Origin of the sequence: Ramlibacter pinisoli (assembly GCF_009758015.1) — a bacterium.
In the GTDB taxonomy this organism is placed as follows: Bacteria; Pseudomonadota; Gammaproteobacteria; order Burkholderiales; family Burkholderiaceae_C; genus Ramlibacter; species Ramlibacter pinisoli.
The window spans coordinates 56,507-168,944 of record NZ_WSEL01000003.1 but is presented as its reverse complement, the minus strand read 5'-3'; the positions used below and the strand labels follow the sequence as shown (position 1 = coordinate 168,944).

106 protein-coding genes (1 of these 106 only partly in view) are annotated in these 112,438 nt (G+C 70.3%); 70 read left to right on the top strand and 36 right to left on the bottom strand.

Annotated features, from left to right (window positions below):
• The 5 genes from GON04_RS01965 to GON04_RS01945 all read right to left on the bottom strand — a co-directional run.
• Window positions 1-540: the 5' portion of a glutaredoxin family protein gene (locus GON04_RS01965; RefSeq protein ID WP_157396332.1), read on the bottom strand. 102 nt of this gene lie to the left of the window's left edge; 540 of the gene's 642 nt are visible here — the first part of the coding sequence; its start codon is at window positions 538-540; the stop codon falls past the left edge of the window.
• 36 nt (window positions 541-576) lie between these two features.
• Window positions 577-2,637 (bottom strand): M3 family metallopeptidase, encoded by a 2,061-nt coding sequence (locus GON04_RS01960; protein ID WP_157396331.1) that lies wholly within the window; start codon window positions 2,635-2,637, stop codon window positions 577-579.
• Window positions 2,638-2,707: 70 nt separating this feature from the next.
• Window positions 2,708-3,559 (bottom strand): bifunctional methylenetetrahydrofolate dehydrogenase/methenyltetrahydrofolate cyclohydrolase FolD, encoded by an 852-nt coding sequence (gene folD / locus GON04_RS01955; RefSeq protein WP_157396330.1) that lies wholly within the window; start codon window positions 3,557-3,559, stop codon window positions 2,708-2,710.
• A gap of 71 nt (window positions 3,560-3,630) precedes the next feature.
• Window positions 3,631-4,260 carry a response regulator transcription factor gene (locus GON04_RS01950; protein ID WP_157396329.1) on the bottom strand — a complete coding sequence of 210 codons (630 nt, stop codon included), beginning with the start codon at window positions 4,258-4,260 and terminating at the stop codon, window positions 3,631-3,633.
• Window positions 4,257-6,791 carry a PAS domain-containing sensor histidine kinase gene (locus tag GON04_RS01945; RefSeq protein WP_157396328.1) on the bottom strand — a complete coding sequence of 845 codons (2,535 nt, stop codon included), beginning with the start codon at window positions 6,789-6,791 and terminating at the stop codon, window positions 4,257-4,259. The genes GON04_RS01950 and GON04_RS01945 overlap by 4 nt, the downstream gene beginning before the upstream one ends.
• A gap of 153 nt (window positions 6,792-6,944) precedes the next feature.
• Between GON04_RS01945 and aceE the strand changes: the two genes are divergently transcribed.
• From aceE to lpdA (GON04_RS01925), 4 genes are read left to right on the top strand one after another with little or no spacing between them, the layout of a single operon-like run.
• Window positions 6,945-9,659: a pyruvate dehydrogenase (acetyl-transferring), homodimeric type gene (gene aceE, locus GON04_RS01940; protein ID WP_157396327.1), complete on the top strand. Its 2,715-nt coding sequence runs from the start codon at window positions 6,945-6,947 to the stop codon at window positions 9,657-9,659.
• A gap of 44 nt (window positions 9,660-9,703) precedes the next feature.
• A complete protein-coding gene (gene aceF / locus GON04_RS01935; RefSeq protein WP_157396326.1) occupies window positions 9,704-11,365 on the top strand; it encodes a dihydrolipoyllysine-residue acetyltransferase in 1,662 nt (553 codons plus the stop codon).
• Between the two features lie 22 nt (window positions 11,366-11,387).
• Entirely contained in the window at window positions 11,388-11,978 is a 591-nt protein-coding gene (locus GON04_RS01930; RefSeq protein ID WP_157396325.1) for an Ntn hydrolase family protein, read from the top strand.
• Window positions 11,975-13,741: a dihydrolipoyl dehydrogenase gene (lpdA, locus tag GON04_RS01925; RefSeq protein WP_157396324.1), complete on the top strand. Its 1,767-nt coding sequence runs from the start codon at window positions 11,975-11,977 to the stop codon at window positions 13,739-13,741. Before GON04_RS01930 ends, lpdA (GON04_RS01925) begins: the two co-directional genes overlap by 4 nt.
• 46 nt (window positions 13,742-13,787) lie before the next feature.
• Here lpdA (GON04_RS01925) and GON04_RS01920 read toward each other — a convergent pair whose 3' ends face one another.
• On the bottom strand, window positions 13,788-14,375 hold the full coding sequence (locus GON04_RS01920) for a C40 family peptidase (protein ID WP_157396323.1): 588 nt from the start codon (window positions 14,373-14,375) through the stop codon (window positions 13,788-13,790).
• A gap of 193 nt (window positions 14,376-14,568) precedes the next feature.
• Here GON04_RS01920 and GON04_RS01915 point away from each other — a divergent pair, with 193 nt between their 5' ends.
• Window positions 14,569-15,618: a PQQ-dependent sugar dehydrogenase gene (locus GON04_RS01915; RefSeq protein WP_458334853.1), complete on the top strand. Its 1,050-nt coding sequence runs from the start codon at window positions 14,569-14,571 to the stop codon at window positions 15,616-15,618.
• Window positions 15,619-15,624: 6 nt separating this feature from the next.
• On the opposite strand, the gene GON04_RS26530 is transcribed toward GON04_RS01915, so the two are convergent.
• Window positions 15,625-16,275, bottom strand: coding sequence for a response regulator transcription factor (locus tag GON04_RS26530; protein WP_181653835.1), 651 nt, complete (start codon window positions 16,273-16,275; stop codon window positions 15,625-15,627).
• 211 nt (window positions 16,276-16,486) lie between these two features.
• Between GON04_RS26530 and GON04_RS01905 the strand changes: the two genes are divergently transcribed.
• The 9 genes from GON04_RS01905 to GON04_RS01865 all read left to right on the top strand — a co-directional run bounded on the left by GON04_RS01905 (window position 16,487) and on the right by GON04_RS01865 (window position 27,675).
• Window positions 16,487-17,155, top strand: a complete 669-nt coding sequence (locus GON04_RS01905) for a diguanylate cyclase domain-containing protein (RefSeq protein ID WP_157396320.1) — start codon at window positions 16,487-16,489, stop codon at window positions 17,153-17,155.
• Window positions 17,156-17,195: 40 nt separating this feature from the next.
• Complete coding sequence (locus GON04_RS01900; RefSeq protein WP_157396319.1) at window positions 17,196-17,801, top strand: isochorismatase family protein; 606 nt, start codon at window positions 17,196-17,198, stop codon at window positions 17,799-17,801.
• Between the two features lie 67 nt (window positions 17,802-17,868).
• Window positions 17,869-19,761, top strand: coding sequence for a propionate--CoA ligase (locus tag GON04_RS01895; protein WP_157396318.1), 1,893 nt, complete (start codon window positions 17,869-17,871; stop codon window positions 19,759-19,761).
• 178 nt (window positions 19,762-19,939) lie between these two features.
• A complete protein-coding gene (locus GON04_RS01890; protein WP_157396317.1) occupies window positions 19,940-22,810 on the top strand; it encodes a 2-oxoglutarate dehydrogenase E1 component in 2,871 nt (956 codons plus the stop codon).
• A gap of 91 nt (window positions 22,811-22,901) precedes the next feature.
• Entirely contained in the window at window positions 22,902-24,158 is a 1,257-nt protein-coding gene (gene odhB / locus GON04_RS01885) for a 2-oxoglutarate dehydrogenase complex dihydrolipoyllysine-residue succinyltransferase (RefSeq protein WP_157396316.1), read from the top strand.
• Window positions 24,159-24,174: 16 nt separating this feature from the next.
• On the top strand, window positions 24,175-24,489 hold the full coding sequence (locus tag GON04_RS01880; RefSeq protein WP_157396315.1) for a DMT family transporter: 315 nt from the start codon (window positions 24,175-24,177) through the stop codon (window positions 24,487-24,489).
• A 15-nt stretch (window positions 24,490-24,504) separates the two neighbouring features.
• Entirely contained in the window at window positions 24,505-25,932 is a 1,428-nt protein-coding gene (gene lpdA, locus GON04_RS01875; protein WP_157396314.1) for a dihydrolipoyl dehydrogenase, read from the top strand.
• A gap of 40 nt (window positions 25,933-25,972) precedes the next feature.
• A complete protein-coding gene (gene zapE / locus GON04_RS01870; RefSeq protein WP_157396313.1) occupies window positions 25,973-27,070 on the top strand; it encodes a cell division protein ZapE in 1,098 nt (365 codons plus the stop codon).
• Window positions 27,067-27,675, top strand: coding sequence for a hypothetical protein (locus GON04_RS01865; protein ID WP_157396312.1), 609 nt, complete (start codon window positions 27,067-27,069; stop codon window positions 27,673-27,675). Before zapE ends, GON04_RS01865 begins: the two co-directional genes overlap by 4 nt.
• Window positions 27,676-27,688: 13 nt before the next feature.
• On the opposite strand, the gene GON04_RS01860 is transcribed toward GON04_RS01865, so the two are convergent.
• Window positions 27,689-28,450: a PP2C family protein-serine/threonine phosphatase gene (locus tag GON04_RS01860; RefSeq protein WP_157396311.1), complete on the bottom strand. Its 762-nt coding sequence runs from the start codon at window positions 28,448-28,450 to the stop codon at window positions 27,689-27,691.
• A gap of 103 nt (window positions 28,451-28,553) precedes the next feature.
• Between GON04_RS01860 and GON04_RS26665 the strand changes: the two genes are divergently transcribed.
• Window positions 28,554-28,757: a DUF465 domain-containing protein gene (locus GON04_RS26665; RefSeq protein WP_181653834.1), complete on the top strand. Its 204-nt coding sequence runs from the start codon at window positions 28,554-28,556 to the stop codon at window positions 28,755-28,757.
• Window positions 28,754-30,766, top strand: a complete 2,013-nt coding sequence (locus GON04_RS01850; protein WP_370530034.1) for a DNA repair helicase YoaA — start codon at window positions 28,754-28,756, stop codon at window positions 30,764-30,766. Before GON04_RS26665 ends, GON04_RS01850 begins: the two co-directional genes overlap by 4 nt.
• Window positions 30,767-30,776: 10 nt before the next feature.
• Here GON04_RS01850 and GON04_RS01845 read toward each other — a convergent pair whose 3' ends face one another.
• Window positions 30,777-31,571 carry an outer membrane protein assembly factor BamD gene (locus GON04_RS01845; RefSeq protein ID WP_157396309.1) on the bottom strand — a complete coding sequence of 265 codons (795 nt, stop codon included), beginning with the start codon at window positions 31,569-31,571 and terminating at the stop codon, window positions 30,777-30,779.
• 15 nt (window positions 31,572-31,586) lie between these two features.
• Here GON04_RS01845 and GON04_RS01840 point away from each other — a divergent pair, with 15 nt between their 5' ends.
• The 22 genes from GON04_RS01840 to GON04_RS01735 all read left to right on the top strand — a co-directional run bounded on the left by GON04_RS01840 (window position 31,587) and on the right by GON04_RS01735 (window position 53,207).
• Window positions 31,587-32,657, top strand: coding sequence for an RluA family pseudouridine synthase (locus tag GON04_RS01840; protein ID WP_157396308.1), 1,071 nt, complete (start codon window positions 31,587-31,589; stop codon window positions 32,655-32,657).
• Between the two features lie 73 nt (window positions 32,658-32,730).
• Window positions 32,731-33,501, top strand: coding sequence for an SMC-Scp complex subunit ScpB (gene scpB, locus GON04_RS01835; RefSeq protein WP_157396307.1), 771 nt, complete (start codon window positions 32,731-32,733; stop codon window positions 33,499-33,501).
• Window positions 33,498-34,991 carry a pseudouridine synthase gene (locus tag GON04_RS01830; protein ID WP_157396306.1) on the top strand — a complete coding sequence of 498 codons (1,494 nt, stop codon included), beginning with the start codon at window positions 33,498-33,500 and terminating at the stop codon, window positions 34,989-34,991. Before scpB ends, GON04_RS01830 begins: the two co-directional genes overlap by 4 nt.
• Window positions 34,992-35,121: 130 nt before the next feature.
• Window positions 35,122-35,547: a nucleoside-diphosphate kinase gene (gene ndk, locus GON04_RS01825; RefSeq protein WP_157396305.1), complete on the top strand. Its 426-nt coding sequence runs from the start codon at window positions 35,122-35,124 to the stop codon at window positions 35,545-35,547.
• Window positions 35,548-35,566: 19 nt separating this feature from the next.
• A complete protein-coding gene (rlmN, locus tag GON04_RS01820; protein WP_157396304.1) occupies window positions 35,567-36,703 on the top strand; it encodes a dual-specificity RNA methyltransferase RlmN in 1,137 nt (378 codons plus the stop codon).
• Window positions 36,704-36,708: 5 nt separating this feature from the next.
• Window positions 36,709-37,530 (top strand): type IV pilus biogenesis/stability protein PilW, encoded by an 822-nt coding sequence (gene pilW, locus GON04_RS01815; RefSeq protein ID WP_157396303.1) that lies wholly within the window; start codon window positions 36,709-36,711, stop codon window positions 37,528-37,530.
• Complete coding sequence (locus tag GON04_RS01810; protein WP_157396302.1) at window positions 37,523-38,440, top strand: helix-turn-helix domain-containing protein; 918 nt, start codon at window positions 37,523-37,525, stop codon at window positions 38,438-38,440. Before pilW ends, GON04_RS01810 begins: the two co-directional genes overlap by 8 nt.
• An 8-nt stretch (window positions 38,441-38,448) precedes the next feature.
• On the top strand, window positions 38,449-39,711 hold the full coding sequence (gene ispG / locus GON04_RS01805; RefSeq protein WP_232532934.1) for a flavodoxin-dependent (E)-4-hydroxy-3-methylbut-2-enyl-diphosphate synthase: 1,263 nt from the start codon (window positions 38,449-38,451) through the stop codon (window positions 39,709-39,711).
• Window positions 39,712-39,763: 52 nt separating this feature from the next.
• The gene (gene hisS, locus GON04_RS01800) at window positions 39,764-41,083 is read left to right on the top strand and encodes a histidine--tRNA ligase (protein ID WP_157396300.1); all 1,320 of its coding nucleotides are present in this window, start codon (window positions 39,764-39,766) and stop codon (window positions 41,081-41,083) included.
• A gap of 58 nt (window positions 41,084-41,141) precedes the next feature.
• A complete protein-coding gene (locus tag GON04_RS01795; protein WP_157396299.1) occupies window positions 41,142-41,831 on the top strand; it encodes a YfgM family protein in 690 nt (229 codons plus the stop codon).
• Window positions 41,828-42,988: an outer membrane protein assembly factor BamB gene (bamB, locus tag GON04_RS01790; RefSeq protein WP_232532933.1), complete on the top strand. Its 1,161-nt coding sequence runs from the start codon at window positions 41,828-41,830 to the stop codon at window positions 42,986-42,988. The genes GON04_RS01795 and bamB overlap by 4 nt, the downstream gene beginning before the upstream one ends.
• A gap of 20 nt (window positions 42,989-43,008) precedes the next feature.
• Window positions 43,009-44,343: a ribosome biogenesis GTPase Der gene (gene der, locus GON04_RS01785; RefSeq protein ID WP_157396298.1), complete on the top strand. Its 1,335-nt coding sequence runs from the start codon at window positions 43,009-43,011 to the stop codon at window positions 44,341-44,343.
• Between the two features lie 137 nt (window positions 44,344-44,480).
• Entirely contained in the window at window positions 44,481-44,726 is a 246-nt protein-coding gene (hfq, locus tag GON04_RS01780; RefSeq protein WP_181653833.1) for an RNA chaperone Hfq, read from the top strand.
• A gap of 66 nt (window positions 44,727-44,792) precedes the next feature.
• On the top strand, window positions 44,793-45,971 hold the full coding sequence (hflX, locus tag GON04_RS01775; protein WP_157396297.1) for a GTPase HflX: 1,179 nt from the start codon (window positions 44,793-44,795) through the stop codon (window positions 45,969-45,971).
• Between the two features lie 41 nt (window positions 45,972-46,012).
• Window positions 46,013-47,329: an FtsH protease activity modulator HflK gene (hflK, locus tag GON04_RS01770; RefSeq protein WP_232532932.1), complete on the top strand. Its 1,317-nt coding sequence runs from the start codon at window positions 46,013-46,015 to the stop codon at window positions 47,327-47,329.
• Between the two features lie 18 nt (window positions 47,330-47,347).
• Window positions 47,348-48,259 (top strand): protease modulator HflC, encoded by a 912-nt coding sequence (hflC, locus tag GON04_RS01765; protein WP_157396296.1) that lies wholly within the window; start codon window positions 47,348-47,350, stop codon window positions 48,257-48,259.
• 6 nt (window positions 48,260-48,265) lie between these two features.
• Window positions 48,266-48,454 carry a DUF2065 domain-containing protein gene (locus GON04_RS01760; RefSeq protein WP_157396295.1) on the top strand — a complete coding sequence of 63 codons (189 nt, stop codon included), beginning with the start codon at window positions 48,266-48,268 and terminating at the stop codon, window positions 48,452-48,454.
• A gap of 107 nt (window positions 48,455-48,561) precedes the next feature.
• Complete coding sequence (locus tag GON04_RS01755; RefSeq protein WP_157396294.1) at window positions 48,562-49,710, top strand: ATP phosphoribosyltransferase regulatory subunit; 1,149 nt, start codon at window positions 48,562-48,564, stop codon at window positions 49,708-49,710.
• Window positions 49,711-49,741: 31 nt separating this feature from the next.
• Window positions 49,742-51,070, top strand: a complete 1,329-nt coding sequence (locus GON04_RS01750) for an adenylosuccinate synthase (protein ID WP_157396293.1) — start codon at window positions 49,742-49,744, stop codon at window positions 51,068-51,070.
• A 38-nt stretch (window positions 51,071-51,108) separates the two neighbouring features.
• Entirely contained in the window at window positions 51,109-51,633 is a 525-nt protein-coding gene (locus GON04_RS01745) for a phosphoribosyltransferase (RefSeq protein WP_157396292.1), read from the top strand.
• A gap of 148 nt (window positions 51,634-51,781) precedes the next feature.
• Window positions 51,782-52,960 (top strand): PLP-dependent transferase, encoded by a 1,179-nt coding sequence (locus GON04_RS01740; RefSeq protein WP_157396291.1) that lies wholly within the window; start codon window positions 51,782-51,784, stop codon window positions 52,958-52,960.
• Window positions 52,961-53,024: 64 nt separating this feature from the next.
• The gene (locus tag GON04_RS01735) at window positions 53,025-53,207 is read left to right on the top strand and encodes a hypothetical protein (protein ID WP_157396290.1); all 183 of its coding nucleotides are present in this window, start codon (window positions 53,025-53,027) and stop codon (window positions 53,205-53,207) included.
• A 3-nt stretch (window positions 53,208-53,210) separates the two neighbouring features.
• Here GON04_RS01735 and mnmH read toward each other — a convergent pair whose 3' ends face one another.
• A complete protein-coding gene (gene mnmH / locus GON04_RS01730; RefSeq protein WP_157396289.1) occupies window positions 53,211-54,272 on the bottom strand; it encodes a tRNA 2-selenouridine(34) synthase MnmH in 1,062 nt (353 codons plus the stop codon).
• Window positions 54,269-54,937: an arylesterase gene (locus GON04_RS01725; RefSeq protein ID WP_181653832.1), complete on the bottom strand. Its 669-nt coding sequence runs from the start codon at window positions 54,935-54,937 to the stop codon at window positions 54,269-54,271. Before GON04_RS01725 ends, mnmH begins: the two co-directional genes overlap by 4 nt.
• 15 nt (window positions 54,938-54,952) lie before the next feature.
• Here GON04_RS01725 and GON04_RS01720 point away from each other — a divergent pair, with 15 nt between their 5' ends.
• The 4 genes from GON04_RS01720 (at window position 54,953) to GON04_RS01705 (ending at window position 57,640) form a co-directional block, all read left to right on the top strand.
• Window positions 54,953-55,624 carry an ABC transporter ATP-binding protein gene (locus GON04_RS01720; RefSeq protein WP_157396288.1) on the top strand — a complete coding sequence of 224 codons (672 nt, stop codon included), beginning with the start codon at window positions 54,953-54,955 and terminating at the stop codon, window positions 55,622-55,624.
• Window positions 55,625-55,842: 218 nt separating this feature from the next.
• Complete coding sequence (rlmB, locus tag GON04_RS01715; RefSeq protein WP_157396287.1) at window positions 55,843-56,577, top strand: 23S rRNA (guanosine(2251)-2'-O)-methyltransferase RlmB; 735 nt, start codon at window positions 55,843-55,845, stop codon at window positions 56,575-56,577.
• Window positions 56,574-57,305, top strand: coding sequence for an SIR2 family NAD-dependent protein deacylase (locus GON04_RS01710; RefSeq protein ID WP_157396286.1), 732 nt, complete (start codon window positions 56,574-56,576; stop codon window positions 57,303-57,305). The genes rlmB and GON04_RS01710 overlap by 4 nt, the downstream gene beginning before the upstream one ends.
• Window positions 57,302-57,640 carry a hypothetical protein gene (locus GON04_RS01705; protein ID WP_157396285.1) on the top strand — a complete coding sequence of 113 codons (339 nt, stop codon included), beginning with the start codon at window positions 57,302-57,304 and terminating at the stop codon, window positions 57,638-57,640. The genes GON04_RS01710 and GON04_RS01705 overlap by 4 nt, the downstream gene beginning before the upstream one ends.
• 13 nt (window positions 57,641-57,653) lie before the next feature.
• Here GON04_RS01705 and GON04_RS01700 read toward each other — a convergent pair whose 3' ends face one another.
• From GON04_RS01700 to GON04_RS01680, 5 genes are all read right to left on the bottom strand, one after another.
• Complete coding sequence (locus tag GON04_RS01700; RefSeq protein ID WP_232532931.1) at window positions 57,654-58,214, bottom strand: chromate transporter; 561 nt, start codon at window positions 58,212-58,214, stop codon at window positions 57,654-57,656.
• 8 nt (window positions 58,215-58,222) lie between these two features.
• Window positions 58,223-58,822, bottom strand: coding sequence for a chromate transporter (locus tag GON04_RS01695; RefSeq protein WP_157396283.1), 600 nt, complete (start codon window positions 58,820-58,822; stop codon window positions 58,223-58,225).
• Window positions 58,819-59,709 (bottom strand): DMT family transporter, encoded by an 891-nt coding sequence (locus tag GON04_RS01690; RefSeq protein ID WP_157396282.1) that lies wholly within the window; start codon window positions 59,707-59,709, stop codon window positions 58,819-58,821. The genes GON04_RS01695 and GON04_RS01690 overlap by 4 nt, the downstream gene beginning before the upstream one ends.
• Before the next feature lie 4 nt (window positions 59,710-59,713).
• Entirely contained in the window at window positions 59,714-60,661 is a 948-nt protein-coding gene (locus tag GON04_RS01685; RefSeq protein ID WP_157396281.1) for a bifunctional helix-turn-helix transcriptional regulator/GNAT family N-acetyltransferase, read from the bottom strand.
• A gap of 72 nt (window positions 60,662-60,733) precedes the next feature.
• A complete protein-coding gene (locus GON04_RS01680) occupies window positions 60,734-61,501 on the bottom strand; it encodes an alpha/beta hydrolase (RefSeq protein ID WP_157396280.1) in 768 nt (255 codons plus the stop codon).
• Window positions 61,502-61,844: 343 nt separating this feature from the next.
• Here GON04_RS01680 and GON04_RS01675 point away from each other — a divergent pair, with 343 nt between their 5' ends.
• The 6 genes from GON04_RS01675 to GON04_RS01650 all read left to right on the top strand — a co-directional run bounded on the left by GON04_RS01675 (window position 61,845) and on the right by GON04_RS01650 (window position 69,875).
• Window positions 61,845-62,093, top strand: a complete 249-nt coding sequence (locus tag GON04_RS01675; protein WP_157396279.1) for a hypothetical protein — start codon at window positions 61,845-61,847, stop codon at window positions 62,091-62,093.
• 134 nt (window positions 62,094-62,227) lie between these two features.
• On the top strand, window positions 62,228-64,354 hold the full coding sequence (locus GON04_RS01670) for an AAA family ATPase (RefSeq protein ID WP_157396278.1): 2,127 nt from the start codon (window positions 62,228-62,230) through the stop codon (window positions 64,352-64,354).
• 175 nt (window positions 64,355-64,529) lie between these two features.
• Window positions 64,530-66,575 (top strand): hybrid sensor histidine kinase/response regulator, encoded by a 2,046-nt coding sequence (locus tag GON04_RS01665; protein ID WP_181653831.1) that lies wholly within the window; start codon window positions 64,530-64,532, stop codon window positions 66,573-66,575.
• 489 nt (window positions 66,576-67,064) lie between these two features.
• Entirely contained in the window at window positions 67,065-67,247 is a 183-nt protein-coding gene (locus GON04_RS01660; protein WP_157396276.1) for a DUF3606 domain-containing protein, read from the top strand.
• 97 nt (window positions 67,248-67,344) lie between these two features.
• On the top strand, window positions 67,345-67,623 hold the full coding sequence (locus GON04_RS01655; RefSeq protein WP_157396275.1) for a hypothetical protein: 279 nt from the start codon (window positions 67,345-67,347) through the stop codon (window positions 67,621-67,623).
• A gap of 38 nt (window positions 67,624-67,661) precedes the next feature.
• A complete protein-coding gene (locus GON04_RS01650) occupies window positions 67,662-69,875 on the top strand; it encodes a DUF2868 domain-containing protein (protein ID WP_157396274.1) in 2,214 nt (737 codons plus the stop codon).
• 73 nt (window positions 69,876-69,948) lie between these two features.
• On the opposite strand, the gene GON04_RS01645 is transcribed toward GON04_RS01650, so the two are convergent.
• The 6 genes from GON04_RS01645 to GON04_RS01625 all read right to left on the bottom strand — a co-directional run bounded on the left by GON04_RS01645 (window position 69,949) and on the right by GON04_RS01625 (window position 74,439).
• Window positions 69,949-70,134 (bottom strand): CsbD family protein, encoded by a 186-nt coding sequence (locus tag GON04_RS01645; protein ID WP_157396273.1) that lies wholly within the window; start codon window positions 70,132-70,134, stop codon window positions 69,949-69,951.
• Window positions 70,135-70,227: 93 nt separating this feature from the next.
• Window positions 70,228-71,061 (bottom strand): alpha/beta fold hydrolase, encoded by an 834-nt coding sequence (locus GON04_RS01640; protein WP_157396272.1) that lies wholly within the window; start codon window positions 71,059-71,061, stop codon window positions 70,228-70,230.
• 46 nt (window positions 71,062-71,107) lie between these two features.
• Entirely contained in the window at window positions 71,108-73,372 is a 2,265-nt protein-coding gene (locus GON04_RS01635) for a helicase C-terminal domain-containing protein (RefSeq protein WP_157396271.1), read from the bottom strand.
• 82 nt (window positions 73,373-73,454) lie between these two features.
• Window positions 73,455-73,700: a DUF6139 family protein gene (locus GON04_RS01630; RefSeq protein WP_157396270.1), complete on the bottom strand. Its 246-nt coding sequence runs from the start codon at window positions 73,698-73,700 to the stop codon at window positions 73,455-73,457.
• A gap of 15 nt (window positions 73,701-73,715) precedes the next feature.
• Window positions 73,716-73,886, bottom strand: coding sequence for a hypothetical protein (locus tag GON04_RS26525; RefSeq protein WP_181653830.1), 171 nt, complete (start codon window positions 73,884-73,886; stop codon window positions 73,716-73,718).
• A gap of 97 nt (window positions 73,887-73,983) precedes the next feature.
• Window positions 73,984-74,439: a hypothetical protein gene (locus GON04_RS01625; RefSeq protein WP_157396269.1), complete on the bottom strand. Its 456-nt coding sequence runs from the start codon at window positions 74,437-74,439 to the stop codon at window positions 73,984-73,986.
• A 144-nt stretch (window positions 74,440-74,583) separates the two neighbouring features.
• On the opposite strand from GON04_RS01625, the gene GON04_RS01620 reads away from it, so the two are divergent.
• The 4 genes from GON04_RS01620 to GON04_RS01605 all read left to right on the top strand — a co-directional run bounded on the left by GON04_RS01620 (window position 74,584) and on the right by GON04_RS01605 (window position 76,893).
• Window positions 74,584-74,823, top strand: a complete 240-nt coding sequence (locus GON04_RS01620; RefSeq protein WP_198349188.1) for a hypothetical protein — start codon at window positions 74,584-74,586, stop codon at window positions 74,821-74,823.
• Between the two features lie 79 nt (window positions 74,824-74,902).
• Window positions 74,903-75,700, top strand: coding sequence for an exodeoxyribonuclease III (locus GON04_RS01615; protein ID WP_181653829.1), 798 nt, complete (start codon window positions 74,903-74,905; stop codon window positions 75,698-75,700).
• A gap of 31 nt (window positions 75,701-75,731) precedes the next feature.
• Complete coding sequence (locus tag GON04_RS01610; RefSeq protein ID WP_157396267.1) at window positions 75,732-76,106, top strand: hypothetical protein; 375 nt, start codon at window positions 75,732-75,734, stop codon at window positions 76,104-76,106.
• 46 nt (window positions 76,107-76,152) lie between these two features.
• Window positions 76,153-76,893: a glutathione S-transferase gene (locus tag GON04_RS01605; RefSeq protein ID WP_157396266.1), complete on the top strand. Its 741-nt coding sequence runs from the start codon at window positions 76,153-76,155 to the stop codon at window positions 76,891-76,893.
• 9 nt (window positions 76,894-76,902) lie between these two features.
• Here the strand turns inward: GON04_RS01605 and GON04_RS01600 are convergent, their stop codons facing one another.
• On the bottom strand, window positions 76,903-77,454 hold the full coding sequence (locus GON04_RS01600; RefSeq protein ID WP_157396265.1) for a DUF924 family protein: 552 nt from the start codon (window positions 77,452-77,454) through the stop codon (window positions 76,903-76,905).
• Window positions 77,455-77,537: 83 nt separating this feature from the next.
• Here GON04_RS01600 and GON04_RS01595 point away from each other — a divergent pair, with 83 nt between their 5' ends.
• Both GON04_RS01595 and GON04_RS01590 read left to right on the top strand, forming a co-directional pair.
• On the top strand, window positions 77,538-77,825 hold the full coding sequence (locus tag GON04_RS01595; protein ID WP_157396264.1) for a hypothetical protein: 288 nt from the start codon (window positions 77,538-77,540) through the stop codon (window positions 77,823-77,825).
• An 88-nt stretch (window positions 77,826-77,913) separates the two neighbouring features.
• A complete protein-coding gene (locus GON04_RS01590; RefSeq protein WP_157396263.1) occupies window positions 77,914-80,229 on the top strand; it encodes a YgiQ family radical SAM protein in 2,316 nt (771 codons plus the stop codon).
• A 37-nt stretch (window positions 80,230-80,266) separates the two neighbouring features.
• Here the strand turns inward: GON04_RS01590 and GON04_RS01585 are convergent, their stop codons facing one another.
• Both GON04_RS01585 and pobA read right to left on the bottom strand, forming a co-directional pair.
• Entirely contained in the window at window positions 80,267-81,160 is an 894-nt protein-coding gene (locus GON04_RS01585) for a CoA transferase (protein WP_157396262.1), read from the bottom strand.
• A gap of 273 nt (window positions 81,161-81,433) precedes the next feature.
• Entirely contained in the window at window positions 81,434-82,606 is a 1,173-nt protein-coding gene (gene pobA, locus GON04_RS01580) for a 4-hydroxybenzoate 3-monooxygenase (protein ID WP_157396261.1), read from the bottom strand.
• A 126-nt stretch (window positions 82,607-82,732) separates the two neighbouring features.
• Here pobA and GON04_RS01575 point away from each other — a divergent pair, with 126 nt between their 5' ends.
• From GON04_RS01575 to GON04_RS01545, 7 genes are all read left to right on the top strand, one after another.
• Entirely contained in the window at window positions 82,733-83,491 is a 759-nt protein-coding gene (locus GON04_RS01575) for an IclR family transcriptional regulator domain-containing protein (RefSeq protein ID WP_157396260.1), read from the top strand.
• 90 nt (window positions 83,492-83,581) lie between these two features.
• The gene (locus tag GON04_RS01570) at window positions 83,582-84,223 is read left to right on the top strand and encodes a peroxiredoxin (protein WP_157396259.1); all 642 of its coding nucleotides are present in this window, start codon (window positions 83,582-83,584) and stop codon (window positions 84,221-84,223) included.
• 82 nt (window positions 84,224-84,305) lie between these two features.
• A complete protein-coding gene (locus GON04_RS01565; protein ID WP_157396258.1) occupies window positions 84,306-85,301 on the top strand; it encodes a sulfate ABC transporter substrate-binding protein in 996 nt (331 codons plus the stop codon).
• 4 nt (window positions 85,302-85,305) lie between these two features.
• A complete protein-coding gene (gene cysT, locus GON04_RS01560; RefSeq protein WP_157396257.1) occupies window positions 85,306-86,190 on the top strand; it encodes a sulfate ABC transporter permease subunit CysT in 885 nt (294 codons plus the stop codon).
• Complete coding sequence (gene cysW / locus GON04_RS01555; RefSeq protein ID WP_157396256.1) at window positions 86,187-87,080, top strand: sulfate ABC transporter permease subunit CysW; 894 nt, start codon at window positions 86,187-86,189, stop codon at window positions 87,078-87,080. The genes cysT and cysW overlap by 4 nt, the downstream gene beginning before the upstream one ends.
• A 157-nt stretch (window positions 87,081-87,237) precedes the next feature.
• Window positions 87,238-88,332 (top strand): sulfate/molybdate ABC transporter ATP-binding protein, encoded by a 1,095-nt coding sequence (locus GON04_RS01550; protein WP_157396255.1) that lies wholly within the window; start codon window positions 87,238-87,240, stop codon window positions 88,330-88,332.
• A 38-nt stretch (window positions 88,333-88,370) separates the two neighbouring features.
• Window positions 88,371-88,895, top strand: coding sequence for a disulfide bond formation protein B (locus GON04_RS01545; RefSeq protein ID WP_157396254.1), 525 nt, complete (start codon window positions 88,371-88,373; stop codon window positions 88,893-88,895).
• A gap of 688 nt (window positions 88,896-89,583) precedes the next feature.
• Here the strand turns inward: GON04_RS01545 and argA are convergent.
• Window positions 89,584-90,933 (bottom strand): amino-acid N-acetyltransferase, encoded by a 1,350-nt coding sequence (gene argA / locus GON04_RS01540; protein WP_157396253.1) that lies wholly within the window; start codon window positions 90,931-90,933, stop codon window positions 89,584-89,586.
• Between the two features lie 154 nt (window positions 90,934-91,087).
• Here argA and GON04_RS01535 point away from each other — a divergent pair, with 154 nt between their 5' ends.
• The 3 genes from GON04_RS01535 (at window position 91,088) to GON04_RS01525 (ending at window position 97,524) form a co-directional block, all read left to right on the top strand.
• The gene (locus GON04_RS01535) at window positions 91,088-92,269 is read left to right on the top strand and encodes a diguanylate cyclase domain-containing protein (protein WP_338050869.1); all 1,182 of its coding nucleotides are present in this window, start codon (window positions 91,088-91,090) and stop codon (window positions 92,267-92,269) included.
• Between the two features lie 105 nt (window positions 92,270-92,374).
• Entirely contained in the window at window positions 92,375-96,325 is a 3,951-nt protein-coding gene (gene hrpA, locus GON04_RS01530; protein WP_370530031.1) for an ATP-dependent RNA helicase HrpA, read from the top strand.
• Window positions 96,304-97,524 carry an MFS transporter gene (locus tag GON04_RS01525; RefSeq protein ID WP_157396251.1) on the top strand — a complete coding sequence of 407 codons (1,221 nt, stop codon included), beginning with the start codon at window positions 96,304-96,306 and terminating at the stop codon, window positions 97,522-97,524. Before hrpA ends, GON04_RS01525 begins: the two co-directional genes overlap by 22 nt.
• Before the next feature lie 18 nt (window positions 97,525-97,542).
• On the opposite strand, the gene GON04_RS01520 is transcribed toward GON04_RS01525, so the two are convergent.
• Both GON04_RS01520 and GON04_RS01515 read right to left on the bottom strand, forming a co-directional pair.
• On the bottom strand, window positions 97,543-98,679 hold the full coding sequence (locus GON04_RS01520; protein WP_157396250.1) for an ABC transporter substrate-binding protein: 1,137 nt from the start codon (window positions 98,677-98,679) through the stop codon (window positions 97,543-97,545).
• A 93-nt stretch (window positions 98,680-98,772) separates the two neighbouring features.
• Window positions 98,773-99,228 carry a c-type cytochrome gene (locus GON04_RS01515; RefSeq protein WP_157396249.1) on the bottom strand — a complete coding sequence of 152 codons (456 nt, stop codon included), beginning with the start codon at window positions 99,226-99,228 and terminating at the stop codon, window positions 98,773-98,775.
• Window positions 99,229-99,393: 165 nt separating this feature from the next.
• On the opposite strand from GON04_RS01515, the gene GON04_RS01510 reads away from it, so the two are divergent.
• Window positions 99,394-100,371, top strand: coding sequence for an NAD(P)-dependent oxidoreductase (locus GON04_RS01510; RefSeq protein ID WP_157396248.1), 978 nt, complete (start codon window positions 99,394-99,396; stop codon window positions 100,369-100,371).
• Between the two features lie 3 nt (window positions 100,372-100,374).
• Here the strand turns inward: GON04_RS01510 and GON04_RS01505 are convergent, their stop codons facing one another.
• Together GON04_RS01505 and GON04_RS01500 are read right to left on the bottom strand one after the other, a co-directional pair.
• Window positions 100,375-101,115, bottom strand: a complete 741-nt coding sequence (locus GON04_RS01505) for a TetR family transcriptional regulator (protein ID WP_157396247.1) — start codon at window positions 101,113-101,115, stop codon at window positions 100,375-100,377.
• Between the two features lie 13 nt (window positions 101,116-101,128).
• Complete coding sequence (locus GON04_RS01500) at window positions 101,129-102,124, bottom strand: Bug family tripartite tricarboxylate transporter substrate binding protein (RefSeq protein WP_157396246.1); 996 nt, start codon at window positions 102,122-102,124, stop codon at window positions 101,129-101,131.
• A 117-nt stretch (window positions 102,125-102,241) separates the two neighbouring features.
• On the opposite strand from GON04_RS01500, the gene GON04_RS01495 reads away from it, so the two are divergent.
• Window positions 102,242-103,486 (top strand): LVIVD repeat-containing protein, encoded by a 1,245-nt coding sequence (locus GON04_RS01495; RefSeq protein ID WP_198349186.1) that lies wholly within the window; start codon window positions 102,242-102,244, stop codon window positions 103,484-103,486.
• Window position 103,487: 1 nt separating this feature from the next.
• Window positions 103,488-104,528 (top strand): GTP-binding protein, encoded by a 1,041-nt coding sequence (locus GON04_RS01490; protein WP_157396245.1) that lies wholly within the window; start codon window positions 103,488-103,490, stop codon window positions 104,526-104,528.
• 614 nt (window positions 104,529-105,142) lie between these two features.
• On the opposite strand, the gene GON04_RS01485 is transcribed toward GON04_RS01490, so the two are convergent.
• Window positions 105,143-106,033, bottom strand: coding sequence for an NAD(P)-dependent oxidoreductase (locus tag GON04_RS01485; RefSeq protein ID WP_157396244.1), 891 nt, complete (start codon window positions 106,031-106,033; stop codon window positions 105,143-105,145).
• 116 nt (window positions 106,034-106,149) lie between these two features.
• Between GON04_RS01485 and GON04_RS01480 the strand changes: the two genes are divergently transcribed.
• Window positions 106,150-107,289, top strand: a complete 1,140-nt coding sequence (locus tag GON04_RS01480; protein ID WP_157396243.1) for an amidohydrolase family protein — start codon at window positions 106,150-106,152, stop codon at window positions 107,287-107,289.
• 123 nt (window positions 107,290-107,412) lie between these two features.
• Window positions 107,413-107,727, top strand: coding sequence for a BON domain-containing protein (locus tag GON04_RS01475; protein ID WP_157396242.1), 315 nt, complete (start codon window positions 107,413-107,415; stop codon window positions 107,725-107,727).
• 378 nt (window positions 107,728-108,105) lie between these two features.
• Here GON04_RS01475 and GON04_RS01470 read toward each other — a convergent pair whose 3' ends face one another.
• From GON04_RS01470 to GON04_RS01455, 4 genes are all read right to left on the bottom strand, one after another.
• Window positions 108,106-108,747, bottom strand: a complete 642-nt coding sequence (locus GON04_RS01470; protein ID WP_181653828.1) for a hypothetical protein — start codon at window positions 108,745-108,747, stop codon at window positions 108,106-108,108.
• Window positions 108,748-108,774: 27 nt separating this feature from the next.
• Complete coding sequence (locus GON04_RS01465; RefSeq protein WP_157396241.1) at window positions 108,775-109,563, bottom strand: DUF899 domain-containing protein; 789 nt, start codon at window positions 109,561-109,563, stop codon at window positions 108,775-108,777.
• 121 nt (window positions 109,564-109,684) lie between these two features.
• A complete protein-coding gene (locus GON04_RS01460; protein ID WP_157396240.1) occupies window positions 109,685-110,371 on the bottom strand; it encodes a Vgb family protein in 687 nt (228 codons plus the stop codon).
• Window positions 110,372-110,416: 45 nt separating this feature from the next.
• Window positions 110,417-111,637, bottom strand: coding sequence for a helix-turn-helix domain-containing protein (locus GON04_RS01455; protein ID WP_157396239.1), 1,221 nt, complete (start codon window positions 111,635-111,637; stop codon window positions 110,417-110,419).
• A gap of 88 nt (window positions 111,638-111,725) precedes the next feature.
• Here GON04_RS01455 and GON04_RS01450 point away from each other — a divergent pair, with 88 nt between their 5' ends.
• The gene (locus GON04_RS01450; protein WP_157396238.1) at window positions 111,726-112,019 is read left to right on the top strand and encodes an antibiotic biosynthesis monooxygenase family protein; all 294 of its coding nucleotides are present in this window, start codon (window positions 111,726-111,728) and stop codon (window positions 112,017-112,019) included.
• A 2-nt stretch (window positions 112,020-112,021) separates the two neighbouring features.
• Here GON04_RS01450 and GON04_RS01445 read toward each other — a convergent pair whose 3' ends face one another.
• Window positions 112,022-112,357, bottom strand: coding sequence for a hypothetical protein (locus GON04_RS01445; RefSeq protein WP_157396237.1), 336 nt, complete (start codon window positions 112,355-112,357; stop codon window positions 112,022-112,024).
• Between the last annotated feature and the right edge of the window lie 81 nt (window positions 112,358-112,438).

Below are 112,438 nucleotides of genomic sequence, written 5' to 3'. Positions count from 1 at the left end.
GGGCGCGGCCGCCGCGACCAGCGGGGTGGCCGCGGGGGGGCGGTAGCTGGCCGGCAACTGCGACGAGCCGGGATAGCCGGCCGCATTCAGGAACTGGGTCCACTCCGGCTCGGAGTAGCCATTGAGCTGCTGGCCACCGATGGTGAGCAGCGGCAGCGTCGCCGCGCCGGACAGGCGCTGCAGGGCCTGGATGTCCTCGTTCGTGCTGACCGTCTTCTCGGTGAAGGGCACGCCGCGCGACGACAGGTAGGCGCGGCCGGAGCCGCAAGGCGCGCACTCGGGGCCGGTGTAGAGCGTGACGGGATACTTGCTGGCCACCTGGCGCAGCTCGAACGGCAGGCCCACCGCTCCCGATCCGCCGGCCGACGCCGTTGGCACCGCCTTCGCCTTCGAATCGGGGGGCGGCTGGTCGGAGAAGGTCACCTTCCCGTCCGCACCGACGATGCGATAGACCTGCTGGGCGCCGGCCGAGCAGGCCAGGGCGACGAGTGCGAGGGCGGCCGCAAGGCGGCGTGTCGAAAGGGGGCGTTGGTGTGGCATGGCTCCGTCTTCGGTACGCGTCTGGAAAAAGCTCCGTCAGGCCATGCCCTGGTGCCGCAGCAGTGCGTCCATGCTGGGCTCGCGGCCACGGAACGCCTTGAACGATTCCATGGCCGGCCGGCTGCCGCCGGACTCGAGGATGGCCTGCCGGTATTTTCGCCCGGTTTCGACGCTGGGGGAACCGTCCTCGCCGGCGGTCTCCTCGAACGCCGCATAGGCGTCGGCGGACAGGACCTCGGCCCACTTGTAGCTGTAATAGCCCGCCGCGTAGCCGCCGGCGAAGATGTGGCTGAAGGTGTGGGCGGTGCGGCTGAAGGCCGGTGCGGGCAGCACGGCCACTTCGGCGCGCACCTGGCGCAGTACCGCCATGAAGTCGCCGGCGGGGTCGTGGCCGGTGTGCAGCAGCATGTCGAACAGGGCGAATTCCACCTGGCGCAGGGTGGCCAGGCCGCTCTGGAAATTGCGGGCTGCCAGCATCTTGTCGAACAGCTCGCGCGGCAGCGGCTCGCCCGTGTCGACGTGGGCGGTCATGTGGCGCAGCACGCTCCACTCCCAGCAGAAGTTCTCCATGAACTGGCTGGGAAGCTCCACGGCGTCCCATTCCACCCCGCTGATGCCCGAGACGTCGCGCTCGTTCACCCGCGTGAGCATGTGGTGGAGGCCATGGCCAGCCTCGTGAAACAAGGTGATGACGTCGTCGTGCGTGAGCAACGGGGGTTTTCCCTCCACCCCGTCGGCGAAGTTGCAGACCAGGTGGGCCACGGGCGTCTGCAGGCGGCCGTCGTCGGGGCGCAGCCAGCGCGCCCGCACGTCGTCCATCCAGGCGCCGCCGCGCTTGCCGTTGCGGGCCGAGGGATCGAGGTAGAACTGCCCCACCAGCTCGGTGCTGACATGGGCGTCGGCGTCCTTGCGCTCACGCTCGATGCGGTAGAACTCCACGCCGGGGTTCCACACCGGCGCATGGTCGCGCCGGATCACCACTTCGAACAGCGTCTCGACGATCTTGAACAGACCGGCCAGCACCTTGGGCGCGGTGAAGTACTGCTTGACCTCCTGTTCGCTGAAGGCATAGCGCTCCTCCTTCAGCTTCTCGGCGATGTAGCTCCAGTCCCAGGCCTGCGGATCGCGCAGCCCCAGCCTGTCGGCCGCGAACGCGCGCATGTCGGCCACGTCCTTCTCGGCGAAGGGCCGGGCCTTGGCGGCCAGCTCGCGCAGGAAGCCGATCACCTGGTCGGGCGATTCGGCCATCTTGGGCACGACCGACACCTCGCCGAAATTGGGGTAGCCGAGGAGCTTCGCCTCTTCCTGGCGCAGCGCCAGGATCTCGCGGATCAGGTCGCTGTTGTCGAACTGGCGGAACTCCTCCGGCGACTGCTCGCTTGCGCGGGTGACATAGGCGCGGTAGACCCGCTCGCGCAGCCCGCGGTCGTGCGCGAACTGCATCACCGGCAGGTAGCTGGGCATCTTCAGCGTGATCTTGTGTCCGTCCTTGCCCTCGGCCTCGGCCGCGGCGCGGGCGGCCTGCACCGTGTCCTCGGGCACGCCGGCCAGTTCCTCGCGCGATGCGTAGTAGGCGAAGGCATCGGTGGCGTCGAGCGCGTTCTCGCTGAACTTCTGCGCCACCTCGGCCTGGCGCTCCTGGATGGCCGCGAAGCGCTCCTTGGCGGCCCCCTGCAGTTCCGCGCCGCCCAGCACGAAATTGCGGACAGCGTTCTTCAGCGCCTGGCGCTGCTCGGGATTGAGACTGCCCGGGTCGATGGCCTTGTACTTGGAATACAGGCGCTCGTCAGCGCCCAGCCGGGTCCAGAACTCCGTGACACGGGGCAGCACCTCGTTGTAGGCGGCTCGCAACTCGGGCGTGTCGGCGACGCTGTTCAGGTGGCCGACGGCGCCGAACGCCCGGCTCAGCCGCTCGGTCGTGCAGTCCAGGCGCGCGGCCAGCGCCGTCCAGTCGGCGGGGAATTCCGGTGCGACCACCGCCTCGAGCGCGGCCTCGCCTTCCGCCAGCAGGGCGTCCATGGCCGGGGCGACATGCTCCGGCCGGATCTGGTCGAAAAGGGGAAGGTCGTGGGTGTCGAGGAGGGGATTAGCGAGCATGAGGCCCATTTTGCGGCAAGCCCGCCCCGCTTCAACGGGCGGCGGGATTGCCGTTGCCAATCGCCCCGATTCAGCCGGCCGCGCGCTCGGCGGCTTCCAGGGTATTCACCAGCAGCATGGCGCGGGTCATGGGGCCGACTCCGCCGGGCACCGGCGTGATCCACCCGGCCACCTCCCGCACGCCTGCAAAGTCGACATCACCGCAGAGCTTGCCGGCCTCGTCGCGGTTCATGCCGACGTCGATGACGACCGCGCCGGGCTTGACCATGTCGGCCGTCAGCACGTTGCGCTTGCCCACCGCCGCCACGACCACGTCGGCCTGCCGCGTGTGGGCCTTCAGGTCGGTGGTGCCGCTGTGGCAGATGGTCACGGTCGCGTTCTTCTGCAGCAACATCAGGGCCATCGGCTTGCCGACGATGTTGCTTCGGCCGATGACGACGGCGTGCTTGCCGCGCAGGTCGTAGCCGATGCTTTCGAGCATCTTCATGCAGCCGTACGGGGTGCAGGGCCAGAAGCCCGGCTGGCCCGTGACCAGGGCGCCGGCGCTGGCGACGTGGAAGCCATCGACGTCCTTGGCGGGCGCGATCGTCTCGATCACCTTGCTGGCGTTCAGGTGCTTGGGCAGCGGCAACTGAACCAGGATGCCGTGCACGGCGGGGTCGGCGTTCAGTTCCCGGATGCGGGCAAGGAGCTTCTCCTCGGACAGGTCGGCCGGGTAGGTCTCGAGCGTGGCCTGCAGGCCGGTCTCGGTGCTGTCGTTGACCTTGTGGCGCGTGTAGACCTGGCTGGCGGGGTCGCTGCCGACCAGGACGATGGCCAGCGCGGGCTGGATGCCACGGGCGCGCAGCGCCTGGGTGCGGCCGGCGACGTCGGCGCGGATCTTCTTGGACAGCGCGTTGCCGTCGATCAGTTGTGCGGTCATGGGGCGTAGGGATGGACGTCCAGCGGCCGTGGACGCCGGGACCTCGCTCGACGCCCGATGCTGGACTGGGATCAGGCCTTGGCGGCGCTGCCCTGGCCGAGGGCGATCTTGAGCAGGTCGGCCACGGTGTTGGCGTTGAGCTTTTCCATGATGTTGGCTCGGTGCGCCTCTACCGTCTTGATGCTGATGCCCAGGTCGTCGGCGATCTGCTTGTTCAGGCGGCCGGCGACGATGCGTTCGAGCACCTGGGCTTCGCGGCTGGTGAGCTTGGAGAGCAGGGCATCGCGGCTGGCGGCGCTCTGGTATTCGGCGAAGGCGCCGCGCGCGTGTTCGAGCATGCGCTCGACCAGGCTGACCAGTTCCTCTTCCTTGAAGGGCTTCTGGATGAAGTCCATCGCGCCCTTCTTCATCGTGTTCACGGCCATGGGCACGTCGCCGTGGCCGGTGATGAAGACGATGGGCAGCGGCGACTTGCGCTCGATCAGCCGATCCTGCAGTTCGAGGCCGGTCATGCCGGCCATGCGGATGTCGACGATCAGGCAGGCGACCTCGCGCGGGTCGTAGCGGGCCAGGAAGGACTCGGCCGATTCGAAGCACCGCACCCGGTAGTCTTTGCCTTCGAGCAGCCATTGCAGCGAGTCGCGGACCGCTTCGTCGTCGTCGACCACGTAGACGGTGCCCTTCTTCGGGATCAGGCTCATGCAGGTACTCCGGCGTCCTTGTTTGCTGCGGAACTGATAGCGCCGGAGACAGGAATCCAGAAGGAAAACCGGCAGCCTACGACGTCGGCGCCATTGTAGATGTTCTCGGCCTGCATCCGACCCTGGTGCGATTCGACGATGGTGCGGCACAAGTTCAGGCCGATGCCCATGCCTTCGGCCTTGGTGGAGAAGAAGGCCTCGTACAGGCGGTCCATGACCTCGGGCGCCAGGCCTTTGCCGGAATCGACGACCGAGAACTCCACCACTGCCTGCTCGTCGACCTCGCGCAGGATGGCGCGCAGTTCGACGCTGCGCTGTGCGGTCGTCCGGTGCGCGTTGTCGATGGATTCGGCCGCGTTCTTCAGGAGGTTGACCAGCACCTGTTCGATCAGGATGGGATCGACCAGCAGCTTGGGCAGCTGCGCGGCCACGTAGTGCGACAGGCGCACGTTGCGCCGGCGCAGCTCGATGTCGGCCAGTTCGACCGCCTCGGCCACCATCGCGGCGACGTCGGAGGGGGCCCGGTTCGGCTCGCTGCGCCGCACAAAGCTGCGGATGCGCTGGATGATCTGGCCGGCGCGCTGGGCCTGGCGCGCCGTCTTGTCCAGGGCCAGGAGCAGGTCGTCCTGCTTGATCTGGCCGGCCTTGATGCGCGAGACCAGGCCGTTGCAGTAGTTGTTGATCGCGGTGAGCGGCTGGTTCAGCTCGTGCGCGACGCTCGACGCCATCTCGCCCATCGTGATCAGGCGGCTGGCCGACTGGGCGCGCTCGGCCTGCGCGGCCGACTGCTCCTCGGCATGCCGGCGCGGCGTGATGTCGGTGGCGATCACCATCTGCGCCAGCCGGCCGTCCACCCAGTTCAGGTAGCGCGAACGCACCTCCAGCCACTTGCCCAGTTCCGGCACGAAGATCTCGGCGTTCTCGGACTGGGCCGCCGTCAGCTGCCCGGTGGGCAGGCCCACGAACGAGTCGACCTCGTCGAGCGATTCGTCCGAACGCGGCGTGTCGGGCACGCCGGCCTGGGCCACCATCTGCAGGTGCCCCACCGTGTGCTGGCCGAACCACAGGCGGTACAGCTTGTTGGCGAACAGCAGTTCCTCGCTGCCCAGCGGCGCGACCGACACCGACGCATCGAGGGCCTCCAGCACGGTGGTGAAGCGCTCGTGGGAGGCCTGCAGCTGCTCGCGGATGCGGTTCGGCTCGGTGATGTCCGTCATCGACGTCATCCAGCCGGTCTGGTGGCCCTTGGGGTCGATCAGCGGCGAGACGTACATGCGGGCATCGAACAGCGAGCCGTCGCGGCGCTTGACGCGCACCTGGAAGCCGCCGGGCAGGGTGCGGCCGTTCAGTTCATCGTCCAGCCGGGCGGCGAGCTGCTCGCTGTCCTCCTCGGGCCAGTAGGGGAAGGGGGCGGTGCGGCCCACGAGCTGGGCCTCGCTCCAGCCGGTCATCTGGCAGAAGGCCGGGTTCACGTAGGTGATGCGGCCGTGCATGTCGAGGGCGCGCATGCCGGTGAGCATGGAATTCTCCATGGCCCGGCGGAAATTGGTCTCGGCGATCAGGGCCTGCTGGGCCTGCATGCGGCGGCGCGTGTGGCGCCAGTTGCCGATGAGCATCCAGGCCGTCATGGCGCTGAGCGTGCCCACCAGCCAGAACAGGCCGCTGCCCACCACCCCCAGCGAGGTGCGGTAGGCCTGCGCCCGCAGCACCAGGCCGTTGCCGACCGGCGAGACCGGCACCTCGAACTCGTTGGCCTGCGGCGTGGCCCAGGCGAGGAGGGCGCTGGCCGGCCCGCGGGGCGGCAGCGACTGCCCGGCAAGCAGCCGTCCCTTGCCATCGAGCAGCGACACGGCGTAGCGCGCCGACACCTCGGCCGGCACCCCGTAACGCAGGAGGCTGTCGATGGAGTACTCGCCCAGGATGACGCCAGCGAAGCGGGCCTGGTCGGCCAGCGGCACGTGCAGCTGCAGCAGCGGCACGGCGTCGCCGTTTCGGGACGGCTGCGAGTACACCGGCTGCTGCAGGTCGCGCACCAGGGAATAGGTCGCCTCGGTCTCCCCACTGCGTAGCAGGTCCCCCGGCAGGCGCTGCTGCGCGGTGGGCACGCTGGGCCCGGCGTAGGCGGCCTTGAGGCGGCGCCGCTCGTCGATCCAGGCCAGGGCCTGCAGTTCCGGGTACTGGGTGACCAGCGTTTCGGCCCGGCCGACGAAGTCCTCGGCGTCGACGTCCTTGTTGGAGACGTCGCGGGCCAGGCGCATCAATTGCTCCTGCCGCTCGAGCAGCCGCAGGCGCAGCCGTTGCTGCCCGTATTCGACGTCGCGCCGGACGGCCTCCTGCTCGCGGTCGATTTCCTCCAACCGCAGGTACCAGAAGGCGGAGATGATGGCGGCCAGGAACAGCAGCACCGCCGCCAGGGGCGCCAGCATGGCGTACCGGTCCTGGCGGCCGGGTGTCTGGCGCCGCCACCAGCGCCGCAGCCAGGGGACCGGCGCGGCGGCTTCGTGCAGCTCGTGGGAGGGGCTGTCTTGCATGGAGTATCCGAGTGTAGGTGAGTGATTTTCGTGCCGAGAATTCACATTACGAAATGCATGAGCACCATTTGAAATCTTCGGCGAGGTGTGCGACACTGCGCACAGGCGTACGGCACCCGTACCAAAATCACCACGAACACTGGAGACAAAGCCATGTCAGCTCAGCCCGACCACCTGTTCGGCGCGGCCGCCAACGACGCGGACGCGCAGGAAACCCGTGAATGGATCGACGCGCTATCCGCGGTCATCGCCACGGAGGGTCGAGAGCGGGGGCACTTCCTGCTGGAGCATTTGCTGGAGCAGGCACGCCAGGAGGGCATCGACCTCCCGTTCTCGGCGACCACCGGCTACATCAACACGATCGAGCCGCAGGACGAGGAGCGTTGCCCGGGCAACCTCGAGATTGAGGAGCGCCTGCGCGCCTACATGCGCTGGAACGCCATGGCCATGGTGGTCAAGGCCAACCGGCTCCATCCCGAGGACGGCGGCGACCTGGGCGGCCACATCAGCTCGTTCGCGTCGCTGGCCAACATGTTCGGCGCCGGCTTCAACCATTTCTGGCACGCCGAGAGCGAGGACCACGGCGGCGACTGCCTGTACATCCAGGGGCACAGCTCGCCCGGCATCTACGCGCGGGCGTACCTCGAGGGCCGGATCTCCGAGGAGCAGCTGCTCAACTTCCGCCAGGAAGTGAAAGGCAAGGGCCTGTCCAGCTATCCGCATCCCAAGCTGATGCCGGAGTTCTGGCAGTTCCCGACCGTGTCGATGGGCCTGGGCCCGCTGATGGCGATCTACCAGGCGCGCTTCCTGAAGTACCTGCATGCCCGCGGCATCGCCAACACCGAGAACCGCAAGGTCTGGGTGTTCTGCGGCGACGGCGAGATGGATGAAGTCGAGTCGCTCGGCGCCATCGGCCTGGCGGCCCGTGAAAAGCTCGACAACCTGATCTTCGTGGTCAACTGCAACCTGCAGCGCCTGGACGGCCCGGTGCGCGGCAACGGCAAGATCATCCAGGAGCTTGAAGGCGAATTCCGCGGCGCGGGCTGGAACGTCATCAAGCTGATCTGGGGCAGCTACTGGGACCCGCTGCTGGCGCGCGACAAGGAAGGCATCCTGAAGCAGATCATGCTGCAGACGCTGGACGGCGACTACCAGGCCATGAAGGCCAACGACGGCGCATTCGTGCGCAAGAACTTCTTCGGCCAGCACCCCAAGGCGCTGGAGATGGTCGCGAAGATGAGCGACGAGGACATCTGGCGCCTGAACCGCGGCGGCCACGACCCGCAGAAGGTGTACTCGGCCTACCACAAGGCCGTCCACCACAAGGGCCAGCCGACCGTGCTGCTGATCAAGACGGTCAAGGGCTTCGGCATGGGCAAGGCGGGCGAGGGGCGCAACATCGCCCACCAGGCCAAGAAGCTCGGCGACGACGACATCCGCGCCTTCCGCGACCGCTTCAACATCCCGATCCCGGACGACAAGCTTGCCGAGATCCCGTTCTACAAGCCCGACGAGCACACGCCGGAGATGAAGTACCTGCACGAGCGGCGCAAGGCGCTGGGCGGTTACCTGCCCAAGCGCCGCGCCAAGGCCGACGAGCAGCTGAAGGTGCCCCCGCTGGAAGCCTTCAAGGCGGTGCTCGACCCGACGGCCGAGGGCCGCGAGATCAGCACGACGCAGGCCTACGTCCGCTTCCTCACGGCGCTGCTGCGCGACAAGGAAATGGGCCCGCGCACGGTGCCCATCCTGGTCGACGAGGCCCGCACGTTCGGCATGGAGGGCCTGTTCCGCCAGATCGGCATCTACAACCCGGACGGCCAGAAGTACACCCCGCAGGACCGTGACCAGGTCTCCTACTACAAGGAGGAGGTCAACGGCCAGATCCTGCAGGAGGGCATCAACGAGGCCGGCGGGATGGCCAGCTGGATCGCCGCGGCGACGTCGTACTCGACGAACAACCGCATCATGGTGCCGTTCTACATCTACTACTCGATGTTCGGGCTGCAGCGCGTGGGCGACCTGGCCTGGGCGGCCGGTGACATGCAGGCCCGCGGGTTCCTGCTGGGCGGCACGTCCGGCCGCACGACGCTCAACGGCGAGGGCCTGCAGCACGAGGACGGCCACAGCCACGTGCTGGCGCACACCATCCCGAACTGCGTGAGCTACGACCCGACGTTCGCGCACGAGGTCGCGGTGATCATGCAGCACGGCCTGAAGCGCATGGTCGAGAAGCAGGAGAACGTCTTCTACTACATCACGCTGCTGAACGAGAACTACCCGATGCCCGGCCTGGTGCCTGGCACCGAGGAGCAGATCGTCAAGGGCATGTACCTGTACAAGCCCGGCGCCAAGGCCGGCAAGGGCAAGGCGACGGTCAACCTGCTGGGGTCGGGCACCATCCTGCGCGAGTCGATCGCCGCACAGGAACTGCTGGAGAAGGACTGGGGCGTGTCGGCCAACGTGTGGAGCTGCCCGAGCTTCAACGAACTGGCCCGTGACGGCCAGGACTGCGAGCGCTGGAACCTGCTGCACCCGACCGACAAGCCGCGCGTCGCCTTCGTGACGCAGCAGCTCGAGTCGCAACCCGGCCCGGTGGTCGCGTCCACCGACTACATCAAGGCCTACACCGAGCAGATCCGCGCCTACATCCCCAAGGGGCGCAGCTACAAGGTGCTGGGCACCGACGGCTTCGGCCGCAGCGACTTCCGCAGCATGCTGCGCGAGCACTTCGAGGTGAACCGCCACTATGTCGTGGTCGCGGCGCTCAAGGCGCTGAGCGAGGACGGGGCGGTGCCGGCGGCCAAGGTGGCCGAGGCCATCAAGAAGTACGGGCTGTCCGTCGACAAGATCAATCCGCTGTACGCCTGACGCGCCTGCCACGCGGCGCCAACAAGAACGAGGAGAACAAGCCCATGGCATCCGTCGAAGTGAAGGTCCCCGACATCGGGGACTTCGATGAAGTCGCGGTCATCGAAGTGCTGGTCAAGGCCGGCGACACCATCAAGCCCGAGCAGTCGCTCGTGACGGTGGAATCCGACAAGGCCTCGATGGAGATCCCGTCGTCCGTCGGCGGCGTCGTCCAGGAACTGAAGGTCAAGGTCGGCGACAAGGTGGCCGAAGGGTCGGTGCTGCTGATCGTCGAGGCCGCCGGCGCAGCAGCCCCCGCGCCGGCCGCGTCCGCGCCGGCGAAGGCGGCCGCTGCTCCTGCCGCCTCCGTGCCGGCACCCGCCGCGCCCCCGGCGGCGTCCGGCGGTGGATCGGTCGAGGTTCGCGTCCCCGACATCGGCGACTTCAAGGACGTGGCCGTCATCGAGGTGCTGGTCAAGCCGGGCGACAGCATCCAGCCGGAGCAGTCGCTCATCACGGTGGAGTCGGACAAGGCCTCGATGGAGATCCCGTCGTCGGCCGCCGGCACGCTCCGGGAACTGAAGGTCAAGATCGGCGACAAGGTCAACATCGGCGACCTGGTGGCGGTGCTGGAAGGCGCTGCAGCCGCACAGGCACCGGCACCGGCTCCTGCTGCAGCGGCGCCCGTCGCCGCGCCGGCTCCCGTGCCCGCCGCGCCCGCCGGCCCCGGCACGGCCGAACGAACCGTTCCCACCGCGGCCCTGCCGCCGCACGAACCGGGCGCGCCCACTGCCAGCATGCCGCATGCATCGCCGTCCGTGCGGAAGTTCGCGCGCGAGCTCGGCGTGCCGCTCGACGAAGTCAAGGGTACGGGCCCCAAGGGCCGCATCCTGCAGGAAGACGTGCAGGGCTTCACCAAGGCGGTCATGCGCGGGGAGGCCGTCACCAAGGCCGCGGCGGCCAAGGCACCGGCCGGCGGCGGCGGTGGCGAGGCGCTGGGCCTGCTGCCCTGGCCCAAGGTGGACTTCACCAAGTTCGGCCCGGTGGAGCGCAAGGACCTGTCGCGCATCAAGAAGATCAGCGGCGCCAACCTGCACCGCAACTGGGTGATGATCCCGCACGTCACCAACCACGACGATGCCGACATCACCGATCTCGAGGCCTTCCGCGTCCAGCTGAACAAGGAGAACGAGAAGAGCGGCGTCAAGGTCACGATGCTCGCCTTCCTCATCAAGGCCAGCGTCGCGGCCCTCAAGAAGTTCCCCGAGTTCAACAGCTCGCTCGACGGCGAGCAGCTGGTGCTGAAGAACTACTGGCACATCGGCTTCGCCGCCGACACGCCCAACGGGCTGGTGGTGCCGGTGGTGAAGGACGCCGACAAGAAGGGCGTGCTGCAGATCAGCCAGGAGATGGGCGACCTCGCCAAGAAGGCGCGCGACGGCAAGCTCGGCCCTGCCGACATGACCGGAGCCACCTTCACGATCTCGTCGCTCGGCGGGATCGGCGGCCGTTACTTCACGCCGATCATCAACGCGCCGGAAGTCGCTATCCTCGGGGTCTGTCGCAGCCAGACCGAACCGGTCTGGGATGGCAAGCAGTTCCAGCCGCGGCTGATGCTGCCGCTGTCGCTGTCGTGGGACCACCGCGTCATCGACGGTGCCTCGGCCGCGCGCTTCAATGCCTACCTGGGGGCCATCCTGGCGGACTTCCGCCGCGTGCTCCTCTAAGAAGAAAAGAGACCTCGACGTAATGACCACCGTTGTCGTAGTGAAGAAGGCCGGGCAGATCGCCATCGCAGCCGATACCCTGGTGACCTTTGGCGACACGATGCTGTCCAAGCGCTACGAGGACAACACCAAGATCTTCCGCGTCGACACCGATGGCGGGCCCAGCTACATCGGCATGGCCGGCACGGTGGCGCACTTCCCCGTGCTGCGCAAGGCGATGTCGTCGATGCCGCGGGAGATCCTGCACCTGGGCAGCAAGGACGAGGTGTTCGACACCTTCACCAAGCTGCATCCCTACCTCAAGGACAACTTCTTCCTGCAGACCAAGGAGGAGGACAGCGACCCGTACGAGTCCAGCCAGTTCAGCGTGGTCATCGCCAACGCGAGCGGCATCTACGGCCTGTACAGCTACCGCGAGGTGTTCGAGTTCAAGGAGTTCTGGGGCATCGGCTCCGGACGCAGCTTCGCCCTCGGGGCGATGCATTCGATCTACAACAAGGCGAAGACGGCCCGTGAAGTGGCCGAAGCCGGCATCACGGCCGGGTGCGAGTTCGACCGCAACTCTGCCCTGCCGTTCGATGTGTTCACCGTGAAGATGAGGGAGTCCAAATGAGCCTGCTCGACGTGCGGGTCCCCGATATCGGGGACTTCAAGGACGTGGCCGTCATCGAGGTGCTGGTCAAGCCGGGCGACACCGTCAAGGCGGAGCAATCGCTCATCACGGTGGAGAGCGACAAGGCTTCGATGGAGATTCCGTCCAGCCATGCCGGCACCGTCAAGGAACTGAAGGTCAAGATCGGCGACAAGGTGTCCGAGGGTTCCGTGCTGCTGGTGCTCGAGGCCCAGGGCGCGGCCCCTGCGCCGGCACCGGCCGCGCCCGCGCCCCAGGCGCCGGCGGCGGCGCCGGCCCCGGCCCCGGTGGCGTCGACCTACGCCGGCGGTGCCGACCTCGAGTGCGACATGCTGGTGCTGGGCGCCGGGCCGGGCGGCTATTCCGCTGCCTTCCGCGCCGCCGACCTGGGCATGAAGGTGGTGCTGGTCGAGCGCTATGCGACGCTCGGCGGCGTGTGCCTGAACGTCGGCTGCATCCCGTCCAAGGCGCTGCTGCACGTCGCCGCGGTGATGGACGAGGTCAGCCACTTCGAATCGCTGGGCGTGTCCTACGGCAAGCCCGCCATCGACCGCGCCAAGCTCAAGGCGCACAAGGACAAGGTCACCGGCAAGCTCACCGGCGGACTGGCCGCCATGGCCAAGATGCGCAAGGTGACTGTCGTGCGCGGCAACGGCACCTTCCTCGATCCGCACACGGTGCAGGTGGAGGAGACCACCGGCACGGGCAAGGACACGACTGGCAAGAAGCAGGTGATCCGCTTCAAGAACGCGATCATCGCCGCCGGCTCGCAGGCGGTCTCACTGCCCTTCATGCCCAAGGATCCGCGCGTCGTCGATTCGACCGGCGCGCTGGAACTGGCGAGCGCGCCCAAGCGGATGCTGATCCTGGGCGGCGGCATCATCGGCCTGGAGATGGGGACGGTGTATTCCACGCTCGGCGCCCGGCTCGACGTGGTCGAGATGCTCGACGGCCTGATGCAGGGCGCCGACCGCGACCTGGTGCGCGTGTGGCAGAAGATGAACGCCCCGCGGTTCGACAACATCATGCTCAAGACCAAGACGGTCGGGGCGGAAGCCACCAAGGACGGCATCCTGGTGCGGTTCGAGGGCGAACAGGCACCCAAGGAGCCGCAGGTGTACGACCTGGTGTTGCAGGCCGTCGGCCGCAGTCCCAACGGCAAGAAGATCGGCGCCGAGAAGGCCGGCATCACCGTCAGCGACCGCGGCTTCATCCCGGTCGACGTGCAGATGCGCACCAACGTCCCGCACATCTTCGCCATCGGCGACATCGTCGGCCAGCCCATGCTGGCCCACAAGGCCGTGCACGAGGCGCACGTGGCGGCGGAAGCCGCCGCCGGCGAGAAGGTGGCGTTCGACGCCCGCGTGATCCCGAGCGTCGCCTACACCGACCCCGAGGTGGCGTGGGTGGGCCTCACCGAGGACCAGGCCAAGGCGCAGGGCATCGCCATCAAGAAGGGGCACTTCCCCTGGTCGGCGTCGGGCCGGGCGATCGCGAACACGCGCGACGAGGGCTTCACCAAGCTGCTGTTCGATGCCAACACGCACCGCATCCTCGGCGGCGGCATCGTCGGCACGCACGCCGGCGACCTCATCAGCGAGGTGGCGCTGGCCATCGAGATGGGCGCCGACGAGGTGGACATCGGCAAGACCATCCATCCGCACCCGACGCTGGGCGAATCGATCGGCATGGCCGCCGAGATCGCCCACGGTACCTGCACCGACGTCCCGCCGCCGCGCAAGTAGCCTCGCCAGCCGCCCACCGGCGGCTGTAGTACGAAGGGAGGCCGGCTCAGGGGCCGGTCGGGAGGTTGTCGGCCGGGCTGTTGCCCATTGACGGGGCCGGCTGTTGCTGCGACAGCAGCACGCGCCGCGCGCCGTCGAAGCGGCGCTTCCAGTAGCCCACGCCCATGTCTTCGACCCGCACCTCGGCGCCGGGCTTGGGCGAATGGATGAACTTGCCGTCGCCGACGTAGATGCCGACGTGGCTGAAGGCCCGCCGCATGGTGTTGAAGAACACCAGGTCGCCGGGCTGGAGATCCTTCTTGTCGATCGCCTGGGTGGCGGCGGCCTGTTCGTTGGCGCGCCGCGGCAGGATCAGGCCCACCGTCTGCTCGTACATCGCCTTGACGAAGCCGCTGCAGTCGAACCCGGTCTCGGCGGAAATGCCGCCGCGCCGGTACGGCACCCCCATGAATCCCATGGCGGTGACGACCAGCTCGGACGTGGTGTCGGTGATGCGGTCGCGCACCTGCCCGAGCCGCACCAGCAGGCCCTTGTCGGCCGTGAGGCGCTGGTCATCGTCCGTCGGCGCCGAGGGCGCTGCCTGGGCCGACAGGGCGCCGGCCAGCACGAGGGAACTGATGAGCCACTTGAACATCGCGCGGAGAGTAAGGTTCAGAAAAGTCGAAGTCAAGCGAACGACGCTTTGTAACTTATTGATGCGATTGGAGTTTCGCAATGGCCCGCTCGGGTCAGATCGCGGATTGCGGAAGTCGGGGGATCTGATGAGCTTAGCAGTCGGGGGCGGGTCGATCGGTCGTGGCGTGGTGGCCTGCGTGCTGCTTTTCACGCTGGCGGGGCTGGCGGCACAGCCGCGCGTGCAACCGGTTGCCACCGGCCTGGCGAATCCCTGGGCAGTTGCTTTCATCGAAGGCGGCCGCTTCCTGGTCACCGAGCGGGCCGGACGCATGCGCATCGTCGAACCGGATGGCCGCGTGGGCGCTCCGATCGGCAGCGTGCCCCCGGTGGTCGCGGGCGGGCAGGGCGGCCTGCTGGACCTGGTGCTGGACTCGGACTTCGAGCGCAACCGCCAGCTGTTCTTCTGTTTCTCGGAGCCCGGTCCCGGCGGCAACTCCACCGCGTTGGCCCGGGCCCGGCTGGCGCCGGACCGCAGCCGGCTCGACGACGTGCAGGTGATCTTCAGCCAGAAGCCGAAGGTGGCGAGCAGCCTGCACTTCGGCTGCCGCATCGTCGAGACGCCGGACGGCCTGCTGTTCCTCACACTCGGCGAGCGGTTCGTCCGCAAGCAGGACGCGCAGCGCCTGGACAACCACCTGGGCAAGATCGTCCGGCTGACCAAGGACGGGCAGGCCGCGCCCGGCAACCCGTTCGCCGGGCGGCACGGGGCCCTGCCCGAGATCTGGAGCCTGGGCCACCGAAACAGCCAGGGCGCCACCCTGGGTCCGGACGGCCGCCTGTGGATGCACGAACACGGGCCACAGGGCGGCGACGAGATCAACCTGCCGCAGCCGGGCCGCAACTACGGCTGGCCCATCATCACGTACGGCGAGAACTACGGCGGCGGCCCGATCGGCGACGGCATCACAGCGCGGGCCGGCCTGGAGCAGCCCCTGCATTACTGGGTGCCCTCGATCGCGCCTTCGGGCATGGCGTTCCTCACCAGCGACCGCTACGGCCCGGACTGGAAGGGCAGCCTGTTCATCGGCTCGCTGAAATTCGGCTACCTCGACCGCGTCGAACTCGCCGACGGCAAGGTCGCGCGCGAGCACAAGCTGCTGGAAGGCATCGGCCGGGTGCGGGACGTCCGCCAGGGGCCCGATGGGCTGCTCTACCTGCTGACCGACAGCGCCGACGGGCGCCTGCTGCGGCTGCTCCCCTGAGGAGCCTCAGGGCTTGACCAGCCCCTTGCGCACCGCGTAGCGGGTGAGGCTGGCGATGTCGTTCAGCCGCAGCCGTTCCATGATGCGGGCGCGGTGGACGTCCACCGTCTTGGGCGACAGGCCGAGCTCGAAGGCGATCTCCTTGGACGCCTTGCCCTGCGCGATGAGCTTGAGGATCTCGACCTGGCGGTCGGTGAGTTCGTCGTTCGCGGTCGGTTCGGACGGCTGCAGCAGCCGCTGGGCGATGACGGGGCTGAAGTAGGTGCCGGTGGCCATCACGCTGCGGATGGACTGCTCCAGCTCGAAGGGCGGTGCGTCCTTCATGAGGTAACCGCAGGCGCCGCTGGCCACCGCGCGCTTGACGAAATCGACGGTGTCGTACATCGACAACACCAGCAGCCGGACACCGGGGTGGCGGCCATGGATCTCGCCGATGGCCGCGATGCCGTCCATGCCGGGCATCGAGATGTCCGTCATCACCACGTCGGGCCGCAGCGAATCGACCAGGGTCACCAGTTCGCTGCCGTTGCGCGCTTCCGCGACCACCTCGACGCCTTCGACCATCGACAACAGCGCCTTGATGCCGGACCGCACGAGGTCGTGGTCGTCGGCGAGCACCACGCGGATGGGCTTGTCGGACGTGGAGGGAGTTCTCATGCAGATGGCGGCGGGAGCGCTGCGGGGAATCAGCGCGAGGCCTGCCAGTTTAGTGCCTGCAGCCCGGCAGCGCGGCGGTTCGGCCCGGCCACACGTGGCCGAGTAAGCCAAATGCCTACGGTGGTGGCGCAAACGCCTGAAGAGCGCAAACAGGACGCGTGTTGTCATCGCAGCCAGCCCCCCCAAGCGCGCGGGACTGCAGGAAACCATCGTGCACAAGGACTTCGAACCCACCAGCATCGAACTCGACGGTCGCGAGTCCGTCCGGGCCGCCGCTCCCGGGTTCCTGCGCACCCTGCTGCAGAGGCTGCGAAGGGCCCGCGGCGGCCGGGATGAGCAGACCGGGCTCCACAGCCGCCAAGGGCTTCTGGAGCTGGGCGACCGGCTGGTGGCGCGCACCGGCCGGGAGGCGGCGCTGGCCATCTTCGATTTCCAGGATCTGCTCGAGGTCCGCGGCATGTACGGCAGCCACGTCAGCGAGGCGCTGCGAAAGACCCTGGTCGAACGCCTGCTGCGGCTGGCCGGGCGCCAGGGGCTGGCCGCGCGCACCGGCCCGGCCCAGTTCGCGGTGCTGCTGCCCGCGACCCGGCACCAGGAGGCGGCGGACGCCATCTTCGGCGTGTTCGGCCGGCCATGCCGCCTGGAGCTGGACCTGCCCGACGACGACCTGGTGCTGGTGCCGGAAGTGACCGTCGACACCTGCGGCCCCGGGGAGGGCGCCGTCTGGGCGCTGTACGAGCGCCTGAGCGTGCGGCTCGCGCGCCACCGCGAACACCAGGAGCTGCGCCGCACCTACCTGCGCCGCTCGCGCGAGCGCCATTCACGGCCCGCGCCGCTGCACGGCCACGACGACCACCTGGACGACTACGCGGTGTCCTGAGGCCCGTATCATCGGGCGCCCCGAACGACCCGAGCCCCCGATGCTGCTGGATGCCCAAGAGAGCCAACTCGTCCTCGTCGACTGCCAGCAGCGCCTGATGCCGGCCGTGCACGAGGCTGCGGCCGTGCTGGCGAACGCCGTGCGGCTGGCGCGCATCGCCCGCCTGCTCGACGTGCCCTGCTGGGGCACGGAGGAGAACCCGGCCGGGCTGGGCCCGACCGTGCCGGAGCTGCTGCCTCATGTCGACACGGTGCTGCCCAAGATGGTGTTCAGCGCCGCCGGCGTCCTGCTGCCGCGCCTGCGGGCGCCGGCGCGCGAGCAGCAGGGCGGCAATGCCCGCAGCTTGCCCAAGCACCTGCGCAAGCCCGCGGCGGCCGCCGCCGCCCCGCGCGAGAGCATCGTGCTGGCCGGCTGCGAAGCCCATGTGTGCCTGCTGCAGACCGCGCTCGACCTGCTCGACGAGGAGCTCGACGTCTGGATCGTCACTGACGCCTGCGGCTCCCGAACCGAGCGCAACCGCGACGCCGCCTTCGACCGGCTGGCCGGCGCCGGCTGCGAACTGGTCACGACCGAGATGGTCGCGTTCGAGTGGCTGCGCGATGCCGGCCACCCGCGCTTCAAGGACGTGCTCGACCTGGTGCGGTAGCGGCGGCCTGTCAGCGTCGGGCAAGGCCGGCGGCCACAATGGCCCGGCCACCAGACGAGGAGACACCATGGGTTACGCCGACTTCCACCGCCGCTCCATCGAGGAGCCGGATGCGTTCTGGGCCGAACAGGCCCGCCTGGTGGACTGGAAGACGCCGCCGGTCCGCATCTGCGACAACGACCGGCCACCGTTCACGCGCTGGTTCGTCGGCGGCACCACCAACCTCTGCCACAACGCCGTCGACCGGCACCTGGCACAACGGGGCGACCAGGCCGCGCTGATCGCGGTGTCCAGCGAAACCGGCACCGAGGCTACCTACACCTTCCGGCAACTGCACGCCGAGGTGCAGCGCACCGCCGCCATGCTGCGCGAGCTGGGTGTGGGCCGCGGCGACCGGGTGCTGGTCTACATGCCGATGATCGCGGAGGCGGTGTTCGCGATGCTGGCGTGCGCCCGCATCGGTGCCATCCATTCGGTGGTGTTCGGCGGCTTCGCCTCGGTCTCGCTCGCGTCCCGCATCGAGGACGCCGGGCCGCTGGTGATCGTCAGCGCCGACGCCGGTTCGCGCGGCGGCAAGGTCACCGCCTACAAGCCGCTGCTGGACGAGGCCATCCGCCTCTCGTCGCACAAGCCGCGCGCCGTGCTGCTGGCCGACCGTGGCCTGGCGCCGATGGAGCGGGTGCCCGGCCGCGACCATGACTGGGCCCCGCTGCGCGACAAGCACCTGCACACCACGGTGGCGTGCGAGTGGATGGACGCCACCGACGTGAGCTACACCATCTACACCAGCGGCACGACCGGCCGCCCGAAGGGCGTGCAGCGCGACGTCGGCGGCTATGCCGTGGCGCTGGCGGCCAGCATGCGGCACATCTTCGACGCGCAGGCCGGCGAAACCTACTTCAGCACCAGCGACATCGGCTGGGTGGTGGGCCACAGCTACATCGTCTACGGGCCGCTGATCGCCGGCATGGCGACCATCCTGTACGAGGGGCTGCCGATCCGGCCGGACGCGGGCATCTGGTGGAGCCTGGTCGAGAAGTACAAGGTCTCGGTCATGTTCAGCGCGCCCACCGCGGTGCGGGTCCTCAAGAAGCAGGACCCGGCCTTCCTGCAAAAGTACGACCTGTCGAGCCTGCGGGCGCTGTTCCTGGCCGGCGAGCCGCTGGACGAGCCCACGGCGCGCTGGATCGCCGATGGGCTGGGTGTGCCGGTCGTCGACAACTACTGGCAGACCGAAAGCGGCTGGCCCATCCTCACGATCGCGAACGGGGTGGAGAAGCAACCCGGCAAGTTCGGCAGCCCGGGCGTGCCGATGTACGGGTTCAAGGTCCGCATCGTCCACGAGGCCACCGGCGAAGAACTCACCGAGCCCGACCAGAAGGGCGTCGTCGTCATCGAAGGGCCCACGCCGCCCGGTTTCATGCAGACGGTGTGGCGCGACGATGCCCGCTACGTCCAGACCTACTGGAAGTCCATTCCCGGCAAGATGGTCTACAGCACCTTCGACTGGGGCATCCGCGATGCAGATGGTTACTACTACATCCTGGGGCGCACCGACGACGTGATCAACGTGGCCGGCCACCGGCTGGGCACGCGCGAGATCGAGGAAAGCATCTCCAGCCATCCCGCCGTGGCCGAGGTCGCCGTGGTCGGGGTGGCCGATCCGGTCAAGGGCCAGGTGGCCATGGCGTTCGTGGTGCCGCGCGACGCGGCCGCGGTGGCCGACCCGGCCGACGCACTGAAGCTGGAGGGTGCCATCCTGAAGGTCGTCGACCAGCAGCTCGGCGCGGTGGCCCGCCCGTCCCGCGTCCGGTTCGTCACGCTGTTGCCCAAGACTCGCAGCGGCAAACTGCTGCGGCGTGCCATCCAGGCCGTCTGCGAGGGCCGCGACCCGGGCGACCTCACCACCATCGAGGATCCGTCCGCCCTCCAGCAGATCCGCGACCTGATCACTGCCTGACGCGGCCGGCCGCAGGCAAATCCCCTTTGCCGAAGTGGGGGCGATCGATGGCACAATCGCGGCCGCAACCTCAGGCCCCTTCCAGCCCACAGTCGCATCCGCCATCCGGTTCAGCCGTGTCGCGGAAGGTTTCCTCAACCAACTGAAGTTCCCTCCAGGGGAGCAGAAAGTCAGCGAGATGAGCGATCAGAGCTCCGTCTACACGGCCTATCTCGGCAACTCCTACCTGTTCGGGGGCAACGCGCCCTACGTCGAGGAGATGTACGAGAACTACCTCGCCAACCCCGGCAGCGTTCCCGACAACTGGCGCGAATACTTCGACGCCCTGCAGCACGTGCCCGCGGCCGACGGCAGCCATGCCAAGGATGTGCCGCACCTGCCGGTGATCAACGCCTTCGCCGAGCGCGCCAAGCAGGGCGGTACCAAGGTCGTCGTGGCCGGCGGCGCCGATTCCGAGCTGGCCCGCAAGCGCACCGCCGTCCAGCAGCTCATCGCCGCCTACCGCAACGTCGGTTGCCGCTGGGCCGACGTCGATCCGCTCAAGCGCACCGAGCGCGAGAACATCCCCGAGCTGGAGGCGTCCTTCTACGGCTTCACCGCGGCCGACCAGGAGACGGTGTTCAACATCAGCAACACCTTCTTCGGCAAGGACAGCATGTCCCTGCGCGAGCTGACCAATGCGCTGCGCGAGACCTACTGCGGCACCATCGGCGCCGAGTACATGTACATCAGCGACCAGGGCCGCAAGCGCTGGTGGCAGCAGAAGCTGGAATCCATCCGCAGCAAGCCCCAGTTCAGCGCCGAGAAGAAGAAGCACATCCTCGACCGCCTGACGGCCGCCGAGGGCCTCGAGCGCTTCCTGCACACCAAGTACGTCGGCCAGAAGCGCTTCTCGCTCGAAGGCGGCGAGAGCTTCATCGCCTCGATGGACGAGCTGATCCAGCAGGCCGGCGCCAAGGGCGTGCAGGAGATCGTGATCGGCATGGCCCACCGCGGCCGCCTGAACGTGCTGGTGAACTCGCTGGGCAAGATGCCGGCGGACCTGTTCGCCGAGTTCGACCACACGGCCAAGGAAGACCTGCCGTCCGGCGACGTGAAGTACCACCAGGGCTTCAGCTCGGACGTCAGCACGCCCGGCGGCCCGGTGCACCTGTCGCTGGCCTTCAACCCTTCGCACCTGGAGATCGTCAACCCGGTGGTCGAGGGCTCCGTGCGCGCCCGCATGGACCGCCGCGCCGACCCCAAGGGCAAGCAGGTGCTGCCGGTGCTGGTGCACGGCGATGCCGCCATCGCCGGCCAAGGCGTGGTGCAGGAGACGCTGGCGCTGGCCGAGACTCGTGGCTACTACACGGGCGGCACGGTGCACATCGTCATCAACAACCAGATCGGCTTCACCACCTCCGATCCGCGCGACACGCGCTCGACGCTGTACTGCACCGACGTCGTCAAGATGATCGAGGCGCCGGTGCTGCACGTGAACGGTGACGACCCCGAGGCGGTCGCGCTGGCCACGCAGCTGGCGCTGGAGTACCGCATGGAGTTCGCCAAGGACGTGGTGGTCGACATCGTGTGCTTCCGGAAGCTGGGCCACAACGAGCAGGACACCCCGTCGCTCACCCAGCCGCTGATGTACAAGAAGATCGCCCAGCACCCCGGCACGCGCAGGCTGTACGCCGACAAGCTGGCCGCCCAGGGCATGGGCGACACGCTGGGCGACGACATGGTCAAGGCCTTCCGCTCCGCGATGGACGCGGGCCGGCACACGGTCGACCCGGTCCTGACCAACTTCAAGAGCAAGTACGCCGTCGACTGGACGCCCTTCCTGGGCAAGAAGTGGACGGACGCGGGCGACACCGCCATCCCGATGGCCGAGTGGAAGCGCCTGGGCGAGCGCATCACCACGGTGCCCGAGCACTTCACGGTGCACCCGCTGGTCAAGAAGGTCCTGGAGGACCGCGCCGCCATGGGGCGCGGCGACGTCAACGTCGACTGGGGCATGGGCGAGCACATGGCCTTCGCGTCGCTGGTCGCCAGCGGCTACCCGGTGCGCCTGTCCGGCGAGGACGTGGGCCGTGGCACCTTCACGCATCGCCACGCCGTGCTGCACGACCAGAACCGCGAGCGCTGGGACATCGGCACCTACATCCCGCTGCAGAACGTGGCCGAGAACCAGGCGCCGTTCGTCTGCATCGACTCCATCCTGTCCGAGGAGGCCGTTCTCGGCTTCGAGTACGGCTATGCGTCGAACGACCCGAACACGCTGGTGATCTGGGAAGCCCAGTTCGGCGATTTCGCCAACGGCGCGCAGGTCGTCATCGACCAGTTCATCGCCTCCGGCGAGGTGAAGTGGGGCCGCGTCAACGGCATCACCCTGATGCTGCCGCACGGCTACGAGGGCCAGGGCCCCGAGCACAGCTCGGCCCGCCTGGAGCGCTTCATGCAGCTGTCTGCCGACACCAACATCCAGGTGGTGCAGCCGACGACCGCCAGCCAGATCTTCCACGTGCTGCGCCGGCAGATGATCCGCCAGCTGCGCAAGCCGCTGGTGATCATGACGCCCAAGTCGCTGCTGCGGAACAAGGACGCCACCTCGCCGCTGTCCGAATTCACCCGCGGCGGCTTCCAGACCGTCATCCCCGAGAACAAGGACCTCAAGGCCGACAAGGTCAAGCGCGTGGTCGTGTGCTCGGGCAAGGTCTACTACGACCTGGCCAAGAAGCGCGAGGAGAAGGGCGCCGACGACACCGCGATCCTGCGTGTCGAGCAGCTCTATCCGTTCCCGCACAAGGCGTTCGCGGCGGAGCTGCGCAAGTACCCGAATGCGACCGACGTCGTGTGGTGCCAGGACGAGCCTCAGAACCAGGGCGCCTGGTTCTTCGTGCAGCACTACATCCACGAGAACCTGGTCGAGGGGCAGAAGCTCGGCTACTCCGGTCGGGCCGCCTCGGCGTCCCCGGCCGTGGGCTACTCGCACCTGCACCAGGAGCAGCAGAAAGCGCTGGTCGACGGCGCGTTCGGCAAGCTCAAGGGTTTCGTCCTCACCAAGTAACCAGTCCGGCGCGGGCATCGGCAATGGCGCGCGTGCGCCGTCGCTGGTTCTCGCCCGCTGCCCGACGCTTAACGCAAAACGGAAGAAGAACATGTCGATCGTTGACGTGAAGGTGCCCCAGCTGTCGGAGTCGGTGGCGGAAGCGACCCTGCTGCAGTGGAAGAAGAAGGCCGGCGAGGCCGTCGCGCAGGACGAGATCCTGATCGAGATCGAGACCGACAAGGTCGTGCTCGAGGTGCCGGCCCCCAGCGCCGGCGTGCTGTCCGAGATCGTGGTGGCCGACGGCGGCACCGTGACGGCCGATCAGGTCATCGCGAAGATCGACAGCGCGGGCCGTGCCTCTGCTGCTGCGGCGGCACCGGCTGCTGCCGCCACGGCGGCCCCGGCCGCCGCCAAGCCGGCCGCCGCGCCGGCGACCGGCGGTTCCAAGTCCGACGTGGCGATGCCCGCGGCGGCCAAGCTGATGGCCGACAACAGCCTGGCTGCCGGCTCCGTGCCCGGTACCGGCCGCGACGGCCGCATCACCAAGGGCGACGTCCTGTCGGCGGTCGCCGGTGGCGCCAAGCCCGCCGCGGCTGTCCCCTCGGCCCGTCCTCCCGCGCCCGCGCTGCCCCAGGTGGCGGCGCCGGTCGCGCCCGACCTCGGCGGCCGCCCCGAGCAGCGCGTGCCGATGAGCCGCCTGCGTGCCCGGGTGGCCGAGCGCCTGCTGCAGTCGCAGTCGAGCAACGCCATCCTCACCACCTTCAACGAGGTCAACATGGCCCCGGTGATGGAGATGCGCAAGAAGTTCCAGGAGAAGTTCGAGAAGGAGCACGGCGTCAAGCTCGGCTTCATGTCCTTCTTCGTCAAGGCGGCCGTGCACGCGCTGAAGAAGTACCCGGTTCTCAACGCCAGCGTCGACGGCAACGACATCGTCTACCACGGCTACTTCGACATCGGCATCGCCGTGGGCTCGCCGCGCGGCCTGGTGGTGCCGATCCTGCGCAATGCCGACCAGCAGTCGTTCGCGGACATCGAGAAGAAGATCGCCGAGTACGGCGCCAAGGCGCGCGACGGCAAGCTGGGCATCGAGGAGATGACCGGCGGCACCTTCTCCATCTCCAACGGCGGCGTGTTCGGCTCGATGCTGTCGACCCCTATCATCAATCCGCCGCAGTCGGCCATCCTGGGCGTGCATGCGACCAAGGACCGCGCGGTCGTCGAGAACGGCCAGGTCGTGGTGCGCCCGATCAACTACCTCGCCATGAGCTACGACCACCGCATCATCGACGGCCGCGAGGCGGTGCTGGGCCTGGTGGCGATGAAGGAAGCGCTGGAAGACCCGGCGCGCCTGCTGTTCGACATCTGACGGCGCGAACCGCGTCATGGCGTGGCTGTACCTACTGGCCGCCGGCCTGTTCGAAGTGGGCTGGCCGGTCGGCTTCAAGCTCTCGCAACAGGGGCTCAAGGCCTGGGGCATCGGCATCGCCATCGTCTGCATGGCCCTGTCGGGCCTGCTGCTGTGGCTGGCGCAGCGCCACATTCCCATCGGAACCGCCTATGCCGTCTGGACCGGCATCGGCGGCGCCGGAACGTTTTTGATCGGCGTCCTGTTCTTCGGTGACGCGCTGACCCCGGGCCGGGTGCTCGGCGTGGCGCTGATCGTCGGCGGCGTCGTCACCCTGAAGCTCTCGCACTGAGGGCTGGAGAGTCTGATGAGCAAGCAATTCGATGTCGTCGTGATCGGCGGCGGCCCCGGCGGCTACATCGCCGCCATCCGCGCGGCGCAGCTGGGGTTCAACACCGCCTGCATCGACGAGTGGAAGAACAAGGACGGCAAGCCGGCGCCCGGCGGCACCTGCACGAACGTCGGCTGCATCCCGTCCAAGGCGCTGCTGCAGTCCTCGGAGAACTTCGAGGAGGCCGGCAAGCACTTCGGCGACCACGGCATCAAGATCAGCGGCCTCGAGATCGACGTCGCGAAGATGCTGGCCCGCAAGGACCAGGTCGTGAAGCAGAACAACGACGGCATCCTGTTCCTGTTCAAGAAGAACAAGGTGACGTTCTTCCACGGCCGCGGGTCGTTCGTGAAGGCCGGCGAGGGCGGCTACGAGATCAAGGTCAGCGGCCCGACCGAGGACAGCATCACGGCCCGGCACGTCATCCTGGCGACCGGCTCCAACCCGCGCGCGCTGCCTGGCGCGGCATTCGACGAGGTGAACATCCTGTCGAACGACGGCGCGCTGCGCGTTCCGCAGGTGCCCAGAAAGCTGGGCCTCGTCGGCTCGGGCGTCATCGGCCTGGAGATGGGCTCGGTGTGGCGGCGTCTGGGTGCCGAGGTCACGGTGCTGGAGGCACTGCCCACGTTCCTGGGCGCGGTCGACGAACAGATCGCCAAGGAGGCGCAGAAGGCGTTCACCAAGCAGGGCCTGAAGATCGAGCTGGGCGTGAAGGTCGGCGAGGTCACCAACGGTCCCAAGGGTGTCAGCGTTGCCTGGACCAACGCCAAGGGCGAGGCGCAGACGCTGGAGGTCGACAAGCTCATCGTCTCCATCGGCCGCGTGCCGAACACCACCGGCCTGGCGGCGGATGCCGTGGGCCTGAAGCTGGACGAGCGCGGCGCCATCGTGGTGGACGACGAGTGCCGCACCAGCCTGCCCAACGTCTGGGCCATCGGCGACGTGGTGCGCGGGCCGATGTTGGCCCACAAGGCCGAGGAGGAGGGCGTGGCGGTGGCCGAGCGCATCGCCGGCCAGCACGGGCACGTCAACTTCAACACCATCCCCTGGGTGATCTACACCAGCCCGGAGATCGCGTGGGTCGGCCAGACCGAGCAGCAGCTCAAGGCCGCCGGCGTGAAGTACAAGGCCGGCACCTTCCCGTTCATGGCCAACGGCCGCGCGCGCGCGCTGGGCGACACGACCGGCATGGTGAAGTTCCTGGCGGACGCCACCACCGACGAGATCCTCGGGGTGCACATCGTCGGCCCCATGGCCAGCGAGCTGATCTCCGAGGCCGTGGTGGCGATGGAGTTCCGCGCCAGTGCCGAGGACCTCGCCCGCATCTGCCACGCCCACCCGTCGCTGTCCGAGGCGACCAAGGAAGCGGCGCTGGCGGTCGACAAGCGGACGCTGAACTTCTGACGGCCGCCACCGGCTGGCGAAGGACGCGACACCCCCGCGCATGAGCGTCAAGGCGATCTATGAGCAGGAGCTCACCCGGCGTGGCTACCGGAGCGACCCCGCGCAACTGCGCGCGGTAGACGCGCTGGAGCGTTGCGCCGAAGAGTGGGGACACTACAAGGTCAAGCGCTCCAACAGTTTCAAGAAGCTGATCAACCACCCCGACATCCCGCGTGGCGTGTACATGCACGGCGGGGTCGGACGCGGCAAGAGCTTCCTGATGGACTGCTTCTTCCAGGCCGTGCCGATCCGGCGCAAGACGCGCCTGCACTTCCACGAGTTCATGCGCGAGGTGCACCGCGAACTGGCGGAGCTGCAGGGCACGGTCAACCCGCTCGACGAGCTGGGCGAGCGCATGGCCAGGCGCTTCAAGCTGATCTGCTTCGACGAGTTCCACGTCGCCGACATCACCGACGCGATGATCCTGCACCGCCTGCTGCAGGCGCTGTTCGACAACGGGGTGGGCTTCGTGACGACCTCGAACTTCCGGCCGGACGACCTGTACCCGAACGGGCTCCACCGCGACCGCCTGCTGCCGGCCATCGCGCTGCTGAAGGCGAACCTGGAGATCGTGAACGTCGACAACGGCGTCGACTACCGCCAGCGCACGCTGGAGCACGTGAAGCTGTACCACACGCCGCTGGGCCCCCAGGCCGACGCCGAGATGAACGAGGCGTTCACCGAGCTGGCCGAGGCGCACGACGAGGACCCGGTGCTGCGCATCGAGCAGCGCGAGATCCGGGCGCGGCGCAAGGCGGGCGGGGTGGTCTGGTTCGACTTCCGCACGCTGTGCGGCGGTCCGCGGTCGCAGAACGACTACCTGGAGATCGCCACCCAGTTCCACACCGTCCTGCTGTCCGACGTCCCCTACATGCCGGTGAACCTGGCGTCGGAGGCGCGCCGCTTCACCTGGCTGGTGGACGTGCTGTACGACCGCCGCGTCAAGCTCATCCTCTCGGCCGCCGTGCTCGCCGACCAGCTCTATACCGAAGGGCCGCTGGCGCACGAGTTCCCGCGCACGGTGTCCCGGCTGGCGGAGATGCAATCGGCGCAGTTCCTGGCGCTCGAACGCCGCACGGTGGACACTAGGCTGACATGAGCCGCCGCCACCTGCCGACCTTCCTGCTCCTGCTCGCCTTGCTGCCGGCCGCCGCCGTGGCCCAGGACGCCAAGGAGCTCGCCGCCGAGCGCGAGCGCATCGCCGCCGAGCGCACCCGCCTCGACGCCGAGTTCTTCGCCGAGCAGAAGGCCTGCTACCAGCGGTTCGCCGTCACGGGCTGCGTCGAGGCCGCGCGCAGCAAGCGGCGCGAGGCCATGTCCGACCTGCGGCGCCAGGAGATCGGCCTCAACGACCTGGAGCGCAAGCAGCGCACTGCCGAGCGCATGCGCGAGCTGGAGGAGAAGGATGCCCAGCACCGGCGCGACCAGGAGGAGCGTCGTGCCAAGGGGGTGGAGGAGCAGGCCGCCCGCGAGCAGCGGGCCGCCGACAAGGCCGCCAAGGCCGCGCAGGCGGCTTCGGCGGCGCAGGGCCGCTCCGCGGCCGCCGCCGAGCCGAAGCGCGCGGCAGGCGACGGGGCCGACGTGGCGGAGAACCAGCGCCGCCACGACCAGCGCATCGAGGATGCGCGCGAGCACCGCGAAAAGGTGGAGGAGCGTGCGGCGCGGTCCAACAAGGCCGTGAAGCCGCTGCCGGTTCCGCCCTGAGTCGGCGGGCGTGTCAGGCGCCCAGCGGCTCCAGCTTGACGATCACCAGGGACAGGTTGTCGCCGCCCCCGCGGGCGCGCGAACGCGCCTTTTCGATCAGGAACTCACTGGCCTCGCGCGGCGACAGCGACGACAGCACCGAGCCGAGCTCGTTGGGGCTGAAGTAGTGCCACACGCCGTCGCTGCAGGCCATGAGCACGTCGCCCGGCTGCAGCTGGGCGATGAGGTTGATGTCGGCCGGCGGGTCGTCCTCGGCGCCCAGGCACCCCATGAGGATGTTGGACTGCGGGTGGACGTTGGCCTCTTCCTCGGTGAGTTCGCCGCGATCGACCAGCGTCTGCACGTACGAATGGTCCATCGTGCGCTTGACCAGCTTGCCGGACTGGAAGTGGTAGATGCGCGAATCGCCGGCATGCACCCAGTGGCAGTCGCCCGCCGGGTTGATGAGGAATGCCGCGACGGTGCTGTGCGGTTCCTGCTCGGCGGAGATGGCGGTGAGCTTGATCACCAGGTGCGACTCCTGGACGATCTGGCGCAGCAGGCCCGAGGCCTCGTCCTGCTCGGGCGAGTAGCGCTCGAACAGCTGCTTGGCCGTGAGCATCACCTGGTCGGAGGCCTTGCGGCCGCCGCTGCGGCCGCCCATGCCGTCGGCCACGATGCCCAGCACGCAGCCTTGCGCCCGGGGGTGCGCGATCAAGGCCACCTGGTCCTGCTGGTATTCGCGGTCACCCTTGTGGATGCCGGTGGCTGCGGTGAGTCGGTAGCCTTTGCCCATGTCGTTGCGGCCTTTGCGGCCTGGCCGCGTGATGATTGCCCCTGAAGCACGTATTATCGTCACCGCCCGCAGAGCTCTCGGCGGCCGACCGCCAACTTTTGCCGTGGAATCCAACCTGCATTCGCCCGAACGGCGGCTGATCGAGCTGCGGATGGAGCACGCCGATCTCGACGCCCTCATCGACCGCGCGGGCGACGACCGCCCGGTCGACGAGCTGACGCTGCGCCGGCTCAAGAAGCGCCGGCTGGCGCTGCGGGACCTGATCGCGCAGTTCGAACTCTCGCTAGACCCCAAAGAGCCCGCGTGACCGAGTTGCTGACGGCCGTGCGCCGGGCCTTCGAGGCCGACGGCCCGCTGGGAGAAGCGGGCGAGACCTTCCGGCCCCGCGAGGCCCAGACCGAGATGGCGCTGGCCGTGGCGCGCACCATCGAGGAAGGCGGCGCGCTGGTGGCCGAGGCCGGCACCGGCGTCGGCAAGACCTTCGCCTACCTGGTTCCCGTGCTGCTGTCCGGCGAGCGGGCGCTCGTGTCCACCGCCACCAAGACCCTGCAGGACCAGCTGTTCGGCCGCGACCTGCCGCGCCTGGCCGAGGCGCTGGGCGTTCCGGTGCGCACCGCGCTGCTCAAGGGGCGCGGCAGCTACCTGTGCGCGCACCGCCTCGACCTGGCCCGGCAGGACCCCGGCGCCGGCGACCGCGCGGTGGCCGCGGCGCTGGCCCGCGTGGAGCGCTGGGCCCAGACCACGCGCAGCGGCGACCTGGGCGAGATGGCCGGCCTGGACGAGCGCTCGCCCGTCCTGCCGCTGGTGACGTCCACGCGCGAGAACTGCCTGGGCTCGGCCTGCCCCAAGTTCCGTGCCTGCCATGTCAACCAGGCCCGGCGCGAGGCGCTCGCCGCCGACGTGGTCGTGATCAACCACCACCTGTTCTTCGCCGACCTGGCGGTGCGCGAGTCCGGCATGGCGGAACTGCTGCCGACGGTGCGGGTCGCTATCTTCGACGAGGCCCACCAGCTGAACGAGACCGGCGTGCAGTTCCTGGGCGCCCAGCTGGCCACGGGTCAGCTGCTGGACGTCACGCGGGACATCCTCGCGGCCGGCCTGCAACTGGCGCGCGGGCTGGCCGACTGGCAGCAGTGCGGCGGCGCCCTGGAGCGCGCAGCGCGCGACCTGCGGCTGACGGTGGGACGGAGCGCTGCCGGCAACCGGCTGCGCTGGACCGGCGACACGCCCGAGGGGGTCGATCCGACGCAGTGGGCGGACGGCCTGGCCGCGGTGTCGCAGGCGCTGGACGGCGCGCTCGACGCCCTCGCCACGGTCAGCGAGCTCGCGCCGGATTTCGTGCGCCTGCACGAGCGGGTGAGCAAGCTGGCCGAACGCACGCGCCGCTTCGGCCAGGACTGCGCGCCGGGCTCGGTGCGCTGGGTCGACGTCGGGCAGAACCTCCGCCTGATCGAGTCCCCGCTGGACATCGCCGAGACCGTGCGCACCCGCCTGCTGAAGCTGCCGGCGGAGGACCCGTCCGGGACCGATGACCCGCCGCCGGCGGGCAGGAGCTGGATCTTCACCTCGGCGACGCTGGGCGACGATCCACGCCTGTCGTGGTTCACCGAACCCTGCGGGCTGGAGGAGGCGACCGTGCTGCGCGTCGGCAGCCCGTTCGACTATGCCGCGCAGGCAGCCCTGTACCTGCCCCGCGACCTGCCGCGGCCGGCCGACCCGGGCCACAGTGCCGCCGTCGCGCGGCTGGCGGCGGCGTCGGCCGAGCGGCTGGGCGGCCGCACCCTGGTGCTCACCACCACGCTGCGCGCCTTGCGCAGCATCGGCGAGGACCTGCAGCGCCGCTTCCAGGATCGCGGCGACATCGAGGTGCTGGTGCAAGGGCAGTGGCCGAAGACCCGGCTCATGGACCGGCTCCGCGAGGGCTCCACGCACGGCGGCCCCGGCTGCCTGCTGGTGGCCTCGGCCTCGTTCTGGGAGGGGGTCGACATCCCGGGCGATGCGCTGCAGCTGGTCGTGATCGACAAGCTGCCGTTCCCGCCCCCCGGCGACCCGTTGGTCGAGGCGCGGTCGCAACGGCTGGAAGGGCAGGGCCGCAGCCCGTTCAACGACCACTCGGTGCCGGAGGCGGCGGTGGCGCTCAAGCAGGGCGCGGGCCGCCTGATCCGGCGCGAGAGCGACCGTGGCGTCCTCGTGGTGTGCGACACCCGGCTGGGGACGATGGGGTACGGACGCCGCCTGCTGGCGGCCATGCCGCCGATGCGCCGCCTGCAGTCGCAGGACGAGTACCTGCAGGCGCTGGACGAGCTGGCCGGCTAGCGGCCGGCGCTCACCAGAGCTTCCACCACGGGCCCTTGTCCTCGGACCTTGTGCCCTGCGGCAGGTACTGGCTGCCCGGGTAGTTCTTCTCCAGCACGCGGCGCGAGTCGTCCCGCAGTTGGGTCATGCCGAGCGCGTCGTACGACTGCATCAGCAGGAACAGCGCCTCCTCGTGCGCGGGGACGGCCTGGTACTCGGTGACGGCGGACTGGGCGCGGCTGATGGCGGCCACGTAGGCCCCGCGCCTGTAGTAGTAGCGCGCCACATGCACCTCGTACTGCGCCAGCGAGTTGACGATGTACGTCATGCGCGAACGGGCGTCCGGCGTGTAGCGCGAGTCGGGGAAGCGGGCGGCGAGCTCCTTGAAGGCCTCGAACGACTCCTTGGCGGCCTTCTGGTCACGCTCGGACAGGTCCTGGCGCGTCAGCCAGGACAGCGCACCGAGGTTGTCGTTGAAGTTGACCAGGCCCTTGAGGTACAGCGCGTAGTCGATGCCGGGACTCGCGGGGTGCAGCTTGATGAAGCGGTCGATCGTGGCGATGGCCTGGGCCGGTTCGCCACCGCGGTACTGCGCGTAGGCCTTCTCCAGCTGCGCCTGCTGCGCGAGCGGCGTGCCGGCGGCCCGGCCTTCCAGCTTCTCGAGCAGCGGGACGGCCTTGTCCCAGGCGTTGGAGCTCATTTCCTCCTTGGCCTCGGCGTAGATGCGGTTCGGGCTCCAGGTCGCGGTCTTGTCTTCCTTCGTCGAGGAACATCCCGCCAGCACCAGCAGCACGGTCGCCAGGCACGATAATTTGACTCGAAGCATGAAGCGCAGACCTTCTTGAAACAGGGCCGGACGATTATAGGAGCCGCACCCTCCGCGCCCCGCGCGGACGACCCGCCCGACGACGAGGCCGAGGCAGGCGTCGTCGAGGCCGAACTGCGCCAGGTGCAGGTGCCCCCGGCGCAGCACGGCGAGCGCCTCGACCGGGTGCTGGCAGCCCTGCTGCCCGAGTTCTCGCGCAGTTTCCTGCAGCAACTGGTGGCCGACGGCGCCGTCGCCATCAACGGCCGTTCCGCCAGCCGGCCGGCGCACCGCGTCAAGGCGAGCGACGTGCTCGCCATCGAGTTGCGGCCGACGCCGCAGAGCCAGGCCTTCCGCCCCGAGGCCATGGCGCTGTCGGTGCCCTATGAGGACGAGCACCTGCTGGTGGTCGACAAGCCGGTCGGCCTGGTCGTCCATCCTGCGCCCGGGAACTGGAGCGGGACGCTGCTGAACGGCCTGCTGGGCCGCGACCCGCGCGCCGCCGACGTGCCGCGGGCCGGCATCGTGCACCGCCTGGACAAGGACACCAGCGGGCTGATGGTGGTGGCCCGCAGCCGGCCGGCGATGGACGCGCTGGTGCGCATGATCGCGGCGCGCGAAGTCTCCCGGCAGTACCTCGCACTGGGGCATCGCCGTTGGTCCGGCCCGTCGCCCCGCGACGTCGACGCGCCGATCGGCCGCGATGTGCGCAACCGGCTGCGCATGGCGGTGGTGGACCTCGGGCGCGAGGCGGGCAAGGAGGCGCGCACGACCTTCGAGTTCCTCGACGGCAACGATCTCGGCTGCCTGGTGCGCGCCAGCCTGCACACCGGGCGCACCCACCAGATCCGGGTCCACATGGCGCACCTGGGCCATCCCCTGGTCGGCGACACGCTTTATGGCGGCGCAGCCGCGGCCGGGGTGCAGCGCCAGGCCCTGCATGCCTTCCGGCTGGCCTTCGTCCACCCTTTCACGGGCGCGCCGCTGGACCTGCGCTCGGAACTGCCTGCCGACCTGGCCGCCGGGTTGTCCGGATGGGGGCTGCGTTACAATCAACCGGCACCGCAGGCACCTTCCAGGCCCGCCGGATCCCCCCGCACAGCCTGATGGCGCCGCCCCCACCCGGGCCCCCCAGCGACCGCCGCGCCCCCGGCGCCGGTCCCACGACAAGAGAGACCAGATGAATACCGCGGATGCCAAGCGCGTCCTCGAAACCGCGTTGATCTGCTCGCAGCAGCCGTTGCCGGTGCGCGAGTTGCGCGTGCTGTTCAACGACGAGCTCGGCGCCGATACCATCAAGATGCTGCTGGACGACCTGCAGCACGACTGGACGCAGCGCGGCGTCGAACTGGTCTGCGTGGCCAGCGGCTGGCGCTTCCAGAGCCGGCCCCAGATGCGCGAGTACCTGGACCGCCTGCACCCCGAGAAGCCGCCCAGGTACACGCGCGCTGCGATGGAGACGCTGGCCATCATTGCGTACCGCCAGCCGGTCACGCGCGGCGACATGGAAGACATCCGCGGCGTCACGATCAACACCCAGATCCTCAAGCAGCTCGAGGATCGCGGCTGGGTCGAGGTGATCGGCCATCGCGAGGCACCGGGCCGTCCGGCGCTCTACGCCACCACCCGCCAGTTCCTCGACGACCTCGGCCTTGCGTCGCTGGACCAGCTGCCCATGCTCGAGGAGCCGTCGCAGCAGATGGTGGCGCTGGCCGGCCTGGCCGGCGGCGACGACGGCGCGCAGGGTGCGCTGGCCATCGAGGCGCCCGCCGATGCCGACGCGGGCCTTGCACCGGCCAACGAAGCCGCCATCCTGGCGCAGGATGCCCCCATGCCCGGAACGGACGACGCGGCAGCGCCTGCCGTCCCCGACCCGACCGACACCCCGGCCGTAGCCGGAGACGCCGACACCGGTGTTTCCGAGCCGGCGCCCTTGACCCGACGCGCATGACTTCCACCGACCTGCAGGGCGTTGCCCCGGACGCCGACGACGAGAAGGACAAGGCCGTCCAGGCGCCGGTCCAGCAGCCAGCCGCGGTCGCCGTGCCCGTGGCCGAGGCCCCGCGCAACCAGCAGCGCATGGCCGCCGACGACGAGGGCGAGGACGAGGACCACGCCGATGGCCACGAGGACGACGAGGACGACGACCACGACGACCGGCCCGTCCGGCGCGAGCCCAGCGGCCCGCCACCGGAGCCGATCCGCTTCGAGGACGTGGTCTCCGGCAAGTTCGACGCCGACGAGCAGAGCGCCGAGGTGGCGCTGGCCAAGCGCGTGCTGGCGCCGCAGGCCGACACGCCCAAGCTGCACAAGGTGCTGGCGCAGGCCGGCCTCGGGTCCCGGCTCGAGATGGAACAGCTCATCATGGAAGGCCGGATCTCGGTCAACAACGAGCCTGCCCACATCGGCCAACGCATCCAGTTCGGCGACCAGATCAAGGTCAACGGGCGCCCGATCAAGGTGCGCATCGCGCCTCCGCCGCCCCGCGTGATCGCCTATCACAAGCCGGCCGGCGAGGTCGTCACCCACGACGATCCGCAGAACCGCCCGACCGTCTTCCGCAAGCTGCCCAAGCTGTACCAGGGCAAGTGGCAGTCGGTCGGCCGGCTGGACCTGAACACCGAAGGCCTGCTGCTGTTCACCAGCTCGGGCGAGCTGGCCAACCGCCTGATGCATCCGCGCTTCGGTCTCGAGCGCGAGTACGCCGTCCGGGTCCTGGGCGCGCTGTCGGCCGAGGAGAAGCAGCGCCTGCTCGAGGGCGTGGAACTCGATGACGGCAAGGCCCAGTTCGGATCCGTCGAGGACGGCGGCGGCGAGGGCGCCAACAACTGGTACCGCGTCACGATCTCCGAAGGCCGCAACCGCGAGGTGCGCCGCCTGTTCGAGGCGCTCGGCCATGCGGTCAGCCGCCTGATCCGCATCCGCTACGGCGCCATGGTGCTGCCGCGCGGGCTCAAGCGCGGCGCCTTCATGGAACTGGACGAGCGCGACATCCGCTCGCTGACGCAAGCGGCCGGCGCGTCCCTGGCCGAACCGGCTGAGCATGGCGACGGCAAGTCGCGCAACCGCCGGCGCGGCAACCGCGGCGGCGGCCCGCGTCCGGACGCCGGCCAGTCCCGCGGAGCGGGCGGAGGCGGCGGCGGTGCTGGCGGCGGCCGGGGTGGCAGGGGGCAGGGCCAGCAGGGGCAGGGACAGCAAGGCCAGCAGCGCCGCAACAAGGGCGACCGCGCGGGCGGTGGCGGTGGCGGTTCCGGCGGCGGCCAGCCCGACCCCATGAAGACTTCGTTCGGCTACATCGGCGCGGACAGCTTCATGCGCCAGCGCCAGGGTGGCGGCGCCGGCGGTGGCGGTGGCGGCCAACGACGCGGCGGTGGGGGAGGCGGCGGCGGTGGTGGAGGCGGCGGTGGAGGCCCCCGCAGAGGCAATCGCGGCGGCCGTTGAAGCCTTGCCAGCCGGCATGAGGCCCGCCGGTTAAAATCCTGGGCTTTGCCGAACTTTCCCGCCTGCGGCGCCCCTAATCGGGGCGGCGCGGGCCTCGACACTTTTCCCTAACCGACTCCAGGAACCAGCAATGGCGATCGAACGCACCCTTTCCATCATCAAGCCCGACGCGGTGGCCAAGAACGTCATCGGCCAGATCTACGCGCGCTTCGAAGGCGCCGGCCTGAAGGTCGTGGCTGCCCGCATGGCGCACCTGTCGCGCCAGGAAGCCGAGCAGTTCTATGCCGTGCACAAGGCGCGCCCGTTCTTCAACGACCTGGTGAGCTTCATGATCTCCGGCCCGGTGATGATCCAGGTGCTCGAGGGCGAGAGCGCCATCCTGAAGAACCGCGACCTGATGGGCGCCACCGATCCCAAGAAGGCCGAGAAGGGCACCATCCGCGCCGACTTCGCCGACAGCATCGACGCCAACGCGGTGCACGGCTCCGACGCGCCCGAGACGGCCGCCGTCGAGGTCGGCTTCTTCTTCCCCGGCATGAACGTCTATTCCCGCTGACGCGGGAATCTCCCATGCGATGACCACGGCCAACCTCCTCGACTTCGACCTCGAAGGGCTGGCCGCGTTCTGCCAAACGCTGGGCGAAAAGCGCTTCCGGGCGACCCAGCTGTTCCGCTGGATCCACCAGCGCGGTGCGCGCGAGTTCGACCAGATGTCCGACCTGGCGAAGTCGCTGCGCGAGAAGCTGCGCGGCGCGGCCCGCATCGAGGGCCTGCCGGTCATCAGCCAGCACGAGTCCGCCGACGGCACCATCAAGTGGCTGTTCGATGTCGGCGACGGCAATGCCGTCGAGGCCGTGTTCATCCCCGAGGACGACCGCGGCACGCTGTGCGTCTCGTCCCAAGCCGGCTGCGCGGTGGGCTGCCGCTTCTGCTCCACCGGGCACCAGGGCTTCTCGCGCAACCTCAGCACGGGCGAGATCCTCGCCCAGCTGTGGTTCGCCGAGCATTTCCTGCGCGGCCACCTGGGCACGACCGACCGCGTCATCTCCAACGTGGTGATGATGGGCATGGGCGAGCCGCTCCAGAACTACGCCGCGCTGGTGCCGGCATTGCGCGTCATGCTTGACGACCACGGCTACGGCCTGTCGCGGCGCCGCGTCACCGTGTCCACCTCCGGGGTGGTGCCGATGATCGACCGCCTCGGGCAGGATTGCCCGGTGGCCCTGGCCGTGTCGCTGCACGCGCCCAACGACCCGCTGCGCGACAACCTTGTGCCCCTGAACCGGAAGTACCCGCTGGCCGAGCTGCTGGCCGCCTGCGGCCGTTACCTCGAGCACGCGCCGCGCGACTTCATCACCTTCGAGTACTGCATGCTCGATGGCGTCAACGACCAGCCGGAGCACGCGCGCCAGCTGGTCGACCTGGTTCGCGCCAGCGGCGTCAACTGCAAGTTCAACCTCATTCCGTTCAACCCGTTCCCGCAGTCCGGGCTGACGCGATCGCCCAACACCCGGGTGGTCGCGTTCGCGAAAATGCTGAGTGATGCTGGTATCGTCACCACCGTGCGAAAAACGAGGGGGGACGACATCGACGCCGCGTGCGGGCAACTCGCCGGCGACGTGAAGGACCGCACCCGCGTGGGCGAACGCATCGCCCAGCAGCGCACGGTCATGCTGCGGCAGGTCCCTGCCGGCGTCGCGAAAGAGGGTTGAATCACATGAAGCGCCTCGGCTCCATCGGTGTCGTGCTCACGGCCCTGTCCTGGTCCGGCCTGCTGGCCGGCATGCTCGCGGTGGGTGGCTGTGCCGCCCCGGCCACCGAGCAGGCCAAGACCAGCGACCCGATCACCGAATCCGACGAGCCCGAGCACCGGCGCCGCGCCCGCATCCGGATGGAGCTGGCGGTGGGCTACTTCGAGCAGGGCAAGACCAGCATCGCGCTCGACGAGCTCAAGCAGGTCATCCTGGCCGATCCCACCTTCCCCGACGCCTTCAACCTGCGCGGCCTGGTGTACATGCGAATGAACGACATGGGCCAGGCCGAGGACAGCTTCCGGCGGGCCGTGGCGCTCAACCCGCGCGACGCCAACACCCTGCACAACCTGGGCTGGCTGCAGTGCCAGCAGCGCCGCTACGACGACGCCCAGCGGTCGTTCGAGCAGGCGCTGAACAGCCCCATCTACGGCGACCGCGCCAAGACGCTCATGGCGCAGGGCCTGTGCCTGGCGCGTGCCGGCAAGCCCGGCGACGCCGAGCGCAGCCTGTCCAAGGCCTACGAGCTGGACGCCGGCAATCCCATCATCGGCTACAACCTCGCCAACCTGCTGTATGCCCGCGGCGACCTGCAGCGGGCCCAGTTCTACATCCGGCGCCTGAACAACACCGAGCTGGCCAACGCCGAGACGCTCTGGCTGGGCGTGAAGGTCGAGCGCAAGATCGGCGACCAGGTCGCCCTCGCGCAGCTGGGCGAGCAGTTGCGCAAGCGGTACCCGCAATCGCGCGAGGTCACCCTCCTGGACAAGGGAGCGTTCGATGACTGAGGGGCAAGCGGGCGGCCCCAGCGCGGGCAGCCTGTTGCGCCAGGCCCGCGAGGCGTCCGGCCTGCACGTGGCGGCGCTGGCGGCTTCGCTCAAGGTGCCCGTGCGCAAGCTCGAGGCACTGGAGGGCGACCGCTACGACGAATTGCCCGATGCGGTGTTCGCGCGGGCGCTGGCGTCGGCGGTGTGCCGCACGCTCAAGGTCGATGCCCAGCCCATGCTCGACCGGCTGCCACAGGGCAATGCCCCGCGCCTGGGACCCGAGCGCGAGCCGATCAACGCCCCGTTCCGCGCTCCCGGCGACTACGTGGGGCCGAGCCTGTTCGACCGGCTCACCCGCCCGGTGTTCCTGGCGGTCTTCGCCCTCCTGCTGGGCGCCCTGGTCATCATCTTCCTGCCCGCCGGGGGCCGGGACGAAGTCGCGTCCAAGCCCGCCGAAGCCCCCGCGGGCGTGCCCATGGCGCCGGCAATCCTGGCGCCCGGCGCCGAGGCGCCGGCGGCATCCGCGCCGGGCGCGCCGCCCGTGATGCCTCCTGTCGCCAGCGCCGATTCGGCGCCGACTCCCACCGCCGCGGCTCCGTCCGCCACGGCATCGGCCGCGGCCCCCGTCACGGTGGTTGCTCCGTCCACCCAGGCGGCCGCGTCTGCGCCCGCCGATGGCACGGCCGTGCCCGCCAGCGGGCTGATCGTGTTCAAGGCCACCGGCCCGTCGTGGGTGCAGGTCACCGATGCCAAGGGCACGGTCACGCTGCGCCGCCTCATGGCCGCCGGCGAAACCGCCGGCGCGTCCGGCAGCCCACCGCTGGTCGTCACGGTCGGCAGCGCCAACGCCACCTCGGTGCAGGTGCGCGGCCAACCCTATGACCTGGCGGCCGTGGCGAAAGACAACGTCGCACGGTTCGAGGTGAAGTGATGTCCTCCATGCCTGAATCCTGCCTGCCCGTCGAGCCCGCAGCGCCTGCCCGGCGCCGCACGCGCCAGGCGCGCGTCGCCTGGGGTGACCGCGTGGTCACCGTCGGCGGCGACGCCCCGGTGCGGGTGCAGTCGATGACCAACACCGACACCGAGGACGCGATCGGCACCGCCATCCAGGTCAAGGAACTGGCGCAGGCCGGCTCCGAGGTGGTGCGCATCACGGTCAACACGCCCGAGGCGGCGCGGCAGGTGCCCTACATCCGCGAGCAGCTCGATCGCATGGGCGTCGACGTGCCGCTGATCGGCGACTTCCACTACAACGGCCACCGCCTGCTCACCGAGTTCCCCGACTGCGCCCAGGCGCTGTCCAAGTACCGCATCAATCCCGGCAACGTGGGCAAGGGCGACAAGCGCGACCGGCAGTTCGGCCAGATGATCGAGGCCGCCATGCGCTGGGACAAGCCGGTGCGCATCGGCGTCAACTGGGGCAGCCTCGACCAGGAACTGCTCGCCTCGCTGATGGACGAGAACGCCCGCCGCGCGCAGCCGTGGGAAGCGCGCAGCGTCATGTACGAGGCCCTCATCACCTCGGCCATCGAATCGGCCCGGCGTGCCGAGGCGATGGGCATGAACGGCGACCAGATCCTGCTGTCCTGCAAGGTCAGCGGCGTCCAGGACCTCATCTCCGTCTACCGCGAACTGGCGCGCCGCTGCGACTACGCGCTGCACTTGGGCCTCACGGAGGCCGGCATGGGCACCAAGGGCACGGTGGCTTCGAGCGTGGCGATGTCCATCCTGCTGCAGGAAGGCATCGGCGACACCATCCGGGTCTCGCTCACGCCGCAACCCGGCGAGTCGCGCACCCAGGAGGTGGTCATCGCCTCCGAGATCCTGCAGTCGCTGGGCCTGCGCATCTTCGTGCCCAGCGTCACGGCCTGCCCGGGCTGCGGCCGCACGACCAGCACCACCTTCCAGGAACTGGCCAAGCAGATCGACGACCACCTGCGGGCCAACATGCCGGTGTGGCGCAGCAAGTACCCCGGCGTCGAGAACCTGAGGCTGGCCGTCATGGGCTGCATCGTCAACGGTCCCGGCGAGAGCAAGCACGCCGACATCGGCATCAGCCTGCCCGGCACCGGCGAGGCGCCGGCCGCCCCGGTCTTCATCGATGGCGAGAAGGCGCTCACGCTGCGCGGCGACAACATCGCGGCCGAGTTCCACCAGATCGTCGAGAACTACATAGAGAAGAGATTCGGCGTTGCGGCTTGAGGCGGGGGCGCGTCCGGCGCCCGATGCCCAGCACTGAACGTCCGACCCAGACATGGCTGACAAACTGAGTGCCGTCAAGGGCATGAACGACATCCTGCCGGCCTCGGTGCCGCGCACGGAGAAACTGCCCGATTCCGCGCTGTGGCAGTGGTTCGAGACGGCGGTGCGCGACGTGCTGGGACGCTACGGCTACCAGTACCTGCTGACCCCCATCGTGGAACCCACCGCGCTGTTCGTGCGCGGGCTGGGGGAGGTGACCGACATCGTGGAGAAGGAGATGTACTCCTTCACCGACTCGATGAACGGCGACAAGCTCACGCTGCGCCCCGAAGCCACCGCCGGCATCGTGCGTGCGGTCGTCGAGCACAACGCGCTGTACAACGGGCCGCTGCGCATCTGGACCGTCGGGCCGATGTTCCGCCACGAGCGTCCGCAGAAAGGCCGCTACCGGCAGTTCCACCAGCTCGACGTCGAGGCGCTGGGCTTCGCTGGCCCGGACGTCGATGCCGAGATGATCCTGATGGCGCGCGCGCTCTGGCGCGAGCTCGGGCTGGTCGAGGGACAGCACGTCCGGCTGGAGATCAACAGCCTGGGCCAGCCCGACGAACGCAAGGCGCACCGCGAGGCCCTGGTGGGCTATTTCGAGCAGCACGCGCAGGCGCTGGACGCCGACTCGCAGCGCCGCCTGCAGTCGAACCCGCTGCGCATCCTGGACAGCAAGAACCCCGCGATGCAGGCGCTGATCGAGCAGGCTCCCAAGCTCATCGATTTCCTGGGCGAGGCGTCGCTGGCCCACTTCGACGCCGTCCGGGCCACGCTCGATGCCGTGGGCCTGGCGTATCGCGTCAACCCGCGCCTGGTGCGCGGCATGGACTACTACAACCTCACCGTCTTCGAGTGGGTCACCGACCAGCTCGGGTCACAGGGAACGGTGTGCGGCGGTGGCCGCTACGACGGGCTCATCGCCCAGCTGGGCGGAAAGCCGGCGCCGGCCGTGGGCTTCGGCCTGGGCATCGAGCGGCTGCTGCTGCTCATCCAGGAATTGCAGCTCCCGATGCCCTCGCAGGCGCCCGATGCCTATGCCGTCGTGCCGCCCGGCACGCCGCTGGCACCCGTCGTGGTGGCCCTCGAGGCCCTGCGCGCCGCCGGCGTGCGCGTCGTGCAGCATGCGGGCGGTCCCGACGGTCCCGGCAGCATGAAGTCGCAGTTCAAGAAGGCCGACGGCAGCGGGGCGCGCCATGCCCTCGTGTTCGGCGCCGACGAGCTGGCGGCCGGCGAGGTGACGCTCAAGGCGCTGCGCGACGGCTCCGGCGAGCAGCAACGGTTGCCGCTGGCCGACGTGGCCGCCTGGGCCGACCGCCTCAGGGCCTGACTGCACGCCTCCTTACAATCTCCGGCTGCCCGACCCGCGGCCGAACGAGCACTTTTCCATGGCATCCCACCTCGATCTCGAAGAACAGGAGCAGCTTGACCAGCTCAAGCACTTCTGGAAGACCTACGGCAACCTGATCTCCTGGCTGCTCATCATCGTGTTCGGCGCCATCGCGGCCATGAACGGCTGGCAGTACTGGCAGCGCGCGCAGTCGGCGCGGGCCTCCGCCATCTACGAGGACGTCGAGCGCGCGGTGCAGGCCGGCGACCTGGCCCGGGCCGAACGGGGCTTCGCCGACGTAAAGGACAAGTACGGCCGCACGCTGTTCGCGCAGCAGGCGGGGCTGCTGGTGGCGCAGGTCGCAGTCGACAAGGGCAAGCCCGACACCGCCAAGGCGGCGCTCGCCTGGGTGGCCGAGCAGGCGTCCGACGAGGGCTACCAGGCCATCGCCCGCCTGCGGCTGGCGTCCGTGCTGGTCGAGACCAAGTCGTACGACGAGGCGCTCAAGCAGCTCGCCGCCGATGTGCCCGCACCGTTCGCGGCCCTGGTGGCCGACCGCCGCGGCGACATCTACCAGCTGCAGGGCAAGAAGGCCGAGGCCAAGGCCGAGTACGGCAAGGCCTACCAGGCCCTGGACGAGCAGTCCGAGTACCGCCGCCTGCTGGAGGTGAAGCTCACCGCGCTGGGCGTCGACCCGAAGTCGCTCGCCACCGGCGACAAGCCGGCCGCCGGGAGCGCCAAGTCATGATCAAGCAAGCGATGACCGCCGGCCGCATCGGCGCGGCCGCCGTGCTCGCGGCCAGCCTGCTGGGCCTGGCGGGCTGCTCGATGATGCCGTCCTTCCTGGGCGGCAGCGACAAGGCGGCGCCGCCGCAACTCGAGCCCAATCCGGGTCTGCTGGCCGTGCGCCAGGCATGGACCACGAAGCTCGGCGAAGTCGGGTTCCCGATGACGGTCGCCGTCAACGGCACCCAGCTCGCGCTGGCGAGCAGCGATGGCACCGTGGCCATGCTCGATGCGGGCACCGGCCGTGAACTCTGGCGCGCCGGCGTCGGCTCGGCCATCGTGGCCGGCGCCGGCAGCGACGGCACCACGCTGGCGGTCGTCACGCGCGACAACGAACTGGTGGCTGCCAGCGCCGGCAAGGTGCTGTGGCGCCAGAAGCTGGCTGCCCAGGCCTACACGGCCCCGCTGGTGGCCGGCAACCGCGTGTTCGTGCTGGCCGCCGACCGCTCGGTGTCCGCCTTCGACGGCCAGAGCGGCCGCCGCCTGTGGTCGCAGCCGCGCCCCGGCGAGCCGCTGGTCCTGCGCCAGTCGGGCGTGCTGCTGGCCGTGGGCGACACGCTGCTGGCCGGGCAGGGCGGCCGCGTGGTCGGCCTGAACCCCAACAACGGCAGCGTCCGCTGGGACGCCGCCATCGCCACGCCGCGCGGCACGAACGACGTCGAGCGCCTGGTCGACCTGGTCGGCCGGCCCAGCCGCGTCGGCAACTCGGTGTGCGTGCGTGCCTTCCAGGCCTCGGTGGGCTGCCTCGACGCGACCCGCGGTGGCCTGGCCTGGACCAAGCCATCCAATGGCGGCGACGGCCTGGGTGGTGACGACCGCCTGGTGGTCGGCACCGAATCCGACGGCCGCGTCGTGGCTTGGCGCCGCGACAACGGCGAGCGCGCCTGGACCACCGACAAGCTGCTGCACCGCGGCACCGGCACGCCGCTGCTGGTGGGCAATTCGGTCGCCGTGGGCGACTCCACCGGCCTGCTGCACGTGCTCTCGCGCGAGGACGGCAAGCTGCTCACCCGCCTGACGACCGACGGTTCGCCGGTCGTGGCCCCGCCGGTGATCGCCGGCAGCACCCTGGTCGTTGTCACCCGCAACGGCGGGGTCTACGGCTTCGTGCCGCAATAACCGCATCCCGAGGGCGGACCATGAAACCCGTGATGGCCCTGGTGGGCCGCCCGAACGTCGGCAAGTCGACGCTCTTCAACCGCATCACCAAGTCGCGCGACGCCATCGTGGCCGACTTCGCCGGCCTCACGCGCGACCGCCACTACGGCAACGCGCGGCAGGGCAAGCACGAGTTCATCGTCATCGACACCGGCGGCTTCGAGCCCACGGCCGAGTCGGGCATCTTCATGGAGATGGCCAAGCAGACGCGGCAGGCCGTGGCCGAGGCGGACGTGGTGGTCTTCGTGGTCGACGCCCGCGGCGGCCTCTCGGCCCAGGACCACGACATCGCCAACTACCTGCGCAAGCTGGGCAAGCCGACGGTGCTGGCGGCCAACAAGGCCGAGGGCATGACCGAGGGCGTTCAGCTCACCGAGTTCTATGAACTCGGCCTGGGCGAGGTACACGCCGTCTCGGCCGCGCACGGGCAGGGGATCCGCAGCCTGGTCGAGGTGGCCCTGGAGCCGCTGGGCCTGCCGGACGACGAGGACGAGGCGGCCGTCAACGAGAGCGTCATCAAGCTGGCGGTGGCCGGCCGGCCCAACGTCGGCAAGTCCACCCTCATCAACACCTGGCTGGGCGAGGAACGCCTGGTGGCCTTCGACCTGCCGGGCACCACGCGCGACGCCATCTCGGTGCCGTTCGAGCGGGGCGGCAAGCGCTACGAGCTCATCGACACCGCCGGCCTGCGCCGCAAGGGCAAGGTGTTCGAGGCGATCGAGAAGTTCTCGGTCGTCAAGACGCTGCAGGCGATCGAGTCCGCCAACGTCGTGCTGCTGCTGCTCGACGCCACGCAGGGCGTGACCGACCAGGACGCCCACATCGCCGGCTACATCCTCGAGAGCGGCCGGGCGGTGGTCCTGGCCATCAACAAGTGGGACGCCGTGGATGCCTACCAGCGCGAGCAGGTGCAGCGCCAGATCGAGGCTCGGCTGGCGTTCCTGAAGTTCGCGGCCCTGCACCTGATCTCGGCCAAGAAGCGCCAGGGCCTGACGCCCGTGTGGCAATCGATCGCCCAGGCCCACCAGGCCGCGATGACCAAGATGTCGACCCCGGTGCTCACGCGGCTGCTGCAGGAGGCGGTGCAGTTCCAGGCCCCCAAGCGGTCGGGCATGTTCCGGCCCAAGCTGCGCTATGCGCACCAGGGCGGCATGAACCCGCCGGTGATCGTGATCCACGGCAACTCGCTGGAGCACGTGACCGATGCCTACAAGCGCTTCCTCGAGGGCCGGTTCCGCAAGGAGTTCAATCTCATCGGGACGCCGCTGCGCATCGAGCTGAAGACCTCCCACAATCCCTACGCCGACAAGGAATGACGGCCCGGGGAGGCCTCACGCACTTGAACGACCCCGTGCCATCCCCAAGTGCCGGGTCTAGCCCGCTGCCTACTTGCACGGCTGGGTCGCTGTGGTAAGGTGCAAGTTCCAACAACGCTTCGAACACGGAGAATATCGTGAGCAACAAAGGGCAGCTGCTACAAGACCCGTTCCTCAACACGCTGCGACGGGAGCACGTGCCGGTGTCGATCTACCTCGTCAACGGCATCAAGTTGCAGGGCCAGATCGAATCGTTCGACCAATACGTGGTGCTCCTTCGCAACACGGTGACCCAGATGGTCTACAAGCACGCCATCTCCACCATCGTCCCCGGCCGGGCCGTGAACTTCTCCACGGCCGAGAGCAACGAAGCCGCCACCTGATCGCGGGCGCGGCTCGCGGCACGCGCGCCGGGGGTCTTCCACCGCCGAAATCCCCCGGACGCCGATTTGCCTGATTCCCCTGATCGTTCCACCGCCCCCACCGTCCTGGTCGGGGTGGATCTCGGGCTGCCCCATTTCGACGGCGAGCTCGCCGAACTGGGCGAGCTCGCCCGCACGGCCGGCCTGCAGCCGGTGGCCCGCATCACCGCCAAGCGCAAGGCGCCGGACGCCGCGCTGTTCGTCGGCAAGGGCAAGGCCGACGAGATCAAGGCCCTGGCCGAGGAGCATGGCGCCACCGAAGTGCTGTTCGACCAGTCGCTCAGCCCCGGCCAGCAGCGCAACCTCGAGCGCCACCTGGGCCTGCCGGTCAACGACCGCACCCTGCTGATCCTGGAGATCTTCGCCCAGCGGGCGCGCAGCCACGAAGGCAAACTGCAGGTCGAGCTGGCCCGCCTGCAGTACGTCAGCACGCGCCTGGTGCGCCGCTGGTCGCACCTGGAGCGCCAGACCGGCGGCGCGGGCGTGCGCGGCGGTCCGGGCGAAAAGCAGATCGAACTCGACCGCCGGATGATCGGCGATGCCATCCGGCGTACCCGCGACCGGCTCGAGAAGGTGAAGAAGCAGCGCCACACCCAGCGGCGCCAGCGCGAGCGCCAGGGCGCCTACAACATCTCCATCGTCGGCTACACCAACGCCGGAAAGTCGACGCTGTTCAATGCGCTGGTGAAGGCGCGGGCCTACGCCGCCGACCAGCTCTTCGCGACCCTCGACACCACCACCCGCCAGCTCTACCTGGGCGACGCCGAGGGGGCCGGCCGGTCGGTGTCGCTGTCCGACACGGTCGGCTTCATCCGCGACCTGCCGCACGGCCTCATCGACGCCTTCCAGGCCACGCTGCAGGAGGCGACCGACGCCGACCTGCTGCTGCACGTGGTCGATGCCGCCAACCCGAACCACCCCGAGCAGATCGGTGAAGTGCAGCGCGTACTGCAGGAAATCGGGGCCGACCACGTGCCGCAGGTGCTGGTGTTCAACAAGACCGATGCGCTCGAGCCGTCGCAGCAGCCCCGGGTGCGCAGCGACCTGTTCGGACTCGAGGGCGAGGCGGTCCGGCGCCTGTTCGTCAGCAGCCGCACGGGGGAGGGCCTGGCAGAGCTGAGAGCCGAGCTGGCCGAGCGCGCGGCGAGTGCCGCGCAGCACACATCCCCCCGTTCAAGTCCCGAATTGCACGACGAGCCCGCCTGATTGGGCACAATCGACCAAGCAACGACCACAACACGAAGCGCATGAAGCTCCACTTCCCCGGCGTCCTGGCGGCTCTCCCGGGCCGCGTCCGAGGCATGTTCAACCTGAACGATCCGCGCTGGGGGCGCGGGGGCGACGACGGCAAGGACAACAAGCCCGAGGGCGGCAACGGCCGCGGCCCCAACCAGGGTCCACCCGACCTCGACGAGCTCTGGCGCGATTTCAATCGCCGCCTGGGTGGCCTCTTCGGAGGCAACCGCGGCCGCCGTCCCGATCCCGGCAACAACGGTGGCGGCTTCCAGCCCGACATGAAGAGCGCGGGCCTGGGCGTCGGTCTGATCATCGGCGTGCTGGCCCTCATCTGGCTGGGCACCGGCATCTTCATCGTGCAGGAAGGCCAGCAGGCGGTGGTCACGCGCTTCGGCCGCTACCACTCCTCGGTCGGTGCCGGCATCAACTACCGGCTGCCATACCCGATCGAGCGCCATGACGTCGTGAACGTCACGCAGATCCGCTCGGTCGACGTCGGCCGCGACGCCGTCATCAAGGCCACCGGCCTGCGCGAGTCGGCCATGCTGACCGAGGACGAGAACATCGTCGAGATCAAGTTCGCCGTGCAGTACCGGCTGAACGACGCACGCGCCTACCTGTTCGAGAGCAAGAACCCGGGCGAGGCAGTGGTGCAGGCGGCCGAGACGGCCGTGCGCGACGTGGTCGGCAAGATGCGCATGGATTCCGCACTGGCCGACGAGCGGGACCAGATCGGGCCGCGCGTGCGCACCCTGATGCAGCAGATCCTGGACCGCTACAAGGTCGGCATCGAGGTGGTGGGCATCAACCTGCAGCAGGGCGGCGTGCGTCCCCCGGAGCAGGTGCAGTCCGCCTTCGACGACGTGCTCAAGGCCGGCCAGGAGCGCGAGCGGGCCAAGAACGAGGCCCAGGCCTACGCCAACGACGTCATCCCGCGCGCCGTCGGTTCCGCCGCGCGGCTGAAGGAAGAGGCCGAGGGCTACAAGTCCCGCGTGGTCTCGCAGGCGCAGGGCGACACGCAGCGCTTCAACGCCGTGCTGGCCCAGTACCAGAAGGCGCCGCAGGTCACCCGCGACCGCCTGTACCTCGAGACCATGCAGCAGATCTACGCCAGCGTCACCAAGGTGCTGGTCGAGTCGCGCCAGGGGGCCAGTCTGCTGTACCTCCCGCTCGATCGCCTGTTGCAGCAGGTGGCGTCCGGCACGCCGGCCATCGCACCCGAGCCGGCTGTCCCGCCCAGTGGCCCCGCTGCCGGCTCGTCCGGCTCCTCCTCCGTGGACGCGCGAACCCGCGACAACGCCCGTGGCCGCGAGCGCGAGTCGCGCTGAGCAGGAGGACAAGACACCATGAACCGCATCGGATTCTTCGCCGCCACGGCCCTCATCATCCTGGCCCTCCTGAGCTCCATGCTCTTCGTCGTCGACCAGCGCCAGTTCGGCGTCGTCTACTCGCTCGGCCAGATCAAGGACGTGATCACCGAGCCGGGGCTGAACTTCAAGCTGCCGCCGCCGTTCCAGAACGTCAGCTACATCGACAAGCGCCTCCTGACGCTGGACAGCAGCGACACCGAGCCGATGCTCACCGCCGAGAAGCAGCGCGTGGTCATCGACTGGTACGTGCGCTGGCGCATCAGCGATCCATCACAGTACATCCGCAACGTCGGCCTCGACGAGGCGGCCGGCGCCAACCAGCTCAACCGGGTGGTGCGCAACGCCTTCCAGGAAGAGATCAACCGGCGCACCGTGCGCGAGTTGCTGTCCACCAAGCGCGAGCAGCTCATGGCCGACGTCAAGCGCGAGGTGCTCGAGGTGGTCAAGGGCAGCAAGCCCTGGGGCGTCGACGTCATCGACGTGCGCATCACGCGCGCCGACTACGTGGAGGCCATCACCGAGTCGGTCTACCGCCGCATGGAGGCCGAGCGCAAGCGGGTGGCCAACGAACTGCGTTCCACCGGCGCGGCCGAGGGCGAGAAGATCCGCGCCGACGCCGACCGCCAGCGCGAGATCACCATCGCCAACGCGTACCGCGACGCGCAGAAGATCAAGGGCGACGGCGACGCGCAGGCAGCCAGCATCTACGGCGAATCGTTCGGCCGCGATGCGCAGTTCGCGAAGTTCTACCGCAGCCTGGAGGCCTACCGCGCCACCTTCAACAAGAAGGGCGACGTGATGGTGGTCGATCCGAGCGGCTCCGAGTTCTTCAGCGCCTTCCGCGGCGGCGGCGCCGCCGCACCCGCCCCGGCACCCGCCAGGAAATAGCCGGCCTTGGACAGCAACACCTTCTGGGCCGCGCTGGCCCTGGTGCTGGTGTTCGAGGGCCTGCTGCCGCTGCTGGCCCCGCGCGGCTGGCGCAACACCTTCCAGAAGCTGCTGGTCCTGCGCGACGGCCAGTTGCGCTTCTTCGGCCTGTGCAGCGTGCTGCTCGGCCTGGTGCTGCTCTGGCTGGTGGGCTGAGTTCCTTCGGCGTCGTTCCCCGTGCCATCGGCGGTCACGCATGAGGCACCGGGGAGGGGGCCGGCGCGCCGCGTAAAATCCCTGTTTTAACAGCGCCTCCTCCCTTCATGTCCGCCTGGCTCCTGCCGGATCACATCGCCGACGTCCTGCCCTCCGAGGCGCGGCACATCGAGGAACTGCGGCGCCAGTTGCTCGACACGGCGCGGGGCTACGGCTGCGAGCTGGTGATGCCGCCGCTGCTCGAGCACCTCGAGTCGCTGCTCACCGGCACCGGCGAGGCCCTGGGCCTGCAGACCTTCAAGCTGGTCGACCAGATCTCCGGTCGCACCCTGGGCCTGCGTGCCGACACCACGCCCCAGGTCGCCCGCATCGACGCCCACCTGCTCAACCGCTCCGGCGTCGCGCGCCTGTGCTACTGCGGCCCGGTGCTGCACACCCGCCCGGACCGCCCCCACGCTACCCGCGAACCGCTGCAGTTCGGCGCCGAGGTCTACGGGCACGGTGGCATCGAAGCCGACCTGGAGGTGCTGCTGCTGGCGATGGACTGCCTGCGCGCCACGGGCGTCGGCTCGGCCACGGTCGACCTGGCGGATGCGCGCATCGTGCGCGCGCTGTTCACGGATGTCACGGTCGATGCGCAGGCGCTGCGCGACGTGCACGCCGCATTGGCGGCCAAGGACGCGAGCGCGCTGGCCCGGCTCACCCGATCCTTCCCCAGCGCGGCCCGCGAGGGCCTGGCCGCCCTGGTCTCCCTCTACGGCGACGCCAAGGTGCTCGACGAGGCGCGCCGCGTGCTGCCTCCCGTGCCCGGCCTGCACGAGGCCCTGCAGCAGCTCCGGTGGCTGGGCGGCCAGATCGAAGGCGCCACGGTGAGCTACGACCTGGGCGACCTGCGCGGCTACGCCTACTACAGCGGCATGCGGTTCGGCATTTACACGGCCGGCGCGAGCGATGCGCTGGTGCGCGGCGGCCGCTACGACGAGGTCGGGGCGGTGTTCGGGCGCAACCGGCCGGCCGTCGGCTTCTCGCTCGACGTCAAGGAACTGGTCGGGGTGGTTCCCAAGCGGCCCCTGAAGGCCGCCATCCGCGCGCCCTGGGGCGAGCAGGAGCCGCTGCGCGCCGAGATCGCGCGCCTGCGCGCGGCCGGCGAAACCGTGGTCTGCACGCTGCCCGGCCACGGCCACGAGGTGGACGAATTCCACTGCGACCGCGAACTGGTCGCCGAGCAGGGCCGATGGGTCCTGCGCTCCCTCTGATCTCCCTTCTTTTTTCCGGATTCCTTTCGTCATGAACAAGACAACGGGTCGCAATGTGGTCGTCGTGGGCACCCAGTGGGGCGACGAGGGCAAGGGCAAGCTGGTCGACTGGCTGACCGAGATGGCGCAGGGCGTCGTGCGCTTCCAGGGCGGCCACAACGCCGGCCACACGCTGGTGATCAATGGCGTCAAGACCGCGCTGCACCTCATTCCCAGCGGCATCATGCGCCCGGGCGTCAAGTGCTACATCGGCAACGGCGTGGTGCTGTCGGCGGCCAAGCTGTTCGAGGAGATCGAAGGCCTGGAGAAGGCCGGCGTCGAGGTGCGTTCGCGCCTGCGCATCAGCGAGGCCTGCCCGCTGATTCTGCCGATCCACGCCGCGCTCGACGTGGCCCGCGAGCAGCTGCGCGAAAAGGGCGGCACCGAGAAGATCGGCACCACCGGGCGCGGCATCGGGCCGGCCTACGAGGACAAGATCGCCCGCCGCGCACTGCGGGTGCAGGACCTCAAGCACCCCGAGCGCTTCGCCGAGAAGCTCAAGGTGCTGCTGGAGCTGCACAACCACGTGCTCACCACCTACCTGCACGCGCCGGCCGTGGACTACCAGAAGACCCTGGACGAGGCGCTCGCACTGGGCCAGCAGCTGCGGCCGATGATGGCCGACGTCTCGCGCGAACTGAACGAAGCCCATTTCCACGGCGACAACCTGCTGTTCGAGGGCGCGCAGGGCACGCTGCTCGACGTCGACCACGGCACCTACCCCTACGTCACGTCCAGCAACTGCGTGGCGGGCAACGCCTCGGCCGGGTCCGGCGTGGGGCCGGGCATGCTGCACTACATCCTGGGCATCACCAAGGCGTACTGCACCCGGGTGGGCGGCGGCCCGTTCCCGACCGAGCTCGACTGGGAGAAGCCCGGCACGGTGGGCTACCACCTGTCGACCGTCGGCGCCGAGAAGGGCGTCACCACCGGCCGCTCGCGCCGCTGCGGCTGGTTCGACGCTGCACTGCTCAAGCGCAGCGCCCAGGTCAACGGCCTGTCGGGCCTGTGCATCACCAAGCTGGACGTGCTCGACGGTATCGAGGAGCTGAAGCTGTGCACCGGCTACGAGCTCGATGGCGAGACCACCGACATCCTGCCGCTGGGCGCCGACGAGATCGCGCGCTGCACCCCGATCTACGAAACCATGGAAGGCTGGCGCGAGAGCACGGTCGGCGTGACCGAGTACGACAAGCTGCCGGTCAACGCACGCCTGTACCTGCAGCGCATCGAGCAGGTCACCGGGGTGCCCGTCGATATCATCTCGACCAGCCCCGACCGCGACCACACCATCATGATGCGGCACCCGTACCTGGCCTGACCAGGACGAGGGAACACGAGGCAACGAGGAGGACCATGATGTTGACGGAAGACGGCAAGCACCTGTACGTGAGCTACGACGAGTACCACAACCTGATCGAGAAGCTCGCGATCAAGGTGCACCAGTCGGGGTGGAGGTTCGACACCATCCTGTGCCTGGCGCGCGGCGGCATGCGCCCGGGTGACATCCTCTCGCGCATCTTCGACAAGCCGCTGGCCATCATGTCCACCAGCTCGTACCGGGCCGAGGCCGGCACGGTGCAGGGCCACCTGGACATCGCGCGCTACATCACCACGCCCAAGGGCGAGATCGCCGGCAGGGTGCTGCTGGTCGACGACCTCGCCGACTCCGGCCACACGCTGCACAAGGTGGTCGACATGCTGAAGAACAACTACCCGCCGATCACCGAGCTGCGCAGCGCCGTGATCTGGACCAAGGGCCTGTCGACCTTCACGCCCGACTACCAGGTCGAGTTCCTGCCCACCAACCCCTGGATCCACCAGCCGTTCGAGGGCTACGACAGCATGGGCGCGGAGAAGCTGCTGGAGAAGTGGAAAGTCTGAGTGATTCACCTGAAGAACGCTGCGCGTTCTTCAGGTGGTTCCCGATCAGTTGAGCGAGACCGGCGGAGCCGGATCCTCGCTCAAGGGGTGTTCGCGTTGCATGCTATTCCGCGCGAACGCGTCGACCGGCGGTCGTTACCATAGGTTCATGACCAAGCAGCCGGCCGCCGACCTCATCCACCACCCGTACCGTCCGCCGGAAGGCTTCGCCGCCCCGCAGGCAGGGGTCTACAAGGCCTCCACCGTCATCTTCTCCGACGTCGCCGCCCTGCGCGCGCGCGACTGGCGCCACAAGCACGGCTACACCTACGGCCTGCACGGCACGCCCACCACGTTCCAGCTGGAGGAGCGCATCGCCGCCCTGGAGCACGGCCTCCAATGCCTGCTGGTGCCGAGCGGGCTGGCGGCGATTGCCAACGTCGACCTGTCGCTGCTGGCGGCCGGCGACGAAGTGCTGCTGCCGGACAACGCGTATGGCCCCTCGCGGGCCCTGGCCGAAGGCGAACTCCACCAGTGGGGCATCACGCACCAGCGCTACGACGCCATGGACCCGGCCGACCTGATGCGACGGATCGGGCCCAAGACGCGGCTGGTGTGGCTGGAGGCGCCCGGCTCGGTGACGATGGAGTTCCCCCCGCTGCAGGCGCTCGTCGGCGCCTGCCGGGCGCGCGGCATCACCACGGCGCTCGACAACACCTGGGGTGCGGGCCTGGCCTTCGACGGCTTCGCCTGTGGCGCCGACATCGTCGTGCAGGCGCTCACCAAGTACCCGAGCGGCGGCGGCGACGTGCTCATGGGCTGCGTGGTCACGCGCGACGAGGCGCTGCACGTGCGCCTGAAGCTCACCCACATGCGCATGGGGTGGGGCGTCGGGGGCAACGATGTCGAGATGGTCCTGCGTTCGCTGCCGAGCCTGCCGCTGCGGTACCGGGCCCACGACACCGCCGCCCGGCAGTTGGCGCGCTGGTTCCAGGGCCGCCCCGAGGTGGCGCAGGTGCTGCACCCGGCGCTGGAAGGCTCGCCGGGCCACAACCACTGGCAGGCACTGTGCGGCGCCGATGGCCTTGCGGCCGGCCTGTTCTCGGTCGTGTTCCACGAGCGCCATGCGCCGGACCGCGTCGATGCGTTCTGCGACGCGCTGCGCCTCTTCAAGCTCGGCTATTCCTGGGGTGGCCCGGTAAGCCTGGTCGTGCCCTACGACATCCTCTCGATGCGCCGGCCGGGCAGCTGGCCGTACCGCGGCACACTGGTTCGGTTCTCGGTCGGACTGGAGGAGCCGGCGGCTCTGCAGGCCGACCTCGAACAGGCCCTGCAGGTGCTCGGTTGAGCGCTGGCGTGCGCGGGGATTTCGCGTACATTGGGGCCATCACCCCCAACGGAGCGGAACGCGAGTGCCATCACCCAACTACGGATACGAGAAGCGGCAGAAAGAGCTGGCCAAGAAGCGCAAGAAGGAAGACAAGCTCAAGGCCAAAGCCGACCGGAAGGCCGGCGTCCCCGGTGAACCCGAGCAGCAGCAGCCTGCCGGCGACGACGTGCCTTCCGCCCCGACGGCCCAGCCGCCCCAGTCCTGAGCTTCATCCGTCCGGGGCCAGCAGCTCGCTCGCCACGGCATCCATCGCCTCGGCCGAGCGCCCGGCTGGCGTCAGCGCACCGGCCTGGCCGTACTGCTTGAAGTTGCGCTGGATCGACCCCGTGTAGCCCGGGTCGTAGTGCTTCTCCAGCAACTCCCGGAACACCTCACCGACCTGCCCGGCGCGCGCCGCCTCCTGCCATCCGCGCACCACCGCCGCCCCCCGCAGTTCCACCAGCGCCTGCAGGCGGCCGCAGAAGAATTCCGGGTCGCGCACGAACCAGTCGTAGTCCTCCAGCAGCAGTTGCACCCGCTCGTCGATCGGCAGGTCCACCCGCAGGCAGGGACTGGCCCGCATCGCGAGGATGAGCGGCTCGGGCACCGCGACGTTGCCCACCTTCTTGCTCTCGCTCTCGACGTAGACCGGGCGTGCCGGGTCGAAGGCGCGCAGCTGCTCCCAGATCCGCATGTCGAACTGCTTCTGGCTGGGCTGCACCTCGCCAGGCATCAGCCCCAGCACCGAGCCCCGGTGCTGCGCCAGCGCCTCCAGGTCGAGCACCTGCGCGCCCTGGCGCGCCAACGCCTGCAACAGCCGGGTCTTGCCCGATCCCGTCAGGCCGCACACCACCCGGTACTGCAGCCGCTGCGCGAGCACCGGCAGGTCGGCCAGGACGGCGTTGCGGAACGCCTTGTAGCCGCCCTGGACGAGCGTGACCCGGAAGCCGATCTGGTCGAGGAGGTCGGCCAGCACGCCGCTGCGCTTGCCGCCGCGCCAGCAGTAGACGAGCGGTTGCCATTCGCGCGACTTGTCCTGGACCTCGCGCTCGATGTGGCGCGCGATGTTGGCCGCGACCAGCCCGGCGCCGCGCTTGCGCGCCTCGAACGGGCTGACCTGCTTGTAGAGGGTGCCGACCAGCGCACGTTCCTCGTCGTTGAGCGAAGGCCAGTTGACCGCGCCCGGCAGCCGGTCCTCGGCGTACTCGGACTCGCTGCGCGCGTCGATCACCTGGCTGAACTCGGACAGCCGTTGCGCCGCTTCGGTGGCGGCAATGACGCGAACGGTCAAGGCTTGCGCTCCCCTGGCGGCATCGCCTTGCCCGTGTCGGCCTGGAGCAGCTTGCGCAACTCGGGCCAGACGTTCTCGAGGATGGTCGGCTGGGCCTGTTCGGTCGGGTGGATGCGGTCGGCCTGGAACAGCCGCTCGGCATCGGGCGCGTCGGCCACGCCCTTGAGCAGGAAGGGCACCACGGCAGCCTTGTGCCGCCGCGCCACCTGCTCGTACAGCGCAGCGAACCTGGCCCCGTAGTCGGCGCCGTAGTTGGGCGGCAGCTGGATGCCCACCAGCAGCACGCGGGCCCCGGCCTGTTGCGCCGCTTCGGTCATGCGCGAGAGGTTGTCCTCGGTCATGGCCAGCGGCAGCCCGCGCAGCGCGTCGTTGGCGCCCAGCTCGATCGCGACGTGGGTCGGCCGGTGCTGGGCCAGCAGGGGCGCCAGCCGCGAGCGGCCGCCCGACGTGGTGTCGCCGCTGATGCTGGCGTTGACGACCTTGACCGGCAGCTTCTGCTCGGCCAGCCGCTTCTCCAGCAGGGCCACCCAGCCGGTACCGCGGCGCAGGCCATACTCGGCGCTCAACGAATCACCGACGACCAGCAGCGTGGCCGGCTCGGCGGCGTGCAAGGCACCGGCCCCGAGGGCGGCTGCCAGCGTCACGATAAAGTCCCTGCGATCCACCTCATCCTTTCGTCCATGCCGGAATCCATCATCGCCGTCGACCACGTCCACAAGTCCGTGACCGACTCGACCGGCACCCTCGACATTCTCCGTGATATCGATTTTTCCCTGGCCCCGCGGGAAACCGCCGCCATCGTCGGCGCCTCGGGATCGGGCAAGAGCACGCTGCTGTCCATCGTGGCCGGCCTGGACACGCCCACGCGCGGCACGGTGCGGCTGGACGGCGAGGACCTGTTCGCCCTCGACGAGGACGACCGTGCCGCACTGCGGGCGCGGAAGGTCGGCTTCGTGTTCCAGAGCTTCCAGCTGCTGGGCAATCTCACGGCGCTGGAGAACGTGATGCTGCCGCTCGAGCTGGCCGGCCGCCGCGACGCCCGCCGGTCGGCCGGCGAGATGCTGTCGCGGGTGGGGCTCGCCGAGCGGTTCGGCCACTATCCCAAGGTGCTGTCGGGCGGCGAGCAGCAGCGCGTGGCGCTGGCCCGCGCCTTCGTCGTCGAGCCGGCGGTGCTGCTGGCCGACGAGCCCACCGGCAGCCTGGACTTCGCCACCGGCGAGACGGTGATGAACCTCATGTTCGAGCTGAACCGCGAGCGCGGCACCACGCTCGTGCTCGTCACCCACGACCGCGCCATCGCGGCGCGCTGCGAACGGCGCATCACGATCGAGGCGGGAACGGTCGTGGCCTGACGGCGGGAGCGCGAGCGGGAACGGAATCGGGAGCGGGCGCGGACACCGGTACCCAGAAAGCGCAAAAAGAGAAGGAGACGACGCGGAAGACGTCCAAGGAGGGAGGGAGTGCTGCGAACGGCAACCCCCACTTCGTCGTCGTTCTGCGTCCCACTGCGTTCCTTCTGCGCCTCCTGCGGACGGAAGTCCCCTTTCTTCCTCCCATCGATAATCGTCCCATGTCCACCGCCAAAGTCCTCTTCGGGTTCCACGCCGTCGGCGTGCGCCTGAAGACCGCGCCCCAGTCCGTCGTCGAGGTCTACTACGAGGTGGCGCGCAAGGACGCGAGGATGCGGCAGTTCCTCGAGCGGGCACGGGAAGCCGGCGTGCGGCTGATCGAAGCCGACGCGCTGCGCATCGCCAAGCTGGCCGGCAGCCACGGCCACCAGGGGGTGGCGGCACGGGTCGAGCCGCTGCCGGCCGCGCGTTCGCTGGACGACCTGCTCGATACCGTCGAAGGTCCGCCCTTGCTGCTGGTGCTGGACGGCGTGACCGACCCGCACAACCTGGGTGCCTGCCTGCGCGTGGCCGACGGCGCCGGCGCCCATGCCGTCATCGCACCGAAGGACCATGCCGTCGGCCTGAACGCCACCGTCGCCAAGGTGGCGAGCGGCGCGGCCGAGACGGTGCCGTACTTCATGGTCACCAACCTGGCACGCACGCTGGGCGAGCTGAAGGAGCGCGACATCTGGTGCATCGGCACCAGCGACGATGCGCCACGCACCGTGTTCCAGGCCGACCTGAAGGCGCCCGTGGCGCTGGTCTTGGGCGCCGAGGGGCCGGGCATGCGGCAGCTCACGCGCAAGACCTGCGACGAGCTGGTGTCCATCCCGATGCGCGGCGCCGTCGAGAGCCTGAACGTGTCGGTGGCCAGCGGCATCTGCCTGTACGAGGCCTTGCGCCAGCGGACATGAGCCTCGCCGACGTCCGGGAGTGGGTGCGCGGGGCGACCTCCATCGCCGTGCTCACCGGCGCCGGCGTGAGCCAGGAGTCGGGCGTGCCGACCTTCCGCGATGCCCAGACCGGCCTGTGGGCACGTTTCCGGCCCGAGGACCTGGCCACCGAGCAGGCCTTCCGGGCCGACCCGGGGATGGTCTGGGACTGGTACGTGATGCGCCGGGCGATGGTGGCGCGGGTCGAACCGAATGCCGGCCACCGGGCGCTCGCCCGCTTCCAGCAGGCCCGTCCAGGGCGGCTGGCCCTCATCACCCAGAACGTCGACGGCCTGCACCAGCGCGCAGGCAGCACGGGCGTGCTCGCGCTGCACGGCACCCTGCAGGACGATCGTTGGCTCGATCGCCCCAGGCCCTGCTGCACCGCCTTGCCGCCGCAGGAAGGCCGGCCGCCGCGCTGCGGCCGGTGCGGCAACCTGCGCCGGCCGGCGGTGGTGTGGTTCGGCGAACTGCTGCCGGCCGAGGTGCTCGCGGCCGCCGAACAGGCGGCCCGCAGTTGCGACCTGATGCTGGTGGCCGGCACCAGCGGCGTGGTCTACCCGGCGGCGGGCCTGGCGCGCACCGCCGCGGAGCGGGCGCGCATGGTGGTGGTAAACCCCGGGCCGAGCGACCTCGACGATGCGGCGCACGCGGTGCTGCGCGGCACGTCGGCGACGCTGTTGCCGCAACTGCTGGAGGATGGCGCATGAAGACCAAGACGACGATGGCCCTGCTGGGCGCGGCGCTGCTGTTGGCGGCCTGCACGCAGGAGCAGCAGAACAAGCTGGGGCGCGACATCCAGAACTGGACCGGCACCAACGGCGTGCTCGAGGTCTACGCGGGCGACAAGCTCGTGCGGCGCTTCCTGCGGGTCGACAAGCTGTCGACCGCGCTGGGCACCGACGACAACGCGGCGCGGGCCTACCGCTTCGGCTACGGCGTGCTGGACGAGAACCTGAACTTCGTCGTCGACCCGGGCGAGAAGAAGGTCTACTTCGAGGTCGGCGAGCACGCCAACTACCTGTTCTTCGAGAACCCGCACTGAGCCGCGGCGGCGCTCACAGCACGCCGAACCATCCCAGCAGGGCACCCGCGCCCAGCATCCACAGCAGGTGGATGCGGGTGCGCCACACCAGCAGCGCGGTGACGGCCGCCAGCAGCCACAGGCGCCAGTCGGCCAGCTTCGGCTCGGTGCCGGTTGCCAGCACCCAGCCGGTGGCGATCAGCAGCGCGATGACGATGGGCGCCATCCCCTGCTTGAAGGCCCGCACGGCGCGCAGCTCGCGGTTGCGGTGGCCCCATTGCGACGCCAGGTAGGTGATGGTGCCGCTGGGCACGAGGATGCCCACCATGGCCAGCAGCAGGCCCAGGCAGGCGGTGGCCGTGCCGCCGGCATTCAGCCCGACGTTCCAGCCTAGCAGGGCCACGAACAGCACGTTGGGGCCGGGCGCCGCCTGGGCGATGGCGACCGAGGCGCTGAACTGCGGGTCGGAGAGCCACGACTTCTCCTGGACCAGGAAGCGGTGCATGTCGGGCGCGGTGGTGATCGCGCCGCCCACCGACAGCACGGACAGCAGCAGGTAGTGCAGCAGCAGCGACAGCCAATCGGCCGGGGTCATGACGATGCTCATTGCGGCTGCCCCAGCTTGCGCCACGTGAGCCAGCACGCCACCGTGCCCAGGCTCAGGAGCACCCAGGCGAGCGGCCAGCGCAGCAGCGCGATGCCGGCGAAGCTCGCCGCGCCCAGCAGGGCGCAGGCCGGCGCACCGAGCGGGTGCCTGCGCAGCGCCGTGAACAGCTTCAGCCCCGTGGCCGTGATCAGGCCGGACGCGACGGCGCCCATGCCGCGCAGCGCGGCAGCCAGGTGCGGGTTGCCGGCGAAGCGTGAATGGAGCAGGGCCAGCGTCAGCACCACCAGCAGGGGGGCGGCCAGCATGCCCGCCAGGGCCGCGAGCGCGCCGCGCAGCCCGAAGTAGCGGCCGCCGATCATCAGCGACAGGTTGACGACGTTGGGCCCCGGCATGATCTGCGCCACGGCCCAGTCCTCCACGAACTCCTCGCGCGTCAGCCAGCGCTTGCGGTCGACCAGTTCGCGCTGCACGACGGCCAGCACGCCGCCGAAGCCCTGGAGGGCCAGCAGGGTGAACGAGACGAAGAGGTCGGCCTCGGAGGCCGGTCGCGGCCGGGGCGGTTCGGCGGCAGCGGGTGCTGCAGGCAGGGAGCTCATGGGCGCGGATTATCGGCGCGCCGCGTGGCAAGCCCGAGACCGGCGGCCACCAGCACCAGTGCCGGCCAGGTCGCGGTGGCCGGCCGTTCGCCCAGCGCCAGCCAGCCGAGCACCGAAGCCGTGAGCGGATTGAGCGCGAGGAACACGGTCACCCGGGTCGCCGACTCGTGCTTGAGCGCGTACAGCCAGGCCACGTAACCGACCCCGCTGGAGACCCCGACGAAGACGATCGCAGCCCATGCCGGCGCGCTGAAGCCGGCCAGCCGCGCCGGCCAGTGCTCCGGCCACGCCAGCACCGCCAACACCCCGACCGAGGCCAGCATGGCGAAGGCCGACACCGGCAGCACCGGGTAGCGGCGCAGGTAGGGCCGGTAGAGCACGCTGCACAGCGCGCCCGTCGCAGCGGCCGCGAGGACCGCGAGCACCCCGCCCCAGGCGTCCGGCCGCCATCCGCCCAGGCCCGGCGCCAGGCAGCAGGCGACGCCGGCGATGGACAGGGCGACGCCGCCGGTCAGCCGGGCGTGGATGCGCTCCTGGCCGAGCGCGGCGGCCAGCAGCAGCGTGAGCAGCGGGAACAGGCTGAACACCAGCGCGGCGGGTGCCGCCGGCACCTGCCGCAGGCCCAGGTTCAGCAGGGCGATGAGCACGCCGAACTGGCCGATGCCCAGGGCCGCCATCGCCCCCAGGTCGCGCGCCGGCGGGCGTTGCGGGCCGGCCAGCACCCGCAGCGGCCGCCAGGCGAACGGCAGCAGGCAGGCGAAGCCGATGGCATAGCGCAGCATGGCCAGCGTGAGCGGCGGCACCTCGCCGACGGCGAAGCGCGAGGCCACGATGGCGGCGCCGACCTGCACGCCGGTCGCGGCGGCAGCCCAGAGAGCCAGGCTCATCCGGTCACCGCAGCGGCAGTTCCCAGGTCTCGCCCACGAGCTGCTGCCCGTAGGCGGCCAGGGGCTCGCTGTGCGCCAGGCGGAACCCACGCGCCGTGTAGATGGCGCGCGCCGCTTCCAGCTGGCCGTTGGTCCACAGCACCAGCTTGCGGTAGCCCTTGTCGCGGGCGAAGGCGATGCAGGTGTCGACCAGGCGGCCGCCCAGGCCGAGCCCGCGCGCGGCCGGGGTGAGGATCAGCAGGCGCAGCTGCGCCACTGTGGCCGACTTGCGCACGACGAACACGGAGCCGACCCGCTCGCCGTCGATCTCGGCGATCCAGCCTTTCTCCCAGGCGGGATCGAACGACCGGATGAGGCCGGCAGCCACGTCGGCAACCAGGGCCTCGAACTCGGTGGTATAGCCGTATTCGCGGGCGTACAGCGCCCCGTGCTGCTCCACCACCCAGCCCATGTCGCCAGGACGGGGCTCGCGCAGGACCACTGTGCGCGGCGTTGTCACCGGCTGGTCGTCGAGCAGGCGCTGCACGGTTTCCAGCGCGGCGACCAGCTGTTCGCGCCGGCTCGGGGGCAGGGGATCGAGCAGCGCGGCGGCCTCGTCGCGCGAACGCTGCTGCAGCGGGGCGAACGCGGCGTGGCCGGATTCCGTCAGGCGCAGCAGGCTCTGCCGCGCATCGGCGGGGGAGGGCACGCGTTGCAGCCAGCCACGCTCCTCGAAGCGCCGCAGGATGCGGCTGAGGTAGCCGGCATCGAAGCCCAGGTCGCGCCCGACCTCGGCAGCGGTGGGCTGGTCGCGGTGCGCGAGCTCGTAGAGCACCCGCACTTCGGTCAGCGACAGGTCGCCGCCGAGGTAGGGCTCGAGCACGCCGATGCGGCGGGTGTAGAAGCGGTTGAAGCCGCGCAGCGCCTGGACGTGGCGCGGCGACACGGGAGGCGGCGGGGCGGCAGTGGCCATGCCGCTATCGTCAATCGACTGCTTGCTTCCGTCAAGTAATTGCGGTCCGCGCCCCGGCCGCGCAAGCGCGCCTCAGGAAAGCGACGGGCCCGCGGGGCCGAACGGTCTCCAGCTGTCCTCGGCCTGGGCGAGCCGGTGCGTGATGACCTCGATCGCCTTCGGGTGCACGGCCAGTTCGTCGTGGCGCGCCCCTGGCACTTCGACGTTCTCGCTGTGCTCGGTCTCGGTCTCGACGCACTGCTCCCAGCGCACCACGCCGTCGTCCTTGCTGTAGAGCGACGTGCACGGCACCGGCGGCCGCTGGCGCAGGCGCTGGCGCACGGCCAACGGCATCCGTTCGGGCCCGCTGTCCAGCATCGCCATCACCGGGCACTGCCGGTGGGGATCGGCGGCGGTGTTGAAGGGTGTGCCCAGCGTGATGACCTGGCGCACCAATGGGTTGGCGCGCTTGGCCAGCTCGCGGGCGTAAATGCCCGACAGGCCCCAGCCCAGCAGGGTGACGGGCGCCTGGGTGACCTCGAACACGTCGATGACGCAGTCCTCCAGCTTGCGCAGCCAGCGGTTCAGGCCCATCGCACGCGGCCCTTCGTCGGTTCCATGGCCCCAGTCGTGGGCCCGGAAGCCAGCATCGGCCAGCACGCGGCGCAGCGCGGCCGTGCACTCGGGGCCGGTGCCCTGGCGGGGGAACACGATCACCGGCTGGCCCTCGCCCTGGTACACGCAGCCGTGTGGCGTGTGGTGCGCATGCGGCAGGCGGCCCTGCAACTTCCGGACGGGCTGCCTCAGCGCGTCGAACGCGTGGGCGGGGGACAGGGCTGGTGCGAAGTCGGCGTCTGGCATGCGTTTCTCCGAGCATCGTGGCGGGCGACGGTCATGCTAGGAGTTCGCCGCAGTGCAGCATCTGGGAACTGACGCTGAGACAGGGTAGGACGCGGCCGATCCGGCCCATAAAAAATCCTCCGGCCGCGCAACACGACCGGAGGACAAGAAGCCGGGGGAAGAAACTTGAAAAGAAAACCCGGCTTGCGTGTTTCGACCGGCCGCGCAGCAGGCGGTTCCTCCTGCCGAGCCACTATCCCGACACACGCGCGTTCCTACAGGCCGCGGGCCCGCGTCCTACACCGCGAAGGGATATGCGCTTCCAGAATGGGTGCACGCCCCTGGCTCATCGGACCTTCGCGACATGGAACGCATCACCGGCCCCCACCAAGGTTTCTGGATCGCCTCGCATGCCAGCGAGAGCGGCGACCGGTTCCTCGGCTACGCCAAGATCTGCCGTCGCCGGCCCGAAAGCTACTGGGACGCCAACTGCCTCGTGAAGCTGTGCGGCGACGACCTGCACGGCGATGCGGGGCAGGCCATCGCAGAGGTCGAACGGCGGGCGCAGGACCAACTGCGCAGCCTCGGCGCGGTCCAGCCGGCATACGCCTAGCACACGGCTGAGCCAGCCTGCCGCAGACCTGCGTGCATAAGTCACGCGGGGGCGCGTCAATGCGCCCGGCCCCCTTTTTTTGCTTGCGCCACAGGGGTGCGTCTGTAGGATTCGACCGACAAGAGAGGACTTGCATGTCTGATTTATCGGTCAATTCCCCCACCACCCCCGCCCCCGAGTTCGGCAAGGACGAGCAACCGTCCGGCAGCGTCTGGCTCGCGATCCGCAAGGCGATGGCGCGCCTGTCCGACTGGTTCGTGATCCAGAGCCCGGCGGTCAAGATGCTGGTGATTGCCATGGCCCTGATGATCCCGGCCACCGGCATCTATTCCCTGGTGCTCGTGCAGCGCCAGGCCGCCGTGGCCGAGCAGGTGCGCGGCATGGCCACCGAAGGCGTCGCCGCCTTCGATGAGAAGCTGCCGGTCGTGTTCGGCTCAGGCTCGGTGCTGAGCTTCCTGCAGACCAATCCGGTCGACCGCATCACGGTGATCTACAAGCCGCTGATGTGGAACGTGTCCGAGCGCTTCGTCCTGGTCCAGTCGGCCGGCAAGCAGTACGCCTACTACCCGTCCGACATGGAGACCAAGATCTTCGCGGACAAGGCGGTGTCCGCCCCGTGGAGCAGCAAGCTCACCTTCGTGCCGCGTTCGGACCTCAGCCCCTCCAGCCTGCAGCTGCTCGAGCGCCTCGACCAGGGCTTCGCCGGCGCCCGCCCGCAGTCCGAGAAGGATGCCTGGAAGGCCGGCGTGTCCGGCGTGCTGTCGGCTTCGCTGACGCTGGGCCTCATCGCCTTCCTGGCGTTCCAGCTCAAGGGCCAGTTCAAGTCGCTCAAGTTCATCGAGCCGTCGCACGTCAGCGGGTCGCTCGACGACCTGGTCGGCATGGACGACATCAAGGCCGAGGTCGCGCAGATCAAGGACCAGTACAGCCGCCGCGCCGAGTACGCCGAGTACGGCATCAACAAGCCGTTCAACGTGATGTTCAGCGGCCCGGCCGGCACCGGCAAGACCAAGCTGGCCAGCTACCTGGCCAAGGAACTGCAGCTGCCCATCCTGTTCCACTCGGCCGTGAACCTGGAGACGGGTTACGTCGGCGGCGGCGCCGGCACGCTGTCGCGCATCGTGGCCATGGCCAAGCGCCGCAAGCGCTGCATCGTCTTCCTGGACGAGGCGCAGGACCTGTTCATGCGCCGCGGCGGCCACCGCAAGTTCGACGACGACACCCAGAACATGCTGCTGGCCGTGCTGGACGGCGTGCGCACGAAGAACGACGCCGAGATCATCTGGATCGTCGCGTCCAACTTCAACAGCGAGCAGATGCAGATGGACGAGGCGATGCTGCGCCGCTTCCAGATGAAGGTCGACTTCCGCCTGCCCAACCGCGAGGAGCGGCACTCGATCATCAAGCACTACCTGTCGCAGCGCGCCGAGAAGGTGCTGCCCGACCTCGACCTGCGCCACCTGGTGGAGATCACCGAGGGCCGCAGCCCGGCGGACCTGGAGACTATCGTCAACCAGGCCGGCATCAGCGCGGTGCAGGCCGGCCTGATGATCGGCGCCGACACGCTGATGCAGGCCGCCGAGCGGGTGCTGGTGGGCAACGTCAACACCAACACCACCAAGGAGCGCGAGCGCGACCGCCGCATCATCGCCATCCACGAGTGGGGCCACTTCCTGGTCGACTTCGAGGCCGAGCGCAAGAAGGCCGGCGGCAACTGGGAGCAGATCCTGGCCGAGATGAAGACCCTCAAGATCTCGCTCAAGGCCAACCCGCGCAACAACGCCCTGGGCTTCGTGTTCCACAAGCAGGGAGCCAACCTGCTCAAGACCAAGGGCGACATCGAGCACGACGTGCGCGTGCTGCTGGGCGGCATGGCCAACGAGGAGCTGTTCTTCGGCGAGGAGGGCACGACCAACGGCGCGCACAACGACATCACGCGCGTGACCAAGCTGCTGCACCATGCCGTCGGCGAGATGGGCATGTACCGCAAGACCCGCCTGAACTTCGGCGCCCTGAACCACGAGGGCGGCAGCAAGGCGGTCGACGAGGAGACCCGCAGCATCATGGAAGCCCAGAGCGAACGGCTCTATGGCGAGACCAAGGCGGTGCTCTCGCGCCTGAAGCCGCTCACCGAGCACCTGGCGGGCAAGCTGATGGACGCCGGCGAGATGAGCCTGCGCGAGGCGCTGCACGAGATCCGCAGCTTCGAGGCGGCGTGCTACACCTTCAACTCCAAGGTCGGCCTGCAACCCGCCACCTGACGCGCCGGTCCCCCGGAGCACGCACAAAGGCCGCAGCAATGCGGCCTTTGTTCTTTCCGGGCCACAAACCTGCGAAAGGATGCGCGAACCGGCTGCGCGGCCGTGTGTATCGCCGCACGTAAGGCAGGGAAACCGTCCTGCGGATGAGTTGCCTTCGGTGGCATCATCGCGCCCCATGCTGGAAACCGACGCGCTGCTCGGCAGGGACCTGCGTGCGGACCACCCGCCGGCCGGCACCTTCGCCCCGAACCATTCCACGATCGTCTGGGCCACCGATGCCCAGGGCGACATCCGCCGCCCGCTCCCCAGCTGGGAGGCCTTCACCGGCCAGTCCTTCGAAGCCTATGCGGGCCAGGGCTGGCTGGCTGCCGTGCACCCCGACGACCGCCCGCGGGTCGCGCGCCTGTGGCGCGAGGGCGTCGGCAACCCGAACCCCATCGACATCGACTACCGCCTGCGCCGGCGCGACGGGACGTACCGGCACGTCAGCGCGCACGGTTCCCCCCTGGTCGACGGCGACCAGGTGCGCGAATTCGTCGGCGTGTGCGTCGACATCAGCGCCCGCCTGGAGGCCGAGGCCTCCCTCAAGCGCAGCGAGGAGCGCTTCCGGCTGCTCGATCGCGTGGGGCAGGCCACCCGCACGCTCACCGATGCCAACCGGGTGATGGAGATCACGGCGCGCCTGCTGGGCGAGTACCTGGGCGCCACACGCTGTGCCTATGCCGACGTCGAGCCCGATGGCAACCGCTTCACCATCCGCAGCGACTGGTCGATGCCCGGCGTTCCCAGCAGCGCGGGCGTCTATTCGCTCGACCTGTTCGGCCGCGCGGCCACCACCAGCCTGCGGCGCGGGCAGCACCTGGTGGTGCGCGACGTCGACCGCGAACTGGGCGACGAGGGCGGTGCCCTCATGTTCAATGCGATCGGCGTCAAGGCCATCATCTGCGCCGGCCTGGTCAAGGACGGCCGGCTGGTCGCGATGATGGCGGTGCACCAGGCCGCCCCGCGCGACTGGACGGCCCGCGAGGTGACCCTGGTGGCCGACGTCGTCGACCGTTGCTGGGCCCACATCGAGCGCGTGCGCGACAGCGCCATGCTGCGCGACCAGGACCGCCGCAAGGACGAATTCCTCGCCACCCTGGCACACGAACTGCGCAACCCGCTCGCGCCCATGAAATACGCGGTGGCCATGATGCGGCTGGCGCCCGAGCCCTCGGCGCAGGCGCGTGCGCAGGACGTCATCGACCGCCAGGTCACGCAGATGGCGCGCCTGATCGACGACCTGCTCGATCTCTCGCGCATCAACCGCGGGCTCATCCAGCTGCAGTGCGAGCCGGTGCGGCTGCGCACGCTGATGGAACGCGCCGTCGAGACGGCCCGGCCGGCCATCGACACCGCGCGCCACCGCCTGGAGGTGCGGCTGCCCGACGACGACCTGATGCTGCAGGCCGACCCGGCGCGCATCATCCAGGTGATCGGCAACCTGCTGAACAACGCGGCCAAGTACACGCCCGACGGGGGCGAGATCCGGCTGGCAGCCTGGTTCGAGGGACGCCACGCCGTGCTGGAGGTGGCGGACAATGGCATCGGCATCCCGCCCGCGGATCAAGGCAAACTGTTCCAGATGTTCACCCAGTTGAACCATTCGGCGGGCCGCGCGCAGGGCGGCCTGGGGATCGGGCTGTCGCTCGTGCGCACGCTGGTGCAGATGCACGGCGGCTCGGTCCGTGTCTTCAGCGAGGGCCTCGACGAAGGCACCCGCTTCACCGTCGAACTGCCGCTGGCCGAGACCGAGCGGCCGCCACGGGCGGCCCCCGAGGACGACGGCGATGCCGCCGGCCAGACCTCGGCGCGCCGTGTCATGGTGGTCGAGGACAACCGCGACGGCCTCGAGACCCTGCTGGCGCTGCTCGACATGCTGGGCTACGAGGTGGCAGGCGCCAGCGACGGCCGGGAGGCCCTCGAAGTCGCCCGGCGCTTCCATCCGCACGTCGTCCTGCTCGATCTGGGGCTGCCCGTGATGGACGGATTCGAGGTGGCGCGCGCGCTGCGCGACGACCCTGCGTTGAAGGACGTCTTCATCGCGGCGCTCACGGGCTGGGGAGCGGAGAACGACCGCCGCCGCACGGCCGAGGCGGGCTTCGACGCTCACCTCACCAAGCCGGTGGAACTGTCCGCCCTGGAGGCGGCCCTGGCCCAGAGCGGCCTGGCACGCGCCTGACCGCGCGGCGGGCGCCGCCGCTCCTCAATGCTTGCGATGGTCCCCGTCGCGCGGCCCGTTCCGGATCGCCTTCGGCGCCGAACCATCCTGGCCGCTGCCGGGCGGCTGGGCCAGGGAGCCGGGGCGGGGGTTCTGCGCCTGGCGTCGCAGCATTTCCTCCAGCGCACTGCCGGCGCCGCGGCCGCTGTGCGGGCCAGGGCTGGCGGCGCCGCGGGCCGCCGCTCCGGCCTGCGCCGAGGGACGTCTGGATTTCGCCATGGGGCTGGGTTCCTGCGACGCAGCTTAGGCCGGGTCCCGCTTGGCGGTGTAGGTGGCGCGGGCGTGCCGCGGTAGGAGCGTTCGCTCAGTGCAGCCGCCCGGCGTGCACGCGTCGTCGTGGGTTCCTACGCGTGGCGCGGCCGCCGTCGCACCATTTGTGGATGCGCTCTCCGATGCGCGCCCGCCGCGCCGCGGCCTACCCTGAAGGTGTCGAACCAAGGAGTGCGTTCCATGTCCGAAGACAAGAGCCGGTCCACCACCGTCGATGAGTTCCTGATCAGTCTCGACCACGAATGGGAGCGGCGCAACTGGATGCGGTGGTTGGGGTGCAGCGAGAAGGAACTGCAGCACGCCGTGGAGTCGATCGGGCCGGATCCCGACAACGTGCGACGCTTCCTGCGGCAGGCGCGCTAGCTGCGCCGCACCGTGATGAGTGTCACGGTGTTGCACCGAGGTGCGAACTTTGCACGGCTGTTGCACCTCGTCGTAGGACCCGTGCCTAGCATCGTGCATGCGTTACACCCGTGAAGAGTACGCCAACATGCAGGCGGTGCAACGGCGCGTGGCCCGGGCCGAAGCCGACTACGCGCGGTTCCGTGCCGCCTACCTGGAGATCGCGCAGAACGAGCCCGACCATGAGGTCGCCCTGGCCATGATCGGGGCGGACATGAACCGCGCCCATGCCTACCTGCAGGCCCTCATCGGCCTGCCGCCCACGCCGTTCGAGAAGCAGCCCAGCGTTGTCGTGATGCGCGAGGCCAGGCGGCTGGCGGACGAAAAGAACCGCTGAGGCACCACCGCTGAGCCCGGCCCCGGCAGAATCGGCCGGTGATCGAGGACTTTCCGGAACGGCTCCTGGTGGATGAACCGGCCGCACGGCGGCTGGTGCTGGCGCAAGCCATCGAGACCAGCGCGGCCGGGGGCCGCCTCGTGGGCGAGGCCGAGCGCGACCGTGTCGACCAGGAGGCGCTCGCCGCCACCGGCGACCCCGCGCAGGGACGCAAGCTGGACACCGCCGCCTGGCTGCGCGAACGCGCCGACCGCATCGTCTCGCTGGCCGTGCAGCGGCAGCCGCGCCTGCAGTCGCTGGCCACCACCGGTCCGGCGCTGGCCCGCTGGAGCTGGCTGCTGCCGGTGGCCGGCTTCCTCGCCGGCCTGCTGCTCGAACGCATCGACAACCCCAAGCAGGTCAACCTGCTGTCGCCGCCGCTGCTCGCCTTCCTGCTCTGGAACCTGGCGGTGTATGCCGCGCTGCTGGTGGTCGCCGTGCGGTCCTGGCGGGCCCGGCCGGCCGCCGGCGTGCCGTGGTGGAACCCGCTCGTGCAGGCGTTCCCGGGGCGCGCTTCCGGCGGCCTGCGAGCGCAGGTCGCCACCGCCTTCGGCGAACTCTGGCTGGCCGTGGCCGGCCGCCTGGAGGCCCTGCGCGCGGCGCGGCTGCTGCACGGCGCCGCCGCGGCATGGGCCGCCGGGGTCGCCTGCTCGGTCCTGCTGGGTGGCGTCGTGCACGAGTACCGGGTCGGCTGGGAGAGCACGCTGCTCGAGACGCGCCACGTGCACCAGGTGCTGCGGCTGCTGTTCGCGCCGGTGGTATGGGCCTTCCAGCTCGAGCCATTCAGCCTCGCGGACATCGAGCGGCTGCATTTCAGCGTCACCGCCCCAGTCGACCGCAGCGATGCCCGGCGCTGGGTCTGGATGTACGTGGCGCTGCTCGGCATGGTGGTGCTGTTGCCCCGGTTGCTGCTGGCGGGCTGGGCCGGCTGGCGGGCGCGCCGGCTGTCGCGCGCGCTGGCGATCGACCTGCGCGCGCCGCACTACGACCAGCTGCTGGCGCGCGTTAGCCCGGCCCGGCTGCGCGTCGGCCTGCTGGCGCTCGACCCGGTCGCGCGCGCCACGCTGGTCCTGGTGTGGCGCCAGGCGGCGGGCGAGGGCGCCTGGTCGCCCGGCGAGCAGGCCACCGACGTCCTGCTCACCGACCGCGGCGACCGGCTGCAGGTGCGCGAGCTCGCCCCCGGCCCCCTCGACGATCGCAGCGACATCCTGGTGGTGGCCGCCGACGACGAGCGGCTTTCCGCGGCCCTGCCGTCCCTGCTGGCGGCCGGCCGGCCCGTCCTGCTGCTGGCGACGCGCGACGAAGCCGCGTGCGCGTCGCGCCTGCGCGCGGCGGGCCTGCCCCACGTGGTGCTGGCGCTGGCCGCGCTGCCCACCTGGCGCGAGGACGCCCGCCTGCGCAATGCCCTGGACCGCCTCGCGCACGCGTCCCGCCAGGCCGGGGTGGCGCGGCTGCGGGCCCATTGGCGTCAGCGAGCCGACCTGCGCCTGCGCGAATCGATGGCGTGGCTGGCAGCCGACCTGCTGCAGGCGGCGGCCGATGCCGAGACGCTGCCGGCCTGGAGTCTGCGCGGCATCCTGGGCGGACTGGAGCCGACCGAGGACGGGCGACGGCAGGCGCAGGGCGTGATCGCCCAGCGGCTGCGCACCCGCCAGTCGGCGACCAACGCGCGCCTGCTCGCGCGCCATGCGCTGGAGGCGGCACCCGACGGCCTGCTCGAGCACGCCGTGCCGGCCGGCTTCCGCACCACCGGCGGCGACGTGCGGCAGGCCGGGCTGGCCGGTGCGGCGAGCGGTGCGGCGCTCGGTGTCACGGTCGACGCCGCCACCGGCCTGATGACCCTGGGCGCGGCCAGCGCGATCGGCGGCCTGATCGGCGGGGCGGCGGCGCTGGGCGCCGTGCTGTGGCGCCGCCGCCAGGCCGGCGCGACGGAGCTGGCCTGGGACGACGATGCGCTGCACCGCATCGCGCAGGCCGCGCTGCTGCGCTACCTGGCGATCGTGCATGCGGGCCGCGCTGCGCCGGCTGGCCAGCAGAACTGGCCCGTGCTCACCGAGCAGGCCATCGCGCGCGAACACGCGCGGCTGGCCGGCATCTGGCAACGGACGAGGAACGCGGGGGCGGAAGGCGACCAGGCCGCCCTGGCGCAGCTGTTGCAGGACCTCGCGCTCGACCTGCTGGCCGAGCTGCACGGCAGCGCACCGGAAGCCTGAAACGAATCGTCCCCGCGGGGCGGGGACGACGATGGCGGGTCAAGCCCGCCATGAGGGAACGACGCGAAGCCGCTCAGGGCTTCTGGATGATCTTCTCGACGCCTTGCTCGACGTCGCCGACCTTCTTCTGCACCTTGCCTTCCTGTTCGCGCGCGGTCCCTTTTGCTTCCTGCTCGCGGTTGCCGGTGGCCTCGCCCACGTTCTTCTGCACCTTGCCGGCAGCTTCCTTCAGCTTGCCCTTGACCTGCTCTTCGTTCATGTGAACTCCTTTTGCAACTTGGATGCCTCCACTCTAGGCCGCGGCGCGGCCTGCGCACGCAAGCGTGGAGCGACGCAACCCGTGGGGCAGGGCCTACAGCAGGGTCGACCCGAGCCAGCGCACCACGCCTTCGGCCGAGGCAGCCGGCGCGCCGATGTGGTCGCTGCGCGGCTCGAGCAGGAGGTTGGCCGGATGCGGCGGCAGCATGGACCACAGCTCGGCCTTCTTCTGGCGCAGGTTGGCCAGGTCGCGCGTGGGCACCACCAGCAGCACCGGCAGGCCGGGCTTCAGCGCCCGCCAGGCGCGGTCCCAGTTCATCGCGCCCTGCGGGTCGTACCACTCCAGGTAGGGCGCCGGCCGGGTGCCTTCCAGCGGCCAGCGCGCGGGGCTGGCCACGTCGGCGTCCATCAGGGTGGTGCGTTCCTGTCCCTTGCCCTGCGCGACCAGCTCGCGCGCCCGGGCCAGCTGGTCGTCCAGTTTCTTCATGTCGCTGCCGCCGTTGGGCGCGATGGCCACCAGGGCGTCGACCGGCACCTGGCCCGCCATCCGGGCGGCGAAGAAGCCGCCGATGCTGAAGCCGGCCAGCACCAGGCGTTGCGCCCCGTCGCGGCGCAGCCGCTCCAGCGCCTCGCGCACCTGCCGCTCCGCCACCGCCACCGGCTCGCTGAAGGCCGTGACCTTGGACCAGGGCATGTCGGGCGTGGCCACCAGCCAGCCCGGTGCGCGCAGCTGGCCGGCCAGTGGCGCCATGCTGGAGCCGTCGGCCCCGATGCCGTGCAGCAGCACGATGCCCAGTTTCTGGCGCGTCTGCGGCAGCGCCGGCGCAGGAGCGCCCAGGCCCAGCCAGGCGAGCAGGGCGGTCAGGTGCCGTCGCACCGGATCCACCGCCGTGTCGTCGCCCGCACCATCGCTCTCCAGGTCTTCCATGGGGCCATTGTTCGGTGCCTCGGCAGCGCGGGCTGTAGGACCACGGCTAAGCCGGCTCGCGCTCGTCCTCGACGTGCCACCAGGACGGCAGCAGCGCCCGCACCTCGGGCCGGCCGAAGCGGTCGTCGATCAGCACCACGGTGCCGCGGTCCTCGCGCGTGCGGATCACCCGGCCGGCCGCCTGCACCACCTTGCGCAGGCCGGGGTAGAGGTAGGTGTAGTCGTAGCCGGCGCCGAACGCACGCGCCATGCGCCGGCGCATCTCCTCGTTCACGGGGTTGACCTGCGGCAGCCCCAGCGTGGCGATGAAGGCGCCGACCAGCCGGTCGCCGGGCAGGTCGATGCCCTCGCCGAAGCTGCCCCCCAGCACCGCGAAGCCGAGCGTGCGGCCCCCGGGCACGAAGCGGTCGAGGAAGGCGCGGCGCCCGGCTTCGGGCATGGCCGGCTCCTGCTCCACCACCGGCAGGCCGGGATGGCGCTCGCGCACCAGGGCCGCCACGCGCCGCAGGTAGTCGAAGCTGCTGAAGAACGCCAGCCAGTTGCCCGGCTGCGCGGCGTAGCGGCGCGCGATGAGGTCGGCGATGGGCTGCAGCGAGCGGTCGCGGTCGGCCCAGCGGGTGGAGATGCTGCGCACCAGCCGCACCGCGAGCTGGTGCGCATCGAAGGGCGACTCGACGTCGATCCAGACCGCGTCCCCGGGCAGGCCGAGAGTGTCGCGGTAGAAGGCGTCCGGGCCCAGCGTGGCCGAGAACAGCACGGCGGCGTGGGCGGCCTCGAACCGCGGCGCGAGGAAGGGTGCCGGGATCAGGTTGCGGATGCAGGGCACCAGGTCGGGACCGCGCCGGCCCGGACGCTCGGTGACGTCGATGACCGAGTGGTCGCCGAAGGCCTCGGCCAGCCGCAGCAGGGCCAGGGCGTCGAAGTGGAACTGCTGCAGCGCGCCGGGCGGCTCGTGCGGCGCCTCGTTCAGGTGGTCGCCGATGGCCGCCGACGCCTTCTGCAGCGCGGCGAGCCAGCCGCCGGGAATCTCGTCCAGCACGGCGTAGCCGCCACCCTGCGCCGGGGCCAGCTCGCTCCAGGACCGGCGCAAGCGGTCGAGGGCGCGGCGCACCGGCGGCGAGGCTTCCGACCGCGCGGCCCGCAGCGCCGCCGGATCGAGTTCGGCCGTGTACATCTGCCGCCCGCGCTCGACCAGGTTGTGCGCCTCGTCGACCAGCAGCGCGACGCGCCAGCCGCCCTCCTGCGCGAACGCGTGCAGCATCGCGCTGGTGTCGAAGACGTAGTTGTAGTCGCCCACCACGACGTCGGCCCAGCGCGCCAGTTCCTGCGCCAGGTAGTAGGGGCAGACCGCATGGGCCAGCGCCGTCTCGCGCAGCGCGGCCCTGTCCATGGTGCCGCCGGCCAGGGCGGCGGCGCGCGCGGCCGGCAGGCGGTCGTAGAAGCCGCGCGCCAGCGGGCACGATTCGCCATGGCAGGCCTTGTCGGGATGCTCGCAGGCCTTGTCGCGAGCGGTGAGTTCCAGCACCCGCACCGGCGGCAGGTCGCCGCCGATCACGCGCAGCGCGTCCAGCGCGAGTTGCCGCCCGGGCGTCTTGGCGGCCAGGAAGTACACCTTGTCGATCTTCTGCCCCGGACAGGCCTTGAGCACCGGGTACAGCGTGCCGACGGTCTTGCCGATGCCGGTCGGCGCCTGGGCGAGCAGGCAGCGGCCCTGCGCCGCGGCGCGGTAGGCGGCTTCGGCCAGGGCGCGCTGGCCCGGGCGGAACTCGGCATGCGGGAAGGCCAGGCCGGCCAGGCGTTCGTCGCGTGCGGCCCGGTGCGCCAGTTCCTGGCGCGCCCAGGCCAGGAAGCGGGTGCACTGGTCCTCGAAGAAGGCACGCAGCGTGGCGCGATCCAGCTCCTGTTCGAGCACCGTCTCCTTCGCGCTGCCGACGTCGAAATAGACCAGGGCGAGCGTGATCCGCTCCAGCCCGCGCGCCTCGCACAGCAGCGCGCCGTAGACCTTGGCCTGGGCCCAGTGCAGCGCACGGTGGTTGGCCGGCTGGCGGGCCAGGTCGCCACGGTGGGTCTTGATCTCCTCGAGCCGGTTGCGCGCCGCATCGAAGCCGTCGGCACGGCCACGCACCAGCAGGTCCTCGTGGCGGCCTTCCAGGGCCAGCTCGCGCTCGTAGCCGGCGGCGCGGGCGGACGTCACCGCCGCATGGCCGGCGATGCCTTCCATCGCGGTGGGCGAGGGCGTGAACCGCAGGTCCAGGTCGCCGGCCTTCGCGGTGAATTCGCAGAGGTGGCGCACGGCCACGGTGTACGGCATGGCGCCGATGGTAGCGGCGCACGGGTTGCCGGCCGCACGCGCGGTGCGGCGGCCACGGGTCCGGGCGGACCCGCTGCTTGCTTCAGGAACCGTCCAGCAGCTGGTGGGTGACGCTGGTGATGGCGTAACCCTTCTCGCGGATCTGCGGGCCGGGGTCGTCGATCGCGTATTCCACGAGGTGCGCCGCTTCGACATCGAGCTCGGTGGCCGTGGCCACCAGCTTCCAGTCGACGTTGTCCACTTCCTGGGGAATCGGCTGGCCCGCGGGCACGGCCATGAACGACAACTTGTGTTCCGGCTCGGGCCGGCGATAGATGTCCAGTTGCATGCTTGCTCCTGTCTTTCAGCCGCCCTGGTGCGGGCGTTTGCCGGGGTGCTTCTTGTTGCGGGTGGCCGTGCCCCGTTCCTGGCTCAGCTTCTGCCCGATGGAAGCACGAGGCGGAGTGTAGTTGGCGGATGCGGGAACGGCCGGTGCGCGACGGCGGTCAGCCTCGGTGACGATCTTGTTGCCCATGCGGATCCCTCGTTGTTGGGATCGCCATTGCGCCACGCCCGCGCATCGATGGGCGTAGGCGTGCTCTTGCAATCGCTGTCAGCGGTGCCCGTTGCCCCTAGGGGCAGTGCACGGTCGTGCCGACCGTGGTGCACATGCCGCCGGGGCCCATCAGCAGCGGCCCGGCGCGGTTCAGTCGGGTGCCGTTGCTGTCCCAGCAACCCCCGGCGTCGCAGGTGGTGAGGACCGGCGGCCGCTCGATGGCTACGGTGGGCGGCGACACCATCAGCGGCGGCTGCGAAGGAGGCGGCACCGCGGTGGCCGTGGGCGGGACAGCGATGGGCGCCCGGACGGAAGGCGAGGGCCGCGTGGCGTCGCCGGTGCCGCCCAGGCAGGCCTGCGCCGCCTGCCGCCGCAACACCTCGATGCGCTCCGCGTTCGCCTGGGTGCCGGCGATGCGGGCCGCCTGCAGCGCGTCGAGGCGCTGGTCGCAGGAGCCCGACTTCAGCGGGTCCTGCGCGAACGCCGGCACCGCCAGCGCGACGGTCAAGCTGAGCAGGAGGGCTCGGAGCATCCCGGTTGGACCGGCCGCCAGCGCGGGAGTTCGGCCGTTCGTCGCTTGCCGACCTGCCCCCTGGGTCCTACGTCACCCGCGACGCTGGACCGACAGCGGCCCACGGCACGCTGCGCCACCATGCAGGCGTTGAACCCGATCGCCATGTCTTCCAACCAGTCCACCAGCCCCAGCCGCGCCAGGCGCGGCCCCGACGCCACGAAGTCCGTGCCGGCCAAGCCCGACCATGGCGAGAGCACGGCGAGCACCATCGTCGAGCAGCCGCTCAAGCGCCGCGGACCGCTCGACCCGCACGACTTCCCGGATGGCGGCGGCAGCGGCGGCGCTGAAGCCTTCCGCCGCACGCGCGTGAAGAAGCGCGCCATCCTGCCGAGGCAGAGCTGACGATCGCCGTAGGACATGACCGCCGTCGGGGCGCGGTCCTACGGGAGCCCGGCGGCGCCGGCGCGATCATGGTCGCGCCGTGAAGATCGCCACCTTCAACGTCAATGGCATCAAGAGCCGGTTGCCGAACCTGCTGGAGTGGCTGCAGCGCGAGCAACCCGACGTGGCCTGCCTGCAGGAGCTGAAGGCGCTCGACGGGGTGTTCCCCCAGGCCGAGTTGCGCGAGGCCGGCTACCACGCCTTGTGGAAGGGCCAGCGATCGTGGAACGGCGTGGCCATCCTGACCCGCGGCGGCGAGGCGGTGGAGATCCGGCGCGAGTTGCCGGGCGACCCCGGTGACGAGCAGAGCCGCTACCTGGAGGCGGCGGTCGACGGCATCGTGGTCGCCTGCCTCTACCTGCCCAATGGCAACCCGCAGCCGGGGCCCAAGTTCGACTACAAGCTGTCCTGGTTCGAGCGCCTGCTCCAGCATGCGCAGGCGCTGTGGCGCAGCCGGCACCCGGTGGTGATGGCGGGCGACTGGAACGTGGTGCCGACCGACTTCGACATCTACAACCCGCGTTCCTGGCGCAAGGACGCACTGCTGCAGCCCGAAAGCCGCGCCTGCTGGGAGCGTCTGCTGGGCCAGGGCTGGACCGATGCGATCCGCAAACTTCATCCACAGGAGGCGATCTACACCTTCTGGGACTACTTCCGCCAGCACTGGGAGAAGAACTCCGGGCTTCGCATCGACCACCTGCTGCTCAGCGACGAGCTGTCGTCCTGCCTGCAGGCGGCCGGTGTCGACACCTGGGTGCGCGGGCAACCGCACGCCAGCGACCACGCGCCGACGTGGGTGCAACTCGACCTCGGCCGGCTTGCGGGCCGTCCGCGCTGACCACTCCACACCATCACCACGGAGGACTTCCATGACCACCATCCTCGCCGCCTTCGAGAACGGCCACATCGCGCAGAAGGCCGTGAAGGAGCTCGCCAAGGCAGGCGTGCTCCTGGACGACGTGCACATCGAGAGCGACCTGGCGCGCCTGAAGGGCCTGGACCGCAGTCGCACCATCGGCAACAACTCCGTGCTGGGGTCGGTCGGCCGGATGTTCGCCGACCTGGTGCGCACCAACGTCGACTACCACCACGTCGACATCGTCACGGAGGCGATCGAGCGGGGCGCGACCATGCTGGTGGCGCGCGTCACCGACCCGATGGTGGTCGACCGGGCGCCGGCGCTGCTGCGCAAGTTCGGTGCCTACGACGTCGGCACCCAGGCCGCCGCCGCGCCGCTGCACTGACGCGGCCACCGCCGGCCCCGCGCCGGCGCGCGGCCCACACCGTGGCATGGCTTACCAACTGCACTACTGGCCCGGCATCCAGGGCCGCGGTGAATTCGTCCGGCTCGCGCTGGAGGCCGCCGGCGCGCCATATGTGGACGTCGCCCGCGGGCCGCAGGCCCAGGGGCAGGGCATGGCGGCCATGCTGGCCGTGCTGGAGGGCCAGGACGTGGCCCGGCCGCCGTTCGCCTGCCCGTTCCTGGTCGACGGCCGTCGCGTGATCGGCCAGACCGCTGCCATCCTGCAGTACCTGGGCCCGCGGCTGAAGCTGGTCGCCGCGTCCGAGGCCGACCAGCTGTGGACCCACCAGATCCAGCTGACCCTGGCCGACCTGGTCACCGAGGCGCACGACGTGCACCACCCGATCGGCAGCAGCCTCTACTACGAGGACCAGAAGGCCGAGGCGTTGCGGCGGGCGCAGGATTTCCGGCGCAACCGGATCCCCAAGTTCCTGCAGTGGTGCGAAGCGGTCCTGGAGCGCAACCCGCGCAATGCGGGCGCCGAGGTGCCGCGGCTGGTTGGCGGCCGCCTGTCGTACGCCGACCTGTCGCTGTTCCAGGTGGTCGATGGCCTGCTGTACGCGCTGCCCAAGGCCACGCGGCGGGTGCTGAAGAAGGTGCCGCATGTGGCCGCCCTGCACGCCGGGGTGCCGCGCCACAAGCGGCTGGCCGCCTATCTGGCGAGCGAGCGCCGCATTCCCTTCAACGAGGAAGGCATCTTCCGCAGCTATCCGGAGCTGGACGGCTGAGCGCGCGGGTCAGCCGGCGAAACCGCCGCCGTCGAGGAAGGCCTGTTCCTCGGGCGTGTTCAGCCGCCCCAGCAGCGGGTTGCGGTGCGGGAAGCGGCCGAACCGCGCGACCACGTCCCGGTGCACGTGCGCATGCCGGCCGGCGTCGGTGGTCAGGCGCTGGCACAGCTGCAGGGCACGGTCCTGGTCGGGCAGCCACTCGGAATGCATGAACGGCAGGTAGAAGAAATTGCGCAGGTCGTCGCTGGCGGCGTGGGCGTCGTGCCCGCGGGCGATGGCCTCGTCGGTCACGTTGCGGGCCAGGGCGTCGGTGGCGTACACGCGCGCCGTGCCGCGGAAGGCATTGCGCGGGAACTGGTCCAGCAGCACCAGCAGCGCGAGGGCGCCGTCTGGCGTTGCCAGCCACGAGTCCAGTTCGCCGCGCGCGGCCGCCTCGTGCGCCCGCAGGAAACGGGCGCGGAAGTCGGCATCGAAGGCGGCGTCCTTGCGGAACCAGCGCGAGCGGCCGGCCGCGGTCCAGAAGCGGATCACGTCCTCGGCGGTGGGGAGCGGTTCGGCCATCGGTGCATCGTAGCGGTGCGCCTACACCCACGTGCCGGGCTGCGGCCTAGAGTTGCCCGATCGTACCGATGGAGAGCGCAATCATGAGCGGCACCAGCATCGGCCGGGGCCCGGCCCACGGCAGCAACGAGAACCATGACGGCGATCCCACGCACACGACGATGGGCGAGGGCGCGTCGCAGGACGACGCACCCGCCGGCAACGACCTGCTGGGGCAGGCCGCGCCCGACATGCCGGCCGGCGTGAAGGGCGGCCCGGCCAGGCCCGGCATCGCCAAGGGCCCGCAGAGCTATCCGGATGGGCCCAATGTCGAGGCCGGCCCGAAGGAACTCGACGCCGCCCGGGGCAAGCTGCCCAAGAAGGAGAAGTGACCTTCGCGGGGCAGGGACACCCCGCCGCCATGCGGCGTTCGCAGGGGGTGGTCCGTACAATCATGGGTTCTCCCCCCGGACCCCAGTCTTGAACGCCCCTGTCGACGTTTCCCTTTTCGCGCGCGCCGCCAAGCCGATCACCAGTTATCGGCGCTACTGGGCCGCGCGCTTCGGCACGGCCCCGTTCCTGCCGATGAGCCGCGAGGAGATGGACAAGCTCGGCTGGGACAGCTGCGACATCATCGTCGTCACCGGCGACGCATATGTCGACCACCCGAGCTTCGGCATGGCCGTCATCGGCCGGGTGCTGGAGGCGCAGGGCTTCCGGGTCGGCATCATCGCCCAGCCCGACTGGCAGTCGGCCGAGCCGTTCAAGGCGCTGGGCAAGCCCAACCTGTTCTTCGGCGTCACGGCCGGCAACATGGACTCGATGATCAACCGGTACACGGCCGACCGGAAGATCCGCAGCGACGACGCCTACACCCCGGGCGACGTGGGCGGCAAGCGGCCCGATCGCGCCTCGCTGGTCTATTCGCAGCGCTGCCGCGAGGCCTACAACGACGTGCCCATCGTCATGGGCGGCATCGAGGGCAGCCTGCGCCGCATCGCCCACTACGACTACTGGTCGGACAAGGTGCGCCGCTCCATCCTGGTCGACGCCAAGTGCGACCTGCTGCTGTACGGCAACGCCGAGCGTGCCATCGTCGAGATCGCGCACCGCCTGGCCGCCAAGGAGCCGGTGGAGCACATCACCGACGTGCGCGGCACCGCATTCTTTCGCCGCAGCACGCCCGCTGCGTCCGAAGGCTGGATGGAGATCGACTCCACCACCGTCGACCAGCCGGGCCGCGTGGACGACCACGTCAATCCCTACCTGACGACCTCCGACCAGGCGAAGGCGCAGGGCGAGACCTGTGCGAAGGAAGAGGGGACCGGCGAGGCCGCCACCGCGCCGGTGGCGCAGGCCGGGACGACGGTTCCCGTCGCCTTCTTCCCCAACCCGCGCGTGCGCCTGAACCGCGACCGCACCGTCATCCGGCTGCCCTCGTACGAGCAGGTGAAGTCCGATCCCGTGCTGTACGCGCATGCCAACCGCGTGCTGCACCTGGAAACCAACCCCGGCAACGCGCGCGCGCTGGTGCAGGCGCACGGCGACCGCGACGTCTGGATCACGCCGCCGCCCATCCCGCTCACGACCGCGGAGATGGACCACGTGTTCGGCCTGCCGTATGCGCGCAGCCCGCACCCGGCGTACGCCGACGCCAGTGGTTCCCACGACGCGGGGACCAAGATCCCGGCCTGGGAGATGATCCGCTTCAGCGTGAACATCATGCGCGGCTGCTTCGGCGGCTGCACCTTCTGCTCCATCACCGAGCACGAGGGCCGCATCATCCAGAGCCGCAGCGAGGACTCGGTCATCCGCGAGATCGAGGAGATCCGCGACAAGGTGGCCGGCTTCACCGGCGTGGTGTCCGACCTGGGCGGGCCCACGGCCAACATGTACCGCATCGGCTGCAAATCGCCCGAGATCGAGGCCGCCTGCCGCAAGCCCAGCTGCGTGTACCCGGGCATCTGCTCGAACCTGAACACCGACCACGGCCACCTGGTGAAGATGTACCGGCGCGCCCGCGCGCTGCCGGGCGTCAAGAAGATCCTCATCGGCTCGGGCCTGCGCTACGACCTGGCGGTGCAGTCGCCCGAGTACGTCAAGGAACTGGTGCAGCACCACGTGGGCGGCTACCTGAAGATCGCGCCCGAGCACACCGAGGGCGGCCCGCTGTCCAAGATGATGAAGCCGGGCATCGGCAGCTACGACCGCTTCAAGGCCATGTTCGAGAAGTACTCGGCCGAGGCGGGCAAGAAGCAGTACCTCATTCCGTACTTCATCGCCGCCCACCCGGGCACCAGCGACGAGGACATGATGAACCTGGCGCTCTGGCTCAAGCGCAACGGCTTCCGCGCCGACCAGGTGCAGACGTTCTACCCCAGCCCCATGGCCACCGCCACGGCGATGTACCACTCGGGCCGCAACACGCTGCGCAAGGTGCGGCGCGACGCCACGCCGGACGACAGCGTCGACGTCGTGCGCGGCGAGAGGCGGCGCCGGCTGCACAAGGCGTTCCTGCGCTACCACGACCCGAACAACTGGCCGCTGCTGCGCGAGGCGCTCAAGGGCATGGGCCGGTCCGACCTGATCGGCAACGGCAAGCACCACCTGATCCCGACCTTCCAGCCGGTCACCGATGGCAGCTATGTCAGCGCGCGGCGGAAGAACTCCACCCCGGGCGGACAGGGCTCCAAGGCGGCGCCGGCCAGGCCGCCGCGCGGCCGGCTGCTCACGCAGCACACCGGCCTGCCCCCGCGCGAGACGGGCGGCAAGCCGGCGGGCCGGAAGGCGCGCTGAGATCCTGGCCGCCCACTGCGGCGGCCATGCGACCGCTTCAGTCCGCCAGGGTGTGCAGCGGAATGTCCTTCTCGGCCGCCAGCCGGTCCAGCTCGGCGCGGGTGCGGCGGGCGAAGAAGGCGGCGATGGCCGCATGGGTCGCCGGCGCGGCCATCGCTTCCAGGCTGGGGGCCTCGATCTCCGCTGCGGTTCCCAGGGCGGCGGCGAAGTGCGGCTCCAGGGCGGCCACCGCGACCCGGCCATCCTTGCAGCGATAGACCCGGTAGCCGGCATGCGCCCCGCCAACGGCGCCGCTGGGCTGCGTCAGGCCCCAGTGGCGCGGCAGGGCCAGGTAGCGTGCGGCCTCCGACAGGGCGACCTCGAGGTAGCGGCCGACCGGGTGGTTGTCGCCGGTGCCGGCGTAGCGCTCGGCCTGCAGCAAGGCGGCCTGGAACACGGCCTCGCTGGCCATCAGCGAGCCCGCCATGTCGGCGAACAGCGTGGCCGGCAGGTCGGTGCCGTTCACCAGTCCCTGCTCGGCGACATAGGTGAGGTCGTGCCCGGGCACCTCGGCCCCGGCACCCGGCGCGCCGACGATGGCGACGTGGCACAGCGAGGGGTAGCGGCTGTGCAGCTGCGCCCACTCGAGCCCGAGCTTCTTCAGCGCCGACGGCCGGAACGAGGTGAGCAGGATGTCTGCCCGGGCCAGCTCCTTGTGCAGCGCGGCCTGGCCCTCCGGCGCTTTCAGGTCGGCGCTGCGCACCTGGATGCCCTCGTGCAGTTCCGCGTAGGCGGCCGGGTTGTAGCTGCGCATGGGATCGCCCGCCGGCGGCTCGACCTTGACGCAGGTCGCGCCGAAGCGCCGGCAGCGCATCAGCGCCGCCGGTCCGGGCAGGTTCAAGGCCAGGCTGACGATGCGGACCTGGGCGAGGGGCGGGGGCAGGGCGGCCATGGGCGACAGGCTAGCAGAGCGGCGGCGGCCGCCTCTTGCCGCTCGGTCATCCAGACCCAGTCATTGCGGGCTCGACCCGCAATCCATCTCCTGAACGCGAAACGGGTGCGGCGTGGATTGGGAGATGGATGCCGGGTCAGGCCCGGCATGACGAGTCCTCTTTTTCGTGGTGCTTCCCCGGCATCGTCATTGCGGGCTTGACCCGCAATCCATCTCCCGAATGCGAATCGGGTGCGGCGCGGCTTGGGAGATGGATGCCCGGTCAAGCCCTCCCTACAGCGGCAACCCCACATAGTTCTCCGCCAGCACCGTCGACGCCGCCCGCGACTTCACCAGGTACTCCAGTTCGGCGTCCTGCAGCCGCTGGCCGAAGGCGCCGGTGTCGGGGAAGCGGTGCATCAGCGTGGTGAGCCACCAGGAGAACCGGGCGGCCTTCCAGACCCGGTGCAGCGCGTGGTCCGAGTAGTGCTCGATGCCGGCCTGGCTGCGTTCGCGGTAGTGCTCGATGAGGGCGGACGACAGGTACTTCACGTCGCTCGCGGCCAGGTTCAGGCCCTTGGCGCCGGTGGGCGGCACGATGTGCGCGGCGTCGCCGGCCAGGAACAGGCGGCCGAAGCGCATCGGCTCGGCGACGAAGCTGCGCAGCGGCGCGATGCTCTTCTCGATCGACGGGCCGGTGACGATGCGCTCGGCGAGCTCCGGGTCGAGCCGGCGGCGCAGTTCGTCCCAGAAACGCTGGTCGCTCCAGGCCTCGACCTTGTCGTCGAGCGGGCATTGCACGTAGTAGCGGCTGCGCGTCAGACTGCGCATCGAGCACAGCGAGAAGCCGCGCTCGTTGTTGCCGTACACGATGGCGTGCGGCGACACCGGGGGCGTGTCGGCCAGCACGCCCAGCCAGCCGAAGGGATAGACCTTCTCGTATTCGGTGACCTTGTCCTTCACGGTCGCCCGCGACACGCCGTGGAAGCCGTCGCAGCCGGCGACGAAATCGCACGACAGCTCGCGCGCCTCGCCGCCCTGGCGCCAGCGCACCACCGGCCGGTCGCCGTCGATGCCGTGCAGGCTGACGTCGGCCGCCTCGTAGATCGTCGGCAGGCCGGCGGCGCGGCGGGCGTCCATCAGGTCACGCGTGAGCTCGGTCTGGCCGTAGGCGGTGACCACCTTGCCGCCGGTGAGGTCGTCGATCGGGATGGGGTGCCGCTCGCCGCGGAACACCAGTTCGATATGGTGGTGGACGATCCCATCGTGGTGCAGGCGCTGGCCCACGCCCGCCTCGTCCATCAGGTCGACGGTCCCCTGCTCGAGGATGCCGGCGCGGATGCGGCCCAGCACGTAGTCGCCGGTCTGCCGTTCGAGGATGACGTTGTCGATGCCGGCCTTGTGGAGCAGCTGGCCGAGCAAGAGGCCGGACGGGCCGGCGCCGATGATGGCGACCTGGGTGCGCATGGGGTGTCTCCTAGTGTGCGTGTCGGCGTGCAGCTTAGGGCGCCGCACGGGCCGCGGAGAGGGCGGTGCGCCGCCCGTGTGCGATGATTGCGCCCCTTGCGCGATGATCGCGCAACGAGTGACACCATGCCGATCGCCCGCGCCGACTTCATCGAGGGCATGGCCAAGGGCCTGGCCGTGCTGGAGAGCTTCGACACCGAGCGCCAGCGCCTCAACGCCACCCTGGCCGCGCAGCGCGCCGGCCTCACCCGCGCGGCCGCGCGCCGCCACCTGCTGACCCTGGCGCACCTGGGCTACCTGGAGACCGACGGCAGCCATTTCTGGCTGTCGCCCAAGGTGCTGCGCTTTTCCGGCAGCTACCTGGCCTCGGCACGCCTGCCGCGCGCCATCCAGCCCACGCTCGACCGGCTGGCCGCGCGCACCGGCGAGGCGTTCTCGGCCGTGGTGCTCGACGGCGACCAGGTGGTCATCATTGCCCGCAGCGGCCCGACCCGCCTGCTGGCCTACGGCCTGCACCTGGGCGCGCGCCTGCCCGCCCATGCCACCTCCACCGGCCGGGTGCTGCTGGCGGCCCGGCCGCGCGCCGAGTTCGCCGCCTGGCTGCGCGGCCGCGAGCTGCCGCGGCTGACGGCCCACACGACGACGGACCCCCGGCGCCTGCGCGAGGTGGTGGCGCAGGTGCGCGAACAGGACTGGTGCGTGGCCAGCGAGGAGCACGAGCTGGGCGTGCACGCGCTGGCGGTGCCGCTGCGCAACCTGGAGGGCCGGGTGGTGGCGGCGCTGAACGTCGTCACGGCCCGCGACCGCCTGCTGCCACCGACGCTGCAGCGCGACCTGTTGCCGCTGCTGCAGGAAGCCGCCCGCGAGGCACGGCCGCTGCTCTGAGCGGCCGCATAAGCAAACAACCAGACAGTTGTTGGGTTTTCATAACCCAGCCACCACAATTCCGAGTCCCCTTATACGGAATGTGCATCCATGGCCACCTTGCGGCTGGGCGATATCGCCCCCGACTTCCAGCAGGACTCCACCTCGGGCCCGATCTCGTTCCATGCCTGGGCAGGCGCCGCATGGGTGGTGCTGATCTCGCATCCGGCTGACTTCACGCCGGTGTGCACCACCGAGCTCGGCCGCACGGCCGCGCTGGCCGGCGAGTTCGCGCGGCGCGGCGTCAAGCCCATCGCGGTGAGCGTCGATCCGCTCGAGTCGCACCGGCAGTGGGTGGGCGACATCGAGGAGACCCAGGGCGCGGCCGTGGGCTTCCCGATCCTGGCCGACGGCGACCGCAAGGTCGCGCTGCTGTACGACATGATCCACCCGAACGCACTGGCCAATGCCACCGTGCGCAGCGTGTTCATCATCGACCCGAAGAAGGTCATCCGCGCCACGCTCACGTACCCTGCCAGCACCGGCCGCAACTTCACCGAGATCCTGCGCGTCATCGATTCGCTGCAGCTGACCGACGGCCACAAGGTGGCCACCCCGGCCGACTGGACCGACGGCGACGACGTGGTCATCCTGCCCAGCCTGCAGGATCCCGCCGAGCTGACCCGGCGCTTTCCCCGCGGCTGGCGCGCCCTCACGCCGTACCTGCGGCTGACCGCGCAGCCGGGCCGCTGAACGCGCCGCGAGCCCCGGCCGCCGCGGGTCTCCCGAAAGCACGCGAAAATCGGCGGTTTCGCGCTTTTCCCATCCAAGCACCATGACGAACAAGATCAAGACCCTCCTTGCCGCCGGCCTGCTGGCCGCCAGCGGCGTGGCTTCGGCGCAGCAGACGCTGCTGAACGTGTCCTATGACGTTGCGCGCGAGTTCTACAAGGACATCAACGCGGCCTTCGTTCCCGCCTACAAGAAGGCGACCGGCAAGGATGTGAAGGTCGAGCAGTCGCACGCCGGCTCCAGTGCCCAGGCGCGCGCCGTGGCCGACGGCCTGGACGCCGACGTGGTGACGATGAACACCACCACCGACGTCGAATTCCTGGCCGAGAAGGGCGTGGTGGCCAAGGACTGGTCCAAGCGCTTCCCCGACAACGCGTCGCCCACCACCAGCACCATGCTGTTCCTGGTGCGCGAGGGCAACCCCAAGGGCATCAAGGACTGGGACGACCTGGTCAAGCCGGGCGTGCAGGTGGTCGTGGTCAACCCCAAGACCGGCGGCAACGGCCGCTACGCCTACCTGGCCGCGTGGGGCTCGGTGAAGAAGAAGGGCGGCACCGACGACCAGGCACGCGAGTTCCTCACCAAGCTGTACAAGAACGTGCCGGTGCTGGCGCGTGGCGGCCGCGATGCCACCACCGCCTTCCTGCAGCGCAACACCGGCGACGTGCTCATCACCTTCGAATCCGAGGTGGAGTCGGTCAACCGCGAGTTCGGCAACGGCAAGGTCGACGTGGTCTACCCGTCCACCAGCATCGTGGCCGAGAACCCGGTGGCGGTGGTCGAGCGCACGGTGGCCAAGAAGGGCACCGGCGACCTCGCCAAGGCCTACCTGAACTTCCTGTATTCCGACGAGGGCCAGGAGATCGCCGCCAAGCATTCCATCCGCCCGCGCAACCCCAAGATCCTGGCCAAGTACGAGAAGACCTTCAAGCCGGTGAAGCTGTTCACGGTGCAGGAGCTGTTCGGCTCGCTGGGCGAAGCGCAGAAGGTGCACTTCAACGACGGCGGCCAGTTCGACAAGATCTACACGGTCAAGTAAGCGCATGTCGGCTTCCGCGGCGCGTCTGGCCGCGCCCCTTCCAGCGGCGGCCAAGGGCAGCCGCGGCGGCAGCAAGCGGGTGCTGCCGGGCTTCCACCTCACGCTCGGGTACACGCTGCTGTACCTGGGCCTCATCGTGCTCATCCCGCTCACGGCGCTGGTCTTCAAGACCTTCACCCTGAGCTGGGACCAGTTCGTCGCCGCGGTCTCCTCGCCGCGGGTCATGGCGTCCTACCGCCTGACGTTCGGCGCCTCCTTCATCGCCGCCATCGTCAACGTGTTCTTCGGCCTGCTGGTAGCCTGGGTGCTGGTGCGCTACACCTTCCCCGGCAAGAAGATCGTCGACGCGCTGGTCGACCTGCCGTTCGCGCTGCCGACGGCGGTGGCCGGCATCTCGCTGACCGCGCTGCTGGCCGGCAACGGCTGGATCGGCCAGTACCTCGAGCCGCTGGGCATCAAGCTGGCCTTCAACCCCAACGGCGTGGTCATCGCCCTCATCTTCATCGGGCTGCCCTTCGTGGTGCGCACCGTGCAGCCCGTGCTGGAAGACACCGAGCGCGAGCTGGAGGAGGCGGCCATGTGCCTGGGCGCCACCCGCTGGCAGACCTTCAGCCGGGTGATCCTGCCGGCCATCCTGCCGGCCCTGCTCACCGGCTTCGCCATGGCGTTCGCGCGGGCGGTGGGGGAGTACGGCTCGGTCATCTTCATCGCCGGCAACATGCCCATGGTCTCGGAGATCACGCCGCTCATCATCATCGGCAAGCTGGAGCAATACGACTACGCCGGCGCCACCGCGGTGGCCACCGTGATGCTGGTCATCTCGTTCGCGCTGCTGCTGGTCATCAATGCGCTGCAGGCCTGGCAACGCAAGACGCAGGGGGTGGCATGAGCACCGGCAACCTGTCGACCAAGCGCGTCATCACCACCGAGGCGCCGTGGGTGCGGTGGACCCTGATCGGGGTCGCGCTGGCGTTCCTGCTGCTGTTCCTGGTGCTGCCGCTGGCGGCGGTGTTCACCGAGGCGCTGCGCAAGGGCTCCGGTGCCTACCTCGACGCGCTGCGCGAGCCCGACGCCTGGGCGGCGATCCGCCTGACGCTGATCACCGCTGCCATCGCCGTGCCGCTGAACCTGGCCTTCGGCATCGCCGCGGCCTGGTGCATCGCCAAGTTCGAGTTCCGCGGCAAGGCCTTCCTCACCACGCTGGTCGACCTGCCGTTCTCGGTGTCGCCGGTCGTGTCCGGCCTGATCTACGTGCTGATCTTCGGCGCGCAGGGCTGGTTCGGGCCCTGGCTGGCCGCGCACGACATCAAGATCGTGTTCGCCGTGCCCGGCATCGTGCTGGCGACCATCTTCGTCACCTTCCCCTTCATCGCCCGCGAGCTCATTCCGCTGATGCAGGCGCAGGGCAACGACGAGGAGCAGGCCGCCATCGTGCTGGGGGCCAACGGCTGGCAGACCTTCTGGCACGTGACCCTGCCCAACATCAAGTGGGGCCTGATCTACGGCGTGATCCTGTGCAACGCCCGCGCCATGGGCGAATTCGGCGCCGTGTCGGTAGTGTCCGGCCACATCCGCGGGCAGACCAACACCATGCCGCTGCACGTCGAGATCCTCTACAACGAATACCAGTCGGTCGCCGCGTTCGCGGTCGCCTCGCTGCTGGCCCTGCTGGCCGTGGTGACCCTGGCGATCAAGAGCGTTGCCGAGTGGCAGCACGAGCGCGCCATGGCCGCGGCGGCCGATGGGCCGATGGAACGGCCTCAGGCTGCCGTGAGTTGAGGCATGAAGGAACGGCCCCCCTTCCACAGAAGGCGCAGAAACAGCGCAGAAGACGCGGAAGGGGCCAGATCATCGACATGTCTTTTCTGCGATTTCTGCAAGACCTCTGCGCCCTCGGCGTAAGGGCGTTTTCTCCCAACTTATCGAGAGCGTTCCCATGAGCATCGAAATCCGCAACGTCAGCAAGCGCTTCGGCGACTTCCATGCCCTGCGCGACGTGTCGCTCGACATCGGCTCGGGCGAACTGCTCGCGCTGCTGGGCCCGTCGGGCTGCGGCAAGACCACGCTGCTGCGCATCATCGCCGGCCTGGAGACGGCCGACGCGGGCAGCATCCTGTTCGCCGGCGAGGACACCACCGACGTGCACGTGCGCGACCGGCAGGTGGGCTTCGTGTTCCAGCACTACGCGCTGTTCCGGCACATGACCGTGTTCGAGAACGTCGCCTTCGGCCTGCGCGTGAAGCCGCGCGGCCAGCGCCCGTCCGAGGCGCAGATCCGCCAGAAGGTGCACGAGCTGCTCGGCCTGGTGCAGCTCGACTGGCTGGCCGACCGATTCCCGTCGCAGCTGTCCGGCGGCCAGCGCCAGCGCATCGCGCTGGCCCGCGCCCTGGCGGTGGAGCCCAAGGTGCTGCTGCTCGACGAGCCGTTCGGCGCGCTGGACGCCAAGGTGCGCAAGGAACTGCGCCGCTGGCTGCGCCGGCTGCACGACGAGTTGCACGTCACCAGTATCTTTGTCACGCACGACCAGGAAGAGGCCCTCGAGGTGGCCGACCGGGTGGTGCTGATGAACGCCGGCCGCATCGAACAGGTCGGCTCGCCGCAGGACGTCTGGGACCATCCCGCCAGCCCGTTCGTCTATGGCTTCCTGGGCGACGTGAACATGTTCCACGGCCGCGCCCACGAGGGCGAGGTGCACCTGGAAGGCCTGCAGCTCGAGGCGCCCGAGCATGCCGACGTGCAGAACGCCAAGGCCTTCGCCTACGTGCGCCCGCACGACCTGGACGTGCAGCGCTATTCGCCCGGCGCCCGGGGCATCGTGGTCCAGCTCAGTCGCGCGATCGTCGTCGGGCCCATTGCCCGGCTGGAACTTATTCCCGCCGACGACACCCAACCCGTCAACCCCAGCGGCAAGGATGCGGTCATCGAGGCCCAGATTCCTGCGCAACAATTCAGGGAATTGGGGTTCAAGGAGGGCGAGACGCTGGTGGTGACGCCGCGCCGCGCCCGGGTGTTCGTCGAGGGGGCGGCCTGACATCGGGCCACCGGCTCCCGTTGCAGGAGGGGTAGAAGTTGGTCGATTGGTTGTTCGCGGCACCGCGCCGTACGCTGGCGCTGGTGTGCGCCGCCTGCGTGGGCATGCTCGCCTTCGCGCTCTACCTGCAGCACGTGGTCGGCCTCGAGCCTTGTCCCATGTGCATCGTGCAGCGCTACGCCCTCATCCTGGTGGCCCTGGCGGCCGGCCTCACGGCCATCTTCCGCTCCCGCGGCGCATGGCTGACGGGCAGCGTGCTGGGCCTGCTGTTCTCCGGCTTCGGCGCCTTCGTCGCCGCCCGCCAGAGCTTCCTGCAGTGGTACCCGCCCGAGATCATGTCCTGCGGCCGCGACTTCTACGGAATGATCGAGACCTTCCCGCTCAAGCGCGCGGTGCCGATGATCTTCAAGGGCAGCGGCGACTGCACCAAGATCGACTGGACGTTCCTGGGCGGGTCGATCGCTAACTGGTCGTTTGTTGCGTTCTTGGCGTTTGCGCTCGTGTTCCTCGGGGTGGTTGTCACCACCCTCGGAAAGCGCCACGCCGCGTACGCACGCACTTGACGCTTTCCCAAGCAGGAAACCCCCTCACCCCAACCCTCTCCCCCGGGGGGGGAGAGGGGGCGGAGCTTGAAGGTGCCGTGGCCGCGCACAGCAACGAGGCCACGCCGGTCGGCCTGCGCCATATGGGCGCGGACGCGGTGAAGTGGGCCGTCATGCCGGGCTTGACCCGGCATCCATCTCCGGAATGAGGCCGCAGCGGAATTGCGTTCGGGAGATGGATTGCGGGTCGAGCCCGCAATGCCGGGGTAGGGGCATCGTGCCAGGATCGCCCGCCCGAAGTGGTCGTCGCACGCCGGACCCAGAGAGTCGTCAAGCCCGCATGGGGTGTAACCAGGGGCAGGGCGCCGGTTCACCCCTTCTTGATCGAGCAGAGCCTGTCCACGCGGCAGGTGGTGCCTGGCAGGGTCGATTTGTGGGGCGGCGGAGACGAACCGGGCCGGGCGGAGCGCGCGCCAGCGCGCATCGTGAACTGGCTCCGGCTCCTTGTCTGAACGGAGCGCGTAGCGCGCAGTGAGTTGGAGCCGGCAAGCCCGGCCCGGTGCTAGGCGCAGCGCAGTCGCGGCGAGCGAAGCAAAGCCGCGACCGGCACACCATGAGGCCCTGCCAGGCACCACCTGTCGCGCCCCCGGGCCCACGAACACCGTCCCAGTCGTTCCGGAACGCGTCCCCTCGGCCAGGCGGCGTTTCCCTAGACCAGCTTCTTCACGAACACCATCGACCGCCGGTCCCAGTTGTACTTGCGCTTGCGCGCTTCCGGCAGCCAGTCCGGTTCGACCTGGACGAACCCGCGCTTCAGGAACCAGTGCATGGTGCGCGTGGTGAGCACGAAGATGCTCTCCAGGCCCATGGCCTTGGCGCGCTGCTCCACCCGCTTGAGGATCTTCTCGCCGTCGCCCTGGCCCTGGCTTTGCGGCGACACCGTGAGCGCCGCCATTTCGCCGGTGCGGGCCTCGGGATAGGGGTAGAGGGCGGCGCACGCGAAGATCACGCCGTCGTGTTCGATGATGCTGTAGTTGGCGATGTCGCGTTCGATCTCGGTGCGCTCGCGCCGCACCAGGGTGCCATCGCGCTCGAACGGCTCGATCAGCTGCAGGATGCCGCCGATGTCCTCGGCCGTGGCCTCGCGCAGGTTCTCCAGCTTCTCGTCGATGACCATGGTGCCGATGCCGTCGTGCACATAGATCTCCAGCAGCAGCGAGCCGTCGACCGCGAACGGCAGGATGTGGCTGCGCTCCACGCCGGCCTTGCAGGCCTTGGCGCAGTGCTGCAGGTAGAAGGCGGTGTCGGTCGGCTGCTGCGGGTTGGGCAGCTGGGCAAGGAGTCGCTCGGCGGTGGCCAGCGGCAGCTCGGTGTCGATCGGGTTGTCGTCCGACTCGGGCTCGCCGGGGTGCACCCGCACGCCCGGGATCTCGGTCAGGAACACCAGCTTGTCGGCCTGTAGCGCGATGGCCACGCTGGTCGCCACTTCTTCCATCGTCAGGTTGAAGGCTTCGCCGGTCGGCGAGAACCCGAACGGCGACAGCAGCACCATGGCGCCGTGGTCCAGGGTGCGGCGGATGCCGCCCACGTCGACCTTGCGCACCAGCCCCGAATGCTGGAAGTCCACTCCATCGACGATGCCCACCGGGCGCGCCGTGATGAAGTTGCCCGAGATCACGCGCACGGTGGCGCCCGCCATCGGCGTGTTGGGCAGGCCCATGCTGAAGGCGGCCTCGATCTCGTAGCGCAGCTGGCCGGCGGCCTCCTGGGCGCAGTCGAGCGCCACCTCGTCGGTGATGCGCATGCCATGCGAATAGCGGGCGGCATGGCCCTTGGCCTTGAGCTGCTCGTTCACCTGCGGGCGGAAGCCGTGCACCAGCACCACCTTCACGCCCATGCTCTGGATCAGGGCCAGGTCCTGCGCGATGGCCTGCAGCTTGCCGGCCGCGATGGCCTCGCCGGCGACGCCCACCACGAACGTCTTGCCGCGGTGCATGTGGATGTACGGCGCCACCGACCGGAACCAGGGCACGAACGTGAAATTGAAGACGGTGGACATCGTCGGCGATGACAGCTGTGACAGGGGCAGCACGGAACTGGTGAGCAGAACAGTGTAAGGTACCGCCCACGCTTGGCCGCTGGGGCCGCAGGGTGGGGGAGCGTCGCGTTTGGATCCCGTGGCGATCGGTTGCTGGGGCGGGTTTTTCGGTGCCGTGAGCCTGGCACTGGCCGCCGCATTGCTGGCCTTCACCCGCTCCGCCCGCCGGGTGGCGCTCACCGGGTCCCTGGCCGCGGCGCTCTCGGCCGCCTACGTGCTGCTCTACCTGGGGTGGGTGCCCGTCGACGACCCCGCCACGCTGATGCGGCTGCAGGCCCACGCGGCCGCGGTCTGCGCCGGCATCCTGGGCCTGCTGCTGTTCCGGTTGCTGGGCCTGCTGCGACCGGCCGGGCGGGCCCGGCGGACCGTGTCCACCATCGTCGCCCTGATGCTGGTGGCCGTCGGCGCCGGCTGGCTGCTGTCGCCCGAAGGCGCGCTCGCGCTGGGCACCCTCGCCGAAGTCCTGATGATCACGCCCGCCTTCACCGGCGCGGTGCGCACGGCCCTGCGCGGCGGGCGGCCCGGCTGGCTGGCGGTGGCGGGCGTCGGCTGCATGTCGATCGCGGTCGCCGGCCTGACCTGGTTCGCCTTCCGGCCCGAGGCCATGCCCTGGCCTCTCCATGCCGCAACGGCGGCGGCGGCCATGGGCTACCTCAGCTGCATGACGGCCGCCATGTGGGTGCGCTACGCCTACCTCATCGACGTGCGCGAGGTCATGGTCCACGGCCCCAGCTTCGATCCGGTCACCCGCATGCGCTCCCACGTCGAGACCGACGCCATGGTCACCGAGGCGTTCGCGCGCAGCGCCAGGGAGGGCCTGCCGGTGGGCGTGCTGGTGGTCTCCATCGGCAACCTGCAGGCGCTGGAGCAACTGCATGGGCGCGCGGCCTACAACCACGGCCTGTTCATCTGCGCCAGCCGGCTGCGCCGCGTGGCGCCACCGGGCGTCGAGCTCGGGCGCCTGCGGGAAGACGCCTTCCTGCTCGTCATGCGGCGACCGCCCGGCCCCGATCCGCTGGTCGACCTGGGCCACCAGATCGTCCGGCGCCTGATGCGCGGCGTGGCACTGGGCACCAGCCAGGACATCGCCGCCCTGGAGACCAGCCGCACCGAGTGGGTGGCCGACGTGGGCGTGGGCGTGCTCATCGCCAAGCCCAGCATGAAGCCCGGCACGGCCGTGGCCGGCGCACGGGCCATGTCGCGCACCGCGTGGTCCTACGCCACGCGGGTGGCCTGGTACGACGAGCAGGCGCGGCAGATCGCCGAGCTGCCGCTGCCCGAGCCCGCCGTGCGCTAGCCGTGGCACCCAGCCGGCGAGGCGGCGCGCTGGACCGATAATCACGGGCTTTGCGCCGCCGTGCCGCGGCGCGCCTGTCCGGCCGCCCCGAGCGGTCCTGCTCCCTTGCCCGAAGCCCTGCGCATCACCTTTCCCGAGTCCTTGCCCGTGTCCGGCAAGCGCGACGAGATCGCGCAGGCCATTTCGGAGCACCAGGTCGTCATCGTCTGTGGCGAGACCGGCTCGGGCAAGACCACCCAGCTGCCCAAGATCGCGCTGGCCATGGGCCGCGGCAAGCTCAACGCGAAACCGGGCGAACGCGGCCGGCTGATCGGCCACACGCAGCCGCGGCGCATCGCGGCGTCCAGCGTGGCCAAGCGCATCGCCGAGGAACTGGAGACGCCACTGGGCGAGGTGGTGGGCTACAAGGTGCGGTTCCAGGACCGCCTGTCGCGCGACGCCTCGGTCAAGCTGATGACCGACGGCATCCTGCTGGCCGAGACCCAGACCGACCCGCTGCTGCAGGCCTACGACACGCTGATCATCGACGAGGCCCACGAGCGCAGCCTCAACATCGATTTCCTGCTGGGCTACCTGCGCCAGATCCTGCCGCGCCGGCCCGACCTGAAGATCATCGTCACCTCGGCCACCATCGACGCCGAGCGCTTCGCCGAGCATTTCGCGTCGGCCGCGCCGCCGCTGGGCCGCCCCGAGGCGGGCGCAGCCCCCTTGGGGGGCAGCGACGACGCGAAGCGCAGAGCGTGGGGGGGTGAGGTTCGCAAGGCGCCGGTCATCTACGTCTCGGGGCGCATGTACCCGGTGGAGCAGCGCTACCGGCCGTTCGAGGAATCGCGCGACTACGGGCTCAACGAAGCGATCGCCGACGGCGTCGATGAACTCTGGCAAGGCAACGCCGGGGGGGACGTCCTCGTCTTCCTGCCCGGCGAACGCGAGATCCGCGAGGCGGCCGACCACCTGCGCAAGCACCTGGCGCACAGCCCGCTCACGCGCACCGCCGAGGTCCTGCCGCTGTTCTCGCGCCTGTCGCAGGCCGAGCAGGACCGCATCTTCGAGACGCACGCGGGGCGGCGCATCGTGCTGGCCACCAACGTGGCCGAGACCTCGCTCACCGTGCCGGGCATCCGCTACGTGATCGACGCCGGCACGGCGCGGGTCAAGCGGTACAGCTTCCGCAGCAAGGTCGAGCAGTTGCTGGTGGAGCCGGTGAGCCAGGCCGCCGCCAACCAGCGCGCCGGCCGCTGCGGCCGGGTGGCCAACGGCATCTGCATCCGCCTGTACGACGAGAAGGATTTCCTCTCGCGCCCGCGCTTCACCGATCCCGAGATCCTGCGCTCGTCGCTGGCCGGCGTCATCCTGCGCATGAAGTCGCTGCACCTGGGCGACGTCGAGCAGTTCCCGTTCCTGGAGGCGCCACAGCGGCGCGCCATCGCCGACGGCTACCAACTTCTCAACGAGCTGGGCGCGGTGGACGACGCCAACGAGCTCACCGGCATCGGGCGCGAACTGGCGCGGCTGCCGCTCGACCCGCGGGTGGCGCGCATGATCATCGAGGGCCGCGAGCGTGGCGCGCTGGCGGAGGTGGTGGTGATCGCCGCCGCGCTGTCGGTGCAGGACGTGCGCGACCGGCCGCTGGACCTGCAGGCCCAGGCCGACCAGCAGCACGCCAAGTTCGACGACGAGAAGAGCGAGTTCTCGGGCTACGTGCGGTTGTGGGACTGGATCCATGCGGCGCGCGGCGGCGAGGGCGCCCACCAGAAGCTGTCGAACCGGCAGTACGAGGCGCTGCTGCGCCAGAACTTCATCAACGTGCGCCGGGTGCGCGAGTGGCGCGACATCCACAGCCAGCTGCACACCGTGGTGGCCGAGCACAAGTGGCGGCTCAACGCGCAGCCGGCCGGCTACGAGGCGCTGCACAAGTCGATGCTGGCCGGCCTGCTGGGCAACGTCGGCTGGAAGATGGAGGACGAGGACGTCTACCTCGGCGCGCGCGGCATCAAGTTCTACCGCCACCCCGGCGCGCACCTGAAGAAGCGGCCCGGCCGCTGGATCGTCAGCGCCGAACTGGTGGAGACCACGCGGCTCTTCGGGCGCGGCATCGCCAACATCGAGCCGCAATGGATCGAGGAGGTGGCCGGCCACCTGCTGAAGAAGCAGCTGCTCGATCCGCACTGGGAGAAGAAGGCCGCCGAGGTGATGGCGCTGGAGCGCGCCACCCTCTACGGCCTGGTGATCTACAGCGGGCGGCGGGTGCCGTTCGCGCGGGTCGACCAGCACGGCGCGCGCGACATCTTCATCCGCGAGGGCCTGGTGGCCGGCCAGTGGGACACGCGCCTGCCGTTCCTGGCCGCCAACCTCAAGATGGTCAAGCAGGTCGAGGAGCTGGAGCACAAGTCGCGCCGCCAGGACGTGCTGGTCGACGACGAGCTGATCTACGCCTTCTACGACCAGCAACTGCCGGCCGACGTCTTCAACGGCCACACCTTCGAGGGCTGGTACCGCACCGAGAGCCGCCGCAACCCCGAGCTGCTGCGCCTGACGCGCGACGAACTGATGCGGCACGAGGCGGCCGGCATCACCACCGACGCTTTCCCCAAGGCGATCCGCCTGGGTGGCATCGACTGCGCCGCGGCCTACCTGCACGAGCCCGGTGACGCGCGCGACGGACTGACCGTGACGGTGCCGCTCTACGTCCTCAATCAGGTCAGCGACGAGCGGGCCGAGTGGCTGGTGCCGGGCATGCTCAAGGACAAGGTGCAGGCACTGCTCAAGAGCCTGCCGCAGAAGCCGCGCTCGCGCTTCGTGCCCCTGCCCGAATCGGCCGCCCGGCTGGCGGCGGAACTGACCACCCCGCCGCGCTGGGCCGCCGGCTCGCTGACCGACGTGCTGCTGCGGCTGGTGCGCGAGCAGACCTCGCTGGACGTGAAGCGGACCGATTTCAAGCTGGACATGGTGCCGGCCCACCTGTTCATGAACGTGCGCGTCGTCGACGAGCACGGGCGCCAGCTGGGCATGGGGCGCAACCTCGGCGCGTTGAAGGCGGAACTGGGCGCGCAGGCACGCGGCGCATTCCAGGCTCTGGCGGGTTTGAAGGTCGCGTCCTCCCCTGCCGGGGACGGCCGGGACGCGAGCGCCCGCGACAGCCAGGTCAGCCCCCCTTCCAACCGGCCCCCAGCGGGGGGAGGCGCCAAGCCCTCCGGCGTCGACGGCGCCGCCCGCCACGCCAGCTGGGACTTCGGCGAGCTGCCCGAACTGCTGGAAGTGCGCAAGGGCAGCACCTCGCTGGTGGGCTTCCCGGCCCTGGTCGACCAGGGCGACGCCGTCACCATCGAGGTGTTCGACGAACCCGAAGTGGCGGCGGCCCGGCACCGGGTCGGCCTGCGGCGGCTGTTCGCGCTGCAGGTGCGCGACACGCTCAAGGCGCTGGAGAAGAACATCCCCGACCTGCAGAAGATGGCGGTGGGCTACATGCCGCTGGGCACGCAGGACGAGCTGCGCCAGCAGATCGTCGACGTGGCGCTCGACCGCGCGTTCCTGCTCGATCCGCTGCCGTCCGACCAGGCCGCCTTCAAGCGGCGGGTGGACGAGGGCCGCGGCCGGCTGGTGCTCATCGCGCACGAGGTGGCCCGGCTGGCCGGCACCATCCTCACCGAGTACGCCGCCGCCGCGCGCAAGATCAAGGACACCCGGACCGGGCCCGAGGCGACCCAGGACGCCAGCCAGCAGCTGCAGAAGCTGGTGCCCAAGCGCTTCCTGGTCGACACGCCGTGGACGGCGCTGCAGCACTTCCCGCGCTACCTCAAGGCCATCACGCTGCGGCTCGACAAGCTGCGGGCCGACCCCGCGCGTGATGCGGCGCGTCTGGCCGAGGTGCGGCCGGAGGAACAGCGCTACTGGCGCCTGGTGGCCGAGCGCAAGGGCCAGGTCGACGACCGCATGCAGGAGTTCCGCTGGCTGCTCGAGGAACTGCGGGTGAGCCTGTTCGCGCAGGAGCTGCGCACGCCGCAGCCGGTGAGCGTCAAGCGGATGGCCAAGGTATGGGCGCAGCTGACCAGCTGAGCGCCCGCGGTCCCGCTCCCGCCCATTCGGGCTGGCTGGTCGCCAACCTGGTGACGCAGCTGGCCTTCGGCCTGCTGGCCATGACGGCGTGCCTGCCGTCCATGCAGGAGTGGCCGGCCCAGTTCGACGCCAGCCAGGCGGCGGTGCAGCTCACCTTCAGCGCCTTCGTCGCCACCTACGGCGGCATGCAGCTGGTGTACGGCGCACTGTCCGACCGCGTCGGCCGCAAGCCGGCGCTGGTGGCCGGCCTGCTGCTGGCCTTCGCCGGTTCGGTGGCGGCGGCCCTGTCGCGCGACCTCACCATGCTGGTGCTGTCGCGGGCGCTGCAGGGGGCGGGCTGCGCCGCCGGCATGGTGATCGCGCGGGCCATGGTGCAGGACCTGTTCACCGGGCCCGAACGCACCCGCGTCATGGCGCTGATCGGCATGAGCATGGGGGTGTGCCCGCCGCTGGCCGCGGTGGTCGGCGGGCAGCTGCACGTGCGCCTGGGCTGGCAGGCCAACTTCGCGCTCGTTGCCGTGCTGTCGCTGCTGCTGCTGGCGGCGGCCTGGTTCGGCCTGCCGGGACCCGCGCCGGCCGACGGCGCCCCGAAGGCGCGCGGACCCAGCCCGCTGGCGGGTTACCTGCGGCTGGCGCGCGAACCGTCGTTCTGGCTGTACGTCGGACTGCTCGCCACGCTGACCGCGACCTTCTACAGCTTCCTGGCCGGCCTGCCGCTGGTGCTGGCCGGCTACGGCGTCACGCCGGAGCGGCTGGGCTGGGCCATCGGCTGCGTTCCGGTGGCCTACATCGCCGGCAACTACCTCACGACCCGGCTGGCGCGCACCCAACCCGAGCGCCGCATCATGAACTGGGGTCAGGCGCTGACGATCGGCGCCCTGGTGCTGGCTCTGGCCCTCGGCCTGGCGGGCCTGCGCTCGCCGCTGGCGGTGGTGCTGCCGCTGCTGCTGCTGGGGATCGGCCACGGCCTGCTGGTGCCACCGACGCTGGCCGGCACGGTGGGCGTGGTGCCGGCGCTGGCCGGATCGGCGGCGGCCGTCGGCGGCCTCGCGCAGCAGCTGGTGGGGGCGTTCGGGGCCTTCCTGGTCGGGCTGGTGCCCCACCAGGGGCACGTCAACCTGGTGGGCCTGATGCTGGGCTGGACGCTGCTGGGCTTCGCCTGCCAGCTCGCGCTGCGGCGGCTGGCGCGCCTCCGCTGAAGCCGGGGAGCCGCTGCGTCAGGTGCGCACGCGGCCGTCGCCGGTGAGCATCGACAGCTCGACGAAGCGGGACGCCACGTGGTCGGTCGGCGACAGCGCGATGTTGAAGCCGCCGAGCGACTGGCTGCCCAGCCCTTCCAGCGAGGTGACCAGGCTCTCGCGCGTCGGCCTGGCCGGCCCGCGGCGCAGCGCCTCCACCAGCACCCGTGCCGCGAGGTAGCCCTCCATGCTGGAGAAGTTGGCGCCGTCGTCCTTGCCGCCCGCCTTCTTCACGGCCTCGACGAACTCGCGCGCGATCGCCCGTGCCGGGTTGTAGGGCGAGGGCATGACCTGCGACACCACCACGCCGGCGCCGTCCCTGCCCAGCTCGTCGGCCAGGGCCTGGGTCCCGACGAAGGACACGTTGTAGAAGGTGCCGCCGTAGCCCGCGGCCTTGGCGGCCTTGATGAAGGCGGCGCAGGCCTTGTAGGCGCCGATCTGCACGATCGCGTCCGGCGTGGCGGCGAGGAGCGTGCGCACGGCTCCGGCCACGTCCACCGAGTTGCGCTCCACGGTCGCCAGCGCCACCGGCTGCATCGACTGCGCCGCCAGCGCCAGCTGCACGCCTTCGAGACCGGCCTTGCCGTAGGCGTCGTTCTGGTGGAACACCGCGATCTTCTTCAGGCCCAGGCCGGTGAGCTGCCGGACGATCAGGCCGGTCTCGTCGTTGTACGAGGCGCGCAGGTGGAAGGCGTAGCGGTTGAACGGCTGGCGCAGCCCCATGGCGCCGGTGAACGGGGCGTAGAACGGGACCCTGGCGGCGGTGGCCAACGGCAGGGCGGCCAGGCTGGTGGGGGTGCCGACGTAGCCGAACAGCGCGACCGGGTCGTCGGCCAGCAGCTTGCGGGTGTTCTCCGCGCAGCGGTCCGGTTCGTAGCCGTCGTCGGCCTTGGCGATCTCCACCGTGCGGCGGTTGATGCCGCCCTGGGCGTTGACCTGGTCGAGGTAGAGCCGGGCGCCGGCGTGGAACTGGATGCCCAGCTGCGCGGCCGGGCCGGTGAAGGGCGCCGATTGCGCCAGCACGATGCGCTCGGATTGCGCGCGGACGGAGGGGAGGGCGGCTAACGCCGCGGCGCCGGCGGCGGCGCGGGTGAAGCTTCGACGGGAGAAATGCATGGCCCGGATTGTCGAGTTCGGGCCTGTCGGGCGGCTGTCGATGCAGCCGGCGGATGGGGCAGCCGCCACATCCGCCTGTGAGAAGGACGGGGTTTACTTGTTTCGGAACGTGTCGTGGCAGGACTTGCAGGTGTCCGCCGTGCTGGAGAACGCCGCCTTCAGGTTGTCCAGGTTGTTGGTCTTGGCGGCCGCAGACAGCTTCTCGGTCTCGGCCACCAGCTTCTCGTTGGTCTCCTTGAACTTCGCCTGGTCGGTCCAGATCTCGGGCTTGGCCTTGGTGTTGCCGATCTTGTCGGTGCCGGCCACGAAGCCGGGCCAGGGCAGCTTGGCGAACTCCGCCACCAGCGCGGCGTTGTCGGCCGCCACCTTGGCGTCGTAGGGCGCCTTGCCGTTGACCATCGCACCGATGCGCGCCACGTGCTGCGACATCACGAACATGACACTTTGGCGGTACTTCACGGCGTCTTCGGGCTTGGCGAACTGCGCCGAGGCGGGCGCGGCGACAGCGGCGGCGAGGGCGGCGATCGCGAACGAGGCGGCGAACTTCATGAGGTGATCTCCTGGTTGTTCGTTGGCGACGGCCGGGAACGAACCGTCTGCTGACCAACGACGCCCACTGCCGGTTTATTCCCTGGCTCAGCATTTGCCCGCTCCCACGCACGGTCGAGCCGCGCCCACAATCGCCCATCCTCCACTCCCCACGGCGACCCAACGATGGCATCGAAGACGGCAAGCAGGAAGACTCCCGGCAACCCCAAGGCGGCAACCGCGGCCCCGCCCAGGGTGGGCGTCATCGGGCTGGGCATCATGGGCTCGGCCATGGCCGCCAACCTGGTCAAGGCCGGCTTCGAGGTCTACGGCTGCGATCCGGTGGCCGCTGCCCGCAAGGGGCTCCAGCGCGCCGGTGGCATCCCGTGCGACAACGCCACCGAGGTGGCACGCCAGTGCCGCCACCTGGTGCTGTCGCTGCCCAGCGTGGCGGCCCTGGAGCAGGTCGCCCGCGAGCTCATCGCGGCGAAGGCCAAGGGACTCGTCGCGGCCGAGACCAGCACCCTGCCCGAGACGGCCAAGGTGCAGGTGCGCGACACGCTGGCCGCCGCCGGCATCACGTTGCTCGACTGCCCCCTGTCGGGCACCGGGGCCCAGGCCCGCACGCGCGACCTGGCCGTCTACGCCAGCGGCGACGCCAAGGCCATCGCCTCCATGGCGGCGGTGTTCAACGGCTTCGCCCGCGTGCGCTACGACGTCGGTGGCTTCGGCAACGGCATCCGCATGAAGCTGGTGGCCAACCTGCTGGTGGCCATCCACAACCAGTCGGCGGCCGAGGCCATCCTGCTGGGCGAGCGGTCGGGCCTCGATCCGGCCCAGGTGGTGCAGGTGGTGGCCGACGGCGCCGGCGGCTCGCGCATGCTGCAGGTGCGCGGGCCGATGATGGTCGAGCGCAGCTGGGGCCAGGCCACCATGAAGGTCGAGGTCTGGCAGAAGGACATGCGCCTGATCCACGAGGCACTGCTGGCCACCGACACGGCCGCGCCGCTGTTCGCCGCCTGCGTGCCGATCTACAACGCCGCCATGGCGCTGGGCCATGCGCAGGACGACACGGCCGCCGTCTACTCGGTGCTGGAACACATGATGGGGGCCGGCCCCGGCAAGGCGGGCGCCCGGCGCGCGCCGAAACGCCGCAAGGCCTGAGCCTCAGGCCGCCTTGCGGCGGCGCGGCACCGGCGCCGGTGCCGGCGCTTCCAGCGCCTGCGGCGCGTGCTGGGCCAGCAGCCGCGGGTAGACCGTCCTGGCGCCGGCCAGGAAGCTGTCGACCGCGAAGCCCAGCTGCGACAGGACGTCGCCGCCGATGCGGGCCTTGTACACGTGGCGCCGCACCGCCTGGTAGAAGATGCCGCCGTGCAGGGTCCAGACGAACTCGATCTCGGCCTCGGACACCGGCACGTCGGGCGCGGCCACGCCGCATTCGCGCCGCAGCTCGCGGCAGATGGCGGGCAGCAGCTCGCGCCGCACGAGCTGGATGTAGCGGCGGTTCAGCTCCGGGTTGGACAGCCCCGCATGCAGGTAGATGCGGATCCACTCGGGCCGGTGGGTGGCCTGCGCGTAGCGGCGGTAGAACTCCACCAGCCGCTCGCGCAGCGGCAGCGAGTGGTCCTCGACCAGGCCGATCCACTCGGGGTCCCAGCGGCCGGCGAAGACGGTGTCGTACACGCGCTCGATCAGCGCCTGCTTGCTGGCGAAGTAGCGATAGAGCAGCGGCTGGGTGATGCCCAGGCGCTTGGACAGCTCGCGCGTCTGCCCCGAGAAGCCCGCCTCGGCGAAGTAGGCGATGGCGCCGTCGAGGATCTGCCGCTCGCGGTCGGCCGGCGCCAGCCGCTGCGGTGCCCGCGCGGGCGCCTTGGCGCCGCCGCGGGTGGCTTTCTTGCCTGTGGTCACGCCAGGGCCGCCTCTACTGGTCGCCCTTGATGTTGTTGTCGGAGATCAGCTTGCTGTAGCGCGCGTGTTCCGAGGCCAGGAAGGCGCGGAACTCGGCCTGGGTGGACGCCATGGCCTCCACGCCCAGGCCGGCGAACTTCTCCTTCAGGTCGGGGTCGGCCATCACCTTGACCAGGGCCGCGTGGTAGGCGTCGACCACCGCCTTGGGCGTGCCGGCCGGCAGGTACACGCCCCACCAGTTCTCGGCCACCAGGCCGTTGAGGCCGCCTTCGGCGAAGGTCGGGATGTCGGGGAACAGCGCCGAGCGCTGGGCGCTGCTGATGGCCAGCGGACGCAGCCGGTTGGTCTTGATGAACTGCGAGACCGGCAGTGCATCGGCCACCATCATGTCGAGGTGGCCGGCCAGCAGGTCGTTGACGGCCTGGCCGCCGCCCTTGTACGGCACCGGCGTGATCCTCACGTTGGCCTGCCGCATGATCAGCTCGCCGCCCAGGTGGGCCATGCTGCCGGCGCCGCTGGTGCCGAAGCTGATGCCGCCCGGCTTGGCCTTGGCTGCCGCCAGCAGCTCGCCCAAAGTCTTGTACGGCGAATTGGCGGGCACCACCAGGATGTTGGGGCCGGTGGCGGTGAGGGCCACCGGGATGAAGTCCTTGTCCATGTTGTACGGCACCTTGGTGATCAGCGGGTTGACCGCCGCCGGGCCGAGGTTGCCGATCACGAAGTTGTAGCCGTCGGGCGCCTGCCGGGCCGCGAACTCCATGCCGATGGAGCCTGCCGCGCCCGGCTTGCTCTCGATGACGACCGGTTGCTTCCAGTGCTCGCTCAGCTTCTGGCCCATGATGCGGGCCATGAGGTCGGAGCTGCCGCCGGCCGGGTAGGTGACGACCAGGCGGATGGGCTTGCTCGGGAAGGGCTCCTGCGCGTGGAGCGCCGCCAGCGGCAGGCAGGCCAGGGCCAGGGAACACAAGGCACGCCGGCTGACCCGGTGGCGTGGCGAGGGGTGTCTCATCGATCGCTCCTTCGGTGGCTGGCGTGCTCGCACGCCGTTCTGGAAAAAACCGTGCTAGACCTTGCTCCAGCCCAGCCTATATGATCGAGCGATAAAGAAGCATCCCCACTTTCCCTCATGCTCAAGACCACCACCGCCTCGCGCGCCGACCAGTCGCTGTCGCTCAACATGAAGCTGCTGGCCCAGCACGATCTGGCCGGCTTCGGCGGCCTGGGCGAGGGCATGTCGATGCAGATCGCGCCCGACGGCCGCCGCATCCTGTGGCTGGCGCACGAGGCGGCGCCCAAGAACTTCACCGGCGTCGACGTCAGCGACCCGCGCAACCCGAAGATGGTGGTGCAGACCGAGCTGCCGCACATGAAGGTGCGCTCCAACTCGCTCGACGTGGTGGGCAACCTCCTGGCCGTGGCCTACCAGACCCAGACCGTGGGCCTGCAGCCGGCCGGCGTCGACCTGTTCGACATCAGCGTGCCCGAGAACCCGCGCCTCATCTCGCACTTCGACTGCTCGGGCCCGCACTCGCGCGGCGTGCACGCGCTGTGGTTCGTCGACGGCAAGACCATCCACATGTCGTCGGGCGCGCCCGACTTCCAGCCGCGCAATCCGCTCGACGACCAGTTCTACCGCGTGCTCGACGTTTCCAACCCGTCGAAGCCGACCGAAGTGGGGCGCTGGTGGTACCCCGGCACGCGCGAGGGCGACGCTGCGCCGCCGCCGGCGCGGCTGCCCAAGAAGTTCGACCTGGGCTTCCGCACCCACAACACCAACGTCTACCCCGAGCGGCCCGACCGCGCCTTCATCGGCTACATCGACGGTGGCCTCATCGTGCTGGACATCTCCGACCTGTCGAACATGAAGCCGGTGTCGATGTGGAACCACTCGCCGCCGTTCAACGGCTTCACCCACACGGTGCTGCCGCTGTTCGAACGCAACCTGTGGATCGTCAGCGACGAGTGCGTCATGGACGACGGCGCCGACTGGCCCAAGCTGGTCTGGGTGCTCGACGCCCGCAGCGAGGCCAACCCGGTTCCCATCGGCACCTTCCCGATGCCGCCGGTGGAAGTGTTCGGGCGCCGCGGCGGCCGCTACGGCGCGCACAACCTGCACGAGAACCTGCCCGGGCCGGCGTCGTTCCGCTCCGACACCATCATCGTCGGCTCGTTCTTCAACGGCGGCGTGCGCGTGTACGACACCAGGGATCCGTACCGCGTCGAGGAGATCGCCTATTTCGTGCCCGGCGCGCCCCAGCTGTCGCCGGCCGGCGCGGTGCAGCTCAACGACGTGTTCGTCGACGAACGCCAGGTGGTGTACACGGTCGACCGCTTCACCGGCGGCCTGTACACGCTGGAGATGACGATCTGACGTGACCACCGCCCGCGACCCGCTGGCCGGCAAGCTGCCGGTCACGCTGCTCACCGGTTTCCTTGGCAGCGGCAAGACGACCCTGCTGTCCAAACTCGTGCGGCACCCGGACATGAACCGGGTGGCCGTCGTCATCAACGAGATCGGCGAGATCGGCATCGACCACGACATCGTGACCATGGCGTCCGAGAACGTGGCGCTGCTGGCCAACGGCTGCATCTGCTGCAGCGTGCGGACCGACCTGCAGGACACCCTGCGCGAGCTGTTCGGCCAGCGCCGCAGCGGCCAGATGGTGCAGTTCGACCGCGTCGTCATCGAGACCACCGGGCTGGCCGACCCCGCGCCCGTGGTGCAGACACTGTCCAGCGACACCATGCTGGCCACGCACTACCGCCTGGACGGCGTGGTCACGCTGCTGGATGCCGTCAACGGGCCAGGGCAGATCCAGTCCCAGCCTGAGGCCGTCAAGCAGATCGCGCTGGCCGACCGGGTGTTCGTCACCAAGACCGACCTGGCGCCGCCGGGCGCGCTGGAGGCTCTCACGGCGACGGTCGCCGACATCAACCCGGGCGCCCGGGTCTCCAGCCTGCTGCACGGCGAGATCGACCCGCACGAACTCATGGGCCTGGGCCTGGGCAGCGCCCGCGCCGGGGCGGCCACGCTCAGCTTCCTGGGCGAGCCGCTGCAGGGCGAGGGGTCGGGTGGCGAACGCACGCTGGCCCCGCGCTCGGCGCTGCACGATGCGTCGATCAAGACGCTGTCGCTGCGCTTCGCCAAGCCCTTCACCTGGACCGCCTTCACCTCCGCCATGGAGCTGCTGACCAGCCTGCGCGGGCCCGACCTGCTGCGCGTCAAGGGCATCGTCAACGTCGACGGCAAGCCGGTGGTGGTGCAGGGCGTGCAGCACGTCTTCCACGAGCCGGTGGAGCTGGACCGCTGGCCCAGCGACGACACCGACACCCGGCTGGTGTTCATCACGCGCCGCATCGAGGCGCAGACGATCCGCAAGCTGATGGATGCGGTGGTGGAGGCGGCGGGGTGACCTTCGCCGGGGCCGGGTAAGTGGTGGATCGCCCGGGTCCGCTGGGAGTGGGTAGTGGCACCGGAGTTTGCGAGAGTGGTGGGACGCGGCAGGCGGTGCCTGGCAGGGCCTCATGCGGTGCCGGTCGGCGCGTCGCTTCGCTTGCGCCGACTGCGCCGTCTCGAGCGCAGGCCGGGGCTTGCCGGCTCCAACTCACTGCGAGTGCTACGCACTCTCCGTTCAGACAATGAGCCGGAGTCAGTTCACGATGCGCGCTGACGCGCGCTCCGCCCCGGCCCGCCTGAGACGGCCGTCCCCAAAATCGGCCCTGCCAGGCACCGCCTGCCGCGTGGACAGGCTCTGCTTGATCGAGAAGGGGACTGGTCGCGACTCTGGCCCTTGCTTCGTCATTGCGGCCTTGACCGCAATCCGTTCACCTTCTCCCCGTCATTGCGGGCTTGACCCGCAATCCATCCCTTGAACGCGGTTCATGCGCGGCCTGTTTCCGGAGCTGGATGCCGGATCAAGTCCAGCATGACGCCTTGTCATCCCCCGTCATTGCGGGCTTGACCCGCAATCCACCCCCTGAACGCGGCTCGTGCGCGGCCTGTTGCGGAGCCGGATGCCTGGGCGATTCACGCCTTCCCCGCGGCCGCCAACCACCACACCGGCACCTGCGTGCAATCCGCGCCGTCCAGGCCGGCGCGGCCGGCCTGCTCCAGCGTCTGCAGCAGTTGCGAGGTGAGGGGCAGGCGGTACCGCGTGGCGTCGGCCTGCGCCAGCATCGCCCGCACGTCCTTGCGCATGGTGGCGACGTCGACCGTCACCTCGCCGGTGGCGCGCCCGGCCAGCGCCTGCGCGATCATGGGCCCGCGCACCTTGAGCATGTTGGGGCCGCCGGAGGTGTCGGCCAGGATGTCGACCACACGGGCGGGGTCCAGGCCCAGCGGCTGCAGCAGCGACAGCGCCTCCGACAGTGTCTGCCAGTACACCAGCAGCGGCAGGTTGATGGCCAGCTTCATGGTGGCGCCGGCGCCGAAGCCGCCCACGTGCTCGAGCCGGCGGCACAACTGCTCCAGCACCGGCCGGGCGCGCTCGACGTCCTGCGCATCGCCGCCGGCGAAGCCGAGCAGCTTGCCCTGCGACGCCGGGCCGACGCTGCCGCCCACCGGGCATTCGAGGTAGCGCGCACCGGCCGCCAGCACGCGCCGGCCCACGCTGCGCTGGGTGTCGGGTGCCACCGTGCTCATGTCGATGAACAGCCGCCCGTCGACGCGGCCGGCCAGCAGGCCGTCGGGGCCGAAGTGCACCGCTTCCAGCGCGGCGTCGTCGCTGACCATGGTGATGACCAAGTCGGCCTCCGAGGCCAGCGCTGCCGGCGTCTCGGCCCAGGCCGCCCCGGCGTCCAGCACGGGTTGCGCCCGCTCACGGGTGCGGTTCCAGGCCACGACCGGGTGGCCGGTGGCCAGCAGGCGCTTCGCGATCGCGCTGCCCATCTTGCCGGTGCCTGCGATGCCGATCTGCATGGTCTTCTCCATGGTGCGGATGAATTGATCTTAAGATCAACAAGGAGCCCGGCGGCGCGGGGACATACCCGCATGCGGCAGGGCGACGGTCCGTCCGACAACAACCAGGAGACGCCTTGTTCTACACCTGTTCCCCTGCCTGTACCGATCCCACGCACGACCACGGCCCGCGGTCCGCCGCGGCCACCCGCGCTGCCAGCGCCAAGGCCAGCGCCGCACCCCGGCGCACCGTGGCGCGCGACCGCAAGGGCAAGGCCAAGGTGGTCGACCTGCACTGCCACTACCTGAACCCGGAGGTGAACGCCAGGACGGCGCACCTCAACGCCGCGCAGCACGACCCGACCACGGTGTTCGCCAACGCGCTCACGCGCGAGACCAACGTCAAGCAGATGGCCACCCGCGCGCCCAAGCTCACCGGCGTGAAGGAGCGGCTGCGCGACATGGACCGCATGGGCGTGGACATCCAGGCGGTGTGCCCGGCGCCGTACCACTTCTTCTATTTCACCGAGCCGGACCTCGGGGCGCAGCTGGCGCGCGAGGTCAACGAGGGCATCGCGAAGGTGGTGGCCGACACCCCGGACCGCTTCGTGGGCCTGGGCTCGGTCCCGCTGCAGGATGCGCAGCTGGCCGTGCGCGAGCTCGACCACGCGGTGAAGAACCTCGGCCTGCGCGGCGTGGAGATCTGCACCAACGTCAACGGCAAGAACCTCACCGATCCCAGCCTGGGCTTGGACAAGTTCTTTGCCCGCTGCGAGGAGCTGGGCATCCTGCTGTTCATGCACCCGCTGGGCTGGACGCAGGCCGACCGCCTGACCAACCACTACTTCAACAACGTCATCGGCAACCCGCTCGATTCGACGGTGGCGGTCTCGCACCTCATCTTCGACGGCGTCATGGCGCGGCACCCGCGCCTGAAGGTGCTGGTGGCGCACGGCGGCGGCTACATCGCCCACTACTGGGCGCGCATGGACCACGCCTGGCGTGCCCGCGCCGACACCCGCACGGTCATCAAGCGCAAGCCGTCGTCGTACCTGGAGAAGTTCTACTTCGACACGATCACTCACGACCCCGAGATGCTGCGCCGGCTGATCGACCGCTTCGGCGCCGACCACGTGGTGCTGGGCACCGACTACCCCTACGACATGGGCGACGACGACCCGCTGGGCATGGTCGCGCAGGTCAAGCGCCTGCCGCGCGAGGCGCGCGAGCAGATCGTGGGCGGCAATGCCGCCAAGCTGCTGAAGCTCAAGTTCTAGCCGCCCGGACGCAGGCCGACGCCCGGCCCAGCCTGCGCCACGCTCCTACAGCCGAGCGTGGGCGGCCCTCCTAGACTGGACTTGCCCCAAAGGGCAATCCATCATCCAGACAGGAGACTGCACATGCAAAAGCTGCTCATTGCCGCCATGACCGCCGCCGCGCTGGCCGGCTGTTCGGGCATGCCGGGATCGCCCGGCGGCCCGACCCGCAGCACCGGCCAGGCCGTCGACGACGCGACGATCGGCACCAAGCTGAAGGCCGCTTTCGCCGCCGACCCGGAGCTCAGCGCCCTGAAGATCAACGTCGACACCACCCAGGGCGTGGTCCGCCTGCGCGGCGAGATCAAGAGCGTGCAGCTGCGCCAGAAGGCCGAGGCCACGGCCCGGAAGGTCGAGGGCGTGAAGTCGGTCGAGAACCAGCTGATCGTCACTGGGTGACGCGCCGGCTGGTCGCCGGCACGCTCCCGCTGACGACACTGCCCGGGCAGCGAACCCCCTCACCCCAACCCTCTCCCACGAGGGGGAGTGGGAGCGGAGCTTCATGCGGTGGAGGCCGTGCCCGCTCCTCGATGCGGTGCTTGCGGCCTGCGCCGTGGGGGAGCCGTCATGCGATGCGGGCTTGATTCCTCCCACGTCGTTCCGGAACTGATCCCTCCCACGTCACGGCGGGCTTGACCCCTCCCACGTCACGGCGGGCTTGACCCCTGCCACGTCATTGCGGGCTTGACCCGCAATCCATCCCCTGAACACGGTGCGGGCGCTGCATCGTTCGGGAGATGGATGCCGGGTCGAGCCCGGCATGACGACATTCAGGGGTCACCCCCGGCATGACGACTTTCCGGGGGCAACCCCGGCATGACGACTCTCGGGGGGCATGCCCCACATGACGAGGTTCTCCCTCTTCCCCCAACCCAACCGGCAAACCACGACCGCCAATGGCCGCGCCACCGCGGTCGCCACCAGGGCCGTGACGGCCAGCATGGCCGCCAGGTGCACGGCCGTGGCCGCGAGCGCCGGCATTAGCAGGTCGATCGCACCGGCATCGGCCGACGGCTGACCCAGGCACAGCGGCAGCAGGGCAGGAACCAGCGCCAGCCCGGCGCCGTGTGTCGTGCCCGCCAGAAACGAGCCGATCGCCAGGCCTGCAGGGCCTGCGGGAGCGCGCAGTCGGTTGGGCAAGCCATGGCCTAGGTGCAGCGCCACCGCGACGACCAGCAGGCCGCCGGCGGCCATCCGCACCACGCCCCGGTCCGGCACCAGGCCGGACGCCACCGCAGCCACCACCAGCCCGACCGACGCCACGTGCCCGGCGGCGATCGGCAGCAGGGCGCGCAGCGCCTGCCGCCGGTCCCGCGTGTGCAGGCCCCAGGCGGCGGCGAGCAGCCAGCCGCCGGCCGGGTTCAGCCCGTGCAGCGCGCCGAAACCGGCCACTGCCAGCCAGGGCCACAGCGACGTCATGGCGCTTGCTCCGCGCGGCCGTTCTGCTCAGACCGTGGCGTGACAGGACGACGCGGCCACCGCCTGCGCCTTGCCGGCAGATGCGGGCTCGTAGCGGTCGTGGTGGCGCACCCAGTCCATCGGGTAGTTCGGGTTGTGCTCGTCGCGTCCCTTGGGCGCCAGGTCGAGCAGGTCGTACGTGCCCATCATGGCTTCGACGCCGCGCCCGTACGTCGAGTAGGTGTGGAACACCGTGCCCGCATCGTCGCGGTAGAACAGGCTGATGCCCGGCGCTTCCTCGCTCGGGAAGTCGGTCGGGCCGAAGTTGTAGTCGACCGCGCCCCGGGCCCGCTCCTCGGGCGTGAAGCTCACCCGGAAATCGTGGTTGAAGTCGTTGCCGTCCGACGAGACCCAGCGGAAGGGCCAGCCCATGCGGCGGCGGAAGGCCTGCAGCTCGGCCAGCGGCGCGCGCGAGACCACCAGCACCGACAGGTCGCGGTGGGCCAGGTGCACTTCCATGCCGGCGATGTGGTCGGCCATGAACGAGCAGCTGGGGCAGCCCTGCGTCCAGCCCGGCCCGAACATGAAGTGCTGCACCAGCAGCTGGCTGCGGCCATCGAACAGGTCGGCGAGCGGGCGCTGCCCCTCGGTGGTGTCGAACACGTAGGGCTTCTCCAGGCGCACCCAGGGCAGGGCGCGGCGCTGCGCGGCGATGCGGTCCCGCAGGTGCGTCAGCTCCTTCTCCTGCGCCAGCAGGGCGCGGCGCTGCGCCAGCCAGCGCTCGTGGGGGACGACGGGATGCTGCAGCAGGCTGGGTCCGGTGGTGGCGATGGTCATGGAAGCGCTCCTTGGCTCGACGAGCCGTTGGTTGCAGGCAATGCGCGGCCCAGGCGTCCTGGTGCCAGGCGCGATCGGTGCCGGCCGGCCGGCCGGCGCGGGGGAAAGCGATGCGGCGCGGCTAGGCGGCCGGCGGGGTCGTGCGTCTGGGTCGTCGCACGGCGCGGACCTTGCCGCTGCCGCCGCCGCCGGCATAGAACAGGTCGGCGCCGTCGGACTCCAGCCCGCTCACGAACACGCCGCCGGGCATCTCGAGCCGCTCGAGCACGTCGCCGGTCTGCGGGTCGATGCGGCGGATGTCGCTCGCGTCGCCTTCCCAGGTGCCGTGCCACAGCTCGCCGTCGACCCAGGTGACGCCGGTGACGAAGCGGTTCGACTCGATGGTGCGGCGGATGGCGCCGGTGGCCGGGTCGATCTGGTGGATCTTGCGGTCGCGGTACTGGCCGACCCACAGGCTGCCCTCGGCCCAGGCCAGGCCCGAGTCGGCGCCGTGGCCCGGCGCCGGGATGGATGCCACGACCTGGTTGGTGGCCGGATCGATCTTGTCGATGCGCGCCTCGGCGATCTGGTAGATGTAGGTGCCGTCGAAGGCGGTACCGGCATCGCAGGCGCGCTCCAGCGTGCGCCGGGTCTCGCCGGTCGCGGGATCGAAGGCCACCAGGGCGGCGCCGGTCGCGGCCCAGACCCGGGTGCCGTCGTGCGTGACGCCGGCCACCTTGTCGCTGCCGGCGAACGGGCCGTACTCGCGCACGATCTCGGCCGGGTGGGCGGTCGCCTGGGGTCTGTCGCTGCCGTGGGTCTTGGCCATCGCCGGGTCCTTCCGTTGCGCCTTGTGCGGCGCCGTGGAAGCACTCTAGTCAATCGGCAGCGAGGCAGGGAGTAACAAGATCGTCGTGAATCCGGCCAGCGGCGGCGCCAGCCAGCGCTGCGCCCGCGCCCGGCCGATGGAGCGCACCCGCCCCTCGGCTTCCAGGTCGGCCAGCGCGCGCTGGACGGTGCGCTGGCTGGCATCGAGCGCCAGCGCCAGGGCGGATGTCGACCAGGCCGCGCCATCGGACAGCAGCGCCTGCAGGGATGCCTGCTCGCCATCGATGGGCGGCGCGAGCACGATGACCTCGCGCTCGCCCAGCGGCCGCAGCGTGAAGCCACGCGGCGTGGCCTCGACCTGCGCAACGTCCTTCACCAGCGCGCGCAGGCGGCCGATCTCCACCCGCAGCCGTGCCCGGTGCGTGGCGTCGGGATGCCGGGTGCGGAAGGCGGCGGCGATCAGCGCGTCCCGGTCGGCGTCGCCCGGCCAGGCCTCGGCGAGCGTCCGCGCCAGGGCGAACAGGATGGGGCGACGCGCCAGCGGCCGCCACGCCGTGCCTGCGCCGACGCCGCGTCGGCAGGCGTCGACCACCAGCGCGTCCGAGGCCAGCAGGGCCGCCACCTCGTCCAGGCGCAGCGGCTGTCCCGCCCCGCCCGCCAGCCGCCGCGCCGCGGGCCGATCGAGCACTGCCCGCGCCTCGGCCACCTCGGCCAGCAGGGCGGGGACGCCCGCGCGGTCGGCGGCGTCCTGCGCCCGCATGAGCGCCTGGCGCGCGTCGGCCACGCGCAGCGAGCGCAACGCCAGTTCCGCCGCGGCCAGTTCCGCGAGCGTGCGCAGCGTCGGCGGCAGTCCGCGCAGGTCGACGACGGCGAGTTCCGCCGCGGCCTCGTCGAGCCGCCCCAGCAGCAGCAGCCGGCGCGCGGCGACCAGGCGCGCCTGCGAGGCATTGGCGTGGTCGGCGTGCGCGGAGAGGGTGGCCGACGCAGCGGCCAGCGGGCGGTCCGAGCCGCCCAGGTCGCGCATGGCCAGCGCCACTTCGGCCTCGGCCACCACGCAGCGGGCCCGCGCCAGCTCCTCGTGCGAGCCGAAGCCGCGCGCCGCGCGCCGCAGCAGCTCGCGGGCGCGCAGGTTCTCGCCCAGTTGCGCCATGGCGATGCCGCGCAGCGCCAGCGCCGGCGGGTCCTCGCGCAGCGCGATGCGCTGCAGGGCACCCAGCGCGTCGCCGGTGGCGAGCGCACGCGCGGAGGCGGCGATCAGCGAGTCCATGGGCGCGAGGCTACACCGCGGCGCCGGCATACTCTGCGTCCGCGCCGAGTCCGCCGGGCCGGCCCGACATCAACCATCCGGAGCTTCCATGGTCATCGAAATCGCCGACATCCGCGTCCGTCCCGAGGACCGCGCCGCCTTCACCGAGGCGATCCAGCGCGCCGCCACCACCGTGCTGTCCAAGGCCGCCGGCTACCGCGCGCACACCATCCTGGCCTGCCAGGAGACGCCGGGCCGCTTCGTGCTGAAGATCGACTGGGAGACGCTGGAGGCCCACACGGTCGGCTTCCGCCAATCGCCGGCGTTCGCCGAGTGGCGCGCCATCATCGGCCCGTTCTTCACCCAGCCGCCCCACGTGGAGCACTTCGACGTCGTCGCCTGACGTCAGCCGGTCGCCCCGGCGTCCGCGCCGGGGTCGGCGGGCATCTCCCAGTTGAGCAGCTCGGCGGCCCGGCGCACCACCCACAGCGCCTCGGGCGGCTGCACCGGCGACTCGTCACCCGCCAGTGCCAGCCGGATCTTCTCCAGCACCTCGCGCTCGCTGCCGCCGGTCTTGAACAGGCTGGTCGACGCCTGCTCGGCCACCAGCTGCGCCATGTCCTCGCACAGCTCGTAGCGCTCGCGCACGGTCGCCATGGGCGCGGTCAGCCGGTGCCCCGTCGGCGTGCTGTAGACGGCGATGAAGGAGGGCGGCGGTTCGATCTGGTTGTACTCGTCCATGGGGTGCGCGGTTGGGCGTGCCGAGGATACGACGGGGCCGGCTCCTCGCCCGCGGGGTGATCAACCCAGGAAGTCGTCATG

Excerpts from the sequence above, each read along its gene's own strand:
- GON04_RS01960 (WP_157396331.1), bottom strand. The coding sequence starts at position 2,637 with ATGCTCGCTAATCCCCTCCTCGACACCCACGACCTTCCCCTTTTCGAC.
- folD (WP_157396330.1), bottom strand. The coding sequence starts at position 3,559 with ATGACCGCACAACTGATCGACGGCAACGCGCTGTCCAAGAAGATCCGC.
- GON04_RS01950 (WP_157396329.1), bottom strand. The coding sequence starts at position 4,260 with ATGAGCCTGATCCCGAAGAAGGGCACCGTCTACGTGGTCGACGACGAC.
- GON04_RS01945 (WP_157396328.1), bottom strand. The coding sequence starts at position 6,791 with ATGCAAGACAGCCCCTCCCACGAGCTGCACGAAGCCGCCGCGCCGGTC.
- aceE (WP_157396327.1), top strand. The coding sequence starts at position 6,945 with ATGTCAGCTCAGCCCGACCACCTGTTCGGCGCGGCCGCCAACGACGCG.
- aceF (WP_157396326.1), top strand. The coding sequence starts at position 9,704 with ATGGCATCCGTCGAAGTGAAGGTCCCCGACATCGGGGACTTCGATGAA.
- GON04_RS01930 (WP_157396325.1), top strand. The coding sequence starts at position 11,388 with ATGACCACCGTTGTCGTAGTGAAGAAGGCCGGGCAGATCGCCATCGCA.
- lpdA (WP_157396324.1), top strand. The coding sequence starts at position 11,975 with ATGAGCCTGCTCGACGTGCGGGTCCCCGATATCGGGGACTTCAAGGAC.
- GON04_RS01920 (WP_157396323.1), bottom strand. The coding sequence starts at position 14,375 with ATGTTCAAGTGGCTCATCAGTTCCCTCGTGCTGGCCGGCGCCCTGTCG.
- GON04_RS26530 (WP_181653835.1), bottom strand. The coding sequence starts at position 16,275 with ATGAGAACTCCCTCCACGTCCGACAAGCCCATCCGCGTGGTGCTCGCC.
- GON04_RS01900 (WP_157396319.1), top strand. The coding sequence starts at position 17,196 with ATGCTGCTGGATGCCCAAGAGAGCCAACTCGTCCTCGTCGACTGCCAG.
- GON04_RS01895 (WP_157396318.1), top strand. The coding sequence starts at position 17,869 with ATGGGTTACGCCGACTTCCACCGCCGCTCCATCGAGGAGCCGGATGCG.
- GON04_RS01890 (WP_157396317.1), top strand. The coding sequence starts at position 19,940 with ATGAGCGATCAGAGCTCCGTCTACACGGCCTATCTCGGCAACTCCTAC.
- odhB (WP_157396316.1), top strand. The coding sequence starts at position 22,902 with ATGTCGATCGTTGACGTGAAGGTGCCCCAGCTGTCGGAGTCGGTGGCG.
- GON04_RS01880 (WP_157396315.1), top strand. The coding sequence starts at position 24,175 with ATGGCGTGGCTGTACCTACTGGCCGCCGGCCTGTTCGAAGTGGGCTGG.
- lpdA (WP_157396314.1), top strand. The coding sequence starts at position 24,505 with ATGAGCAAGCAATTCGATGTCGTCGTGATCGGCGGCGGCCCCGGCGGC.
- zapE (WP_157396313.1), top strand. The coding sequence starts at position 25,973 with ATGAGCGTCAAGGCGATCTATGAGCAGGAGCTCACCCGGCGTGGCTAC.
- GON04_RS01865 (WP_157396312.1), top strand. The coding sequence starts at position 27,067 with ATGAGCCGCCGCCACCTGCCGACCTTCCTGCTCCTGCTCGCCTTGCTG.
- GON04_RS01860 (WP_157396311.1), bottom strand. The coding sequence starts at position 28,450 with ATGGGCAAAGGCTACCGACTCACCGCAGCCACCGGCATCCACAAGGGT.
- GON04_RS01845 (WP_157396309.1), bottom strand. The coding sequence starts at position 31,571 with ATGCTTCGAGTCAAATTATCGTGCCTGGCGACCGTGCTGCTGGTGCTG.
- scpB (WP_157396307.1), top strand. The coding sequence starts at position 32,731 with ATGAATACCGCGGATGCCAAGCGCGTCCTCGAAACCGCGTTGATCTGC.
- GON04_RS01830 (WP_157396306.1), top strand. The coding sequence starts at position 33,498 with ATGACTTCCACCGACCTGCAGGGCGTTGCCCCGGACGCCGACGACGAG.
- ndk (WP_157396305.1), top strand. The coding sequence starts at position 35,122 with ATGGCGATCGAACGCACCCTTTCCATCATCAAGCCCGACGCGGTGGCC.
- rlmN (WP_157396304.1), top strand. The coding sequence starts at position 35,567 with ATGACCACGGCCAACCTCCTCGACTTCGACCTCGAAGGGCTGGCCGCG.
- pilW (WP_157396303.1), top strand. The coding sequence starts at position 36,709 with ATGAAGCGCCTCGGCTCCATCGGTGTCGTGCTCACGGCCCTGTCCTGG.
- GON04_RS01810 (WP_157396302.1), top strand. The coding sequence starts at position 37,523 with ATGACTGAGGGGCAAGCGGGCGGCCCCAGCGCGGGCAGCCTGTTGCGC.
- ispG (WP_232532934.1), top strand. The coding sequence starts at position 38,449 with ATGCCTGAATCCTGCCTGCCCGTCGAGCCCGCAGCGCCTGCCCGGCGC.
- hisS (WP_157396300.1), top strand. The coding sequence starts at position 39,764 with ATGGCTGACAAACTGAGTGCCGTCAAGGGCATGAACGACATCCTGCCG.
- GON04_RS01795 (WP_157396299.1), top strand. The coding sequence starts at position 41,142 with ATGGCATCCCACCTCGATCTCGAAGAACAGGAGCAGCTTGACCAGCTC.
- bamB (WP_232532933.1), top strand. The coding sequence starts at position 41,828 with ATGATCAAGCAAGCGATGACCGCCGGCCGCATCGGCGCGGCCGCCGTG.
- der (WP_157396298.1), top strand. The coding sequence starts at position 43,009 with ATGAAACCCGTGATGGCCCTGGTGGGCCGCCCGAACGTCGGCAAGTCG.
- hflK (WP_232532932.1), top strand. The coding sequence starts at position 46,013 with ATGAAGCTCCACTTCCCCGGCGTCCTGGCGGCTCTCCCGGGCCGCGTC.
- hflC (WP_157396296.1), top strand. The coding sequence starts at position 47,348 with ATGAACCGCATCGGATTCTTCGCCGCCACGGCCCTCATCATCCTGGCC.
- GON04_RS01755 (WP_157396294.1), top strand. The coding sequence starts at position 48,562 with ATGTCCGCCTGGCTCCTGCCGGATCACATCGCCGACGTCCTGCCCTCC.
- GON04_RS01750 (WP_157396293.1), top strand. The coding sequence starts at position 49,742 with ATGAACAAGACAACGGGTCGCAATGTGGTCGTCGTGGGCACCCAGTGG.
- GON04_RS01745 (WP_157396292.1), top strand. The coding sequence starts at position 51,109 with ATGTTGACGGAAGACGGCAAGCACCTGTACGTGAGCTACGACGAGTAC.
- GON04_RS01740 (WP_157396291.1), top strand. The coding sequence starts at position 51,782 with ATGACCAAGCAGCCGGCCGCCGACCTCATCCACCACCCGTACCGTCCG.
- GON04_RS01720 (WP_157396288.1), top strand. The coding sequence starts at position 54,953 with ATGCCGGAATCCATCATCGCCGTCGACCACGTCCACAAGTCCGTGACC.
- rlmB (WP_157396287.1), top strand. The coding sequence starts at position 55,843 with ATGTCCACCGCCAAAGTCCTCTTCGGGTTCCACGCCGTCGGCGTGCGC.
- GON04_RS01710 (WP_157396286.1), top strand. The coding sequence starts at position 56,574 with ATGAGCCTCGCCGACGTCCGGGAGTGGGTGCGCGGGGCGACCTCCATC.
- GON04_RS01705 (WP_157396285.1), top strand. The coding sequence starts at position 57,302 with ATGAAGACCAAGACGACGATGGCCCTGCTGGGCGCGGCGCTGCTGTTG.
- GON04_RS01700 (WP_232532931.1), bottom strand. The coding sequence starts at position 58,214 with ATGACCCCGGCCGATTGGCTGTCGCTGCTGCTGCACTACCTGCTGCTG.
- GON04_RS01695 (WP_157396283.1), bottom strand. The coding sequence starts at position 58,822 with ATGAGCTCCCTGCCTGCAGCACCCGCTGCCGCCGAACCGCCCCGGCCG.
- GON04_RS01690 (WP_157396282.1), bottom strand. The coding sequence starts at position 59,709 with ATGAGCCTGGCTCTCTGGGCTGCCGCCGCGACCGGCGTGCAGGTCGGC.
- GON04_RS01685 (WP_157396281.1), bottom strand. The coding sequence starts at position 60,661 with ATGGCCACTGCCGCCCCGCCGCCTCCCGTGTCGCCGCGCCACGTCCAG.
- GON04_RS01680 (WP_157396280.1), bottom strand. The coding sequence starts at position 61,501 with ATGCCAGACGCCGACTTCGCACCAGCCCTGTCCCCCGCCCACGCGTTC.
- GON04_RS01675 (WP_157396279.1), top strand. The coding sequence starts at position 61,845 with ATGGAACGCATCACCGGCCCCCACCAAGGTTTCTGGATCGCCTCGCAT.
- GON04_RS01670 (WP_157396278.1), top strand. The coding sequence starts at position 62,228 with ATGTCTGATTTATCGGTCAATTCCCCCACCACCCCCGCCCCCGAGTTC.
- GON04_RS01665 (WP_181653831.1), top strand. The coding sequence starts at position 64,530 with ATGCTGGAAACCGACGCGCTGCTCGGCAGGGACCTGCGTGCGGACCAC.
- GON04_RS01660 (WP_157396276.1), top strand. The coding sequence starts at position 67,065 with ATGTCCGAAGACAAGAGCCGGTCCACCACCGTCGATGAGTTCCTGATC.
- GON04_RS01655 (WP_157396275.1), top strand. The coding sequence starts at position 67,345 with ATGCGTTACACCCGTGAAGAGTACGCCAACATGCAGGCGGTGCAACGG.
- GON04_RS01645 (WP_157396273.1), bottom strand. The coding sequence starts at position 70,134 with ATGAACGAAGAGCAGGTCAAGGGCAAGCTGAAGGAAGCTGCCGGCAAG.
- GON04_RS01640 (WP_157396272.1), bottom strand. The coding sequence starts at position 71,061 with ATGGAAGACCTGGAGAGCGATGGTGCGGGCGACGACACGGCGGTGGAT.
- GON04_RS01635 (WP_157396271.1), bottom strand. The coding sequence starts at position 73,372 with ATGCCGTACACCGTGGCCGTGCGCCACCTCTGCGAATTCACCGCGAAG.
- GON04_RS01630 (WP_157396270.1), bottom strand. The coding sequence starts at position 73,700 with ATGCAACTGGACATCTATCGCCGGCCCGAGCCGGAACACAAGTTGTCG.
- GON04_RS26525 (WP_181653830.1), bottom strand. The coding sequence starts at position 73,886 with ATGGGCAACAAGATCGTCACCGAGGCTGACCGCCGTCGCGCACCGGCC.
- GON04_RS01625 (WP_157396269.1), bottom strand. The coding sequence starts at position 74,439 with ATGCTCCGAGCCCTCCTGCTCAGCTTGACCGTCGCGCTGGCGGTGCCG.
- GON04_RS01620 (WP_198349188.1), top strand. The coding sequence starts at position 74,584 with ATGTCTTCCAACCAGTCCACCAGCCCCAGCCGCGCCAGGCGCGGCCCC.
- GON04_RS01610 (WP_157396267.1), top strand. The coding sequence starts at position 75,732 with ATGACCACCATCCTCGCCGCCTTCGAGAACGGCCACATCGCGCAGAAG.
- GON04_RS01605 (WP_157396266.1), top strand. The coding sequence starts at position 76,153 with ATGGCTTACCAACTGCACTACTGGCCCGGCATCCAGGGCCGCGGTGAA.
- GON04_RS01600 (WP_157396265.1), bottom strand. The coding sequence starts at position 77,454 with ATGGCCGAACCGCTCCCCACCGCCGAGGACGTGATCCGCTTCTGGACC.
- GON04_RS01595 (WP_157396264.1), top strand. The coding sequence starts at position 77,538 with ATGAGCGGCACCAGCATCGGCCGGGGCCCGGCCCACGGCAGCAACGAG.
- GON04_RS01585 (WP_157396262.1), bottom strand. The coding sequence starts at position 81,160 with ATGGCCGCCCTGCCCCCGCCCCTCGCCCAGGTCCGCATCGTCAGCCTG.
- pobA (WP_157396261.1), bottom strand. The coding sequence starts at position 82,606 with ATGCGCACCCAGGTCGCCATCATCGGCGCCGGCCCGTCCGGCCTCTTG.
- GON04_RS01575 (WP_157396260.1), top strand. The coding sequence starts at position 82,733 with ATGCCGATCGCCCGCGCCGACTTCATCGAGGGCATGGCCAAGGGCCTG.
- GON04_RS01570 (WP_157396259.1), top strand. The coding sequence starts at position 83,582 with ATGGCCACCTTGCGGCTGGGCGATATCGCCCCCGACTTCCAGCAGGAC.
- GON04_RS01565 (WP_157396258.1), top strand. The coding sequence starts at position 84,306 with ATGACGAACAAGATCAAGACCCTCCTTGCCGCCGGCCTGCTGGCCGCC.
- cysT (WP_157396257.1), top strand. The coding sequence starts at position 85,306 with ATGTCGGCTTCCGCGGCGCGTCTGGCCGCGCCCCTTCCAGCGGCGGCC.
- cysW (WP_157396256.1), top strand. The coding sequence starts at position 86,187 with ATGAGCACCGGCAACCTGTCGACCAAGCGCGTCATCACCACCGAGGCG.
- GON04_RS01550 (WP_157396255.1), top strand. The coding sequence starts at position 87,238 with ATGAGCATCGAAATCCGCAACGTCAGCAAGCGCTTCGGCGACTTCCAT.
- argA (WP_157396253.1), bottom strand. The coding sequence starts at position 90,933 with ATGTCCACCGTCTTCAATTTCACGTTCGTGCCCTGGTTCCGGTCGGTG.
- GON04_RS01525 (WP_157396251.1), top strand. The coding sequence starts at position 96,304 with ATGGGCGCAGCTGACCAGCTGAGCGCCCGCGGTCCCGCTCCCGCCCAT.
- GON04_RS01520 (WP_157396250.1), bottom strand. The coding sequence starts at position 98,679 with ATGCATTTCTCCCGTCGAAGCTTCACCCGCGCCGCCGCCGGCGCCGCG.
- GON04_RS01515 (WP_157396249.1), bottom strand. The coding sequence starts at position 99,228 with ATGAAGTTCGCCGCCTCGTTCGCGATCGCCGCCCTCGCCGCCGCTGTC.
- GON04_RS01510 (WP_157396248.1), top strand. The coding sequence starts at position 99,394 with ATGGCATCGAAGACGGCAAGCAGGAAGACTCCCGGCAACCCCAAGGCG.
- GON04_RS01500 (WP_157396246.1), bottom strand. The coding sequence starts at position 102,124 with ATGAGACACCCCTCGCCACGCCACCGGGTCAGCCGGCGTGCCTTGTGT.
- GON04_RS01495 (WP_198349186.1), top strand. The coding sequence starts at position 102,242 with ATGCTCAAGACCACCACCGCCTCGCGCGCCGACCAGTCGCTGTCGCTC.
- GON04_RS01485 (WP_157396244.1), bottom strand. The coding sequence starts at position 106,033 with ATGCAGATCGGCATCGCAGGCACCGGCAAGATGGGCAGCGCGATCGCG.
- GON04_RS01475 (WP_157396242.1), top strand. The coding sequence starts at position 107,413 with ATGCAAAAGCTGCTCATTGCCGCCATGACCGCCGCCGCGCTGGCCGGC.
- GON04_RS01470 (WP_181653828.1), bottom strand. The coding sequence starts at position 108,747 with ATGACGTCGCTGTGGCCCTGGCTGGCAGTGGCCGGTTTCGGCGCGCTG.
- GON04_RS01465 (WP_157396241.1), bottom strand. The coding sequence starts at position 109,563 with ATGACCATCGCCACCACCGGACCCAGCCTGCTGCAGCATCCCGTCGTC.
- GON04_RS01460 (WP_157396240.1), bottom strand. The coding sequence starts at position 110,371 with ATGGCCAAGACCCACGGCAGCGACAGACCCCAGGCGACCGCCCACCCG.
- GON04_RS01455 (WP_157396239.1), bottom strand. The coding sequence starts at position 111,637 with ATGGACTCGCTGATCGCCGCCTCCGCGCGTGCGCTCGCCACCGGCGAC.
- GON04_RS01450 (WP_157396238.1), top strand. The coding sequence starts at position 111,726 with ATGGTCATCGAAATCGCCGACATCCGCGTCCGTCCCGAGGACCGCGCC.
- GON04_RS01445 (WP_157396237.1), bottom strand. The coding sequence starts at position 112,357 with ATGGACGAGTACAACCAGATCGAACCGCCGCCCTCCTTCATCGCCGTC.